The 115,343-nt window shown below is 41.3% G+C and carries 86 protein-coding genes (2 of these 86 cut by a window edge); 51 read left to right on the top strand and 35 right to left on the bottom strand.

The window, feature by feature from the left end:
* The 10 genes from IEE83_RS07340 to IEE83_RS07295 all read left to right on the top strand — a co-directional run.
* Window positions 1-1,377, top strand: partial view of a glycosyltransferase family 39 protein gene (locus IEE83_RS07340; RefSeq protein WP_194119961.1) — the 3' portion only. It extends 129 nt beyond the left edge of the window; the window shows 1,377 of its 1,506 coding nt (coding positions 130-1,506); the start codon falls outside the window, past its left edge; its stop codon occupies window positions 1,375-1,377.
* Window positions 1,378-1,611: 234 nt separating this feature from the next.
* Window positions 1,612-2,121, top strand: coding sequence for an alpha/beta hydrolase (locus IEE83_RS07335; protein ID WP_194119960.1), 510 nt, complete (start codon window positions 1,612-1,614; stop codon window positions 2,119-2,121).
* A gap of 226 nt (window positions 2,122-2,347) precedes the next feature.
* Complete coding sequence (locus IEE83_RS07330) at window positions 2,348-2,803, top strand: GNAT family N-acetyltransferase (RefSeq protein WP_194119959.1); 456 nt, start codon at window positions 2,348-2,350, stop codon at window positions 2,801-2,803.
* Window positions 2,800-3,285: a peptide deformylase gene (locus tag IEE83_RS07325; protein ID WP_194119958.1), complete on the top strand. Its 486-nt coding sequence runs from the start codon at window positions 2,800-2,802 to the stop codon at window positions 3,283-3,285. Before IEE83_RS07330 ends, IEE83_RS07325 begins: the two co-directional genes overlap by 4 nt.
* Before the next feature lie 67 nt (window positions 3,286-3,352).
* Window positions 3,353-3,565 carry a hypothetical protein gene (locus IEE83_RS07320; RefSeq protein ID WP_194119957.1) on the top strand — a complete coding sequence of 71 codons (213 nt, stop codon included), beginning with the start codon at window positions 3,353-3,355 and terminating at the stop codon, window positions 3,563-3,565.
* On the top strand, window positions 3,555-3,968 hold the full coding sequence (locus tag IEE83_RS07315; protein WP_194119956.1) for a putative toxin-antitoxin system toxin component, PIN family: 414 nt from the start codon (window positions 3,555-3,557) through the stop codon (window positions 3,966-3,968). Before IEE83_RS07320 ends, IEE83_RS07315 begins: the two co-directional genes overlap by 11 nt.
* Before the next feature lie 26 nt (window positions 3,969-3,994).
* Complete coding sequence (locus IEE83_RS07310; protein ID WP_194119955.1) at window positions 3,995-4,882, top strand: alpha/beta hydrolase; 888 nt, start codon at window positions 3,995-3,997, stop codon at window positions 4,880-4,882.
* A gap of 97 nt (window positions 4,883-4,979) precedes the next feature.
* The gene (locus IEE83_RS07305; protein WP_194119954.1) at window positions 4,980-5,411 is read left to right on the top strand and encodes a hypothetical protein; all 432 of its coding nucleotides are present in this window, start codon (window positions 4,980-4,982) and stop codon (window positions 5,409-5,411) included.
* A 49-nt stretch (window positions 5,412-5,460) separates the two neighbouring features.
* Window positions 5,461-6,354, top strand: a complete 894-nt coding sequence (locus IEE83_RS07300) for a DMT family transporter (protein WP_194119953.1) — start codon at window positions 5,461-5,463, stop codon at window positions 6,352-6,354.
* Window positions 6,355-6,480: 126 nt separating this feature from the next.
* On the top strand, window positions 6,481-8,649 hold the full coding sequence (locus IEE83_RS07295) for a S9 family peptidase (RefSeq protein WP_194119952.1): 2,169 nt from the start codon (window positions 6,481-6,483) through the stop codon (window positions 8,647-8,649).
* A gap of 122 nt (window positions 8,650-8,771) precedes the next feature.
* On the opposite strand, the gene IEE83_RS07290 is transcribed toward IEE83_RS07295, so the two are convergent.
* Together IEE83_RS07290 and IEE83_RS07285 are read right to left on the bottom strand one after the other, a co-directional pair.
* A complete protein-coding gene (locus IEE83_RS07290) occupies window positions 8,772-9,773 on the bottom strand; it encodes a bestrophin family protein (RefSeq protein ID WP_194119951.1) in 1,002 nt (333 codons plus the stop codon).
* Between the two features lie 245 nt (window positions 9,774-10,018).
* On the bottom strand, window positions 10,019-10,387 hold the full coding sequence (locus tag IEE83_RS07285; RefSeq protein ID WP_194119950.1) for a hypothetical protein: 369 nt from the start codon (window positions 10,385-10,387) through the stop codon (window positions 10,019-10,021).
* A 455-nt stretch (window positions 10,388-10,842) separates the two neighbouring features.
* Here IEE83_RS07285 and IEE83_RS07280 point away from each other — a divergent pair, with 455 nt between their 5' ends.
* The 4 genes from IEE83_RS07280 (at window position 10,843) to IEE83_RS07270 (ending at window position 17,054) form a co-directional block, all read left to right on the top strand.
* Window positions 10,843-11,472, top strand: coding sequence for a TetR/AcrR family transcriptional regulator (locus tag IEE83_RS07280; RefSeq protein ID WP_194119949.1), 630 nt, complete (start codon window positions 10,843-10,845; stop codon window positions 11,470-11,472).
* A 510-nt stretch (window positions 11,473-11,982) separates the two neighbouring features.
* Entirely contained in the window at window positions 11,983-12,165 is a 183-nt protein-coding gene (locus tag IEE83_RS32870) for a hypothetical protein (RefSeq protein WP_228101710.1), read from the top strand.
* A 176-nt stretch (window positions 12,166-12,341) separates the two neighbouring features.
* The gene (locus IEE83_RS07275; RefSeq protein WP_194119948.1) at window positions 12,342-16,112 is read left to right on the top strand and encodes a DUF4347 domain-containing protein; all 3,771 of its coding nucleotides are present in this window, start codon (window positions 12,342-12,344) and stop codon (window positions 16,110-16,112) included.
* A 339-nt stretch (window positions 16,113-16,451) separates the two neighbouring features.
* A complete protein-coding gene (locus IEE83_RS07270) occupies window positions 16,452-17,054 on the top strand; it encodes a chemotaxis protein CheB (protein ID WP_194119947.1) in 603 nt (200 codons plus the stop codon).
* 77 nt (window positions 17,055-17,131) lie between these two features.
* Here the strand turns inward: IEE83_RS07270 and IEE83_RS07265 are convergent, their stop codons facing one another.
* From IEE83_RS07265 to IEE83_RS07235, 7 genes are all read right to left on the bottom strand, one after another.
* Window positions 17,132-18,001 (bottom strand): SDR family NAD(P)-dependent oxidoreductase, encoded by an 870-nt coding sequence (locus tag IEE83_RS07265; RefSeq protein WP_194119946.1) that lies wholly within the window; start codon window positions 17,999-18,001, stop codon window positions 17,132-17,134.
* A gap of 255 nt (window positions 18,002-18,256) precedes the next feature.
* A complete protein-coding gene (locus IEE83_RS07260) occupies window positions 18,257-18,787 on the bottom strand; it encodes a hypothetical protein (protein ID WP_194119945.1) in 531 nt (176 codons plus the stop codon).
* A gap of 82 nt (window positions 18,788-18,869) precedes the next feature.
* Window positions 18,870-19,178: an OsmC family protein gene (locus IEE83_RS07255; RefSeq protein ID WP_228102006.1), complete on the bottom strand. Its 309-nt coding sequence runs from the start codon at window positions 19,176-19,178 to the stop codon at window positions 18,870-18,872.
* An 84-nt stretch (window positions 19,179-19,262) separates the two neighbouring features.
* Complete coding sequence (locus IEE83_RS07250) at window positions 19,263-20,039, bottom strand: alpha/beta hydrolase (RefSeq protein WP_194119944.1); 777 nt, start codon at window positions 20,037-20,039, stop codon at window positions 19,263-19,265.
* Window positions 20,040-20,121: 82 nt separating this feature from the next.
* Window positions 20,122-21,108: an alpha/beta hydrolase gene (locus IEE83_RS07245; protein ID WP_194119943.1), complete on the bottom strand. Its 987-nt coding sequence runs from the start codon at window positions 21,106-21,108 to the stop codon at window positions 20,122-20,124.
* A gap of 335 nt (window positions 21,109-21,443) precedes the next feature.
* A complete protein-coding gene (locus IEE83_RS07240; protein ID WP_194119942.1) occupies window positions 21,444-23,243 on the bottom strand; it encodes a helix-turn-helix domain-containing protein in 1,800 nt (599 codons plus the stop codon).
* 214 nt (window positions 23,244-23,457) lie between these two features.
* Window positions 23,458-25,911, bottom strand: coding sequence for a tetratricopeptide repeat-containing sensor histidine kinase (locus IEE83_RS07235; protein WP_194119941.1), 2,454 nt, complete (start codon window positions 25,909-25,911; stop codon window positions 23,458-23,460).
* Between the two features lie 305 nt (window positions 25,912-26,216).
* Here IEE83_RS07235 and IEE83_RS07230 point away from each other — a divergent pair, with 305 nt between their 5' ends.
* Window positions 26,217-27,590, top strand: coding sequence for a sigma-54-dependent transcriptional regulator (locus IEE83_RS07230; protein WP_194119940.1), 1,374 nt, complete (start codon window positions 26,217-26,219; stop codon window positions 27,588-27,590).
* A gap of 63 nt (window positions 27,591-27,653) precedes the next feature.
* Here IEE83_RS07230 and IEE83_RS07225 read toward each other — a convergent pair whose 3' ends face one another.
* The 8 genes from IEE83_RS07225 to IEE83_RS07190 all read right to left on the bottom strand — a co-directional run bounded on the left by IEE83_RS07225 (window position 27,654) and on the right by IEE83_RS07190 (window position 36,612).
* On the bottom strand, window positions 27,654-29,312 hold the full coding sequence (locus tag IEE83_RS07225; RefSeq protein WP_194119939.1) for an ATP-binding protein: 1,659 nt from the start codon (window positions 29,310-29,312) through the stop codon (window positions 27,654-27,656).
* 3 nt (window positions 29,313-29,315) lie between these two features.
* Window positions 29,316-30,326 carry an ATP-binding SpoIIE family protein phosphatase gene (locus IEE83_RS07220; protein WP_194119938.1) on the bottom strand — a complete coding sequence of 337 codons (1,011 nt, stop codon included), beginning with the start codon at window positions 30,324-30,326 and terminating at the stop codon, window positions 29,316-29,318.
* Window positions 30,319-30,720: an anti-sigma regulatory factor gene (locus IEE83_RS07215; RefSeq protein WP_228102005.1), complete on the bottom strand. Its 402-nt coding sequence runs from the start codon at window positions 30,718-30,720 to the stop codon at window positions 30,319-30,321. Before IEE83_RS07215 ends, IEE83_RS07220 begins: the two co-directional genes overlap by 8 nt.
* On the bottom strand, window positions 30,713-31,081 hold the full coding sequence (locus IEE83_RS07210) for an STAS domain-containing protein (RefSeq protein ID WP_438821029.1): 369 nt from the start codon (window positions 31,079-31,081) through the stop codon (window positions 30,713-30,715). The genes IEE83_RS07215 and IEE83_RS07210 overlap by 8 nt, the downstream gene beginning before the upstream one ends.
* A 43-nt stretch (window positions 31,082-31,124) precedes the next feature.
* Window positions 31,125-31,985, bottom strand: coding sequence for an STAS domain-containing protein (locus IEE83_RS07205; protein ID WP_194119935.1), 861 nt, complete (start codon window positions 31,983-31,985; stop codon window positions 31,125-31,127).
* 214 nt (window positions 31,986-32,199) lie between these two features.
* Entirely contained in the window at window positions 32,200-33,111 is a 912-nt protein-coding gene (locus IEE83_RS07200) for a helix-turn-helix domain-containing protein (RefSeq protein ID WP_194119934.1), read from the bottom strand.
* A 63-nt stretch (window positions 33,112-33,174) separates the two neighbouring features.
* The gene (locus IEE83_RS07195) at window positions 33,175-33,978 is read right to left on the bottom strand and encodes an SDR family oxidoreductase (protein ID WP_194119933.1); all 804 of its coding nucleotides are present in this window, start codon (window positions 33,976-33,978) and stop codon (window positions 33,175-33,177) included.
* 348 nt (window positions 33,979-34,326) lie between these two features.
* The gene (locus tag IEE83_RS07190) at window positions 34,327-36,612 is read right to left on the bottom strand and encodes a hypothetical protein (RefSeq protein ID WP_194119932.1); all 2,286 of its coding nucleotides are present in this window, start codon (window positions 36,610-36,612) and stop codon (window positions 34,327-34,329) included.
* A gap of 554 nt (window positions 36,613-37,166) precedes the next feature.
* On the opposite strand from IEE83_RS07190, the gene IEE83_RS07185 reads away from it, so the two are divergent.
* The 10 genes from IEE83_RS07185 to IEE83_RS07140 all read left to right on the top strand — a co-directional run bounded on the left by IEE83_RS07185 (window position 37,167) and on the right by IEE83_RS07140 (window position 55,192).
* A complete protein-coding gene (locus IEE83_RS07185) occupies window positions 37,167-38,408 on the top strand; it encodes an MFS transporter (RefSeq protein WP_194119931.1) in 1,242 nt (413 codons plus the stop codon).
* 82 nt (window positions 38,409-38,490) lie between these two features.
* On the top strand, window positions 38,491-39,993 hold the full coding sequence (locus IEE83_RS07180; protein WP_194119930.1) for an L-fucose/L-arabinose isomerase family protein: 1,503 nt from the start codon (window positions 38,491-38,493) through the stop codon (window positions 39,991-39,993).
* A 90-nt stretch (window positions 39,994-40,083) separates the two neighbouring features.
* On the top strand, window positions 40,084-43,218 hold the full coding sequence (locus tag IEE83_RS07175; protein WP_194119929.1) for a SusC/RagA family TonB-linked outer membrane protein: 3,135 nt from the start codon (window positions 40,084-40,086) through the stop codon (window positions 43,216-43,218).
* 9 nt (window positions 43,219-43,227) lie between these two features.
* Window positions 43,228-44,877, top strand: a complete 1,650-nt coding sequence (locus tag IEE83_RS07170; protein ID WP_194119928.1) for a RagB/SusD family nutrient uptake outer membrane protein — start codon at window positions 43,228-43,230, stop codon at window positions 44,875-44,877.
* 24 nt (window positions 44,878-44,901) lie between these two features.
* Window positions 44,902-47,919 (top strand): SusC/RagA family TonB-linked outer membrane protein, encoded by a 3,018-nt coding sequence (locus IEE83_RS07165; RefSeq protein WP_194119927.1) that lies wholly within the window; start codon window positions 44,902-44,904, stop codon window positions 47,917-47,919.
* An 18-nt stretch (window positions 47,920-47,937) separates the two neighbouring features.
* The gene (locus IEE83_RS07160) at window positions 47,938-49,554 is read left to right on the top strand and encodes a RagB/SusD family nutrient uptake outer membrane protein (protein ID WP_194119926.1); all 1,617 of its coding nucleotides are present in this window, start codon (window positions 47,938-47,940) and stop codon (window positions 49,552-49,554) included.
* A 93-nt stretch (window positions 49,555-49,647) separates the two neighbouring features.
* Window positions 49,648-51,147, top strand: a complete 1,500-nt coding sequence (locus IEE83_RS07155) for a glycoside hydrolase 5 family protein (protein ID WP_194119925.1) — start codon at window positions 49,648-49,650, stop codon at window positions 51,145-51,147.
* Window positions 51,148-51,163: 16 nt separating this feature from the next.
* Window positions 51,164-53,695, top strand: coding sequence for a hypothetical protein (locus IEE83_RS07150; protein ID WP_194119924.1), 2,532 nt, complete (start codon window positions 51,164-51,166; stop codon window positions 53,693-53,695).
* Window positions 53,696-53,706: 11 nt separating this feature from the next.
* Window positions 53,707-54,423: an SGNH/GDSL hydrolase family protein gene (locus IEE83_RS07145; RefSeq protein ID WP_194119923.1), complete on the top strand. Its 717-nt coding sequence runs from the start codon at window positions 53,707-53,709 to the stop codon at window positions 54,421-54,423.
* 58 nt (window positions 54,424-54,481) lie between these two features.
* Window positions 54,482-55,192, top strand: a complete 711-nt coding sequence (locus tag IEE83_RS07140; RefSeq protein ID WP_194119922.1) for an SGNH/GDSL hydrolase family protein — start codon at window positions 54,482-54,484, stop codon at window positions 55,190-55,192.
* On the opposite strand, the gene IEE83_RS07135 is transcribed toward IEE83_RS07140, so the two are convergent.
* From IEE83_RS07135 to arr, 3 genes are all read right to left on the bottom strand, one after another.
* The gene (locus tag IEE83_RS07135; protein WP_194119921.1) at window positions 55,186-55,938 is read right to left on the bottom strand and encodes a GntR family transcriptional regulator; all 753 of its coding nucleotides are present in this window, start codon (window positions 55,936-55,938) and stop codon (window positions 55,186-55,188) included. The two genes, IEE83_RS07140 and IEE83_RS07135, sit on opposite strands and share 7 nt — an antisense overlap.
* A gap of 368 nt (window positions 55,939-56,306) precedes the next feature.
* Window positions 56,307-59,990, bottom strand: a complete 3,684-nt coding sequence (locus IEE83_RS07130; protein WP_194119920.1) for a S8 family serine peptidase — start codon at window positions 59,988-59,990, stop codon at window positions 56,307-56,309.
* Between the two features lie 387 nt (window positions 59,991-60,377).
* Window positions 60,378-60,827, bottom strand: coding sequence for an NAD(+)--rifampin ADP-ribosyltransferase (gene arr / locus IEE83_RS07125; RefSeq protein WP_194119919.1), 450 nt, complete (start codon window positions 60,825-60,827; stop codon window positions 60,378-60,380).
* A 641-nt stretch (window positions 60,828-61,468) separates the two neighbouring features.
* On the opposite strand from arr, the gene IEE83_RS07120 reads away from it, so the two are divergent.
* Together IEE83_RS07120 and IEE83_RS07115 are read left to right on the top strand one after the other, a co-directional pair.
* Window positions 61,469-62,302: an SDR family oxidoreductase gene (locus IEE83_RS07120; RefSeq protein ID WP_194119918.1), complete on the top strand. Its 834-nt coding sequence runs from the start codon at window positions 61,469-61,471 to the stop codon at window positions 62,300-62,302.
* 59 nt (window positions 62,303-62,361) lie between these two features.
* Window positions 62,362-63,162 (top strand): helix-turn-helix domain-containing protein, encoded by an 801-nt coding sequence (locus IEE83_RS07115; protein ID WP_194119917.1) that lies wholly within the window; start codon window positions 62,362-62,364, stop codon window positions 63,160-63,162.
* Window positions 63,163-63,360: 198 nt separating this feature from the next.
* On the opposite strand, the gene IEE83_RS07110 is transcribed toward IEE83_RS07115, so the two are convergent.
* On the bottom strand, window positions 63,361-65,736 hold the full coding sequence (locus IEE83_RS07110) for an ABC transporter permease (protein ID WP_194119916.1): 2,376 nt from the start codon (window positions 65,734-65,736) through the stop codon (window positions 63,361-63,363).
* A gap of 301 nt (window positions 65,737-66,037) precedes the next feature.
* Between IEE83_RS07110 and IEE83_RS07105 the strand changes: the two genes are divergently transcribed.
* From IEE83_RS07105 to IEE83_RS07085, 5 genes are all read left to right on the top strand, one after another.
* Complete coding sequence (locus tag IEE83_RS07105) at window positions 66,038-66,181, top strand: hypothetical protein (RefSeq protein ID WP_194119915.1); 144 nt, start codon at window positions 66,038-66,040, stop codon at window positions 66,179-66,181.
* A gap of 332 nt (window positions 66,182-66,513) precedes the next feature.
* Window positions 66,514-66,876, top strand: coding sequence for a nuclear transport factor 2 family protein (locus IEE83_RS07100; protein ID WP_194119914.1), 363 nt, complete (start codon window positions 66,514-66,516; stop codon window positions 66,874-66,876).
* A gap of 336 nt (window positions 66,877-67,212) precedes the next feature.
* On the top strand, window positions 67,213-68,763 hold the full coding sequence (locus IEE83_RS07095) for a hypothetical protein (RefSeq protein ID WP_194119913.1): 1,551 nt from the start codon (window positions 67,213-67,215) through the stop codon (window positions 68,761-68,763).
* A 12-nt stretch (window positions 68,764-68,775) separates the two neighbouring features.
* The gene (locus tag IEE83_RS07090; RefSeq protein WP_194119912.1) at window positions 68,776-69,021 is read left to right on the top strand and encodes a hypothetical protein; all 246 of its coding nucleotides are present in this window, start codon (window positions 68,776-68,778) and stop codon (window positions 69,019-69,021) included.
* Window positions 69,022-69,116: 95 nt separating this feature from the next.
* Window positions 69,117-69,653: a GNAT family N-acetyltransferase gene (locus IEE83_RS07085; protein WP_194119911.1), complete on the top strand. Its 537-nt coding sequence runs from the start codon at window positions 69,117-69,119 to the stop codon at window positions 69,651-69,653.
* A gap of 60 nt (window positions 69,654-69,713) precedes the next feature.
* Here the strand turns inward: IEE83_RS07085 and IEE83_RS07080 are convergent, their stop codons facing one another.
* Together IEE83_RS07080 and IEE83_RS07075 are read right to left on the bottom strand one after the other, a co-directional pair.
* Complete coding sequence (locus IEE83_RS07080) at window positions 69,714-70,124, bottom strand: RidA family protein (RefSeq protein WP_194119910.1); 411 nt, start codon at window positions 70,122-70,124, stop codon at window positions 69,714-69,716.
* A 146-nt stretch (window positions 70,125-70,270) separates the two neighbouring features.
* Entirely contained in the window at window positions 70,271-74,104 is a 3,834-nt protein-coding gene (locus tag IEE83_RS07075; RefSeq protein WP_194119909.1) for a hypothetical protein, read from the bottom strand.
* A gap of 586 nt (window positions 74,105-74,690) precedes the next feature.
* On the opposite strand from IEE83_RS07075, the gene IEE83_RS07070 reads away from it, so the two are divergent.
* Window positions 74,691-75,314, top strand: a complete 624-nt coding sequence (locus tag IEE83_RS07070) for a hypothetical protein (protein WP_194119908.1) — start codon at window positions 74,691-74,693, stop codon at window positions 75,312-75,314.
* A 473-nt stretch (window positions 75,315-75,787) separates the two neighbouring features.
* On the top strand, window positions 75,788-76,282 hold the full coding sequence (locus tag IEE83_RS07065; RefSeq protein WP_194119907.1) for a DUF6265 family protein: 495 nt from the start codon (window positions 75,788-75,790) through the stop codon (window positions 76,280-76,282).
* 69 nt (window positions 76,283-76,351) lie between these two features.
* On the opposite strand, the gene IEE83_RS07060 is transcribed toward IEE83_RS07065, so the two are convergent.
* Window positions 76,352-76,540, bottom strand: a complete 189-nt coding sequence (locus tag IEE83_RS07060) for a hypothetical protein (RefSeq protein WP_194119906.1) — start codon at window positions 76,538-76,540, stop codon at window positions 76,352-76,354.
* A gap of 245 nt (window positions 76,541-76,785) precedes the next feature.
* Here IEE83_RS07060 and IEE83_RS07055 point away from each other — a divergent pair, with 245 nt between their 5' ends.
* The 3 genes from IEE83_RS07055 (at window position 76,786) to IEE83_RS33745 (ending at window position 79,073) form a co-directional block, all read left to right on the top strand.
* Entirely contained in the window at window positions 76,786-76,995 is a 210-nt protein-coding gene (locus IEE83_RS07055) for a DUF6965 family protein (RefSeq protein ID WP_194119905.1), read from the top strand.
* Between the two features lie 255 nt (window positions 76,996-77,250).
* Complete coding sequence (locus tag IEE83_RS07050; RefSeq protein ID WP_228101709.1) at window positions 77,251-78,708, top strand: sulfatase family protein; 1,458 nt, start codon at window positions 77,251-77,253, stop codon at window positions 78,706-78,708.
* A gap of 155 nt (window positions 78,709-78,863) precedes the next feature.
* Window positions 78,864-79,073, top strand: a complete 210-nt coding sequence (locus tag IEE83_RS33745; protein WP_379993022.1) for a DUF6970 domain-containing protein — start codon at window positions 78,864-78,866, stop codon at window positions 79,071-79,073.
* Between the two features lie 50 nt (window positions 79,074-79,123).
* On the opposite strand, the gene IEE83_RS07045 is transcribed toward IEE83_RS33745, so the two are convergent.
* Entirely contained in the window at window positions 79,124-79,705 is a 582-nt protein-coding gene (locus IEE83_RS07045) for a hypothetical protein (RefSeq protein ID WP_194119904.1), read from the bottom strand.
* Between the two features lie 103 nt (window positions 79,706-79,808).
* Here IEE83_RS07045 and IEE83_RS07040 point away from each other — a divergent pair, with 103 nt between their 5' ends.
* Together IEE83_RS07040 and IEE83_RS07035 are read left to right on the top strand one after the other, a co-directional pair.
* Window positions 79,809-80,984: a serine hydrolase domain-containing protein gene (locus tag IEE83_RS07040; protein ID WP_194119903.1), complete on the top strand. Its 1,176-nt coding sequence runs from the start codon at window positions 79,809-79,811 to the stop codon at window positions 80,982-80,984.
* A gap of 139 nt (window positions 80,985-81,123) precedes the next feature.
* Window positions 81,124-82,386 (top strand): tetratricopeptide repeat protein, encoded by a 1,263-nt coding sequence (locus IEE83_RS07035; protein WP_194119902.1) that lies wholly within the window; start codon window positions 81,124-81,126, stop codon window positions 82,384-82,386.
* A 106-nt stretch (window positions 82,387-82,492) separates the two neighbouring features.
* Here the strand turns inward: IEE83_RS07035 and IEE83_RS07030 are convergent, their stop codons facing one another.
* The 4 genes from IEE83_RS07030 to IEE83_RS07015 form a co-directional block, all read right to left on the bottom strand.
* Window positions 82,493-82,900, bottom strand: coding sequence for a DoxX family protein (locus IEE83_RS07030; protein ID WP_194119901.1), 408 nt, complete (start codon window positions 82,898-82,900; stop codon window positions 82,493-82,495).
* An 85-nt stretch (window positions 82,901-82,985) separates the two neighbouring features.
* The gene (locus IEE83_RS07025) at window positions 82,986-83,645 is read right to left on the bottom strand and encodes a nucleotidyl transferase AbiEii/AbiGii toxin family protein (protein WP_194119900.1); all 660 of its coding nucleotides are present in this window, start codon (window positions 83,643-83,645) and stop codon (window positions 82,986-82,988) included.
* A 6-nt stretch (window positions 83,646-83,651) separates the two neighbouring features.
* Complete coding sequence (locus IEE83_RS07020; protein WP_194119899.1) at window positions 83,652-84,137, bottom strand: helix-turn-helix transcriptional regulator; 486 nt, start codon at window positions 84,135-84,137, stop codon at window positions 83,652-83,654.
* A gap of 114 nt (window positions 84,138-84,251) precedes the next feature.
* A complete protein-coding gene (locus IEE83_RS07015) occupies window positions 84,252-86,654 on the bottom strand; it encodes a TonB-dependent receptor (protein ID WP_228101708.1) in 2,403 nt (800 codons plus the stop codon).
* Window positions 86,655-86,763: 109 nt separating this feature from the next.
* On the opposite strand from IEE83_RS07015, the gene IEE83_RS07010 reads away from it, so the two are divergent.
* From IEE83_RS07010 to IEE83_RS06990, 5 genes are all read left to right on the top strand, one after another.
* Window positions 86,764-88,431: a histidine kinase gene (locus tag IEE83_RS07010; protein WP_228101707.1), complete on the top strand. Its 1,668-nt coding sequence runs from the start codon at window positions 86,764-86,766 to the stop codon at window positions 88,429-88,431.
* Entirely contained in the window at window positions 88,428-89,126 is a 699-nt protein-coding gene (locus IEE83_RS07005) for a LytR/AlgR family response regulator transcription factor (protein ID WP_194119897.1), read from the top strand. Before IEE83_RS07010 ends, IEE83_RS07005 begins: the two co-directional genes overlap by 4 nt.
* A gap of 444 nt (window positions 89,127-89,570) precedes the next feature.
* A complete protein-coding gene (locus IEE83_RS07000; protein WP_194119896.1) occupies window positions 89,571-92,894 on the top strand; it encodes a SusC/RagA family TonB-linked outer membrane protein in 3,324 nt (1,107 codons plus the stop codon).
* A 5-nt stretch (window positions 92,895-92,899) separates the two neighbouring features.
* The gene (locus IEE83_RS06995; protein ID WP_194119895.1) at window positions 92,900-94,360 is read left to right on the top strand and encodes a SusD/RagB family nutrient-binding outer membrane lipoprotein; all 1,461 of its coding nucleotides are present in this window, start codon (window positions 92,900-92,902) and stop codon (window positions 94,358-94,360) included.
* 165 nt (window positions 94,361-94,525) lie between these two features.
* Window positions 94,526-96,517, top strand: a complete 1,992-nt coding sequence (locus IEE83_RS06990; protein ID WP_194119894.1) for a M1 family metallopeptidase — start codon at window positions 94,526-94,528, stop codon at window positions 96,515-96,517.
* 10 nt (window positions 96,518-96,527) lie between these two features.
* Here IEE83_RS06990 and IEE83_RS06985 read toward each other — a convergent pair whose 3' ends face one another.
* On the bottom strand, window positions 96,528-97,910 hold the full coding sequence (locus IEE83_RS06985) for a sulfatase family protein (protein ID WP_194119893.1): 1,383 nt from the start codon (window positions 97,908-97,910) through the stop codon (window positions 96,528-96,530).
* A 542-nt stretch (window positions 97,911-98,452) separates the two neighbouring features.
* On the opposite strand from IEE83_RS06985, the gene IEE83_RS06980 reads away from it, so the two are divergent.
* Window positions 98,453-100,060 (top strand): hypothetical protein, encoded by a 1,608-nt coding sequence (locus IEE83_RS06980; RefSeq protein WP_194119892.1) that lies wholly within the window; start codon window positions 98,453-98,455, stop codon window positions 100,058-100,060.
* 113 nt (window positions 100,061-100,173) lie between these two features.
* Here IEE83_RS06980 and IEE83_RS06975 read toward each other — a convergent pair whose 3' ends face one another.
* Window positions 100,174-101,217 carry a GlxA family transcriptional regulator gene (locus tag IEE83_RS06975; protein WP_194119891.1) on the bottom strand — a complete coding sequence of 348 codons (1,044 nt, stop codon included), beginning with the start codon at window positions 101,215-101,217 and terminating at the stop codon, window positions 100,174-100,176.
* Window positions 101,218-101,343: 126 nt separating this feature from the next.
* Here IEE83_RS06975 and IEE83_RS06970 point away from each other — a divergent pair, with 126 nt between their 5' ends.
* Both IEE83_RS06970 and IEE83_RS06965 read left to right on the top strand, forming a co-directional pair.
* Window positions 101,344-101,826 carry an SRPBCC family protein gene (locus IEE83_RS06970; protein WP_194119890.1) on the top strand — a complete coding sequence of 161 codons (483 nt, stop codon included), beginning with the start codon at window positions 101,344-101,346 and terminating at the stop codon, window positions 101,824-101,826.
* An 844-nt stretch (window positions 101,827-102,670) separates the two neighbouring features.
* Window positions 102,671-103,102, top strand: coding sequence for a hypothetical protein (locus tag IEE83_RS06965; RefSeq protein WP_228101706.1), 432 nt, complete (start codon window positions 102,671-102,673; stop codon window positions 103,100-103,102).
* Window positions 103,103-103,232: 130 nt separating this feature from the next.
* On the opposite strand, the gene IEE83_RS06960 is transcribed toward IEE83_RS06965, so the two are convergent.
* Window positions 103,233-105,107, bottom strand: coding sequence for a M1 family metallopeptidase (locus IEE83_RS06960; protein ID WP_194119889.1), 1,875 nt, complete (start codon window positions 105,105-105,107; stop codon window positions 103,233-103,235).
* Here IEE83_RS06960 and IEE83_RS33530 point away from each other — a divergent pair.
* The 4 genes from IEE83_RS33530 (at window position 105,088) to IEE83_RS06940 (ending at window position 108,736) form a co-directional block, all read left to right on the top strand.
* Window positions 105,088-105,411, top strand: coding sequence for a helix-turn-helix domain-containing protein (locus tag IEE83_RS33530; RefSeq protein WP_194119888.1), 324 nt, complete (start codon window positions 105,088-105,090; stop codon window positions 105,409-105,411). The genes IEE83_RS06960 and IEE83_RS33530 overlap by 20 nt on opposite strands.
* A gap of 151 nt (window positions 105,412-105,562) precedes the next feature.
* Window positions 105,563-106,909 (top strand): Gfo/Idh/MocA family protein, encoded by a 1,347-nt coding sequence (locus IEE83_RS06950; RefSeq protein ID WP_194119887.1) that lies wholly within the window; start codon window positions 105,563-105,565, stop codon window positions 106,907-106,909.
* 381 nt (window positions 106,910-107,290) lie between these two features.
* Complete coding sequence (locus tag IEE83_RS06945; protein WP_194119886.1) at window positions 107,291-107,674, top strand: T9SS type A sorting domain-containing protein; 384 nt, start codon at window positions 107,291-107,293, stop codon at window positions 107,672-107,674.
* A gap of 198 nt (window positions 107,675-107,872) precedes the next feature.
* On the top strand, window positions 107,873-108,736 hold the full coding sequence (locus tag IEE83_RS06940; RefSeq protein ID WP_194119885.1) for an AraC family transcriptional regulator: 864 nt from the start codon (window positions 107,873-107,875) through the stop codon (window positions 108,734-108,736).
* Window positions 108,737-108,743: 7 nt separating this feature from the next.
* Here IEE83_RS06940 and IEE83_RS06935 read toward each other — a convergent pair whose 3' ends face one another.
* The 3 genes from IEE83_RS06935 to IEE83_RS06925 form a co-directional block, all read right to left on the bottom strand.
* A complete protein-coding gene (locus IEE83_RS06935; protein ID WP_194119884.1) occupies window positions 108,744-112,289 on the bottom strand; it encodes a VCBS repeat-containing protein in 3,546 nt (1,181 codons plus the stop codon).
* 144 nt (window positions 112,290-112,433) lie between these two features.
* Complete coding sequence (locus tag IEE83_RS06930) at window positions 112,434-114,002, bottom strand: RagB/SusD family nutrient uptake outer membrane protein (RefSeq protein ID WP_194119883.1); 1,569 nt, start codon at window positions 114,000-114,002, stop codon at window positions 112,434-112,436.
* 9 nt (window positions 114,003-114,011) lie between these two features.
* On the bottom strand, window positions 114,012-115,343 hold the 3' end of the coding sequence (locus tag IEE83_RS06925) for a SusC/RagA family TonB-linked outer membrane protein (RefSeq protein ID WP_194119882.1). The gene runs 1,722 nt beyond the window's last position; the window shows 1,332 of its 3,054 coding nt (coding positions 1,723-3,054); the start codon falls outside the window, past its right edge — the gene reads right to left on this strand; its stop codon occupies window positions 114,012-114,014.

Here is a 115,343-nt window from a genome sequence, read left to right as displayed (position 1 = left end):
AGTGAAGCGAGTACTATTTTCCCAATTCAGTTTCTTACGGATAACCGACCGATATATACCGATCCGGAATTGGCTCCGTTTCGTTTTACCCAATACACACCTTTATATTTTTTTATCATCAGTCTGTTTTTAAAAATTAACGGCTGGCTTCCAAATGATGTGCATAAGGTTTTTGTAAGCAGCCGGTTTGTTTCCATTATGCTTACAGTTTTAGCGTCTCTCTCCGTGGCGTTTATCCTGACCAGATTGACAAAACGAAAGAGGATAACCGGAATACTAACGGCATGTCTTGTATTTCAGATTCTGGCCTTTTGGATATTAACCAGCTCCCGGCCCGACAGCCTTGTCGTATTACTTACTACATTATACGTAACTGTTGTTTTTAAAGCAATAACATCTGCATCTAGGAATGATTTATGGTATATCCTTGCTATTTTTATTTCTGTCATGGCATTTTTCGTAAAACAAAGTGGCACCATACATGCCATCGCGCTCGGTCTTTTTTGTATTTATGAAAGTCAGTGGAAACTTTTGGCAAAACTAATTCTTGCGGGAGTGGCATTCTTTGCACTCTATCTTGCTATTTTACCTATAAATTCGATCCCTGTTTTCTTTGCAAACATTGTTGGTGGAGTCGAAAATTCCATCAGCTGGGACTGGTTTTATGACTGGACATTAGAAAGATTTCTACTACAATTTGCTCCGCTCATTATTTTTAATTTCATCATTACATTTTATTCCCTGACTAATCGGGAATCGGCATTTTACCGCTTCCTGGCCATTGTCAGTTCCATATTCTTTTTATTTGCCACTGCCACAGCTTTCAAAGTGGGTGCAGGAGTTGGGTATTATCAGGATTATCTGATCATTGCAGTTATCCAAATCACGCTGTTTTTCACAGAACCAAAACGGACAAATTTATTTAAATCAAACATACTACGAGCACTTCTTGCCTCTTATCTGGTCATTGTCGCCGTTCATTGCACGCTTTTTGTATATATGGCTTATCATAAGCAGCCTCATAGTTTATATACTGATCAATATTTTAAAGAAAGAGAAGTAGCAGAATTTATTACCAATGAAAAAAAATTGACCGATAAAGAATGGGTATATGTTTGTGATGCAGATAATTACCAGAATGTTTATCTTAAACACTTCTTGTTTAGAAATATATTGCTGCCTTTTACCGACGTTGTTTACCTTGCCGACAGAAACAAGATTTTCGATTTTCAGAATTTCAGAAACATGGTAAAGGAAAAAAAGATCAGATTTGTTGTGGTAAAAAGCGGTGATGTTCCAACAAATGTTCTTGGCTACGAATTTCAGGGTTTGAAAAAGATCAAGACGATTGATAAGTACGATGTTTACGAACAGTAATGCCATTGGGCATCGTTAAAGACATATCAATTTTTCTCTGATATTTAAACGGATTTTGTATAAAATTCCAAAAAACTGTCTATTTCAAATGTCGCGAATCATTTTTGGCAAACTGCTGATTATAATCATTTTGCATCTACGGGTATTTCAGCTCAATCTGTCAAACAGCTGGTTCAGGTTAAAACCGACAGCCTGAATTTGTTTGATAGCACAAGAAAACGGCAGGTTCCGGTCATGCTTTATTTACCTAATACAACAAAAATCAGAAAGCAAAAACTGGTCATTTTTAGTCATGGTTATTATCAAAATATGCCTGGTGGGAATAAACAGGCATCATATCTGACCGAAAATCTGGCCTCTCACGGATATTTCGTTGCCAGTGTCCAGCATGAATTACAAACAGATGACCTAATTCCGGCAACAGGAATTCCGCAAGTTGTGCGACGACCATTTTGGGACCGGGGAGCAGATAATATTTTATTTGTGATCAATGAAATAAAAAAATCTTATCCGGATCTAGATTTCAAAAACATAACATTAATCGGACATTCGAATGGCGGAGATATGACGGCTTTGTTTCCACAAAAATATCCAGGTATAATCAGTAAAATAATCACGCTGGATAACAAAAGAATGGCTTTACCCCGAATAAAAAGTCTGAAAGTATATTACTCCGTTCAAGCGATCAGTCCGCAGATGAAGGTGTGCTGCCATCGACGGAAGAGCAAAACCAATTTGCGATAACCATTATTAAACTGCCTGATACCATTCCTAACGACATGGACAATCATGGAACAAAAGCACAGCAAAAAGAAATAAATGACTATGTTTTGCGATTTTTGAGCGAATAACTTTTTTGTGAAAACGTTAAGCTTACCTGCAAAAAAAAACAGAAAACCAGATAAAGGATTTCGTTAAATTTATATTTTTGTTTTCTCTCAAAAAGATTACTTTCAGTCAGAAATATACTATGCTCAACCTGGTCCGAACCAACTCCGACGATAATGACTTCATCGCACTCGTGAAAAAACTTGATGCCGATCTGGCACAGAGAGATGGCGCTGATCATACATTTTACTCCCAGTTCAACAAAATTGATAAAATAAAACACGCCGTCGTGGCTATTGAAAATGACGAACCTGTTGGCTGTGGTGCGATGAAAGAATTTATGCCGGACAGCATGGAAATGAAACGCATGTACACCGCACCACAAGATCGCGGTAAGGGAATTGCAACTGCTGTTTTGACAGAATTAGAAAATTGGGCAGCCGAATTGTCCTATACAAAATGTGTTCTGGAAACGGGGAAAAGACAGCCGGAAGCAATCAAACTTTATGAAAAAAACGGCTATAAGAGAATTCCTAATTACGGTCAGTATATAGGAATAGACAATAGTGTCTGTTTTGAAAAAGAATTGAAAAAATGAAAGGCTTAAATGATATGCTGCAATTGGGGCATCCGCTTCTTTATGAAGTTTGTGAACCCGTTTTACAAACAGAATTGCCAATGGTAAAAAAATGGGTAGCCGATCTGGATAATGTTATGAGAGAAATCAGGGCAAAATATAATTTTGGCCGGGCTATTGCGGCGCCTCAGCTCGGAATTATGAAAAGGCTGATTTACATGCAAATCGATAAACCGGTTATTTTTATCAATCCTGAATTTAGCGAATTAAGTGATGAAATGTTTGAGCTTTGGGACGACTGTATGAGTTTCCCCAATCTGTTAGTCAAAGTAAAGAGACATAAAAGTTTGACAATCAAATACCTTGATGAAAACTGGCAGCCTCAGGAATGGAAAATGGCTGATGATTTATCAGAATTACTGCAACATGAATATGACCATTTGAATGGCATCTTGTGCACCATGCGAGCGATTGATGATAAATCGTTTAAGTGGCGGGGGTAGGGAAATGGTTGTGGATGGATATCCAAAAGAATATTATTATATTCGATCTAATTAATCAAAGAAAAAGATGAATACTATAAGAATAGATATTTTGAATCCAAAAGCTGAAAAATTATTAGAGGATCTGGCTGACCTAGATTTAATCGCTATTCAGGATTCATCAAAAAATGGCTTTGCATCTATTTTGGAAAAACTTAGAACAAAGGCTAAAAATATCCCCTCACTTGAAGAAATAACAGCGGAGGTGGAATTAATAAGAAGCCAGCGCTATGCAAAATAATGCTGTAAGAATCATCTTGGATACCAATCTTTGGATAAGCTTTCTTATTACAAAGGATCTGTCTAAACTTGATGACATAATATTTTCAAAACGGGCTATCCTGATTTTCAGCTCGGAGTTACTTGAAGAATTTCTAGAGGTTGCTCAAAGACCAAAATTCCGACGTTTTTTCCCTCAAAAGGATGTTGAAGAAATTTTAAAAACAATTGAAGAGCATGCCGAATTTGTGTTTGTAACTTCAAAAATAGAAGTTTGCAGGGACCCCAAAGACAATTTCTTATTGGGGCTATCAATAGATGGCAGCGCGGATTTTCTTCTTACTGGCGACAAAGATTTGTTAGACTTAAATCCTTTTCAAAATACTTCAATTATTACAATTTCCGAATTTCTTCAAAACAATTAATACGGGCAAATTACCTAAACACTTATATGAAATCTTTTCCAAACAATATCTTAAAAGTAAGAATCAGGATAGTATTTTTTCTAACACTTACCTCATTCATAACCAACGCCCAACAAGCCAAAACCATAATCCCATTATGGAAAAACGGCCCTCCCGATTTCGAAGTAAAATCAAAAGAGGCCGAATCTGCCAAGGATTATTGGGTGAAAAATATTCACAATCCCTCTCTTCAGGTATTTCTCCCGCCCGCAGGAAAAGCCAACGGAACAGCGGTTGTGATTTGTCCTGGAGGCGGCTTCCGATTACTTGTTTATAACGCCGAAGGTACGGAGCCAGCTGAGTATCTGGCCAAACTTGGCATTACGGTTTTTGTATTGAAATATCGTCTTCCAAGAGAAGAAGGCTCTCCATATTCATTGGAAAAGCAACCTCGTGAGGACGGATTGCGGGCTATCCGGCAGGTTAGAAGCCTGGCAAAAGAATATGGAATTGATAATAACCGCGTTGGAATGCTTGGATTTTCCGCTGGTGGTGAGGTTGTTGCAGCCGTTGCCTATGAATCAGGAAAAGGTGATGCGGCCGCAAAAGATCCCATTGACCGCTTAAACGGAAAACCTGATTTTCAAATGCTGATTTATCCAGGACCTCTGGGAATTCCGGATGTTGTTCCTCAGGATGCACCGCCTGCATTTTTGCTCGCCGCAAATGATGACCCTTGCTGCTCAGTCACTACAACAAGCTTACTGGTAAAATATCGTGAAGCGAAACGTCCGGTGGAAGCGCATTTGTACACAAAAGGTGATCACGGATTCAACATGGGAAATCGCTCTCCCTGGCAAAGTATTAAATCCTGGCCGCAGCGCATGGCAGATTGGTTAGGTGATAATGGTTATCTCGAAAAGGCTAAACCCTAATTGTTCAGTTTTAAAAAAGATCAGTTTATTCTGTTAAAGCTTGCGGCATATTTTTTCTATCTTTAAGTAACTGATGCTAACTTACAACAGTATGGGAATGACAAAACTTTCATATTTAATATGTCTTTTGTTTCCATTACAAATTCTTACATCCTGTAATGATGATACAGATAATGGAGTTTGTAATGCTGTATCGAACATTTCAGCAGATCCCGCCTGTCAAACGGGTAGCGGATTGAAATTAACAGCTGAACGTAACGGTGACCAAGTTGGAATTGAATGGATGATTTATGCCGTAAAAGATTCTGCTGCAAAGGGATATACCGAAACCGATTTAAAAATCCATGAAGTAACTACTACGCAGATAACAGTGCCCGATAGCATTTTAAAGAGGTATAAGACACTGATTGTAACAGCAGATGTAAATTGTTCAGGTTTGATTAAACATTCAATTCACTACTCTTTTGTACCTGCAATTTCCTCAACCGGCACTTGTAAAGTTTGGAAATTGAGCGCTCCTATCAACTGATCAGCTCGTTCAAGTCTGATAAAATTAAATTCCCGGATAAGTCATATTAATGAGAAAAGCATTTCTACAATTACACAGCGCCATCCTGCTGGCAGGTTTTACAGGAGTTTTTGGAAAGCTGATAACGCTTAATGAAGGATTGCTCGTCTGGTATCGAATGCTGATTTCAGGAATTTTACTCTTACTGATTCTAACATCATCGGGAAAACTTAAAACAATTTCGATAAAGGATTTTGCGCGCATCGCACCTGTTGGCTGCCTGCTCGGACTGCATTGGATATTTTTTTATGGTAGTATTAAGTATTCCAATATTTCGGTCGGGGTAGTGTGCTTTTCACTGACTGGATTTTTCACTGCTGTTCTTGCACCGCTAATTAATAAAAGGAAATTTGTCTTTTCCGAGCTTTTTCTCAGTAGTCTGACACTACTGGGAATCGCATTAATTTTCAGTTTTGATTCCAAATATCGCCTTGGAATAGGTCTTGGCGTTATTTCTTCACTGTTGGTCGCGTTTTTCACAATAGCCAATGAACGGCTCGCCCACGTTTATAAAAGTGAAACAATTACCGTCTTTCAAATGATTGGCGGAAGTATTGGTTTGGCGGTTGTCATGCCATTTTATCTGCATTTTTTCCCGGTTGCTACCATGCTGCCTTCTTGGTCCGACACCGGTTATCTTGTCTTGCTTTCTTTATTTTGCACTGTACTTTTATATATGCTTTTAACGGAAGCTTTGCACAAAATCCCTGCTTTTACGGTGAATCTTAGCTTCAATCTTGAACCGGTTTACACCATAATCCTAGCCATTTTTCTTTATAAAGAAAACCGTGAACTCAACTGGGCATTTTACGCCGGACTCGGATTAATTATACTTTCAGTAGTATTACAAATGGTCAAAGTGATTTCCGACAATAAGAAGTCGCAAGCGCTTATTTTACCTTAATTCCCGAACTTTGAAGTGGATTAATAGTGCCAATATCCGTTTTTTTATTAATCGATTTCCCGCAATTTGTCTTAAATTGTTTCATTAACTCCTGATTACTATAATACGTTATTTAAATTCTACCTTATGAAGAAATTGTATGTTTTATTTCTGATCTTTTCCATTTCCGGACTTGCTCAGGCGCAGCAAAAAGAAAAAATCAAAGTCAGTGATTTGACAAAAGTGAAGCAGGTCGGCAACATTGCTATCTCACCGACAGAAAAACAAGCCATTTACACACTTTTAACTATTGAACCTCTCCCCGACTCTCCATTCGAATACGATTACCGCACGCATCTTTACCTGGTTGATCTTACAAATAAAAACGAACCTGTTGCTTTGACACACGGCACAGAAAGTGCGAGTGCTCCGGAATGGTCTCCGGACGGCAGTAAAATCGTTTTTTCCAGAAAAGTTAAAGACAAAACGCAGCTCTTTATTCTTCCCGTTAATGGTGGTGAAGCCTGGCAGCTATCAGATTTGAGCTATGGTGCCTCTAATCCAAAATGGTCTCCTGATGGAAGTAAAATCATGTTTTCGACCAGTCTTTCGATGGGAGAAATGTTGAAAGACTCCGTATTAAATCCTGGAAAAACGGTTCCAGTCTGGTCCATGGAAAAGCCTGGTTTTCAAAATAATAACTTTGTAAAAAAAGATAAATCCATCAAGGCAAATCCGGATGGAACCCTGGCGGAAATTCGTGCTTATCTGGATAAAGATGTGGAGGACAAAAAAGCCAAGGTGATCAACCGGCTTAACTTTCAGGGAGAATCTACAACTCAGCCCGAGCTTACTTTCACGCATCTTTACATGATCGAACCAAAAGAAGGCGCAAAAGCAAAACCGGTTACAAAAGGATTTTATAGCTATGGACAAGCGATCTGGACGCCTGATAACAAGATTATTCTTGTCACACAAGGTGACAGTCTGCAACATCCCGACCGCAGCAAGGCAAGCAGAATCATGAGCATGAACGCCGACGGAAGCAAAATATCCGTTCTTCTGAGCGATCCTGCTTACAGTTTCAGTCAGCCAACAATTTCAAAAGACAACAAATCTTTGGCTTATATCACTTCAATCGCGGCAGTGAAACCAGCCACGCTGGATCAAGGTCATATCGGAATATTAACATTGGGATCAGGTTCAAAACCTTACATTTCCAACTTTGACAGGATTGCTTCAAACCTTACCTGGACTGCCGATAGCAAATCTCTTTACTTTGCAGCAGCTTCCAATGGCGGTTTTCCAGTTTACAAATTAACTTTATCAAACAAGAAAATTGATCAGCTAACCGGTTATGACACGGGTATTAACAGTTTTGATATTTCTGCAACTGCCATAGTTTATTCCAAAACGGAGGTTGCTGATCCTTCTGAACTTTACACGGCCGATCTTGGCTTGAAAGCAGAAGTCAAACGCAGCAGTCATAACACTGAATGGCTCAAAGATAAATTGCTAAGCTATCCGGAAAAATATACGCTGAAAAACTCCAAAGGGCAGACGGTCGAATACTGGATCATGAAACCGGCGAAAATCGAAGCTGGTAAAAAATATCCGTTGGTATTACAAATGCATGGCGGACCTACTGCCATGTGGGGACCGGGAGAAATTTCCATGTGGCATGAGTTACAGTTCTTTTGCGCGCAGGGATACGGGGTGGTTTATGCAAATCCTCGTGGATCAGGAGGTTATGGGCTTGATTTCATGAAAGCTAATTTCCAGGATTGGGGAACCGGTCCGGCGGAAGATGTTTTGGCAGCAGCAAGTATGGCGGTTAAAGAATCATGGGCAGATACAGCTCGTCAGGTTATCACAGGCGGTTCTTATGCCGGTTACCTGACTGCCTGGATTGTTGGTCACGACAACCGTTTCAAAGCAGCACATTCACAACGCGGAGTGTATGAATTGACGACGTTTATGGGCGAAGGAAATGCATGGAGTCTTGTACCCAATTACTTTGGAGGTTATCCCTGGCAGACAGAAATTAAAAAAGTAATGGATGCCAATTCTCCTCAGACTTTCGTAGAAAATATTCATACGCCACTTTTGATCAAACATGGTGAAAACGATTTGAGAACAGGTGTTATTCAAAGTGAATTGTTATACAAAAGCTTGAAAATACTTGGTCGTGATGTGGAATATGTACGTATGCCAGGCGGAACGCACGAGCTTAGCAGAAGCGGAAATCCACGTCAACGTATCGACAGAATTCTAAGAATTTACGAATTTTTTGAACGGTACGTAGGAGAAAAATAGCGAAGAAATTTGAAATACAATTTGATAAAAAACAAAAACCCAGTTATCTCAAACAGACGAGATAACTGGGTTTTTGTTTTCTATTTTTATGATAACTATTGAAAAAAAGCACGCTTAGACCACTACATCAAAATTTCATTTCTGGCAGCAATTGGCGCCGGTAAATCTTTCTGACCGAGCATTTCCCGCAGATCTATTTCAATAGTCCGGCTCATTGATGTTATCGGAACATCATTCGGACCGCCTTCAAAAGGATTTTCTGTACTTTCTCCAACCTGTTCAAGAGAAGTAAAAACCCAGGAAACAATAACACTGAAAGGAATATTTAGCCAGATACCATATTCTCCCAATTTGGCAAATTCGTTCATCAAACCAAAGGGAATTAAAGCCACCAGCAAACGTATAAAAAAGAGATTGATACTGGCAAACTGACGCGGGTATGGAAAATTTTTAATACGCTCGCTTTTTCCCTGATGATCATACAGATCCTTCAAAATATTTTCCAGTTCAACATAACACAAGCTATCCAGATTTCCACTTTCGTTCAATTTCTTCAATGCATCAGATTGTAGTGCGATAATCTGGGTTGCACGATTTTTTGTGCTCAGGACATAACTGATTTCTTCTTCCGATAAAAATGGTTTTAACTCATCTCCAAGATTTTTCTCCCACTCCTCAACCGTATAATTAGCCTGGAATTCAATATTATAACTTTTCGTTTTAATATTTTCCCAGGATTTTGATTCTCGTAATTGAAAGCGAAAAGCTGTTAACCAGGCGATATGGCGGTAAATAATCTGTTGATGAATTTCCTTTTGACTGTCATCCTGCGTTCTGATATAACCTTTAACCATAATCCCGAGCGTCCGGCTGCTATTGACAATCCCGCCCCAGATCTGCCGCGCTTCCCAAAGACGGTTATAAGTCTGCGTATTTTTAAATCCCGCAATAAAGGAAGTCGCCGTACCGATCAGCGCGATAGGAACCCATGGAATTGTCAGCCAGGTAAAACCTGCCAATTTGAAAAGTAAAGTTGGAATGATTGCCCAAAGCAGCAGCCAATAAATCGTTCGGCGCGTCCAGAGCACAAACGTTTTTAATTTGTAGTGACTTCCAATATTCATGTGATTAATGATTTTGTCTGTGGTAGAAGACAATTTTTATTAAAATGCACACTAAACTACTGAATAAAATTTTTCGCCACCGTTCAAATGGTAATCCGATCCTGATAATATGATTTTTGCTACAACATTTTCAAGCCGGTTTTCTTGTTTCTATTGAAACTTAAAACCCAAAAGACTGCCCGATATAACGGAGCAGTCTTGATGATAAGCTTTAAAAATATTCTATTGCTGACGTTATTTTACTATTACTTACAAGGCACCTGCTTTAAAATAATTCCATCGAAATGCAGTTTTTCAGAATCAGCAAATACGATTTTCCCATTTTCTGTTTTCCGGTTGGCCAGGCCTTCCACAAACAAAGAATCCTTTTTAAGAAAAATCACTTCCTGAATCGACTCCGAACCCTTGACCATAAATGTACAGGTTGCTTTCAAAGTATCACCATACATTTTTCCCAGCAAAGAACCATTGCTGTGATCTTTTTCATAAAGTTTGTAACCCAAACTTCCCTTGACACTATCTCCAAACATCAAAGCATTTAAAAGAACCGTATCCTTCTTCACCACGGATGAATAACAAATATTGAAGGTGCTGTCCTTATCTGATGTTTTCATATTAACCGCAGAATGCTGTGTAGGGCCGGAATTACATGCGAACATCAGCATTATCGCGCAGGAGAAAAATAGAATATAACAATATGTTTTCACTGGTTTAAAGATTAGTTGAGAATAAATCAGGTTAGCATAAAACCTGTTACAAAAATCTCTAAATCCGGTCGCTTAAATGCTGATCTTCTTACTTAAAAAGAAATGATTTTTATCAGGAATAATTTTCAACTGCATTAACCTTAAATATCTCCTCATCATATTATCAACTTTAAAAAGATGTTTTATAAATGAGTCTGTGTAGAGTAAAATACGCCGGTAGCAAAGCTTTCGAAGACACAATAATCCGCGTTATTCTTAATTTGATCTTTTTTCAAGTCTGTGGCTGGCTGACAAATACCAAAGTTCTGGTCCCGGGCTGATACTGATAACACCACTTTATTCCTATAAAAAATATTTACTCAATGGATATTTTACACAAAAAAGACAAGGAGGAAACTAAAAAAAAGCTAATCGCTGCGACAGGTGAAATTTTTATGACCAAAGGTTATTCAGCTTTAAAGGCATCCAGAATTGCCTATGTGGCTGGCGTGAGCAAAACCTTGATTTACAGATATTTTGGAAATGTTCAGGAGCTTTTTAAGGTGTACCTCTCTCAAAAAGATTTTTGGATATCTCTTGAAGATCATGTTGATGCGCTGCTCGAAGCAAACAGGCACGATTCGGGCCGGGAGCTTGCCAAGAGCATTCTGGAAAGTCAAATTGCCTATTTTTTTCAAAATAAGGAAATGCAGCAGATCATGCGTTGGCAGATCAGCGAACCCAATGTTATTGCCCGCAGCCTTGCAGATTCAAGGGAAAGATTGGGTGAAGAAATGCTTGGTATATCGGACCCGCATTTTAAAGATTCCGGTGTCAATTTCCGCGCGCTGCTGGCGGTGATCGTTCCGGGCATTTATTATCTTGTGCTTAATGCCAAGGTTAATGGCAGCACGTTTTGCGGAATTGATATCAATAAGAGCGAAGATATCAAAGAGGTACAAAAGGCCGTAAACCTGATGGTAGACTGGGCCTATGAAAAAGCTGGCAGCTGATATAATCTGCCTTGGTTAGGAATTTTGCAAACATGACCTGCATGCCGTTGAAACACGTGTTTCAACGGCATTTTTATTTTAAAAAACCGCTGGTCTCCTTCTTCCGTAAAGTTAAACCGCCCCTTCCCACATAGCCATCAGGCCGAGAAAAGTAGGACTTTTAAAAAGATAAATATAATTCAGCATGTTACGGTTTTGTAAAAAAAGGAAACATAGATTTCGAAAAAATTCTGTACCCCTTTAATCAGCGTACTACATATGCCTATGAATCAGCATGATCTGCTTGTGCCTTGCCGATTTCCAAAATATTTCAGCTTCGCAGTTTAGATAAAAGAAATTGATCTTTTTGCTGCAAGGGCTTTATGATCAGCACATATATTTTGATTTGAAAAGTTACTGTCATAAAGCTTAAAAACACATCTAAAAAACAACAGTAAAACGATTAATTATAAAAATAACAACCACATATAACGCTTGAATAAATAAGTAAGACAATACAGTTTTAAAAATATGCAAAGAATCATTTTTCTCATTTTGGCCATTATTCCGGGCGTTTCGGCATACTGGATATTTAACTTTCAGACAATGAAATTTGCAAATACTGGCCTTGCCATTGTATATCTGACCGCAGCGATTGCCTCAGTGTTTTTCCTTTTAAAAAGCACAAAGCCACCACAGAGGACAGAAAATTAAATCTGCTGGTTTAAAGCGGTCTTCCGCTTTTATCTGATCAGTGTTAAGCACTGAAATGCGATTTTACTGACTTCTGACCTGAATTGCACTATTCACATTATACCAAAATTCTTTACCGACAACATTGAAATATTTCTCACCACTCTGTAAATCTTGTCTTTGCTTTAAGAAATGTTATGAAAAAAACCTTTACTTTTCTACTGACCGCTGCGTGCATCATCGCCGGTTATTTACTGTTTTTCTCTTCTTTTGATCTTTTCAATAATACCCATCACAAGGATGTGGTTATCATTGACAAATCGCTGGAAAACTATCAGGATCTGGTGCACTCTTCTGCGAAAGATGCGCTGGTTATTCTTGCTGAAAACACGGATTCGGGTTTTTTAGCCCTGCAAGATAAAATCAGTTCCCTGCGTGGCGTGCGGCGCCTTCATATTCTCACGCACGGAACGCGCGGAAATCTGGTTTTAGGTCGCCAGCAGCTCAATGAGCAAAACCTGGAAAAATTCAATGGATTCTGGAAAGCGATTAGCAATAGTCTGGAATCTGAGAAATCAGAGCTTTTAATATATAGCTGTCAGCTGGCAGCTGGCGAGGCGGGAAAAAGTTTTGTAAACAAACTGCATGATCTTTTGGGTATTTCCGTGGCCGGCTCGGTGGACAATACAGGCTCAGGTCAAAAGGGCGGAAACTGGGACCTGGAATATGTCGCAGGCCGCATTATCAAGGATCATGTATTAAAATATATCCATTTCAAAGGACTTCTGATTCCGAAATTCTCAGAATTAAGTGGCTCAGCCAGTCCGTTTGATGCAATGAAAATTTTTACGGATGACCAGCTGATTTATGGCGATTTTGACGCGGACGGCGATATTGACATACACTTGTACCCATTTTCGGGCGCGTCAGAAAATCAATTTTGGCGAAATAATGGAAGCGGTGGTTTTTCACAAGTTACAGGAAGTGCCAATCCTTTTGACGGCATTACGGAAAAAGCGGTTTTTCACAGCGCAAAATACGCCTTTGTGGCCGACTGGGATAATGATGGGGATGATGACATTTTTGTAACCAAAAGATCGTCGTCGGGTCAAAATATTTTTTATAAGAATAATAACGGCGTTTATCAGGAAATTTCTGGCAGCAGCAGCCCTTTTTATTCTATTCACATATCAGGTGATGACCAGCTGATTTACGGTGATTTTGACTCGGATGGTGATATCGATATTCATTCCTACCAGACAGGAGCAGCAGACAATGACTTCTGGCAAAATAATGGCAGCGGACAGTTTACAAAGGTAACAGGCGCAGGGAACCCTTTCAGAAATTTAAGCAATGCTGCTGCATTTTATACAAGTGCACAATTTGCGTGGGTGGCAGACTGGGATAATGACGGAGATTCTGACATTTTTGTAACCAAACGCAGCATAGGAGCAGCCGTAACAGGAGAAAACATTCTTTATCGGAATAACGGCGGAACCTTTGTTGAAGTAGCAGGCAATGCAAGTCCTTTTAAAAATATTGCCATTGTGCAGGACAACCAGTTTATTTATGGTGATTTTGACGCGGATGGCGATATTGATATTCAGGCATCCAGTTCCAATTCGGTCACCACGCTGAAATTCTGGCAGAATAACGGAAGCGGCAGTTTCTCGGACGTAACCGGAGCGAATAACCCGTTTAACGACATTCCCAACAATGGAACATTTTATTCGACATCTACAAAGGCATTTGTGGCCGATTGGGACAATGATAAGGATGTTGATGTTTTTGTAACTTACAGAACCGCTACGGATCAGAATATTCTTTTTGTGCAGTCAGATGCTCCGCCGCTTTTAAGCAGCTCAGTTCCTGTCAGTGCAGCCACCGGCGTTTCAACGGATGCCAATATCACCCTAACTTTTAACAGGGCCGTGACGGCGGTTTCGGGTAAAAATATTGTGATCAAACGCGTTTCGAATAATTCAACTTTTGCCACCATACCTGTCACAGACGCACAGGTTAGCGGAAGCTCCACCGCTACGATCACGGTTAATCTGGCTACTGATTTTCAGGAAACGACAGGTTATTACGTTCTGATTGACAAAGGCGCTTTCAAGGATATAGATAGCAGAATTTTTGCGGGTATAACCAGCAGCACAAAGCTTGTTTTTACAACCAGAACTGCGCCTGCAGCGCCTACACTTACAACGGCTGGCGTGACTGTATTTAATACCAATTCGGCCACTTTGGGCGGAAATGTAAGTAGTGACGGCGGAAGCACAGTATCTGACCGGGGAATCGTGTGGAATACTTCGACAACACCTACAATTCTAAATAATAAAATCGGTATTGGGTCCGGAACAGGTAATTTTAGCCAGTCCGTAGGTTCACTTCCGTCCGGCACGCGCATATTTGTGCGGGCCTACGCCACCAACCAGATTGGAACGGCTTATGGAAATGAGGTTGATTTTTATACCAAAACAACGGTGAGCTCCATCACAAAAGTAGGCTCATCGCCAACCAATGCAGGCTCTGTGGCATATACAGTAAATTTTGCCAACAGTATCACAGGCCTGGATGCAACAGATTTTACAGTCACTACATCAGGTGTCACCGGTGCAGCAATTACGGACATCACCGGATCAGGTACAACCTATACCATAACCATTGGCACTGGTACCGGAAACGGCACAATCAGACTCGATTTTACAGGAATATCAGGTACACAGCCAGCCGTAAATGCCTCTTACACTTCTGCCAACGCGTATGATATATATAAAAACTCCACTGCATCAAATTATTTCAGAACTAAAAATATCAGTGCCGACTGGAATCAAACGGCTAGCTGGGAGTCTTCGCCGGACAATTCTTTTTGGATCGCTGCAACAAGTTTTCCCAATTCCAATACCGCTGCGGTCAGTATCCTGGCTGGCCAGACGATCAATCTTCCAACAGGTTTTAATGCCACTACCGGAAATCTTAACAGTGCCGGAACCATCAACACCAATGCAAGTACCTTAACGGTTTCTGGTACGTTATCGAACACCGGAACAATCAAGGGAAGCGGAACGATCGCTACTTACAGTTTTACCAATAATGCCTCCATAGCTCCCGGAAATTCGGCTGGTTTACTTTCTTTCAGCGGAAATGTTATCAATAACGGCACCATCAATATTGAAATCGGCGGAACAGCGGCTGGCAGTGGTTATGATAAAATTCTGATATCTGGTGCGCTAAGCATCTCAGGTATATTGAATGTATCGCTTATCAACGGTTACACTCCGGTTTTGGGCGATGAATTTACCATTATTGATGCTGCCAGCAGCAGCGGTACTTTTTCTACGGTTAATTTGCCTTCGGTCTCGCCAAGAATATGGGAAACCGCATATAGTAATGCAAACGGAACTGTCATTTTAAGAGTAATCAATGATCCTTTGCCAGTGACACTGGTAAATTTTGAAGTATTGAAAAAGGAGGCTGTATCTGAACTTTCCTGGACCACTTCGCTGGAAACGAACAGCTCTCATTTTGAAATTGAAAGAAGTACAAAAGGCCTTGACTGGGAGCTGATCGGATCAGTAACGGCTATTTCGGAAAGTAAATCTTTAAAAAAATACGGATATAAAGACACCAGACCTCTGTCCGGAGAAAATCTTTATCGCCTTAAAATGGTGGATCTTGACGGAACATTTGCTTACAGCAGGATTCGAAGCGTTTTGTTTGACCAGCCGGTCATTAAAATAAGTCCCTATCCAAATCCTGTTACGGAAAAACTGTTTTTGGATGTAAAAAATCCTGGCACAATCAGCCATTTATCCATCTATAACTTTTCTGGCACAGTGGTCAGCAAGCCGGACAGGTATACAGCCGATGGCATACAGGTTGGGCAGCTGCCTGCCGGGATGTATATTTTGAATTTTATCAATCCTGAGGGGCAGCGGGTAAATTACAAATTTGTAAAAAACTAGGCTTCGCCAGAGCTGACACACTAAGTCGTTGGTTTTGTCAGCAGCAAAGTCAATAGGAAAAAAGTTATTTATTAGCCATTCTTTATTTAAGTAACTGTCACAGTTAGAAAAAGGTATCCGGGCTCTTCCGGATACCTTTTTTGTGATCTTTGTATTTGATCAGCAGCGTATTTTTACTTTTTCAAAAAAATCACACGAGCCTATATTCCTCCTAATCAATATTAAAGTCGTATCTTTCAATTCAATCTTAGCTGACGTTCACCGAAAAACGCAGGAATTTTCCTGGATCATGCGCATATGTCGCACATGATATGACTGGTACAAAGACGACCAATGCCCATGGAAAAAGAAAAGAAATTTTTTATCGTAGCCATTGGCTTTTCTGGTGGCGGGACGGATGATCTTTATCAGTTTTTTTCTTCCGTACCCCCATTTCCCAATACCGCATTTATCATCATACAGCATCTGGGCAGAGATTATGTAAGCAGAAGAGACAAGATGCTTGCCAGACATACCGACATGCCAGTAAGCTGGGCAACGGATCATGAGCTGGTAAAGCCTGGTCATATTTACATGTTACCGGTAAATAAATTCATGACCATCAAAGAAGGGTATCTGGAAATTTACGACCGGGATCCGCTTGATAAAAGTAACTGGGCCTTTGATATCTTTTTTCATTCGATGGCAGAAAACGTTAAGAAGATGGGGATCGGAATTATCCTTTCCGGGGCAGGTACCGACGGCACAAAAGGTGCTATTCATATGCATCAGGAAAATGGGATGATTATGATACGCGACCCATTGACTGCCACTTTTAAGGGAATGCCTGACAGTGCCATTTTAAAGGATCATCCTGCCGAAATACTTTCCCCAAAAGAATTGGCAGCAGCGCTTATGAGCCTGGTATATCAGGACGGACTTGATGAAACGGAAAATGATTAAGTTAAATTTATCGCCATTTTTCAGACATTAACCGTACGTGGTTTATCCTGAATATATTTCCAAAAGGCATGACACGCTTAGACCTTTACTCCCCTTGCATTTAAAACGGTATCAGTCAGCCCTTTTATAGCTGTATTAATCTGACCAACCGGCTCTTCCAGAGGGCCTGCGCCAACGAGTGTCCACAGCTTTCTTTTTCCCTGAGGTGTTTCTATCAGGTCTGCTATGCACTCAGCAATTTCCTTCGGATCCCGGCTGTCTTCCGTAGGTTCAAAATACTGGAAAACCTGCTTTTCATATCCCTTCATATCCTCACTATAATATTTTGCTGCGGATGGATTCGCCGGTCTCATTTGCTTCGATACAATATCAGTGGTCTGATAAGCGCCGGGCTGCATGATGGCAATATCAATTCCGCTTGATTTCAACTCATAATGATAGCTTACCGATAATGCATCGATGGCTGCTTTACTAGCCGCATAAACACCCATAACAGGAATATATTGACGGGCAGCGATGCTCGAAATGGTTACGATAAGTCCGCTTTTGTTTTTATGCATCCATGGAAGAACCGCTTTGATCATCCGGTCCGCCGCAATGACGTTGATTTGGAAAATCTGGTTTACCTGACTTGCGCTAAGTGTCTCATTTAGGCCAATGAATCCTGTTCCTGCATTGTTGATCAGCACATCAATTATGCCACCTGTCTTTTCTGCTATGGATTCGACCGCAAGTTTTACAGAATTATCATCGGTAGCATCCAGTTCAACAATGTCAATTTTTACTTTTTCCTGCTTTGCCCAGTCAGTCAATTCAGCAGCGGCGTTTAGGTTTCTGGTCTGGATATCACGCATGGTGGCAAAAACGGAATGACCTTGTTTTGCAAGGTGTTTCGCAGTGATCAATCCAAAACCACTGCTTGTGCCGGTCAATAAAATAATGCTCATAGTCGTAGTAATTAATAAAAGTTGATTTTAAAGCAACGGGTTTTACAGTAAAAAAAGATTTTTGGAGAGCATATCTTGGACGTTGTAAATACTGTGAATCGGTTCCGAATTTTCCTCGACAAATGCCAAAATAAAAAGCCTTTTTATTCTGGATCACATCCATAATCCCAGCGGCCGTTTTTTAATCATCGCTTATAATGCGGCCATAAGTTTCATGCGATTTCATCTTGGCCCCAGTCAAAAAGAGACACGCCGTTATGATTTAAACATCGGTATAGGATTGAGCGGATGCTGCAAAAAATTGCGTGCAATTTTTTTGATAAGAAAAACATGGAAACCAAGATTAGGAAGCATTATTCTGTTTTCTATGATTCTTTTTCTGTCCGCCCCAAAACTTAAAAGTCCAAGGGAAACATCTATCCAATCAGCTTTACGGAAACTTTCCACGGTTTTTTCATAATGTCCGTGGTAGCTGCCCACCTTGTGATGCCAGTAGATCATTAAGGTTATTTCATTGATCCACCGCTTATTTCCGCTATTCAGCAAAAAGACTTCCATTTGGTCGATAGAAGGATACAGATAATCAATCGTGTGATCCGTCCAGATACCTATGTCGTGAAACACAGCAGCAATGGCATATTTCTCAACATGATCCGGTTGTTCGTCCAGTAAAATACAGTTCAGAAAAACACGGTAAACATGGTTTTTATATTTGTCGAAATCGTTGCCCAGGACAGGTTTATACGCTGCCAGCAAATCTTCAATGGTTTTGTTTGGATAGTGCATAATGATCTGTTCTGGTGCCGGGCTCCATGATTTTAAGTTTCGATCTTAGCCTCAATGATAATTTTGATATTTTAGATCCTGCCTACCGGACAGTTGCCTTCTGCATCAGCCACACTTTCATTAAAAGCTCCCGGCTAATGCCGGGAATCTTTGCTGATACTGTAAGGTGCGAACCAGCTATATTTCCATTCACAAACCTGATACCGGCCACAGTTTTTAAAAATTCTGCCACAAAACCCGCTTCACCAGGCACAAAGCTGAGCTTCATCGTAAAGCAACATGCATGGGCAGCAGCCGGCAACTCCTCCGGATTAGTGCCGCTGGCTTGTTCAGCGAAGCAGGAATTGAAATTAAATGGCATCTCATTAAGCGCATTACTGCGGGTAGTCAGCCTGCCTTCACCATTTAAACCCGGACCTTGCCAGGTGGCAGTGGTTGATCTGAATATGTAAGCATCAAAGTAAAAATGACTACATCAGTATTTTTTGATCCAGTTTAAGACATAATCTGCATCGTTTTGCCAGCCGGGCTGAGCAAGTACGTGGTGGTTGCGTCCGGCAAACTCTTTGTACTCCAAAACAGATCCGTTTTGCTTGTATTTTTTATAATTGCGTTTGTTCAGATGTGCAGGAATGATATGATCCAGACTTCCCGACGTAAGCAGTAACGGCGCGTGCGGTTTTTCAAAATCCAGTGCCGCCGCACTGGTAAGTCCACCGCGTGCTACTCTTTTTGATTCCGGAGCGGTAAACTGCTCATAAGCTGATTTTTGCTCGCTGAGCGGCATTTCATTTACAAATGCATATTGCCAGGTAGAAAAAGGCATCAGATATGTTTTTTTCATCGAAGTGAAAAGCCCCAGTGCACCCCAGGTTGATTTCAGAAAAGAGAATTCGTAAGGAATAATGCCTTGTGGTGGTACTGAATGAATGGCCACCGCCGCAGCCGCCAGTCCCCGGTTGAGCAGAATCTGTGTGATCATCCCACCCAGTGAATGACCAATGATGATGGGTTTTTCCGGCAGTTGTCTGGCAATATCGGCGTAGTGATCAATCAGTTCTGATAAGGTAAGATCTGCAAGATCGGTATCATAAGGCTGACGATCACGGAGTTCAGCAGCTGTGCCATCCTTAAAAGGCCACGGCGGAGCAACTGTTTTATACCCTCTAAGTTCAAAGTGAGTTTTCCAGTCATCCCAGCAGTGATGGGTAACAAATGCACCGGTAACGAACAAAACAGTTTTTGTAGACATGTTTTTTATAGTTGAGAAAATTGAAAAGAAATCCTGGCTGACGACACCTGTTAATGCCACTAATATTTTGTGGCTGGGAATTTTACAGGAGATATTTTTTTAATTCCTGAGCCGCCTGCACAAACAACGCCTTGGTCTGAGGTATTTCGGAAAGACCGTTCAGCAGCCCAAAATCATGAATAACATCATTGTAGCGGACAGTCGTTACCGTCACACCTGCCTCTCCCAATTTTCGGCCGTAAGCCTCTCCTTCATCTCTTAAAATATCATTTTCAGCTACCTGTATCAATGCCGGAGGCAGCCCTTTCAACTGCTCAACAGTAGCCTGAAGAGGCGAGGCATATATTTCCTGCCTTTTTTCGGGTTCTACATACTGGTCCCACATCCACTGCATCAGCGGCGATGTCAAAAACCGCTGTTTTCCATACAGCAGGTATGATTCTGTTTGAAAATCAGCATTGGTTACCGGCCAGAAAAGAACTTGTACCCTAAACTCCGGACCGCCTTTTTCTTTGGCAAGAAGTGTTGTGGCCGTAGCCAGATTCCCGCCTGCGCTGTTTCCGACAATCGCAAGTTTACTTCCATCCACTCCGATTTGCTCCCCGTTTTCAGACAGCCATTTAGCAGCGGCATAAACCTCATAAACAGGCTGGGGATACTTAACTTCGGGGGCACGCGAATAATTGACAAAAACGCCTGCGAATCCCGAAAGCACGGACAGATCCCGTACCATGCGCTGATGCGTCGGATAATCTCCCAGTACCCAGCCTCCGCCGTGAATAAACATAAATACAGGTAAAAGTCCTTCGGCACCCTCAGGCCGTACGATGTTCAAAGTCAAAGAAAATCCATCCTGCGAGATGATTTTTTCCGACTCGGTGATGCCGGAAAGATCAACACTGGAAGCTGCCTGCGCACCTACAAGCACATTGCGGGCCGCTTCAACTCCCAGCGTTTCCAGCCCCGGTCCGCCGGAGTTCAATGGTTTCAAAAACGCTTTTACGGCCGCCGAAAGATTGGGGTCTGATGCGTAATCAGTCAAAACAGGTAGAATGTTCTCAGTATTCATAAACGTAAAGTTAAAATTATGGAAAGATTATTTTTCGAGTACACTAATCACTATATACCATATACATACCAAGAGTTAAATACTTGATTTAAAGTATATTATCCTAGGAGCCTGCTTCTGCCTAATAAATCATACATATCGCTTTATGGGTTTACAATGGATTGAGGATTTAAAATATATTCTAGCGGTTAACTAAATATTCTGATATCAGATTTATATACAAAGTTATCCGCAGACAGCTGCCTGGGAAATGTCAAAATACACGTTTTGCTTGTCTGTGTTTACTGGTAAGAAAAATTTTATAATGAACGGTTATTCACATACGCCAACACAATTTACCCATCGTCATGACAAAAAGGTGTAAGTTCTTTTTTATAAGTCGAGAAATTAACGCCTGTTTTTGTTTTGAAAAACTTGCTGAACTGCGCGGGATCCAAAAATCCCAATCCATAAGCAATCTCCTTCATCGAGGCTTGGGAATAAACGGCAGCACGCCTGGCTTCCAGTATCAGGCGCTTTTGTATATGATAACTCGCAGAATGGCCTGACACCTTTTTGATCACCTCACTTAAATAATTGGGCGAAACAGAAAGCGCTTCTGCATAATCAGTTACCGCTTTTTTGGTTAAATAATTGCAGTCAAGCAAATCCATGAAAGTTCGGAAAAAACGAATATCATTACTACCGGCATCGCTGACCTGGTTTTCCTGGAACCTTCTTGAAAAATAGGCTATGAAAATTTTTAGCAATCCTTTAAGAATCTCCGATTTGAACGCAAAATCGTTAGCATGTTCTCTGATCATGCTTCGGACAATGCCTTCAATTTCATATTCAATTTCCTTATCCACCTGCATGATCTGCTCATTATTATCCCGGCACTGATAATCCACTGCAAAAGGGAGATATGATTGTTCCTTGTAATGGCAAAAAAAATCTCCGGAAAAGCATATGCGGTAACCAGAAATACCAGGCGCGGGATTAAAATCATACATTTGACCTGGAAAAAGACAGTACAGCATATTTTCCTTTATCTCATGCCGGCGAAAGTCCAGCATAAAGTTTCCTGCTCCGCTTTTGATCCAGACAATTTCAAATTGTTTTGATCTTTTAGGCGTGGTCTGTGTTTTTATAAAAGCCCGGTTGCCGCTTTCTAGAAAATCTGCCTGAAAGCATAATTTTGTTTCATTCCCGCTTTCCGGCCGCAGGTTGGTTACTGTGACTGCCTTGACAGCAGGCATCAGATTGAAAGAATGATTCATTTTAAAATCAGTAAAGCTCATACCGCTTTTGTTTTTAAAAAACTTACTGAAATGACCAATGTCCGAAAAACCTAGTCGGTAAGCTATTTGCTTCATACTCAAATTAGGATTCATGGCCAGCTGTTTGGCCTCATTCACAATGTGCTGGTGTATATGATGACTTGCATTAAAACCGGAAGCTTTTTTGACAATTGCATTCATCGCGTTTTGCGTAACATGAAGATCGGCGGCGTACTGGGCTACCGTTCGTTTTAAAGTAAAATGTTCTTTTACCAAATCTGTAAATCGCTGAAAAAAATCGTATTCTGCGCCAGGTAAAACCGGCGACTTATTTTCCCTGACTAATCTGACGAAATAGATCAGAAATATTCTGAGCAGCCCTATCAGCACCTGTGATCTGGGCTGAAAATTATTTGTATTTTCTTTCACCATCGCTTGCAGTACCTCTTCAATTTGCGGCTTTGCAACCGCACTGACAGTTAAAGAATAGGATACATTGGCCGGAGCGCAGTTTTCGTCCAAAAATAACCGGGTGGTTTCCGTGCCTGTCATGTAAAGAAACTCCCGTGAAAAACAAATTCTGTAACCCCGATAATGTCCTTCCGACGTCAGTATGTAACGCTGTCCGCTGGCCAGACGGTAAATGGTATTATTTTTAATTTCATACACGTTCGGACCCGTTCTGATAATTCCTGAGCCTTCAATGAAAAAGATCGCTTCAAAAAAATTCGGTCCTTCCCTAATCTGTGCCGAATTTCGGCTGTCACTCTGAACGTATTCTGCTTTAAACAAATACGGAAGACTGCCACAGTCATTTATTGCGGGTTTTATTTTGCTGACTTCAAATCGGGTTGGATACGTGCATAGACTTTCCATGATCTTGATAATTATGCGGGATAAGGATATTGAATTATATCTATTATTATTCAATATGTATACCAAAGCTTAATTATCTCATTATCAAATCATTGAACTAAAACCAATTAAGTTATTTTGTTGAAATATAAACAATTGGTTATAATCTTATCGTTATTTAAATAGCAGTTAATGAAATGCCGCAGCCGAACCGTTAAGAAAAATTAATCAGGCATTAACACATGGAATCAACGGTTTCAGGACTAAGAGCTATAATGATTCTGGTTCCCTTGCCGGAAGAAACGAAAAATTCTGCATCGATTTCTTTACTTAATCCCCGCATCAGTTTAAATCCCAGTGAGTCGCTTTTAGTTTCATCAAAACCATCAGGCAGTCCGCATCCGTTATCTGATACCATAAGGCGGTAATGATCATTTGTTTTGGAGCCCTTAATTTCTATTTTTCCGGCAGCGTCCGCAAAAGCATATTTAATTGCGTTGGTTACCGCTTCATTTAAAATCAGGCCAAGCGGAATTGCTATTCCCACATCCAGGTCAATCGGATCGACTTTCACATCAAACATAATCCGGTGCTGCGTTTTAAAGCTTTCGGCAAGATAGGCGGTCAGCTCGCCAACATATTCTGCAAACCTTATCGTGGTTACATTTTCGCTCAGATAAAGTTTCTGGTGGATCAAAGACATGGAAAATACCCGGTGCTGACTGTCCCGTATGGCTGCCAGTGCATCGCTGGTAAGAAAATCCGACTGGTGTTCAAGCAAACTCACAATTGTATGCAGGTTGTTTTTAACCCGATGGTGGACTTCTTTCAAAAGCCATTCCTTTTCTTCCACAAGCTCCTGCAACGCCTGGTTTTTCTGACTGATCTGCACCCGCTGTTTTTCCAGCCTGAGGTTACTCTTTTGTTTGGCGCGGAACTGTTGAAACAATACGCCTGAAAAAATAAGCAGGATAGAAATCCCGGCCAAAGTCAGTTTTTTCTCAAAATCCGATTGACGAAGCCTTGCATCCTGCATCATACCGTTTTGCTTTAATTTACTAATATGCTGATCCTTTTTCACGGTTTGGTACTCAACCAGCAGCTGATCATATTTTTCCTTTTGATGTATGTTGTTCAAAGAATCGGCCAGTGTTTTATAGGTCTGATAATTTCTTATGGCAGATTGATAATTTCCCTCAACTGAATCCAACCTGAAAAACATCAGATGGCTTAAAGAAAGGTTTCCAATTGAATGACGTTTGGTTGTCATGTCAAAGCATTTCTGAGCAAAAAGCCTGGACTCCCTGTATTTTTTTTGGTTAAAATAAAAGCGGGAAAGATGGATATAGACATTGGGAAACTCCTGGTGAATGTGCTCAGCAGGAAAGTGGTCAGCGATAGAGAGGAAAATACCGTACTGTTTTTCTGCCTCAGGGATGCGGCCGAGTGCGGCATAACATTCTGCTTTGACAAACGCCAGTTGCAGCTGGTCAAATATGGTCGCTGGCGGAAAAGATCCGGTAATTTTATTAATTAAAGTCTCTGCCTGAGCAGCCCGATTCTCGTAAATTAAAAGTTTGGTTTGGGCGAGAAAGCTTTTGTACCAGAAAACCTGTGTGTTTTTAGTAAGCGCCCCCTGCGTTGATTTCTGAAACCAATTCATGGCATCTTTCATCCGGTCCAATCTGACGAAAACATCACCCACCCGCATGTAATATAAACTTTGAAGAACCTTGTCGCCGGTCTGCTGCATATACCTGATCGATAACCGGGCATGATCCATGGCCTTTAAATACTCGGTCTTTTGCAGGTATACATAAGCCAGCACATTATGGGTATATTGCAGGTGCCGGAATCCAAGTTCTTGTCCGAGTTTCAGAAAGTTTAAAAGCCCCTTTTCCGCTGCGTTCAGGTCTGCGACAAAATATATCGTTACGATCCTTGCTGTAAGTTGCAGCTCCTGAATTTTTAGCTTATGTTTTTGGCATATGGACAGCGCCTGCTGATATATTTGAAGTTTATCGGGCGAATTAAAAGGAAGGCCAATACCCTGATCTGCCAGCGCCTTTGCCAGGGCCTGGGCATCCTTTGATTCCCTGCAAGATTTTACAAGCTGCCCAAAATATTTCTGGCTTTCAGTGATATTCCCGGTCTGGTAATAAAATTTTCCTTTTAGTCTAAGACATTCGTTACGCCAGTTTTTAAATTCATTTCCGGCAGTAATTTTTTCAACCTCATCCATATATACGCCTGCGCTGTCAAGATCATTTTTCGCTGCGCCGGGTTTAAACAGATAATAATTTGCCAGATCAAAAAGCAGCCTAAGTTTTTCCTCTCCTGTTTTTATTTTAAGAAGATTTTTTGCCCGCCCGATCTTGCCGGCATTGATAAGGGCATCAGCCTGAGGGCCACCGGCGCTGATATATCCTTCATTATAAGGAAGAAGCCGGCTGAGCCCGAACATTTCGCAAGCCATAATCATGGCACTATCTGTGTCAATTTGGCCCTGTGATACTGCATTGATATAATATCCTGTCTCCAACGCCAGTACCCGTTTCATGTCCGTGCTGTAATAATCCACAGGCGCATTTTTAAGTACCTGTCCGTTTGCAGCCATGCTTTGTGTAATCAGCAGACACAACCAGGCAAAAGTAATGAGCCTGAATTTATTCTTTAAAATTCGAATCATTAGAGCAGAAATTAGGGTTCTGAAATCAGGAATTAACCATTCACGTCAACTAAGTCGTGTATGATCAAAAATATTTTTGCAAAAATGTTTTCACTGCACTCCGCAACGGATACTTTACTTGTAACTTCTGGATTTCTTCGACTGCGACACTACCGAAATCTTTATATATTGATAGATTGCAAATTTGGCTGATAAAGGATAAATTCGGCAAATAAATTTATGAAATTTCCTGAATACTAAGTCATTGCCGTATTTGATTTATCACTTTTCATATTTTTTCTTTGTTCAGGCGCTCCAACAATGATATGAATAAAACAATCCTGATCGTTGAAGATAATTATGTTGAGGCCAGCAATCTTCAAAGGATTCTGGCAAAAGCTGGTTATATCGTGCTTGAAATTGCCATGTCGGTCAAAGAAGCGATTTGCATTGCAGAGAAAAACCGGCCTGATCTGGTTCTCATCGATATATTTTTAAAAGGTCCGCAAACGGGCATTGAGCTGGCTTACTGGCTTTGTGAGCGCAATATTGCCTTTGTTTATTTGTCCGCCAATTCAAATCAGGAAATTCTATCACAGGCCAAAAAGACCGAGCCCTATGGTTTTTTGGTAAAACCTTTCCGTGAGAAAGATGTACTCGTTACTCTTGATATCGCCGCCTATCTACACGAGCAGAAACAAAAACTGGCTGTACGAAAACAGATCGTATCTCAGGAGCTGTTTTCGCCATCCGAGCTGCTGCCGGGGATTGTCGGAAAAAGTATAAAATTGCAGCACACTCTGGATATGATCCGCATTGTTGCACCCACCGACACTTCCGTACTGATTGTGGGAGAAAGCGGCACAGGGAAAGAACGGGTTGTGGACTGCATCCACAGTTTGTCTTCAAGAAAATCAAAACCGCTTGTTAAAATAAACTGCGCCGCGCTGCCGGCTTCTCTGATCGACTCAGAACTGTTCGGCCATGAGAAGGGAGCATTTACAGGAGCCTATGAAAGGCGGATCGGTAAATTTGAACAAGCATCAGGCGGAACCATCTTTCTTGACGAGATCGGAGAGATGACCCCAGATCTGCAAATCAAACTGTTGCGCGTGCTGCAAGAAAAAGAAATTGACCGGATAGGCGGTAAAACCAGCATTAAAATCAATGCCCGTGTGGTGGCTGCAACAAATAAGAACCTGGAAACCGAGGTGGAAAAGGGTCGGTTCAGGATGGATCTTTTTTATCGGTTAAATGTCTTTCCCATCACCGTGCCTGCGTTACGGGAACGTAAAGATGACATACCCTTGCTTGTGAGGTTTTACCTGAACCATTTCAACAAAGAGCTCGGAAGAAACGTCAAGTCATTCTCTGAAAAAGCCATGGCAGACCTTATGCAGTATAACTGGCCTGGCAATGTCCGAGAGCTTGAACATTTTATACAACGAAGTGTTTTACTGGCTCAGGAGGAAACGGTCAAATCGGTAGAATTACCTAAAAATCAATCTCTTGATACTGCTCATAAAACAGCTGACGACAGAATCAGGACGATGGAAGAAAACGATATTGACCATATCACCAAGGCCCTGAAAGTAGCAAAGGGAAAATTAGCCGGTCCGGGAGGAGCGGCAGAACTTCTTAATTTACCGTACTCCACGCTGGTGTCAAAAATCAGAAAACTAGGAATAAAAAAGGTATAAAAGCCCACGGATCTTAAATTCAATTTTCACCGAAAAGTAAGATTCAATAATAATCTGTCAACATCAAGGCTCGTAAGGAAGATAAAAAGTGAATGAAGATCCCTGACCGATATTGCTGACCACTGATATTTTTCCACCATGGAGCTCCACTATTTTTTTGCAGATGGATAAGCCGATGCCTGTTCCTTCAAATTCTTTGCGGGAATGAAGCCGCTGAAAAACTTCAAAGATCCGCTCAGCATAAATCTGGTCAAAACCAATACCATTGTCGGAAACCTGTATGGATAACCAGTGATCCTGCGCTAGCTCTAATGATTCTATCTGCTTGTCTGTCAAGGGCTCAGCAGTTATAGTAATATCAGGATCTTTGCCCTTTTCAGTAAATTTAATCGCGTTTCCAATAAGGTTTTGAAACAGCTGCTGCATCTGCACAACGTTACCACAAATTAGATAAGAGTCATTGAGCCTGATCCTGGCGTTGGTTTTTACTATTGAATATTCGAGATTTTCTGTAATGTTTCTGATTATATCTGAAAGGCTGATTTTGCTGGTAAGAAGCTTGCCAGAGTTTATTCTTGAATAAGCCAACAAATCTGTCACAAGAGAATGCATCCTTTCAGCAGCTCCCTTGACCCGAACAAGCAGATCTTTCGCTTCGGGCGGTACCCGTAGTGCATATCGCTCAATGACCATATCCGAAAGCAAGATGATTTTACGTGTGGGCTCCTGTAAATCGTGCGAAGCTACATAGGCATACCTGTCAAGTTCCTGGTTGCTGCGGTTTAATTCCAGAATGGTCTGGTCAAGCTGCTTTTCCCGAAGTTCCATCGCCCGTTTTATCTGAATCAGTTCGTGGTTATCCCGAAGGGTTTTTTCCACCACCTTTTGTGCATGGATATTGACAATAAATCCAAACCATTGGATAATTCCTTTTCCTGATGTATTTTCCTGAGGGGTAAGGGATAATAAATGCCAGATGGTATTCCCATCCAGTGAAGTCAGCAACACTTCCTGTTGAAAAGGCATTCTTTTTTCAAGTGTCACCCTAAGTTTAATTAAATCCACCTCAACATGGTGAACACTCAGCCAGGTAAGCCAGTTGGTGTTTGTCAGGCTTTCCAGATTTTTGCCGGTAAAATTAAGGAACCATTCATTGGCGTATAACATCTGGCCATCTTTTGCAAGAATGAACATCATCAGCGGTAAAGCATTAGTCAGCTGCTGATAGCGGTTCTCGCTTTGCACAAGATTATCTGCCAGTTGCTGAAGCTCTGCATTTTTCCGTTTTACCTCTTCATAAGGGGAAATCGGCAACGCCGTTTTGAAGCGGGTTTTGCATTTTTCTATAAAGACACCAGTCAAAGATAAATTTTTCGGCAGATCAAGATCCATCGATATTTCTGTCGCCGAAAGGACAAAGTTATTTACCAGTCTTTGGGCATACAATATTTTTTCATTGGATAAATCTATCTCAAACAACGTCGGACTATTAACGCTGGCACGGATTATCCCATGGTTCTTCTGGGATTTTCCCACATACAGGCTTATCGCTGAAAGGGCACCTCGCTCAATCATCAGCCTTGCAACCTCTGAAACTGCTGTTGCAAAACTTGTCTGGGCAACAAGTCCAAGACCGCAGGTTTCAGCCAGCTGCATGGATCTTTTATGAGCCAAAACCAGGTCGAGATCGTTTTCCAGTTTAAAATTTATAATTTCCTGCATGCGCTAGCTCACTTTTACAACTACAATGGACATATCATCTGAATGCCTGGCGTACTCTTTATAGATTACTGCGGCAAGAATCGACAAATCATATTTGAATACCGAAGTGTGTTTTCCTGTCTCCCACCGCGATGATATACCGTCGGAACAGAAAACCATGTAACTGCCTGATTCATTCAAGATTGTTTGCGATTCAATACGGGAAGAAATATTCAAACCCAGAATTCCATTATAAGGAACATGCGTTCGGGACGTTATCGCATTGCAAAGCCGTGTTGAAATATTACCTACACCACAGATTTTCCAGATCTTATTCACAACATCATAAACAGCCACTGTCGCGACCAGCCCTCTTGTATCTTTAACCTGCCGGTGAATATCGTTTATGATATCACTTGGATTGTTAAAAGTAGATTTTCTGAAAACTTCGCATGCTTTTTCAGAAGCCAAATGAGCCAGCGGACCATGGCCTAAACCATCGGCAAGAATCACCTTGACAAAATAAGGATTTGCCTTAAAAGCATAAGCATCTCCACAAACCGACTCACCTGGTTTATTAAGTATGATCGGGTAAATACCGATTTTTGACACAGGAAAAACCGGCGCAGGTTCAGCAAAAACCCTGGACAGAAGAATTGTCCCCCAGCCTTTCACCGAGTACAACTGAAATTGATCCGACAACCTTTTTATAGAGCCAAGTCCATGTCCAAGTGTTTTGGTTGTCGACACGCCGTCTTCCATCATTTTGGCCGGATCTGCCATACCCGGACCTTTGTCAATACTCAAAATTTCAACACCCCGGCTATTAGGCTCGATTAAAGCCCTGACGATGATCTCACCGCCACCTGCATGTTTTAAAAGATTGGTTGCTATTTCCGATACCACTAGATCCAGTTCGGCCAGCCTTTTGGCAGCAAGGCCCATGGCTTGCCCGATTCTAAGAATATCTTTTTTCAGAATATTAAGATAACTACGATCCGCAAGGTTATAAACCTGCTGTTTATAATTATCCATTTTTCCATTTTAAAATTTTCACAGTCGTTCCCTTACCCACTAAACTTTGAATTGCAAACTCATTTACCAATCTTTTTGCTCCCGGAAGGCCCATCCCAAGTGTGCGGCCGGTTGTAAAGCCATCCTGCATCGCCTTGGGAATATCGGGAATGCCCGGCCCCTTATCTTCAAAAATGAGCTGAACACCCTCCATTTTTCCTCTTGTAACGACTTCTATTTTAACAATGCCGCCACCACCATAGGTAAGCATATTGCGGGCGATTTCACTGGTCGCAGTTATCAGCTTTGTCTGGTTAACAATGCCCATACCTATTTTAGCCGCTATTTCCTTGACTCGGTTACGGCAATAAACCAAGTCACGCTCCTGCTGGATAGCCAGGGTTTCTTTAATCATCATCGCCGTCCGAAGTATCATCTGGACGTGCAGACATCCGTGATTCAAGCAATGCCATCCCTCTTTCTACATTTAAGGCAGTATGAACTCCGGCCAACGGAAGACCAAGTTCTATAAGTGTGATAGCAACAGCAGGCTGCATGCCCACGACAACAGTTTCGGCATCCATAATGCTTGACATTCCGGCTATATTTCCAATGATCCGACCCATAAATGAATCAACAATCGATAATGCAGAAATATCAATTAAAACGCCTTTTGATGCGTTTTTATAAACCATTTGAATGAGATCTTCTTCGAGTGTTAATGCAAGGCGGTCATATAAATCAACTTGAATGGTGACAAGCAGAAACTCCCCCATTTTTAGAATCGGGATTCTTTCCATAGTGTTATTTGCTTGTCAATCAATTAGATTTTTTTTCAACACGCTTAACCTCCAACTGAAGTGTATTAAACGCATATTTCAGTGCGCTTTCCAAAGTTGCCTTTGTAATCATTTGAGAAAGATCAATTCCTAAATGCACCACAGTCTGTGCAATCTCAGGTCTGATACCACTAATAATGCACTCAGCACCCATTAGACGGGTTGCATTGACTGTTTTGATCAAATGCTGTGCAACAAGTGAATCGACTGCGGGAACACCGGATATATCCAGAATGGCAATACTGCTGCCGGTATCAACAATGCCCTGAAGAAGATTCTCCATTACAACCTGTGTGCGTGCACTATCAAGCGTGCCAATGATTGGCATGGCCAAAATACCATTCCAAACACGGATCACCGGTGTTGAAAGTTCTGCCATCTCATCGGACTGCTGAGAAATAACATCTTCTCTGCCGGTAATAAAGGTTTCAAAACTTAGAATACCGATATTATCAACAAATTTGCTGATAAGGATCGTAAGCTGATAAAGCTGGGAAGGATCGTTTGAGATCAAGTCATTCAGCGCTTTCAGCAACGCATCCTTTAAGGTAAAGATATAGGTTGCCGTCTCACGTGGAGAAAATCCTTGTCTGGCCCTTGAAATGGTTAAACTTGATACATAATCTGTCAAAGGTTCAAGATCGCTTGATGAATAATCTTTAAGATTATTTTCATTGATAGAATTTAACAGAATGTCAACGAGCTCAGAAGACTGGCTTTCCAGCTCTTCATGTGTATTGAAATTGTTTGAATACTCCGATGCACTTGACTGGTCTTCAAGCCATTGTTTTAAAATCTGGTCCTTCTTAGATTTTAGGCCATCAATAATATTTTGCTCCATTGAAATTAATCAGGGTAAGGTAAAAACGTGAGATTAAATTGAAGCGACAAGGTAGAGGAAATTAATCGATTTCTACAAATTTACATTCTTATTTATAGCGATAATTAAGAATATATTTCCAAGTGCCTGCAAGGTCTAATAGTTATGATTTACCATGTGTTATGACAGTCGTGGCGATTTACCACCTAACATTCTGCCAGTCCCTTTTCAATGCTCAGTTGAATGTTTGCCGAAATTCCAGCGGGGAAATATTTGTTTTCTTTTTAAAGAGTTTATTGAATGATTGAGGATGCTCAAAGCCCAGATGATAAGCAATTTCAGCCACAGAAAGATTGGTAACAGAAAGATACTGTTTTGCTTTTTCTATCAATTTTTCCTGAATGTGCTGCTGAGCGCTCTGGCCGGTTAGTGAACGCAGCAGATCACTTAAATAATGTGGTGTCAAATGTAGTTCATAAGCCAGCGATTCAACCGTGGGAAGTCCCTTTTCCAGGCTTTTTTCCTTATCAAAATATTCATTTAAAAGTGTCTCCATTCTGGTGAGCACATCATGATTTACGGCTTTGCGTGTTATAAACTGTCTTTCATAAAACCGGTTGCTGTAATTTAGTAACAGATCTATCTGTGAAAGAATAATGTCTTGTGTGTGTCGATCAATGTGCTGATATTCCGCACTTATTTTTTCAAAGATTTCAATCATGTTTTTTTCTTCCTTTTCGGAAAGATGCAGCGCTTCATTAACCGCGTAGGAGAAAAAACCATAATTTTTTATTGTCGTGGCCAGTGCATGTTTATACAGAAAATCAGGGTGAAAAAGCAGCGCATAACCTGCTGACGATTCCGGTCCGAGCATTTCTTCGTGTGTGGTACTGAGCATCTGGACCTGTTTTGGAGCAATAAAAGTCATCACCCCTTTGTCAAAATCATAATACTGCTGACCGTATTTTACTTTTCCTGTAACATCTCTTTTCAGCGATACACAGTAGAAATTTAAAGAAAAGTGTTGCCAGGCTTCGCTGTTTGTAAAACGCATGTCGGCAACCCGGGCCACGCTTACAAGCGGATGTAAGGGCTGAGATAAACCCGCCAGGCGATGAAATTCGGAAATGGAATTGATGATATTCATTCAGATTTTGTCTTTCAATTTTTGACAGACAGCTGGTTTTATATAGCTGTCTGTCTTTTAGGATTATCCCAGTATCTGCTTTCTGATTTCTTTTCTGGACATTTCGCTTCCAAGCTCTAAACGTCTTGCATACATTGCTTTCGCATCTTCTCCTGCAATATAACGAATCTGGTCTTTACCATCGGTAGCTGCCTCGTAAACAACCTCTGCAATCTTTTCCGCAGTTGCTGCGGCCTCCATCATGCTATCGGTAAGCGCAAATAACTTATCCTCCAGATTCTTATAGGCCGGGTGAAGATTCCGATCAAGGGACCTGTATAAAAAATCAGTGGCAATACCACCCGGAGCAACGGTTTTTATCCCAATATTATGAATACCCAGTTCAAATGACATACTTTCCGACCAGCCCTCAATGCCAAATTTTGTAGCATGATAAATGGAATGTAACGGAAAACCCAAAAATCCACCCATCGAAGTGGTGCTGATAAACATCCCGCTTTTCTTTTCTCTGAAATAAGGAATGAAAGCATGGGTAACCCGGATGACACCCAAAAGATTGGTATTGATCTGTTTTAAAATCTGTTCGTCATCAAATGCTTCCATGGCTCCCATTAACCCGTAGCCTGCATTGTTAAAAACCACGTCAATGGTATGTAAGGAAATCGCTTTTTCAAATGTGCTCTGAATCTGCTGAAGGTTTGTCACATCAAGCGGCAGGATCGTTATATTTTCCAATTGGTTTAGCTCTGTTTCTTTCTCAGGACTTCGCATGGTAGCAATTACGTTCCAGCCTTTACTCTGAAATAATTTGGCAGCAGCTTTTCCCAAACCTGTCGACGCCCCTGTTATAAAAATCGTTTTTTGCATTTTTCTGTTTTTTTATAATGATGATGCAAAATTCCGGGAAATAACCACGCTTCATGTTGCCAGATCGTGTTAAGTTGTTGCCAAATTGGGGGTATTGCACAAGCAGTTGAATTGACAAAAACCATTGGAAATGGCTTCGCAATGAAAAGTTATTTTTTTTAAGTAAGTTAGAAAGCCCATGAAGCTGATGCCCAGCTGACAAAATCGTTGGGAAGAGAAATAGAATGTCACACTTCTCATGCAGGAAAATATTGCCGCAGCTGACATTTCGCTTTCAAACGAAGAGTTGATTTTTTAGCATAAGGTTCTGATTTCGAAATTGCTGAACATAGACTTTCAATAGTGCGCTTATTTCCTTTTGGAATTTATGGTATCGCCCATAAGTGTATAATATAGTTTTGGATTTTTTCCATCCAGATCTGTTTTATAAAGCTTCCAGCTACCGCTGTTTAGCTGTTCCAAATGAAACTGGTTGGCAGGATTGACAAGCTCTATTTTTAGCCAGCGAGGGAAAACGTTGGCCGCACGGGCATTCTCCCAGGTTCTGATCACCTTGAAAATGGCTTGTTTTTCAGGGCAGCTTTCAACGTCTTTTTGATTGAGCTGGAGACTGTAAGTTGCCCCTATGCCGACCGAGATGGCCTGGATATGCTCATACTGTGCTGCGGTTGACTCTTTTTTGATAGGAAAATTTCCGCCCATTCCAACCGGAAAAAAGTTGGCGTAGGTCACGTCTCTCAGGTCCTTTCCCTGACTGGTGGCACTTCCCCATTCCCTGGTTTCAACATCATAAAGATTGTTTCCTCCTCCAACATTCCAGATGCTCTGGTAATGCCAGGAACCTTCTGACAAGGTAGAGCCTGTGAAACGGATATAGGGGACGCCGAGCTCCTTTGCTTTGTCAAACATTTTATGAAAAAATCTTTTGACAGAATAATACCCGTGTCCATTGTTGAAAAGAAATTCCTGGCCATCAAAATCGTAATAGGCAAGACCGTTTATTTTACACACCGCTGCGTAATATTCAGCTATTTTATCCTGCAACTGGATATTTGGAACCAGTCCGTCGTAGCCATAATTGATCGTGACCTGAAGTTTATAGATCGTATCGCCGGCGGCATGGCTAACCTCAGCCGTTTTCCAGTAGCCGCGTTTTACATTTAACAGCCGGTAAGGAGCTTTGTCAGAAATGCCCATATAATAAATCAGCTCCTTACCGATTTTAATCATATTCAGGTTTTTGGAATGCCCTTCCCAGCTAGCTATTTCGTCAAGGTATTTGGGATCATCGACCAGAATAATCGTATCGCCGGGTTCGATATTTTTCACCAGCAGGCGTTTTTGTTGGTAACAAAGACTATCACCTGGAACCGGGCTGGCATCTTTTGTGCCTGGCGCCAATGCTGTGGTAATGGGGGTGCGTCCGATTATGATTCCATGTTGCGCTGCCAAGTCAGAAAATTCTTTGTGAGATTTATCTCCTAAGCCCATTTTTATTAGTTTCTTCTCGAAATTTTTGCCATCCAGATACCCTTCATCGCCGCGGTTAGGTCTGATAAAACCCTGATCATACAAGCTGATCGCTTTAAAACCCAGTTGTTTTGCATAGGGAACAATGCTGTCATAAACACCGCCGACACTCATGGCATCAGGTACAAAAGCAGAGGGGTCTTTCACCCATTTACCGTTGATCGCGGGATAAGGCAGACCTTCTGATAATACAATATTCTGCATAACATCCAGCAATGCAGTACTGTCCGGACTTCCCCAAAGTGCGACAGACGAACCAATGTAATCAACGCCCGGTAAAGGCTGAACCTGCAAATGGTTTGGCGTATTGACAGCCATGTTGGGTATCAGCGAGAAATAAACCTCGCGTTTTGGAGACCTGTCTCTGGAATTATAGGTAATTGATATCCTGCCTTTTGCGTCAATCTCGGCAGCATTGCCATATAAAATTCGGTAATAAGGTTCTTTGTGCGCATAAAAGGCTACATCATTAATTCCATCACCACCAATGGGAAAGATTTGTCCTTCATGAAGATGAGACGGAAGTGGAAAACGCTGTTTATCGGGACTATGAATAATGTATTGAAAAGGTGCAGCATCGGCAATGGTTTCTGAGTTGCCGCCAAGCGTATTATCGTTAAGCGCCAGCATTCCGATTGCATAGTTCACGGCAGCACTGGTATCACGCGCAACACCGATAATTTCACCAAACAGGTTGGTGATATTGGTATGATAAGCACCCCATTGAATGCCGTCAACGCCATTGCGCGGTTGAAGCGAAAGTAAAGTAAGTTTAAAATATTTCTCATGAGTGGACAGCGAAACTTTTGCTACCGAGCCGTTGGGATATTTCAGAGTAAAAATCTTTTTTGTTTTATCGAAAGCAGCTGCGGCAGGCAGATAAGATTTATGCTTTTTACCATCGTAAAGTGAAAGCAAAGGAGACGGTTTGTCTGCCGGGCTAAATTCACGCCAACCCGTGCTCCTGGTAATATTTTGCATGCTTGTGATCCATCCCTTGTTATCAATATGTATTTTAAAATAACGCGTACTGAAATCATTTTGAGCAAAAGTTTGCCTGGTAAAAATGCTTAAAACAAGGAATAGAAAAGGCCGGAATCGCATACTGGAAAAAGTTTGAGAAATAAGTTATTCTTTGGTAAAGTATGATCTTTCAAGTCGCTACTGAAATTTAAAAGTGGTGATACCAATTTCACAAAATTAATATCACCACTTTTAAACTTAATTGATTCTACTCTAACGGATTAAAGGTTCTACCCCACTCTACATTCTGTTTTAAAGCCGAACTTGCATCCAGATTTGCCTGGCTGAGCGGATAAAACCAGTGATTCAGATCCAGATTATATTTATACTGAGCTTCGCCATCCAGATTATCGATATAAACCGCTGTAAATTTCTGGCGGACAGCGGATCAGAAATATCTTCGGTACAGGCTAGTTTCTACCCGTCTCACTTCTGACGTTTTGAAAACATTCTTGGGTTTTCCAATTCCAGCTTTCAAAGCAGGTAAAATCAATAATGAACCAGGCTTTTTTGCAGGTTTTCAGTACTTACCAAACCCGGTTTAATATTAATTTTCAATAAATTAATCCAAAAATTTGCATTTGGTATTTTCTGGTTTTATTTTTGAAATAAAATTAGTTAGTGCGTTAAGTTATATGAAAAAATACTCTATCCGCTGGTTTGTTGTTTTCATGGTATTTCTGGCTACGGGCCTGAGCTTTCTGGACCGTCAGGTACTATCGATTGCAATTATAAAAATACAGAAAGAGTTTCATTTCAGCGATGTGCAGTATGGCTGGGTCAATACCAGTTTCCTGCTTAGTTATGCATTAATGTTTACACTGGGCGGCTGGCTGATTGACAAAGCCGGAGCAAAAAAAGGACTGGCACTTGCCGTCGGGATGTGGTCTGTTGCCAATGCTTTTCACGGTTTGATGACAAATCTTCCGCAGCTTCTTACCTTCCGTTTTTTTCTGGGCATGGGTGAAGGGGCCTGTTTTCCGGGAGCAGCAAAAACAGTATTTGACTGGTTTGATAAAAAAGAAAGAGGTTTGGCAAATGGCATTGCGATAGGAGGATCAGCGATTGGAGCCGTCATCGCGCCTCCGCTTACCATCTGGATATCAAATATTTATGGATGGAGAGCAGGGTTTGTGATTCCCGGCCTGGCAGGCATGGCCTGGGTACTCATCTGGCTTTTAATTCCCTGGAAAAAAGTAATTTCTGCGGAGCCAGGAAATGCAACACCGAACGGCCCCTCATTTCTTGCACTCCTATCCTTCCGGCAGACCTGGGTTTTTATTATGATCCGTTTTCTTCTTGATCCCGTTATGTATTTTATGATGTTCTGGATCCCCAAATATTTGAGCGAAGTTCGCCATGTGCCTTACGAGAAAATCGGAAATCTGCTATGGATACCATTTCTGGCTCTTGGCATATCCAATATTTTAGGAGGTTTGTTTTCTGACAAACTGATCAAATCAAATTTTACGGTTAACAAAGCAAGAAAAACCATTATGGGTATTGCGGCAGGCTTAACATTGGCAGTTCCCTTTGCTGAATATGCCTCCACAGTGGAGATGTCTCTGGCATTTATGGCCCTTTATATGTTTGCCCATGGGTGCTGGATCACCAACTATATAACCAGCATCTCCGACGTTTTCGGTCAGAGCGCTACGTCCACCGTCGTAGGACTTTCCGGGACAGCCGGCGCTTTATCCAGCCTGATACTTAATCCGTTGATCGGAAGCATCATTCAACATTATTCTTACCAACCTATGTGGATAGTATCAGGGTTATTATATCCACTGGCTTTTATACTTTTCATTTTGTTCATCCCAAAAATAAAGCCTTTGTTCAGCGAAAAGAAAGATATTTTACAACCCGAAACGGCTTGAACAGAGTAAAAAAAAATAAAAAATTTTGCAAAATTTAACTTAGTGCGTTAAGAAAATATTTACAAACATAATTTGATCGTTTATGGGAAATTCCCCGTCCGTCGAAAAGGAAACCGCAGCCGCTCCTATCATTGAAAAACGCAGTCCGACCCGGCCAAGAATTGGTGTATTCGGCGTTGGATACTATAAGTACTGGAGTCAGTTTGAAGGATTACTGGATGATATGCTTTCCAAACAGACTGTTTTTATTGAAAAGATACAAAACAGCTCTTACGCAGAAGTGATTGATTTCGGATTGGTTGACAATGTGCAGAAGGCCTATGAACTGGTACCTAAATTAAATGCGGCCAATCTTGACCTGATTTTCTGTGATATGCTCACCTATGCAACCTCCAATACTTTTGGCGTCGTGATCAGAAATATGCAGGTTCCTATTATACTGGTGGCTTTGCAGCCCGATAAAGCGATGGATTATTCCCAGGCATCCACCTACATGCAGCTTTACAATGATGATATTTGTTCCCTTCCCGAATTTGCCGGTGTGGCAGCCAGGATGGGAAAAAAAGTACCAGATATGATCATTGGAACTTTGTACGACGATCCGGCCGCAGATGCAGAGATTGAAGAATATTGCAGGATTGCGGCAGTTTTGCATGATTTGAAAACATCCCGGATCGGGCACATCGGGCACCCGATTGAGGCGATGCTGGATATGCATTCAGATTCTACGATGCTTACCGCACATTTCGGCGCGCACATTGTACAGTGTGAGGCACATGAAATTGTTTCGTTTTATCAAAGTGCAGACAGCAGCCAGATTGACCCGGTGAAAGAAAGGATTCTTGATTTTTTTGATACACCAGACCCCGTGTCAGATCCCATTTCCAAAAAATTGAGAGATTCTGACCTGGAAACTGCTGCCAGGGTAACTGTTGCGCTTGAAAAATTCATTGAATCAAAACAGCTCAACGGACTGGCCTATTATTATGAGGGACCGGAAAACAGTGAAACCAGAACGGTCATGTCCAATCTGATCGTGGGCAATTCGCTTTTGACAGGCGCTGGATTTCCCATGTGTGGTGAATCAGATCTGAAAACCTGTTTTGCGATGCTGATCATGGAACGTTTAGGCATAGGCGGTAGCTTTGCCGAATTCCATCCGGTGGATTTCAAAGAAGGCTTTGTGCTGGTCGGTCACGACGGGCCGCACAATGTAGCGATTGCCGAAGGAAAACCAGTTTTAAGAAGTCTTATAAAATACCATGGGAAACCCGGATTTGGCGCAGGCGTTGAATTTAAAATCAAGGAAGGACCTATTACGATGCTGAGTATCAACTCTACTTTTGATGGAAAATTCAAATTTGTTATTGCCGAAGGACAGTCTGTCGAGGGCCCCATACCTCCTACCGGCAACACAAATACGCGTGGATTTTTCAAACCTGACGTGAGAACGTTTCTGCAAAGATGGATGAAAGAAGGGCCTACGCACCATTTCGCTTTGGGGGTCGGGCATCATGCAGAAACAATTAAAAAAATTGCGAATTACCTGAATCTGGAAGCAGTAATAATAGACAACAGAGCGTAAAATTCCCGCAGAAAAGGGTCTTAATAATATCCAGATCCCTTTTTCTGCTTTGGACAAAATCTCAGGATTAACCCTAAACTTCAATTTTCAATGAACCAAATTTTACTCCAAGTGCGGCCGCCCTGGATTACAGGAATTATGTTCCTGATCCTGCTGTGCGTCCAGAATCTGCAAGCCCAAACGGGTCAAAAAATCACGATTACCGGAAAAATTACGGGAGAAACCGACCAGACTGCACTTATTGGTGCAACCATTGCGGAAAAAGGTACAGTTAATGGTACTTCTTCTGATGCTGAGGGGAATTACAAACTTTCAGTTTCCAAGGGCAACAGTATTATTGTAAGTTTTATCGGATACATACCGCAGGAAATCAAAATTGATAACCGTTCGGTGATTGATATTGTTTTGAAAGCGGACCAGCAGCAACTGCAAGATGTAGTGGTTGTCGGTTATGGAACCCAGAAAAAATCTACACTGACGGGCGCGGTTGCCACGGTAAAATCCGAAGATATCATCAAAGCACCTACAGGTAACGTCACCAACAGTTTAACAGGCCGCATGCCCGGTGTTTTTGTGGTACAAAGAAGCGGAAAACCAGGCGATAATCAGGCGGATCTTTTTATCCGGGGCCGCGCCACAACGGGCGATAGTTCGCCCCTTATTATCGTGGATGGTGCTGAAAGACAATCTTTTGGAGATATTGATCCGAATGAGATTGAGAATATTTCGGTATTAAAAGATGCTTCCGCTACCGCTTTATTCGGTATTAAAGGAGGAAACGGTGTTATTCTGATTACAACGAAGGTCGGCAAGGAAGGAAAACCCAGAATTAGCTACACAGGAAACGTGGCCATGCAGGAATATACCGCGTTACCCAAAACTTTAAATGCATTTACCAGCGCCAGCCTTCTGAATGAAGCCAATAAAAATGTTGGTAAACCTGCCGCTTTCACTGATGCCGAACTGCAAAAATTTCAGGATCATTCAGATCCTTACAAGTATCCTGATTTTAATTGGTTCGATTATATCATGCGGAAACATTATCCGCAAACCCAGCATAATCTGAATGTTTCGGGCGGAACAAAAATCGCAAAATATTTTATTTCGGTGGGTTACCTTTTGGAGAATGGAATTTTGAAAAAGTTCGATAATCCTTATGGTTACTCCACAACCAACAAATATGATCGTTACAATTTCCGTTCAAATGTTGACTTGAATTTAAGCAAAGACCTTACCGTTTCTGTCAAACTCGGCGGCAGAATGGAGGAACGTTATTCCCCTGCTGCTGCGGCCTTCTATGCAAATGCGGAAATTGAATATCTTCTTTCCCGAATTAACGGGATACCTGCCTATGCTTATGTGCCCACACTTCCGGACGGCAGATTTATGGAAAACCCGAATGCAGGTGTAAATCTGACGAATCCACTGGGCTGGATCAGTCGGTCAGGCTATTTTATACAGCAAACGAATTCAATTGAAAGTACCCTGGCGCTTAACTATGACCTGCATAAAATTTTGAAAGGTTTATCATTCAAAACGCAGTACGCGTACGATGCCTATTTCATTGCGAACCGAAGACAGGCGGGAACTTTCACTTCGTATTATATCAACAAACAGACCGATGAAATCGTAAAAGGAAACAGCTCTTTTAGTGACGCAGATACGCCGTTAGGCCCCGTGACAGCCACTTATGATGGGGCCATCAGCTATAACCTGCAAAGCAGTTTGAATTTTAACCGGAGTTTTGGACATCATGCTGTTACAGCGCTGGGACTTTTTCAGCGCCAGGCCCGCCGGGTAATCGGCGCCCAGCCGGCCTATGCTTCACAGGGTATTGTTGGAAGGGTCACTTACAGCTATAAAGACCGCTATTTTGCAGAATTTAATGGTGCCTATAATGGTTCAGAAAACTTCGCTTCCGGCAAAAGATTCGGATTTTTCCCGGCAGTTTCTGCGGGATGGACTGTGAGCAAGGAATCTTTTATGGAAAACATCAGCTGGCTAAGTTATCTGAAAATCCGGGGATCATATGGTAGAATTGGTTTTGATAAAATTGGCGGAAACCGCTTTTTGTATCTTGATGAATATACACGAAACTCAGCCGCTTACGTTGGTGCATCCAATCTGGCGCTTACGGCAAAACCAAATACGGCCGCACAGTTCGGACTTCCGACTGCCATCAATACTTATCCTGTCATCACACACTCACGAATTGGGAACCCGGATATAACCTGGGAAACTTCCACCAAAAGGAACATTGGTTTTGAAAGCAGTTTTTTCAATGATATGTTTTCTTTGAACGTGGATCTGTTTGATGAAAAGCGGACCAATATTTTATTGAACCGTCAGTCCGGGCTCACCACTTACGGAGAAGCTTATCCAAGCGTAAATTTTGGAGAAGTACATAACCACGGTTACGAAGTGGAACTCCGTCACCAGCGTCGGGTTGGAAACTGGAAGTATGGTTTTAATGCCCAGGTGAGTTTTGCCCGAAATAAAATCATTAATCTGGACGAGCCCGTTGGCAGGCCTGCCTACCAAAAGTCGGCCGGTTACCAGATCGGTCAGTACCGGGGTTATGTGACAGATGGCTTTTACCAGTCGCAGGATGATATTAATGCCTATCTTCCAAATCTTCTGGGGAAACCGATTCCGGGTGATCTTAAATATAAGGATATCAATAAGGACGGTGTCATTTCCACGGATGATATCACCCCGATCGGTTATTCAAATGTGCCGGAATATGCATACAGTTTTGAGCCCAATATCAGCTACCACGGAATCTCACTTTCAGTTATGTTTCAGGGTGTTGCGCACGTAAGTTCTGATATTCAGTTTGATCAGAGAAACCTCAGCAGCAACCAGATGTATGAAAATATGCTGGGCCGCTGGACGCCTGAAAACGCAAAAAATGCAACCTGGCCTTCTTTACAGCCGGCAGTCGGAGGGAATTTTATGAGTTATGCAACCAACGATTTTCTTTTAACAAACGCGAAGTATCTGAAAATCAGAAATGCCCAGCTGGCTTACCAGATTCCTGGCCGCATTGTTAAAAAAGTCGGATTGAATGGAATCCGTGTTTTTCTTTCCGGACAAAACCTGGTAACCTGGACAAAAGTACTATACCGCGATCCTGAAAATTTTCAGCGCCGGGCACCGCAGGCCGCCTACAATGTTTACCCGACTTCCCGAATTTACAATCTTGGCATTAACCTAGATTTCTGATCTACTGCTATGAAAAAATATACCATATTCTTGCTCGCCAGCCTGCTGTTTGTCTTTTCCGGCTGTGATGACAAATTCCTGAATGTAGCACCTGACGTGGCTCTGAACGAGGAGAAAGTTTTTGCAGATCCGGTCATGGCCGCTCAGTTTGCTGATAATGCTTACAGTTTTCTGCCCGACGATTATCTGCGATTTAATGAAGGAAACGGAGTCGCGCAGGCCTCTGATGAAGCCGTTGGCATTGACGTTACCAATCCAATGCTCTACACGCTTGCCAAAGGTTTGTACCATGACCATTCTGCTTATACGGCACTGGCCGTCAACGATATTTCCGGAATTTATGACCGCTGTTATGCCGGCATCCGGATAGTGAATAAAATGCTTTCAAAGATTGATGAAGTAAAATGGAAACCTGAGCAAAATCCGCAAGGCATTAAAGGCGAAATGTATTATCTGCGGGCATTCATGTATTTTGAACTGATCAAAAGATTCGGTGGCGTGGTACTGATCGACAAGGCCTATACTGCATTTGAAGATATTGACCTGCCCAGAAATACCTATGAAGAATGCGTCAGTTTTATTCTGGCCGATATTGCCCAGGCTGTTACGCTTCTTCCGATCGAACAGGATGCTGCCAATTATGGAAGGCCTACAATCGGCGCTGCGCGTGCTTTAAAAAGCAGAACGCTGCTATACGCCGCCAGCCAACTTCACAACCCTGAAAACGATGCGGCTAAATGGAAAGCTGCCGCTGATGCTGCCAAAGAGGTGATGAATATGAATCAGTATACACTGCATCCCAAATATGAGGAGATTGTCTCACCTTCCGGAAATGGAACAATTGATGAATATATTCTGATCAAAATAAAAGCACCCCGTAGTTTTAACTGGGCGATTCAGGCAGTAATGTCTCCGGGCTCCGGCGGAAGAATTGGCACCTATAATCCTACACAAAATCATGTGGATCTGTATGAAATGAGTAATGGTCTTCCGATAACAGATCCAAAATCAGGTTATAATCCCAATGATCCTTACAAAAACCGGGATCCAAGATTTTATGCGAATATTCTTTACAACGACGCACCCTGGCAGGGAAGAAAAATGCAGATGTGGGACGGTGGCGCGGATTATAGTTCTACCAGCTCGGCTTACACAGCAACGCGTTATTATGGAAAAAAACTCTGGCCGGAGGTTTACCAGACACCGGGTACGCAGTCAGCATTTGTCAATTTTATCTTTTTCCGCTATGGCGAAATTCTGCTCAATTATGCCGAAGCACAAAATGAAGCCGCGGGGCCGGATGCTACTGTTTACGATGCCATCAACCAGATCCGTAAAAGAGCCGGGATGCCGGAACTTCCAACAGGACTGACAAAAGACCAGATGCGCGCAAGAATTTACAACGAACGCGCCGTGGAGCTTGCCTTTGAAGATAACCGCTGGTATGACATCATGCGCTGGAAAAAAGGCAAAGAGCTTGTCGCGCAGAAAATGTATGCAATGAACGTGGTCAAAAACAGCGACGGCAGTTTTACCTATACAAAAGTTCCGCTGGCAGAATCCTTCCAACGGGTTTATGAGGATCACATGCATTTGTACCCCATCCCAAGAAATGAGATACAGAAAAGTAAAAAACTGGTTCAAAATCCCGGATGGTAATCAAGCCCTAAACTTTAAATCACTATGAAATTTTCTGATATACTTTTCAGGCTTTTTCTGCTGCTTCCGCTATTGGCGGGGCAGGTAAAAGCCCAAAATTCTTCCCCGGCTGAGCTTGCCGGAACTGTGGAAGATATTAACAAAAATCCTGTTTCGGGTATGAGCATTTCGGTGCAGGAAGGCGGTATTGAAACGATGACCGATGAACAGGGAAAATTCAAAATTCTTGCCGTCAAGGGAGACGTTCTGATTTTCAGCAAACCCGGTTATCTGACTTATTATCACACGGTGGTTAGTCAGGAAGCACTCAAATTACAGCTAAGCAAAACTTTGCCCGAAGCCGGTATGCAGGATGATGTTTTCATTCCTTTCGGCATTCGTAAGAAAAGAGAGATCAACGGCGCGGTTTCCACTTTGAAAGCTTCCACTTTGCCGCAAATTCCTTCAAGTTCGCTCACAAATCTTTTTGCAGGGCAGCTTCCCGGACTTAACGTCTGGCAAACCGGTACGCTTCCCGGCAGAGATGAAACTACCATCGTAATACGCAACCGCGCCACTTTTGCTGGTACCAACGTGCCGCTTGTTTTGGTAGATGGTGTGGCCAGAGATTTCTCTGATATGGATTTAAGCGAAATTGAATCGGTGAATGTGCTGAAAGATGCTGCCTCGCTGGCTTGGTATGGAAACCGGGCCGCGAACGGCGTTCTTTTGATTACCACTAAAAGAGGAAATGCCGACAAAACCCGTTTTACTTACGACATGCAGATTGGCACGCAGCAGCCGACGGTTCTTGCCAAACCACTTGATTCTTACAATTTTGCAACGCTTTACAATCAGGCGCTGAAAAATGATGGTTTTAGTCCGCTTTATAACCAACAAACGCTCGATGGCTATAAAAGCAACACCGATCCTTATCAGTTTCCCAACAATAATTTTGTCAAAGATTTTTTCAAAGATAATGCCCTTGTACAGCGTCACGTATTAACTGCCTCGGGTGGTTCCAAAGCGGTACGTTATTTTACAAATCTTAGTTATTTCAATCAGGGTGGACTTTTTAACCATACCGACAATCCGCTTTTTAATTCCAATGTCGGCTACCGTCGTTATAATCTGAGAACAAATCTGGATATTCAGGTTACGCCACTTTTGACTGTTCAACTCGACATGGCAGGCCGTATTGAAGACAGACGCGAGCCTGGCAGTACCAGTGCGACCTTTCTGAGTACAGTTTTTGGCACGCCTTCCAATGCCTTTCCTTTAAGAAATGAAGACGGATCATACGGAGGAAATAATCTTTTCAGAAGCAATCCGCTGGCCCAACTCAATAGCCAGGGAAACCGAAGCGAAGTGACCCGTGTGCTTTTGGGAACCTTAAATGCAAATCACAAACTTGATTTCTGGTTGAAAGGATTAAGTGCCAATGTCTTTTACACCTTCGATATTCAGGGGCGCTACCTGAGCGGCCGAAGCCAGGATTACGAGGTTTACGAGCGCTCGACAAGTGGCGTGCTCACACGTTTCGGAACCCAGACGCCGCTTGGTTACGTGGCAGCAACTTTTGCTGACAACATCCGCACCAACGAGCTTTGGACTGGTTTTGACTACGACCGCAGTTTTGGAAAACATGATATCAAAATAACAACACGTTACCAGCAAGCCGTCACTTTTAATCCAACCCGTTTGCAGGATAAAAGGCAGGGATTTTCAGGGAGAGCTTCGTATGCGTTCAACAACAGGTATTACGCAGACCTTGTGGCAAGTTATACCGGCGCCGATAATTATATGCCAGGCAAACAGTTCGGATTTTTTCCTGCGATTGCTGCCGGCTGGGTAATTTCCGAAGAAAACTTTCTTAAAAACCTCTCTGCTTTAAGTTATCTGAAATTAAGAGCGGCATACGGAAAAGCCGGAAACAGCCTGACGGGTGAAACCAATAAATTTCCTTATGCTTATTTGTATAATCCTGCCAGCGGAAGTTATGCATTTGGCACAAGTTTCGCCGCCCAGGCCGGGGCCTCTGAGGCCACACTTCCTAATCCTGATATTACCTGGGAAACAGCCTATAAAACAGACCTCGGCATTGATGCAAAATTTTTCAAAAACAGCCTTTCACTTTATGCCAACTACTTTAACGAATCACGCAAAAATATCCTGACCAATCCCACCTACCCTTCTATCCTGGGATTGGCAACCTACCGGATCAATGGCGGGGAAACGCGCTTGCGTGGTTTTGAAGGATCCATAGATTTCACGGAGAAATTCGGGGAAGTCACACTATCCATCGGCGGTAATTTTACTTATGCAAAAAACAAGATCTTGCGCATCACAGAATCCGCTGGTCTTGCCGATTATCAGAAACAAGCGGGACATAACATTGGCGCGGTGACTGACTACGGAAAACTTATGCTTGCTTCGGATGGCATTTTCAAAACCCAGCAGGAAATTGACGCCAGTCCGGTTCAGCGTTTTGCGGCCAGATTACAACCCGGCGATATCAAATACAAAGACATTAATGGCGACGGTGTCATTGATAATTATGACCGGGTAACAACCGATTATAACGATACGCCAAATACATATTACGGTTTTCACCTGGGCGCAAAATACAAAGCTTTTGATTTCTCACTGATTGGTCAGGGCGTTAGCGGGCGCACGATCAACATCCGTACTTTGGTAATGGCCGGCACCAATAATACAGGTTACATTAATCAGTTCAGCACCCAGGCCTGGACTACTGCCAATCCAAACGCACCCTATCCGCGCCTTGGAATTTCAGACCGTGGCAACAACATTGCGGACTCAGATTTCTGGCTTCGTTCAGGAGATTATTTAAGACTGAAATCCATAGAGCTGGGTTACACCCTATCCGCAGGCTTTATGCAGAAATTGAATATTAGAAGCCTTCGTGTATATGCCAACGCTTTCAACCTGCTCAATTTTAATAAGACAGGATTGAATGTAGATCCGGAAATGCCGTTTTCCGGCTACAATTCATACCCTTATGTGCGTACGCTGACAGCCGGACTTAACCTGAAATTCTGACCCTTAATTTCCTGAATCATGAAAAAAATACTTTATTCATTTCTTTCCCTGTTGTTGCTTACCGCATGCAAGGAAACCAAATTTCTGAAATTCGATTATTACGACGGTCCGGTTACCGAGGATCAGTACTGGAATCTGAACAGCGCGGCCAGAGGTCAGCTCAATGCAGGTTATACTTTTTTGCAGGATGGCTACAACCGGTATAATGGTGCTATGCTGGCGGCAGGCTCGGATGAAGCGGTTAATTCAAATTTGAATTCTGCTGTTAATATTTTCAATAACGGAACCTGGAGTTCGCTGCGGACACTGGATGATAACTATGCAATCAACTACAACGGAATTCGTCAGGTAAATGTATTTTTGGCTAATAGCCACCGGGCCAATATTGTACCAATTACCGATATTCCCAGACTTCGGGGTGAAGCTTTTTTTCTACGTGCTTTTTTTCATTTTGAGCTCTGGAAACGTTATGGTGGTATCATCATCGCCGACCATGTTTTCACCACATCTGATGACCTTGACCTGCCACGAAATACTTCTCAGGAGACGCTAAACCAGATTTTAAAAGATTGTGATTCAGCAGCAGTCAAGTTGCCTTTGTCAGTAACTCAGTATGGTGCGGGAGATAAAGGCCGTGCGACAAAAGCGGCCGCGCTAGCCCTGAAATCAAGAGCATTGCTTTACGCGGCAAGTCCGTTGAATAATCCTTCGGGTGATATTACGCTTTGGCAGAAAGCAGCAGCGGTTTCAAAAGAATTAATCGATACCAAAGCACATAGTCTGCTTGCTAATTATGCCAATATTTCCAATTTCACCACGGCCGCCTACAACAGCGAAGTTATTTTTGCTACTGCGGCAAACCTGCGAAATGATATTGAAATTAACAATGCGCCGATAAGCTATAATGGCGCGCTGGGACTCACCAACCCTACCCAGGAACTTGTTGATGCTTATGGCATGAAAAATGGACTTCCCATTTCAGATCCCACTTCCGGTTATGATCCAAATAATCTTTACAAAGACCGGGATCCAAGATTTGCCCAGTCGATCATTTATGATGGTTCCCTATTTAAAGGGACAGCGGTCAGTACAGCGGTTGGTGGTAAGGATGGTATTGGCAAAAGCGTAAATGCGACTAAAACCGGTTATTACATGCGCAAATTTTTAAGCGAATCTGCAAGCTGGAACCAGACGACCAATGCAACGGTACGCCGTCCCTGGGTGATTTTCCGTTATGGTGAAATACTTCTGAATTATGCAGAAGCACAGAATGAGGCTGTTGGTCCCGATGCAACCGTTTATGACGCGATTAATCAGATTCGCAAACGCGCCGGTGTCGCCAATCTTCCCGACGGACTTTCCAAAGACCAGATGCGTCAGCGGATTCGTAACGAAAGACGGGTCGAGCTCGCTTTTGAAGAGCACCGATTTTTTGATGTAAGAAGATGGAAAACCGGGGAATCAGATTTTGGAAAAGCCGTGACGGGTATGCGCATAACTAATACCGGAAACGCCAATACCTACGAACGCTTCACCGTTGAAAACCGTGTTTTCAACGAGCGCATGTACCACTATCCAATTCCGCAGGTTGAGATCAATAACGCAACAAAATTGCAACAAAATCCAGGTTATTAGATTGGCTGTCGGCGATCAGCCGAAATTTAGTTTCCTAATCTGACAGCTGATTGCACTAGAAAAGAATTCGTGATAATTTATATCAAGCATTTTATGAGATCAAAAACCGGACTGCTTCTGTTTCCCATGCTAACCTTGCTTACCGTTTTTTACAGCAGCTTCACCAATAGAAATTGGCAAAAGCCTGTGCAGTTATTTGTCTACAATGATTCGATCTTGTCAGATCATTTTCTTGGCGTCAATGGCGTGTATCACGGCTTTGCCTATATGGAAGATCCTGACGTAAAGCCGATGAGTGATGAAGACCGGGAGCTGGAATTTTCCAGGGTGAAGGCGATGGATCTTAAAATTGCCAGGACATGGTATCGCCCCGACTGGGCCTGCGGAACGAACCTTTACAACGATTTTGACTGGGAATCAAAGCGGATGAAAGCATTTTATCAGTGGCTTGATAAAATGAAAATGTTAAAGGTTGATGTGGCTCTGCAGGCCGGTTGGTGGTTTACGCGCGATACCTACATGAATACAAAAATTCCGGCCGACAAAGCAAAACCGGACCCAACGAAAGACCCGGCCCGTTATGCACAGTGGGTCAACGAATCGCTCTATCAACTGATCAAAGTCAGAGGTTATACAAACATAAAATATCTGGTGCTTTTCACAGAACCGCTCAATTACCGCTCGGGAATTATTCCAGAAAATTTCTCAGAACCTGCGTATTATGACAAGGTTTGTACCGAGATTGACAATCAGCTAAAAATCTCAAACCTAAGATCTTCCGTAAAACTTGTCGGACCAAACAGCGGCTCGACTGACACAGCCGCTTACGTAGGATGGGCCGTAGGCCACATGAATGATGTCATAGATATTTACAGCTGGCACAGCTACAACGGCAAACAATCCGGCACAAATCCGCCACTGGAATACGATGGCTGGAAACAAATAGTTGAAGTTGGAAAAGAAAAAATTAAGCAGACCGGCAAACCCTTCTGGATCGATGAATATGGAGCAAGCAAGCCCGATGAATCTGTCCGTTTTAAAGCAGATTATGGAAATTATCTGGCGCAGTGCGTAGCTGCTTTTGTAAACAGTGGCGCGCAAACTTCGCTGTTGTGGATCCTTTTTGACCAGAAATATCCTTCCTCAAAAGTCACCAACAAAGATAGTTTTTACAAAGGTGTGCAACGCTGGGGATTAACAAAATCACCGCAGGACAGTATTTCAAACCCAAAAGATCCTTATCCGTCATGGTATGCATTCAGTCTGATGAGCAAATATCTTGGCGGAAGAGCAGGCTCGAAAACCTTTAAAACTCTGGGAAATGATAGTTTGTATATCGTGGCCACGCAGCCTAATGAAAATGAGATTTCTGTTATGGTCGTAAACAGTGCGCATACAGCGCAGCAGTTTCAGATTGGATTTTCAAAGCAAATTAACCCGGTGTTAAACCGTGCCTTATTTGATCCTGCAAACATTACCCCATCACAAGAAAAGCTTATGCTATCCTTTGACAAAAAACGCAAAGCCGGCAAAAATATCAGCGATCAGATACCGGCCCGTGGTGTGGCCATTTACACGACTTTGAAAAATTGAAATCAGCCTATTTACCATGAAAATTAAAATATTATTACTGTTTTTTCTGCTTGCAGGATTTTTGACAAAAAGTCCGGCACAATCCAGGGACCCGTACGCACTTTCTACACTGAAAGGCAAACCGTTCAACAACATAACGCTCGAAGTATCGCTGAAACCTTTTAAGAAAAATGATAAGGCTTATATCCGTGAAGTGGCCAAAGAAATGTTCGTGCAATGGCATGCGTTACTGCGGCATGCCGATACGGTGTCGGTAATGCTTTGGACCAGCGATGGCTCTGAAATTTTAGATTACAAAGGCGCCGCAAATCAGCCACTGGAATGGGCACGTTATATGGGAAATCCAAATACGGAGCATGCGGTAAATTCCGGCCCCAAGGAATTATCGATTCACGAGCGCGCTTATTTGTACCTTGAAAATCCGCCCAAATTCACATACGGCGATCTGAAATTTATAGTCCAGACGCTGAAAGAAGAAGGTTATAAAGTTACCGGAAAACCGATCCGTGTCGGAGAAACTTTTGACCCTGGGCCTGAGTTTGCCAAATCAGATTTTAAATACAAAAAACACCGTGAAATTCTGGGCGGAAGTGCCATGGGCCACAATACGATGGTAAGCTGTTACTCAGTTTTAAATGCAGATAGTGAAGCCTATGCAGGTTTTCCAAAAGGAATTCCTGCCAACACGCCTTTTGGCACATTTCTGGGACGGCAAAGTAAACATTTCCTGAAAGACATGGGCTTTGATTTTATCTGGCTTAGCAACGGATTCGGTTATGGCATAGAAGGCTGGTCGTCGACCGGAGCTATTTTTAATGGCAAAGGATTTGACCAGGCAAAACTTGAAGATACCAAGGATAAGATAGCGGGATTCTGGAAATATTTCCGGGCAGAATGTCCTGATATCCAAATTCAGACCAGAGGCACAAATCTTTCAGCAGGCTCGGATCTGGCGCGTGACGGGGTAAATCTGAAAGCAATTTATAAGGACAAAAACCTGCTTCCTCCGCCAAATTCCCCCTGGGCGGCGCTGGACGGAGATTTTGGTCTGGAAATGGTTGGATATATGTCTCGTATGGCTGAACTTCCCGACGAGCGTTATCTTTTCCGTTTTTACACGCATGACCCCTGGTGGCTGAACAGTCCGTGGCTGGACCGCTATGGAAGAGAGCCGCATGACATTTATCTTCCTATGTCGGTTTCCAGAATTAATAAAAAAGGAGAGATAAAATTGCCGTCGCATTTAAGTCTGCTCAGCATTGATGATTCCTATGGGAATATGCCAACCCAGGTTCCTGACGAGGTAACGCCGAATATTTTAAAAGCCCGCTACGATGCCCCGACCGCCCCGGGACCTTTGGTCTGGGTTTATCCGTTTGATGAATACCACGACTGGGCTTACCGCTACAAAGACCGGCTGCCGGAGATCTATTATGGCGACTGGCTGATCCGTCAGGCCATCAACAATGGCTTTCCGCTGAATACAATTATTTCTACCGGTTCATTTCAAAATGTAATCAAGGACAAACCCGCTTTTTTCAAAGAATCCATTTTGGTGGCTACGGTTCCTGATGCCAATTCGCCCATGGAAAAAGCGCTTATCAGTTTTGTGAGAAATGGTGGAAAATTAATGATTTACGGGCCTGCTGATCATGCAGGAAAAGATTTCCTTGCACTTTTAAATATAAAAAACACTACACGTCTTGAAGGTGAATTCCAAATACTGCCGTCGTTCAAAGGCGATTTGCTTTCTGTTCATTACCCGGACAGAATCCAGCATAGCGCCTTGTTTTCCGGCGGAGGCGTATCTACGGAAGTAAGTGATATGGGCGATCAGTATACAAAAATTTTGACAAGAATGCAGCAAAATGACCAGTCCCGTGATGTGGTTTTGGCACGGCAGCTTCCAGAATGGAACGGTGGAAAAGTTGTGTACGTACGCGGGACCAATTCAAGCAAGTTCAATGGAGGGAAACTGCTAAATCCGGATGATCCCTCTAAACTTTTTACCGGGCCGCTTTTACTGCGCTATTCACTGAATGAATTTGGAATTACTTCCCTGATTGAAAAAGAAAATCCGGGTGTCAAAAATCCTGTGATGACGATTTCAAGAAGCAACAACGCTTTTATATTTTCGGGTTACAATCCCAACAGCACCATTACAAATCATTTTAAATTTCCACAAGGTGCTCCGCTGCTGCTTGGACTGGAAACGAAACTGGATCAGGGAAATTCAGTTTACACGCTGCCTACTTCCTGGAATCGGGAATGCCGGATTTTTATAGAGCAGAATGATGGTATTGTGTCCTGCAAAGAGCTGCACTCGGGCCAGAAAGATATTACCAAACGGTATCAGGCAAGCGGTTTAAAGAATGCAACAATCCGCATTTACGCAGCAGATGATATTACTCCGGAAAATTTTAATGCTTACATCAATTCGGATTATCCCTGGAAAACCGGAAAAATAGCCTTCAAAATGGGCGATCCAAAACTGGGAAAACATTTTGTTGTCGAAAATATAACCGGAAATTTAACGGTTTCCTGGTAAAGCAGATATTTATGAAAAACCTGATTTTAAGTTTTGCAGCGGTTGTTTTCCTGGTTTTTGATTCCCGTGGACAATCTGCATCCGTAATTGATACAGCCTACCTATCATCGATCAAAACAGAGCTCATGAAGGAAAGGCCCAAAAACCGGAATATTAATCTGGTATTTCATGGCCATTCCGGACCGGCAGGTTTTGGCAATAATCATGAGGTACATACCCTGGAAGCCTATCCGAATCTGGTTTTGAAAAAATTAAAAGCGGTTTATCCATTGGCTGTGATCAACATTATTGTTACTGCCATCGGTGGAGAAAATTCTATCTCCGGTGCTGAAAGATTTGAACGTGATGTGCTTACGCACCAACCGGATGTCGTCTTTATTGATTATACCGGAAATGATACAGGTGCGGGACTTGAAAAATCAAAGACTGCGTGGGAAAAGATGATACAGTTAGCTTTGGAAAAAGAAATAAAAGTTATTTTAATTACACCGGGCGTGGATCAGCGGCTGGATATTAACGCTCCCGGTAATCCATATGAACAACACGCTTCACAAGTCAGGGCACTGGCAACAAAATACAAAGTAGGTATAGCGGATCCCTTTGTCATTTTTCAAAAGTTGGTAAAGCGTACTGATTTTGTCAAAGATTATATGACCAGTATTAATCATTTTAATGAAAAAGGGCACGAGATTTATGCCAGTGAAATCTTTAAATGGTTTGAAAAATAGCAGTTAAAACAAATTCATAACGTCCTTTATAATTTCACATGCAGCGGTAAACGTATTTATGAAAAATAATACTCTCAAAACAATCCTTTTCATCCTGATCACTTTTTGTGCAAAAACACAGGCTCAAATTGCAGATCCGGCAGCTTATCTGTCTGATATCAAAAAAGAATTAAATACTGTATGGCCAAAAAACCGTACGATTAACCTTGTTTTTCACGGCCATTCTGTACCTTCCGGATATGGGGATAATCATCTGGTACACACGCTGGAAGCTTATCCGAATTTGCTTTTAAAAACACTAAAAGAAAAATATCCATATGCCGTGATCAACGTGATTGTAACTGCGATTGGCGGAGAAGACGCCATCCGCGGTCAGGCCCGTTTTGAAAAAGATGTGCTGCCTCACAAACCGGATGTACTTTTTATTGACTATGCGCTGAACGACCGTTTTTCTCCACTGGATAAAGTAAGAGACGCCTGGGAAAAGATGATTAAATCAGCACTGGCTAATCACATTAAAGTGATTCTTCTGACGCCTTCGCCAGACCAGCGAATTGATATCAGTGACCCTACAAATCCGCTCGATCCGTATGCAGAACAAATAAAATCACTCGCCGTAACATACAAAACCGGTTTGGCTGATCCGTATACACCTTTCAAAAAAATCGTAAAAGAAGGAAATGTAAAAAACTATATGACCTCAATCAATCATCCCAATAAAGAAGGTCATATGATTATCGTCGGGGCGATTAAACTTTACTTTTACTGAACGTCGTTATAGTCAGGATTAGCGATAATGGCGAATTTGTATTTGTCGCCGCGGTAAAAAGAGCGCTCCATTTCTACAATCTTTTCATCCTTGCAAATCACAGCGCTGTCCAGAATAAACATGGGTGTAGCTTTTGTCAGCTCGAAATTATTCATTTCCGAATCGGGCTCGACAATTTCTGCACTCAGTGTTTGTTTTACCTCTTCAATCCTCAAATGATAGGTATCCTCATATACTTTGAAGTAAGAAATTTCGGTTGGCAGCCGGTTTATTTTCGGACAAAGTTTTAATGAAATATATTTGATTTCGTCTTTGATAATCTCATCATCTGCGTAGCGAAGCTGGTGGATTTTCAGTACCGGCCCTTCGATAATAAAATGTTTCCCTCCTATTTCCGAAGAAATCCCGTCTTCCATTACCGTCTTTTCCAATACCAGATTATGCGGCTTGAAACCTTCTGCCAAAAGACTTTCATGAAAACCGCGTCGTGTAGCGTAAATTGAACCCAGGGTCCTTATCAGCCGGTGATCTACCGTGCGGTTTAAAACAAAAGTACCCTTCCCCTTAATCCTTTTTGCCCATCCCCTGTTTTCAATTTCAAGAAGACTTTTACGGGCCGTTGTATTGCTTACTTTATAGTGTTTAATGAGCTCATTTTCAGACGGAATCTTGTCACCCGGCTGCAATTCTCCGGATTTTATTTTTTCAATAACAGAATCACTTATACTCAGAAATTTCGGTCTCATTATCAATCACGTGCACGGTAAGCGGTAAAAAGTTCAAAGTAAAAAATAATTGAGACGTGTCCTAAAAAATGTTGGAATTGTTGTTTTTATACCACTGTTTTCTTTTATAAAATCCGCCGTTTCAATCCGGAGTGAACTGCGAAGACACGCACCAAAAATATCACTTTTTATGTCTGATGTCGAAGATTATAAACGGTGTCCTCTAAACTCAATGCTATGATTATTGTATATTATTACCATATACTTTTCGCTTGACTAAGAACTAACAAAAAAGGGAAATAAACTGCCTCCATTGACAGTCTATTTCCCTTTTATTTCAAATTGTTATGCACTGATTACTAAGTTATTAATTTAAAAAAAGAGTATTCCTATTGCACAACTACCCGATAATTGCGAATCACGCCGCGCTCTTCAACCTTTAAAATGTAAGCGCCTGGTGCCGAATTTTTATGTAATTTCAGTTCCAACATACCAGGACTACGGCTGATGGTGTGCAGAGGAATAAGATGACCGTCCACGCTGAAAAACTCAATAACCGCGTCATTCGGCTCATCCAGATTCAGCTTAAACTGCTTGTTTATGACAGGATTAGGAAACACAGCATAAGTCTGGTCAATCACAATAGATACCCATCGGTATACAGTGGTGTGACCATCCAAATCCACCTGCTTCAACCGGTAATAGCTGGTACCCTGATACGGAAGCTCGTCTGTATACTGGTAAAGATGCGTTGCAGCGGTACTTTCGTCCGGATTTACTTCGGCGATGGTCTCTATGTTTTTAAGATCCTTACTTCTTTCCAGTACAAACTGTGCGTTATTAATTTCATTAGTAGTAACCCAGTCCAGCGAAACAGATCCATTGGCTTGCTTTTTTGCAGAAAAACTGACCAGCGAAACCGGCAGCGGCGTTGTATTTACTGTCGCGCTTACCGCCATTGAACAGGCTCCGGAAGTTCCCGTCACCGTATACTGTGTTGCGCCGGTTGGCGAAACTGTGATCTGCGGAGTAGTAGCGGATGTAGACCAAAGGTATGTATCGGCACCAGAAGCAGTAAGCGTTGTACTCTGTCCAGCCGTTACGGTCAGACCCGGATTTGCAGAGATCGTAACCAGGAACGGTGCTGCCTGAAATTCGTAAGCACCCATATCTACACGGTTATTGAATATGCGGTTGTTTCCCGCAAGGTCAAGATTTCCTACATTTGCCGTAGTTGTTGAGGCGTTGCCAGCATTTATTGCCGGAGAACAGGCAAGCAACGCAATATTACCAATCGAGCCACTATTCAGTACCGGTTGACTTACAAACCGGGGGTCAACATTTAAATTATTGGACCCTGTACCTGACCATCCGCCTTGAACGATACTGTAAGAAATCGTCGTGTTGCTCGGAGTTTCATTGACAATTTCTGCGTTATCCCCCCAAAGAATACTGTTCTGAATGTTGGATGAAGAATTATCAACATGGTAAATAGCACCACCCGGACCATTTTGTGTAAAGGTATTTCCGGAAAAAGAACAATTAAGCAAAACCGGATTTGATTGTGAGACGTTCGTGATACCTGCTCCATAGTAACCCCGGTTTTGAAGGAAAGAGCTGTTGGTTATATTGGGAGAGGAGCCCCGATTATCGATAGCGCCACCCTGGTCAGCACCGTAATTACCTACAAACCAGTCGTTTTTCAGAACCGGGTTGGAAGACTGATTTTCCATTCCGCCACCAACGTAAGCAAGATTGTTGTAAAAAACAGCATTTCGGACGGTTACATCTGACCCATAGTTCAGGATCCCGCCACCGTAAGAAGCAGGAAATGATAAAAAGTCGTCTATTAATTGCGACGCATAGCCATCCTGAATAGAAAATCCGTCCAGTATCGCAGTGTTGTCCATTGTAGTACCGGAAGGTGGTAAATTTAAAATGACATTGTATGCATTGTTTGAAGCAGTGCCATCAAATTGCAGATTGCCACTTAAAACAGTTTCGTTGCTATCAAAATTTCTTAGTGCCAGATTGTAATTTGACGGTTCATTGCCCACAAAACCACCATAGATAGCGAGATTATTGGTCATTCTAAACGTTTTCGTTCTTTGATCGGCTGGATTTGTATTGCCAAGTGCATCCATCGTTGGAACATATGTGCCCTTCGCAACCCATATCTCCGTAATCTGTCCGCAATATTTTGCTGCCGACAAGGCCGACTGCAAGGAAGTAAAAGCATTTGGCCAGCTAGTCCCGGAATTATTTCCGCCAGCTGCGGCGTTAACATACAAAATTCCGGTATTACCTGCCGGGCAGCAAACGGTTCCCTCATCGATCTGTCCATTTCCATTATTGTCTTTGCCATCGCATAATTCTGGTGCGTTTGGATAAACCGACGCATCATAATCATCCGGATCTCCTGCATAAACGGTATACGCATCACCATCATGGTTTGTATCTTCTGAAAGAATTTTCCTTCTGGCAATCACATCCGGCTTTCCATCCGGATCGCCGGTTACCCGGTCTATTCCACCTATGTCTCCCAGCATCAATATTCCAGTGACATGTGGTGCCGCCATAGAAGTTCCGTCCAGATAAGTATATTGTCCATCCTTATAACATGATGCAATACTTACCCCAGGGGCGCTGTAATCAACCGGAGCATTACCGAAATTTGAAAAACCTGCCAGCGCACCGTTAATGTCCATGGCTGAAATTGTGTAAACATTTGGCGCGTTCACCCGTGCAGGGCTTCGAAATTCTGCATTGACAGCATCATTCCCAGCGGAAATTACCACTTTACATTTTGTTGCGAGATTACGAACCGCAGCATCCAACGCATTACTTGGCTCACCTCCTAAACTCATATTAACCACATCATTAGTGCCAGCAAGACCTGCCACATAATTCACACCTGCAATGATAATTGAAAAGGCACTATTTCCTGTGGCCGCGAAAACCCGAACAGGGACAACCTCCGCACCTGCCGCAACCCCTACCACGCCAAAACCGTTATCTTTTGCCCCAATAATACCGGCAACATGGGAACCATGACCATTTTCATCATTCGCGCTCGAACCGACGAAAAAAGCAGCTTGTGTTGTATTTACATTCAAATCAGGATGTGTAAAATCAATACCCGTGTCAATGATCCATGCTTTTCTGCCCGTAACGGCTGGAAGACTTCCTCCAATCCTGGTAATTCCCCAAGGCGTACATTGCGGGCCAACAGCTGTTGGCAGTGCCCTGTCAAGCGTAACCATGGTCACACCGCCATTAATGGCCGCTTTTAACAAATTACCATCAGCCTGACTTAATGACATGGCAGGTATTGTTATGGTAGCATCTTCACCAGCCATGAGGGGAGGAGATCCGCCAGCATTGTTTATTATTATAGCAGCAATTGCTCCGCCGTTTTGTGCGTTGAGAACTTTCGTTACAAAAGCACAGGATCCGCGGTCAATTACGGCAACCTTGCCCGACACATTGGTAATAGCACCACAACCGTTGCTGTTCGCAACAACAGCCTCACCCGTAATATTTGCGGTTGATCCGAATTCGGCTAAACCTGCAAAATGTTCAAGCCCGTTAAAAAGGATGACCGGACCATTACAACCTGATGCCACTGCCATGGGCCTGGGCGCGCTGGTTTCATTCAGGTATACCATTCTGTCAGGTTCAATGCGTTCAATCTGATCATCTTTACGCAACTGGTCCGCCTCCTGGTTTGTCAGACCACTTACGGAAAAACCTTTAATGGCGGTTTCGTAAACATGCAGAATTTTTTTCTGTGAAATATTATGTTTTGAAAGAGTGGCGCTTACTTGCCGTTGCATAAGCTGCTGACGGGCCTGAATACCTGGGTTTGAGGCCATTCTGGCATTAACTGCATCATTATCTTTGTAGATCACAATGTACTGACCTGAAATTTGTGTTTTATTTTTGGAAGGTGGCAGAGCATGTTGAATAATTGAGCGCTGCGCCAGCGCATTCTCGAAAGTGAATCCAAGAAAAAATACGAACACTACAATACGAAAAGAAATTGTGCAAAAGGAGTAAAAATTTGTCGTCATAAGTTGGGTAAGCGTTTATGAAATAGAATAACAAAAGCATCGTAATATAGGCATAATATTGACTGATATGCAGCAAGTTTCGTTATTCCTTGGACGGATTATTAAGCGGTCAGAAATTGACTAATATCTGAAAGAGAAAGGTAAATTTAGCAAGCAAAGCAGCGGTGTGAAATATTACTTCTTTAAGAATTGGGGTTATGAGTCCCGTATACCATAAAGGCGCAACATTTTTGGTGATAAATGCTGAAAAAACTTGGTCCAGGAATTGACATATCCTTACACCTGGAAGTAAAAGGTCTCATTTAAACGATAAGACGTTGGAATCGCAAGGCGCGGTCGTCCCCTATTTCAATGAGGCGTCGTGCAAATAGATTATTATCAATTTGCCTATCTATCATTCAAAGAATCAATACCCTGCTCTTTGAGCTTTGCTAATCCATCTATCATTGCTTTAACCTTTTCTGCCGAGTGTCCTTGCCAAACTGTAATTTCACCAACAACCTTAAACGGATGTTGGGACCGGTAAGATTTTGTTGGATTACCCGGGAATTTTCTATCCGTCAAATCAGGATCGTCTTCGATTGGGCCCGTTGCTTCTACCAAATAAATTCTTTCTCGCCCTTCCCCAAAAGCCAGTTCAGCACCCCAAATTGCCGCATCCAAAGTTGAGGTCAGAAAGATATAATTTGCAATTTTTCTCTTCCCAAAGTTCGAATTAAAACCAACGTTGATGATATCTCCAATCTTTAAGTCAGCTTTTGTTCCATGAAAAAAGGTTTGGGCAAAAGGTGTTGCCCCTGATGCATTTGAAATATTCTCAGTTTTGTCTTCTTTCATCGTTATCATTTATATTTGATTGGTACTCCCTTTTGCAGGGCCACCAATTATAATTTGTGCCAACTTTCGCAGTTGATTTCAAGGCAAATGCATTCCCTTAATACAATTTACAGAATTGATAAAAAAAGACAAAAGTTTGACTATATCTTCTTATTATTACCCTACATACTTCATAATCAATTACTCATCGGTACATGTTAAAACTTGTCTGTAACGATTGTTTAGTGACTTCAATTCAAGTGATCAATAGCTGAATAGTCGTAATCATTTTGCACAAATTATCTGCGACCCGGATTACCTTAAATCCTTCTAGTTATTCAGATCGATGTGTACCAATTATTGAGTGCAAAAATCACCAATAAATAAATGCCCGCCATGCAGGTCAGCACAAGGTAAACTTTTCAAATGGTCGAGCGGAATTGCACCAGCCCATCGGCTCACCGGCAGCTTGTAACCCAAAATCGGTTCTTTGTGTTCATTAGTCGACAGATACTGAATTCTGTTTAGTACAGATTAAATGGAAAAAATTGAGAATAGGATTTGTTGTCGGATACTGGCCCGGCAACAAAGCAATTCCGGCTCCACAACAAAGTTGGTTCTTGATAAGATGACGAAATTTGTCATATTAAAAGTCAACTATTATGAGCAAAACAGTTTTAATTACCGGGGCATCGTCGGGAATCGGCAAAGCCTCCGCACAATATTTCGCAGCCAAAGGCTGGAATGTCATCGCTTCCATGCGTACGCCTGAAAAAGAGACCGAGTTGGTAGATAATAACCATATTTTCGTGACCCGGCTCGACGTGCAGCATCCTGAAACCATCGAACTTGCGATTCAGCAAGGTATAACACGATTCGGGAAAATCGACGTTGTCGTCAACAATGCCGGGTATGGACAATACGGCGTTTTTGAAGCGGTCACACCCGAGCAGGTTCAGGAGCAGTTTGACGTGAATGTGTTTGGCGTAATGAACACAATCCGGGCTATCCTTCCACACTTCCGCGAGAGGAAACAAGGGATGATTATCAATATCAGCTCCGGCGCCGGACGTTTTACACTGCCATTGATTTCTCTTTACAATGCATCAAAATTTGCACTCGAAGGGTTTTCAGAAGCATTGTCATTCGAATTGGCCGCCCTGAATATCGGTGTGAAAATCGTGGAACCGGGTGGGACTACTACCAATTTCATCAAAGTGAGCGAAGAAAAAATTTCACTCAAACCTTTACCCGAATACGACAGGTTCATTAATGCAGCATACCAGATGTTTGGTAAGCTGAAAGATATGAGGCTGGCTACGGCGGAAGAAGTTGCTGAAGTGATCTACAACGCCACTACCGACGGGACCGATACATTACGTTATCTGTTTGGAAATGATGATTTTAAAAAACGTGTAAACAACAGGCTAACCATGTCGGATCAGGATTATGTGAACTCTGTCAAAGAATCCTATTTACCTTTCATGTCCGCATAAACGATCAGCTGCCTCTGCACGGGTGCATGGGGCAGCTGATTTTTATTTAAATTAGCAATATGGAAAACGCCCCGTACCCCTGCCACGTTGAACCTACCATTTCCAATGAGCAATTCATTGCCGAGCATATTTTTATTTATCTTGAAACAGGATTTCTAACAATTTATGACGGTAACGAGACATATACTTTTGGAGCTGGCGAATATGGTTTTATCTCCCGCAACCATTTTGCGAGATATAAAAAAGGTGGGGCGAACGGCAAGGAATTCAAGTCGGTTTCAATTTTTGTCGGCCAGGAATTCCTGCGAAGTTTCAGTAAAGAATATGGATATGAAGCTGATCCGAATGAATGTTTCGGTTGTGATGCGGTCATCAAACTGGATCCGCATACCTTGCTTGAAAGTTACTTAAAGTCCATAAAACCCTATATGGACCTGACCGGGAAAGAACGCGACCATTTTATGTTTCTTAAAACCAAGGAAATCGTTCTGCTCCTTTTGAAAACCAATCCGGAACTGAAAAATGTATTGTTGGATTTCAGTGATCCGGGCAAAATAGATCTGGAAAACTTTATGAACCGCAATTTCAGGTTTAATGTGAGTCTTAAACGATTCAGCTATCTTGCAGGGCGCAGTCTTACCGTATTTAAGGAAGATTTTAAAAAGACTTTTGGCACCTCTCCCGGACGCTGGTTGCAGGAAAAGCGGCTCACCGAAGCACATTTCAGATTGGAACATTTGGGACAACATCCTTCGGAAGTGTACCTGGAAGTAGGATTTGAAGACCTCTCCCACTTTTCATACGCCTTCAAAAAGAAGTATGGCATCGCGCCCAGTCATTTGAAAAAAAGTATTTCTTAAAACTTTGCTGATTATTTTGATACAGATTAGTGATGATCGTTCTGCGCCTACTTCTAGCCGGATTCATCTGTGCCACGTTAAAGCTATGAAAGCTAATCACATATGAGGAAATGCCGGATGCCAATATTCCCGCAAGCGCAATAACCCAACATTTCAAAATCGTTTGGTAGACAAAAAAAGTTTACCAATATCTTTATTCTACTCCGAACGGAGCGAATCAATCGGATTCGCCATGGCAGTTTTTAGCCCAACATAACTGATCGAAAGCAATGCTACGATTAAACTAATTATTCCACCAGCTGCAAATAGACACCAACTTATTTCTATCCGATGTGCAAAATTCTGCAACCACTGATGCATAAAATAATAAGAAACCGGCGTGCTGATCAGGACCGAAACGAGGACCAGTAAAATAAAATCTCTTGAAAGAAGCGTGAAAATATTGACGATGCTGGCACCCATTACTTTCCGAATACTAATTTCTTTGGATCTTGTCTGACTGATAAATGTGATCAGTCCAAGTAATCCAAGGCAAGACAACGAAATCGCCACGACTGTAAAAATTCGTATCAGGTACGAAATACGTGTCTGCGATATAAACATATGTTGAAAATCGTCATCGAGAAATGAATACCGGAACGGCGTTCCAGGATCATAGGCATGATAAATTTTTTCCAGCAACGCTATTTTTTCACTCACATCATCACTTGGATGAAAACGAACATACATGATTGAAAAACCATTAGCCGCTACGGATTGATTTTGGACACAAAATAACATCGGCTGTACATCTATTACCGTAGTGGTCAGGTAAAAATTCCTGATCACCCCAACCACTGTACCGAACTCATGAACTTTTTCCCTCATAATGGTCTGACCAATAACACTAGTATTTGTAAAACCAAGTTTTTTTACCGCCTCTTCGTTAAGCGTAACATAAAAGCCTTCTCTGTTTTTTATTGCTGATTTCTCAGGCTCTATAATCCATTTGGCACCAGAATTTTTAACAAAATCTGCATCCACTTCAAACATTGCCATATCAGCGGTTTTACCCGAAGATGCAGTCTGGAAGTTACCCAATGCATATCCTCCAAATAAGGCTGATTTTGATAAACTTACGTTTTCACTTCCAATCCGCGACACGACCGCCTTTTTGAAACTATCACTTCTTTCAGTAATCCTTTGGCCCAGGTATATTCTGAGCATCTGCTCTTTATTAAAACCAAGATCCTGGTTTTTCAGGAGCCGGATCTGCTGCTGTATAACCAGACTGCATAAAATAAGTATCGCCGATACCGAAAATTGAAAAACCAGCATGGCGCTCCGGGCTTTTGTTCCCTGGTTGGCGCTTAGGTAATTTCCTTTCAGAACCTTCACCGGAGAAAAACCGGACAGAATCAGCGCAGGATACATCCCGGCCAAAATTGTGCAGACTACAAACAAACCGGCCAGCACCACCATAAAAATCTTGCTTACAAGAAACGATAAATCGATCGTGAAGCCGAATAGATTATTGAATGATTCTCTGAAAATCAGGACAAAAACAATACTCAATAAAAACGCAAGAAAAGTAACAAGGGTTGATTCCAGAAAAAACTGTTTGGCAAGACTTGATCTTTTGGCTCCGATCGCTTTCCTGACTCCAACTTCTTTTGCCCGTAAAGTTGCGCGCGCCGTTGCAAGGTTGATGTAGTTAAACAGAGCCAGAGAAAGTATCAATACTGAAATACCGGAAAGAATATACAATAGCTTCGGACCTGGTTTTTCATTAAATGTTTGCGTATCGCCCAGCCTCAGCCCATAAAACGGTTCCAACTCATAGCTGTCATTTTCATTGTAATTAAGCGCTGCTATCAATTTGTTGGCAACTTTGATGTTCCTTGCGATTTTAGGAACAGATTCTTTGCGGTCAATCAAAAGAAAAGTTTCAAAGTTTGGCAAACTCTCAAAAATTGTCGGGTTCACCTTTGAAAAGGTTTCCTGGGATGAAACAAAATCAAAGTTAAGTGTCGAGTTGGTAGGAACATTTTTGACAACACCCGTGATTTCAAATAACTCCCGAACGTTATAGCTGATATGTTTCCCAACCGGATTTTCCTTCCCAAAATATTTATCCGCCATCCTCTCCGATATCACCACAGTATATGGTCTTTCCAGAACGTTATGGGCATTCCCGTATTTTAACGGAAAGGTAAAAACCGAAAAAAGCGAGGGGTCAGCAAATATAAATCCCTTTTCTTCATTGGGTAAACCAGGGTTTTCAGAATTTTTAATGATCGCCGAGGTATTTCTGATAACACGTGTATAAGCTTTAATTTCCGGATTCTCTGCGGCAAGCTGACCGGCAAGTTTTGAAGAAGTAAATGGAAAAGAAAATTGTTTGTTACGACCTATTACCCTGTAAATGTTTGGCCCATTGTCGTGAAATTTATCATAGCTCCATTCATGTACCACAAACTGGATAATGATAATAGAAACTGCAAGTCCGGCTGCCAGTCCAACGATGCTGATCATGGAAAACAACCGATCTTTCCACAAATTTCTAAGGGCGATTTTAAGATAATTTCTAATCATAAATAAAGGAGGTTTACATTTTCAAGTCGTGTAACAAGGCATCAAAATCCGTCGATTTCGTTCACAAAACAATCAGGGTGTTCAATTTTTTCAAATTTTAGTAACCGTTTGTAAAATACAGATTATCAATGATTACTACTCATAAAAATCGGGCTTTTTATTTAGCGGTTACAAAATAATTTCAATGTCAAACATGGAGACCATTTGTTGGCAACGAAAATCCAACCAAGAAAAAAATCACTATTTTTTGGACATTTTAATTTTGGTAGTAAATTGAGGTTACAACTTAAAAGTTAATTACATGAATAATATTTTTAGCTCTATTCCCTTCTTTTTTGCTATTGCTGCAAACATATTTTTACTTGGCCTTGGTTTGTACGTTACTTATCTTCTTATTGTTTTTCTGCGTCTGGGGATAAAATTCCTTCGTAACCATTCCAGATAGACAATCTTTGTTTTACAGCATTCATTTATAGCGCGGCTTTTGCTTTGCATGAGTTCGCTGTATGCAAAATCCAACGCCTAATGGTGCAATCAAGCATGGTTTTGGATAAGGCAATTTTTTGAAACAACTTCCATAGAGCTAAGATTAAAGCAAGTAATTGCTCCTGAAATCTGATACAATCTAGTGGCCATTGCTCCCATTTTTCCTGTAATGGGCGGCAAACACCATATTCTCAAGCAAATCCTACATTATCTCAAGCATCGCTGACACGCGCTCACGATTGGCCTGATTAGTTTTGGTTTTCTTAATAATTACTTTTTAAACTTATGACCATGGACTATCAAAAAATCCTTAACGGGCTTTATCAGGATTTTAATCAGCGGAATATTGAGGCGGTTTTAGCACATGTACACACGAATGTGACCTGGCCAAACGGATGGGAAGGCGGCTATGTGTACGGTCATGATCAGGTGCGGGAATATTGGCTGCGTCAGTGGCAGGAGATTGATCCTAATGTGGTTCCGGTCTCTTTTCAGGTGAGGCCTGGCGGACTAATTGCGGTGGGCGTACATCAGATTATCAGGGATTTAAATGGCCAGGTATTGAGCGACGGACTTGTAACGCATACTTACAGCTTTGAAGACGAAAAAGTAAGATCAATGGTTATTGAAGAAAACGAGGAAAATATTCATTGAGCATTTGACTAAATCTGGCTCAAAAGTATGACCAGCCAAGGCACACCTTTGGCTTGTCATACTTTTAAAATCTTTCTGAAAAGACATTTTAAAATGTTATCAATTCATATTAGGTAGTTGCATATTCAAACATTCACAACAGCTTAACCACGAACATCCCCCGGCCCGAAACCGGATTTGAAAATCAGATATTTAAACGTATTTTTTCTGAGTTAAAATTTTAAATTTGTCAGGTTAATTATTTGACCAGCGCATACTTACTTTGGCTTTCGGAACGTCCGTTAAACTTGAAAGCATTATCCTTTTTAATTTTTCAGTATCAACATTTTCAAGCCCATGAAATTTCGGATCCCTGAGGTGCTATTCATTTTTATTGCTGTGTTATTTTTAACAAAGGCAAACGGGCAAAATTCATTTAATGACTTTAACGTCGCCGTGAGCCAGCGCACTGCCGATACGATTGAAACCAGGGCTTTTTCCAAAATGGTTGTAGGCCAGGACGATGTGCCAAGTATTGCAAATTATGTCTCATTTATTCCAACTGATGGCAGATTCTCACTCTCAGGCAATTATTTTTTCAAAATCAATAACGATACATCAGGTCAGCGTCGCAGACATGAGTCGTTTGCAGTAGGATTTTCTGCCGCCGGCTCTGTTATTGGTGGTAATGTGGCCACCCTTTTTCAGGAAGCAAAGCTTAACTCAGGTACTGATCTAGGGCTCAGACTTAGCTGGCGTATGAACACGCCGAAAATAGAATCGCTTCAATCTGAAAGTCTGGAAATGGTATCAAAAAGAGAAAAACTCCTTTTTGAACGGAATGAGAAAATCGATAGTATCCGCAACGAACTGCTTTTACTTCCTGAGAAAGTGGCCCGGCTTAATTACGCGATCAGCGAGGGCAGAAGGAATTTAAAACTGGCCGCCGCAGACACAGCGGCTTTACGAAAAGCCATTCGCGCCTGTACTACGGATGCATGCAGGTTGAAAAATACGGAATCTTTACTGTCTTTAAAAAACAAAATTTTCAAAGACAGACAGTCACTTCAAACCCAGATCCGGGATTCTGTTACATTGAATGAACTGGCCGAAATAGCCTTTTTAGATCCGTCACTTCCCTGGGCAAGGCGCACACCGAAGCAGCAATTCCTGACGACAAAATTTGGGCTGAAAATAAATATGCCGCTCGAAGATCTGTTGATTGACCAAATGCAAAAGCAGTACGAAGACAAAATCTACGACATAGAAATGAGCAGGCCCATTGCAGGGATGCATCTGAACTGGTTAAGTGCCGTATTAAACTGGAACCGGAAAACTTACCGGACCTATAATAACGCGCTGGCTTTTGATTCATCAATTGTCAAAAACAGTTTCAATGGCATGACACTGGGATTACAGGCCAACTTTTACACATTCAACCGTCCTTTCAGAAAGTCAAGCCTTTTAACCATTGGACTGCTTTACAAAAAAAATATTAATCTCGATGATTTGTCTACTTCCAGGCTTGTGGATGAAACTGTGATCATCAACGGATCTACAAGCAGAAAAACCAGCACAGAATATAATGTGTATACTGATCCCATTGAGAACTTTTCCAGTTGGAATGTGCCAGTTGATTACTACCGTTTTTTTGGAAAAGATTTGAATTTTGGCTGGCATGCGTATGCTCTGGCGGCGTTGCGCAGTGACAAAAAACAGCTCTATGATGTAGGTGCAGGTTTTATACTCGGGCTGAATAGTTCCGGTGCGAAGCGCCTTTTGAATATTGAACTTTTTGTTACCTACAAAGATATTAAGAAGGACGTATTCAAAGATGATTTAAGCGGCTGGAAACAGCTCCAATTGGGCGTATCAGCAGCTATACCCTTTATGATCTTTAAAAACTAAACTGTTTTTCAAATGGAAAAGAAACCCAAACCAACCCGCTCTGTCTTGAAAAAACAGTTTTTTGCAGGCAAGATAACTGCGGCAGAATTCACTTCTCTTATCAATGAAGTTATCCGTTACAGAGGTTTTCATTTCAAAAACGGGGGAAAGCCAAAATGGTCGGGTCCATTCCGTGATACCAGACAGCAGGCTAATGATGACAATGCACCCTGGTTTGATGAGGGTTATTCAGTGGATGTTTATGAGGAACAAAAATAAAAGGCATTGTTAGGCTTGTTTGAGCACAGCTTAAAATCACTACGCATCAGATCCTCTGACCCGCGAATTTTACTATCTTATCCCATGCATCGCAAATGGAAATTAAACTTAGACAAGAAAGAGTCACTGACCACGATGCAATTTCAGAAGCCATAATTGCATCATACGAAAACGTTGAATATAGCAATCACCGTGAGCAGATTATGGTTGAACGGTTAAGGAATTCAAAAGCTTTTGTACCAGAACTATCCATTGTCGCCGAACTTGATGAAAGGACAATCGTAGGTCACATTTTATTAACTAGAATTCAAATCATTAAAAAAGAAAAGTTTTTGGACGCGCTGGTTTTGGCGCCGCTTTCTATTAGGCCAGAGTATCAAAACATTGGTATTGGAAAGAGATTGGTAATGGAAAGTCACCGCGTAGCCAGAGGTTTGGGATTTGAATTTGTCACTGTTTTGGGTCACGCGGATTATTATCCAAAATTCGGCTATGGGATCACCAGTAAATACAATATTGAAATCCCCTATAAAATATCCGAGGCAAACTCAATGATCATTGATTTAAGCGGAAACGACTTTTCCAGCGTTATAAACGGGAAGGTTAAATACTCAGATGAATTTTTCGAGTAACCTATTCATTTGAGTTTCACACATTTTTCGGCTTGGGTTATGATAACTCCAACGGGTGTTTTATTCGTCCTTTTTGAAAGCAACAGCTTCAATTTCTACCAAATAATCCGGATTTGCTAAACCGGCAACCACAATTCCGGAAATAACCGGCGGATTCTTTAACTTCTTTATAAACCCCTGTGCTCCTTCGAAACCTTTACGCACATCCTGGCCTTGCAGGATATAAATGGTCAGTTTAAAAAGATCGTCCAGCGTTGCACCACAGGAACTTAAAGCTGTTTCGATATTTTGCAGAACATATTCGGTTTGCCTCGTAATATCACCCTTTCCAATAATTTCCAGGTCTTTTGTAATTGCATTCTGGCCACCGATATAAATGGTACTGCCATTTCCTTTTGTAACAGCGATCTGGGAAAAAGCAGGATTTTTTAATAATTCATCCGGATTTAGATAGGTTATGCCTGAGTCCATAGCTGATCTGATTTTATAAAAATTGGAAGACAAAATCACATATAACAAAAAGCTCCTGCAAAAGGTATGCCTGATTAATACGTTGTGTAAAAGCAAATTAACAATAGAATTTCCGCCCATTATGAATCGGAAAGAAGACAGTTCAATTACAAAATCAGTAACGCATTTTTTGGTACATCCTTAATTTTCTTTTTGTACTGTTTTTTGAAAATAATATTCGTGACAGGCGCAATACTGCCCGCACTACCGCCGACGACCATTCTCAAAAAATATACAATAACCGGTTTTTGTCTGTTTCGGACAAAAGTAAAGGAGGCTTCTTTTTTTGTATTGTTGTTTCGGATGGCGATTTTATTGGCAAGAAACCCAACTATTTTTGTGCGGAATTTTTGCCTGCTTACATTCCCGGAATCCAGCAGCTGCGCCTTAAAGTGATGATATTGCATATGCATGCTTCCTTGTGAAACATAGTCATTGCCGATGGCAGTCATTCGCATGGAATCAAGATAGCCTGATGTGGCACGCGCAGAAAGCATGGGAGCCAGAAAAGGATTGAGTTCTGTAAACTTACCGGCGCCTAGCGCTATATCAAGCCGCAGACCACCCAGCGTGTCGCGGTAAGACTGATTCATCGCGACTTGCAGCTTCATTTTATCCAGAAAAAGCGCAGAAACATCAACATGCAGACTATCATGATTTTTACCCATACCTGAGAAAATGTTACGGATACTGGCATTTACCGATGAAAAATTCACACTTCCGGTATCTTTTGAAATTGGACTTAACTCTGTGTAGTAAACCTTGGCATGATGAAGCTGCATTTGATCAATTTGGAAAGGGAATCCTATTTTTGCCAAAGATGCTACCGGTAAAGGCTGTATGACAGGTGGGCCGAATTTTTTCATTTTATCTGCATAAATTGAAAGTGCGGCAGCATCCACGCCCAGGGAAGATATTTTAATACCTTCTTTTCTGAGCTCCAACCCACTTATCTTCACTTCTCCGGTTTTAGCCGACAGGTAAATTTTACGATAAATCCGGCCTTCATAAAAATCCTCCCTGCTTACCGCCGGATGAAGTGAGAATGATCGGGCAGTAAGCTGCTGTTGTTTTGCATCAAAATGAAGTTGGCCCAAGCCAATAGTACTTTTTTCAGATTTAAGATGCAGGGAATCCACTTGCAGACGTGCCGCTGAGCGGTTGATAACCCAGGGCAGGCCTTCATCAAGATCATTTTGATTGGCCGAAAGGTTTTCAATTTTCAATTTTTGTAAAGAAAGCGCCGTGTGCTTTTCAGATTTGTTTCGATTAAAACCAACCTTTTCTGCTCCAAGGCTATCGAGCTGCATCGCCCAGGTTTTATGGCCCGGATCGTATTCAAAATAATGAAGGCTGGCAGACAAATCCCCGTCTGTCTTGACGTGATCCTCACTTTTATTAAAAAATAAACCGCTGGCTTTAATATTGATCTGTTCGGCGCGAAGGGCACTGTCCTTCTTTGCTCCCAAACTTTTGGAAGTTAAAGAAACGCGACTGGCCAAAATACTGTCGCCGGAAACTTTGGCTTGAAAAAATGCGTCCGTCACTGCCAGTGCATTAATATCAAATCCTGGTAACGCCAGGGATTTTACAGAATCCGTATTTTTCTCACTACCTAAACCGGCGAAAAATGCAATCCGGGGGCTATTCACCCGGACTGAGTCCAATTTTATCTTCTTGGTAAGCAGCGTCTCTTGCATGTAAGGCGTAAATTCCAGAACCGGAACATTGACCCGTAAAGTATCGGCCTGATCACGGCTTTGAAAAACGATATCCCGAACTCTTGAAATTTCCTTATCCCTTATATCAAAATCACCCAGTTGCAAAATTCCGTTTGGCATTTTGACAATGGCATTACTGCCCATTCCGCGAAGATCTTCGGTTTGCAGATTACTTCCTTTTTCTCTTGAAATTTTACTGGCCGACAGATTTTCCAGTAAAACATCTGCCGCCACTTTTTGGCTTGTAAAATGCAGCCTGGTGTTGTTACCGCTCATTTTTTCAATAGAAAACCAGAGTGTACGATTTGATTTTACCGGTAACACCACGCCTGAGCCCGTCTGATCTATTGTAACGAAGCCTTCTTCCCATTCCAACCGACTTATATCAAGCTGATTATTTTCAAAAGAAAAATCCTGTGCCTCCACTTTTTTAAAGGTCCCGCCAATATCGCCATTTTTGGTATCGACTCTGACACTGTCAAAAACAAGCTTCTGTCCGATTTCGTTAAAAATAGAAGGGCCCGTGGCAACGATTACCGAAGGTGTACTGACTGTCGCTCTTCCAAAGTATAACTGCTTAACGGACCGGACCAGTTCATCAGGCGATCTGGCCTTTCCAAGCTTACCAACATGGATACTCAGATTTAGATTTTCCAGTCGTAGTTCCAGATTATTGCCCCGCTTCAAACTTACATCTCCCTGGATGATGCGCAGTTTTTCAAGATCAATGATCTTATCCATCAAAGACAGATTCTGATATACGGACCTTTTGGTTTTCCCTGGCAATACCGGATTTAGCTCCGGATATTTTTCAGAGCGCAGAACCGGCCGGTACATAACAGCGTCACGCGCTTTAAAATTATTGTAAAAAATAAAGGAAAGCCAGTCCATTCCTGTAATCTCAAAGCGCGGAATCCGATAATCTCTGATTACCTTATTTCGCTTGCCTGGCGGCGTGGAGGCGACCAGGTTATGCAGTATTATTTTATCATTTATAAACTGTAAACTGTCAAACTTCAAACCAAGCAGGCTGTCTGGCAAAAACCCCGTATAGTTGCGGATGGTGTAATGAAAACCACCAATCGTCAGCTCCTTTTTTTCGGAATCATTCAGGTGAAAACCGGAAATGCTGACATTATCATTAGCTGCTGAAAACCGAGTTATTTTTCCAGCCTGATGCAGATTCATCGACACGCCTCCATTTTGCATCACTACATGACGAATATTAAAACCGACCGGCAGTTGATTTAAGGTACTGTCAAATAAGGCTTTTTTGTTATTCCCACCGTTTTTAGCAGCTTTTCCACCAACAAAAAGCTCAGAAGTTACAAACGGGTTTTCAAGAAAAACAGAGTCCGCCTTCACCAATTGTTTTTGATATAACAGATTAAAATCCAGGCCAAGAATACTTAGTTTGCCAGCCCGTATGTCGGTGCTGTTTCGTTGATTAACCGATGGATAAATACGCACCGCCGCACCGGAAAGCCGGACCAATTTTTCTTTTGAATCGATCAGAAGCTCTTTGAATGTGAGGTTGCTTTTGTTATCAGGAAACATTATTTTCTGATCTGAAATACGCAGCATTACCCTTTCCGAGAATATAAACTGCGAAGAATCCCTTACATGTGCCGAACCGATCTTCAATTTATTAATCGAAAAATGAATATGGTTAACCATCAGGGGTGGCTTTGAAGGATTGTCTTCATTTCTTACCAAAAGTTTTCCTTCTTTGATCTTAAACAATTGAAGGTTAAGTACATCAAGGGATTTATAAATAGAGCTGTAAAGTTTTTCAAGATCATCCAGCAATGCAATTTTACTTGTACTGTCTGCCTGGGATAATGTCCTTTTTCCAATGACAATTTCCGGACTGTTAAAAACAATGGAATCAATCAGCAGCTGTCTGTGCACGAACAGATCCCACCGGGAACGCGTCCTGAAATGAAAATCCTTTACGCTGAACTTATAACTTGTTGATTGTCTGGATTTATTTACCGTAAAAATGCTTATGCCCTGAACGTGAATGGCATTGTGGAAGTAATTGGTTTCGATTTTTTCGATGGAACATTTCAGTTGACCGTGAGAAGCCCAGCTAATCAGCTGCTCGATTGTTCGTTCAGAATTGTACTTGAACCAAAAGTGAATGCATAAAAGCATAATAGCAAAAAGTGCAATGCTAAGTTCTGCAAATCTGAATATGTTTTTGAAAAGGTGTTTCATTAAAATACCGGCATAACCTGAAATGAACCCACTTGCCTTCCTGAACGCAACCGCTGTTATGGACTATAACCATTTTTACAGAAAATAATTACAATAAAGGGTTCTTTACAACTGAGAATTATCGTTTACAGCTTCCAAAGACAATTTTGTCTTAAAAAGTGCTGTTTTTTCCAAACCGCAACTTCAAAAAACACGGGCAACTTTTGGGGTAAATTGTTGCTTTTTTCATCATAAAAAGGTGACATTAAATCGGCTTTTACCCAATTTCTTCAATTTTCTTGCTGCAATTAATTTTCAAACCCTGGGATGATATAGAGTTGAACCGCCTTTCAAAAATTACGCTAACCGGTTCCCTGGCTATCGCCTATCTTCCCAAACAACGCCAGTTTCAAAGCATTTAGCCCTTTTTACTTTATTAAAAGAAAGGAAGAATCAATTGCATTTTCCAATCCTCGGACGCCGGATCATCATTTATTTTTATGTAACCAAAAGTATATCTGGCATGAATTTTTTTATTAGGTACAGCACTCCCCTCCTGCTCCTAATAATAACTCCCTGAATAAAACCTAATTAACTCAGCTTATACATGAAAAAGTTTCTTTTTACACTCTGTACATTTTTTATCTTTCAGGCCGCGAAGGCGCAAAATATTGGTGAAACGCTTAGGCCTTTAACTTATGACCAGAGCTCACCTGATTTCCTTCAATATAGAGACCGCTGGAATCTGAAAATCAGTGCTGGCATTGGAGCCACTTACAGAAGCAAAGAAAGTTTTTTGAGCGCGCCTGCATTATCCTTCTCTGCCGAACCTTCATACCGGCTGACCAATTATATCGCAGTCGGTCTCCGCGGAGAATATACCTTTATGCGCCCATACGTCAGTGAAGTGGGCAGGGTAAAAGCAGATCCAATCGGCTCATTATCTGCAACTGCCGATATTATAAAACTCTGGAATCATAAATATTCACCTTTCATCGGCGTTGGTGCCGGTTTTTACCGTTTAGGTTATGGTCAGTTTCCTGCCGGACAACTTCCGAATTCAGAAGCCCAACCTGTTCGAAGAGAAAATCTGGGTACACGCTTCGGTGTTTCTCCAAGAATAGGTATCAACCTTCAGTCCTTTTCAATTTCATTGGAAATGAATCTTATTGATGAGAAGGTTTTTTACAATAGAGACTATATGACGTTTAAAATTGGGTATACTTTGTAGACTAATAGTTTCACAAACCTCGATTGCAGTATCATCACCATATGTCTATGATGATGAAGGGTAATATTTCCCGTATCAGCTTTTTTAGAATTACTGGCTCTGGGTTTACTACCTCTCTATTTTGTTTTCGACGAAAACAACCAATTTTAGTAAACCTCTGAAAGTGGTATATACGGACTGCCATCCGGAAGATCCTGAAACCGGTTTGCGGCGAAATTTGCCAATGCAGGTCATCAGGCTACAATTATGAATATGATAAATGAAATGCGGGGATCATGGCAACGAGTACTCGACGCAAAAGCTCATGTTCAAATAGGATAAAAGCCTCTATTTTCTTTGAAGTTTTCACGGGCGCCCAAACCCAGAATTTTCATCCGACGGATTATTTAGTTTGATTTTGTAAGGTTACTCCGCCCGGGATTTCGTCAAACTAAAAACCTGCTGACAGGTTGGTAACATTTAAAAGCTAACCGATGAGACTAATCATTTCCTTACTTTTTGTTTTTGTTTTCTTTCAATTTTCTAACGCGCAGTCCACTTCCAAAACCGGATCACTTGCAGACCTTGCTTTTACCGAAGGCAAGTGGATAGCCAACGTGCAGGACCGCACCATTGAAGCTACCTGGCTTCCGGCCAAAGGTGACAACATTGTGGGTTTTTTCAGAATGACGAATGGAGGAAAACCTACAATTTTTGAACTTCTGGTTTATGAACAAACCGAACAGGGGCCGGTTTCACTTGTCAAACATTTTGCTTCGGGATTGATCGGACAGGAAGAAATTGACAAGCCTGTAAAACACAAATGGATTGAATCAGGCACCGGAAGAGTGGTTTTTGAAAAAGAAGGAGATCCTGTCCGTGTATTATATGAAAAACGTTCTGCGGACAATTTTGTAATTTCTCTTGGAAAACCTCAGGACGGGAAATGGATATATACCAGTCTTTTTGATTTCAAAAGAGTAAAATAATAGTGAGCAGTCCTGATCTTTCGTAAAGGACTGCTCACTAAATTCCAGGTCTGATATAAACATATCTTTTCAAGATAATCTTGCCGAATAAATCGGTCTCATAATACGCGGACGTTTTCCTGGTTTTGCTGCGGATTGTGACGGCACCGCGATTGATCTCGATGGCCCCTGAAACGGATTGGTATTTTCAAAAACCTGATTCTGAAAGCTGGCCGAATCGTGGCGAGCTGTGTGGCTGATGTTATGTTTTGATTCCATTTTAATTGTTGATGAATTTAGTTATGTTGATGATTTTAACCCACATTAAACAAAATCATGCCTATTAAAAACTATTCTTAACAACTTGATTAGCCTGTGGATTTGCAAAAAAAAGGACACAAAATGTTACTATAACTGCGGTGTAAGGACCACAATTATGGACAAATAATGAAACTTTAAGGTATCAATGCTACGTTGCCCCGTTATATCGATTTTACAAAGCATATCAAACGTACAACTGCATAATGAGCATTCAAGAACTTGAAGATTACTTCGCAACTGTGAAACTGCCCGAAAATCCTGTTAAAATTAACGGTTACGCTACTATTGAAGAGTCAGATGTTTTTGTTGCAGCTCAACTCGCAATCATCACAAGACAACCTGAAAGTTATCAAAAGACCAGTGCCTATCTGCGGCTGATGGAATTTAAACAGTGGCTCGAAAACCGCCCGTAACTGTTTCTTTTTGACAAGACATTCTTTATAAATTTCGCCTTTGGATCTGCCCGTCCAAAGGCTTTTTTGTGGAAAATCTGAAAGCACCGGAAATTTCAGAGACAACCTGTCCCATTCACAATGCATTAAAAACAGGTGGATGCATATGACTGAAAAATCCGCTGGTAAGTAAAAAAATGGACACACAATGTTTTAAACAGAATGACACCAGATCTTTCTTCTGAGCTTATCTGCTTACTTTTTTAAATTAAGATTATGCTTAAAAAATCATTTGCTGCTTTTAAAATTCTGGGCTGCCTTTTTCTTTTTTTGTTGTTGACTGCCAGCAAGCCAAATAAGCGGATGTCCGTTAATGGGAAACCGAATATCATTCTGATATTTACTGATGATCAGCGATTTAATACGGTACGTGCTTTGGGAAACGATCAGGTTATAACACCAAATCTGGACGGTTTGGTGAAAAATGGTACCAGCTTTACGCATGCTTATAATATGGGCGCCTGGCATGGTGCGGTTTGCGTTGCAAGCAGGGCCATGCTGGTAACAGGCCTGTCGGTCTGGAATGCAAAAAAGCAGGAAACTAATTATGCATCACTGTTTGACGCGAAAGGATTCTGGCCTCAGCAAATGAAGTTAGCCGGATATGAAACTTACATGACCGGGAAATGGCACGTTGATACTGATGCCCAAAAACTTTTCGATCACGCAAATAATATCAGGCCCGGTATGCCCAACCAGACTCCGCAGGGTTATAACCGGCCACTTTCCCGGCAAGATACTGTCTGGCAGCCCTGGAAAGAAGAATTCGGAGGTTTCTGGAAAGGTGGAAAACACTGGAGTGAAGTGGTGGCCGACGACGCGGTTGGCTACATTCGCGAAGCTGCAAAGAAGGAAACTCCTTTTTTTATGTATCTGGCTTTCAACGCACCCCACGATCCGCGACAGGCTCCAAAAAGATGGGTTGATAAATATCCTGTGGATCAGATTAAATTACCGGTCAGCTATCTGGACGAATATCCTTTCAAGACAGAAATGGGCTGCGGAACGGATCTCAGAGACGAACAGCTGGCTCCTTTCCCCCGCACACCTTACGCTGTAAAAAAGAATATCCAGGAATATTACGCCAGTATTTCTTACATGGACGAGCAGGTGGGCAGGATTCTGGATGCCTTGAAAAAAAGTGGAAAACTTGAAAATACTTACATCATTTTCACGGCTGATCACGGGTTATCCATTGGTCATCATGGTTTAATGGGTAAACAAAGTATGTTTGATCATAGCATGCGGCCGCCCTTAGTAATTAATGGCCCAGGTATTCCCAAGGGTGAAAAAAGAGATCAGAATGTGTATATGCAGGATCTGATGGCAACTTCCTATGAACTGGCAGGTATTCAAAAACCGGCACATGTCTTTTTCAATAGTTTGATACCATTAATCCATGATAAGAATAAGCCTGGCCCCTATCAGGAAATTTATGGCTGTTACATGAACATACAGCGCATGGTAAGAACGGATAAATATAAGATGATCATTTATCCGGCTGCTTCGAAAATTCTGCTTTTTGATATGACAAAAGATCCTGACGAAATGCATGATATTGCCAGTCAGCAATCAAGCAAAAACATACTCAAAGAACTGAAAAACAAAATGATCGAGCAGCAAAAATTAATGCATGATGAACTTGATCTGTCGGTGTATTTGAATAAAATTTGACAAACTTTATTGCTCTGCCATGAAATAAATCAGTCTGATTTTTCTGGTAATGTGTGTCTTTACCAGTTATGAAAAAGAACCGGTTGAACAATAGAAGCACCGGCCTGCATTATTGAAAGTATTAATTCGATAAGCAAGGACCCCGTACGCCCCCCCTGCAAAGATTTTTAGCCTTACCTATAAAGGCAACTCTGTATTTCATTCCTCCCAGCTGTTGTGATGTATTTAGTGAATTATTGGATGAAAATTACAACCTGCTTTGCAGCCCGGATGGTGGAATTACCGGAGGCGGCGATGGCAAATGCCTTGATTTTGTAAAAAAAGCATCCAATCAAAAACTGATCTGGAATGATGAAAAAAGGTAAATCAGCTCGACAGTCTTCTTTTTTTGCCAGCTTGAAGTCCAAAGATATTACTATTCAGGAAGATAAAGGTTTGTTCTTTGCTTTTGTATAGTAGTCGGAATTTTTGGTGCAGATTTGAAATTAAATTGATTATCTGTTGCTTGAAGTTTGAGTGTTTTTTTAAAGCTGATTATATATTCCACCAATTCATTTATTTCCCTGGCCTCATTTCCGTTATAAGGAATTATAGTCGCGTTTTGTAAGTCATTTTTTAAATAGAGACCTGTAAAGATGCCGTCTGTGGTAGCATATTCCGGATTACCTTCATGTAACACCTGAATGTTAATTTTTTTTACCAGTTTTTCCAGTTTGTTTCTCTGTGAATCGTCAATAATCGCAATGTAGTTTTTGCTACTATCCGAAACATCATTCGCCTTCCAGTATTGTCTGAGCGAGATAGTATCTGTTACATTAAAAGATAGCGAATAGGCTTCATCAAAGTTGTCAACGTGTGTAAAATCAAGTTCTATATTAGCCTTTTGCCTTTTGTTACAACTCAATAACAATACAAAAAACAAAAACAGGAATTTGAGGAAATAAGGTTTACAAGTCATAAAAACAGTATCGGCGCCAAACTTATTTATGATCGACAATTTAGTATTATGTTAAGCGATAAATAAATAAAAATCAATTAGTTGGTCGATTTATATTTGGCTTAATTAATCGCTAAATTACATCTCTCAAACAAGCCTCTATATGAAATTAAGAATACTGATTTCAATCGTTTTACTTGCGATTTTATCATCCTGCCAAGGTAAAAAGAAACTGCCAAATCTTTTTGAAAGTGTCCGGTCGGCAGAAAAAAATCTATGCAAAAAGGGATATGAGCCAGGCGATTCGGTTTGGACAATAGAGGAACGCATGAAGTTTTATGGAGTTCCGGCGGTGAGTATTGCAGTGATCCGGGATAATAAAATTTTCTGGTCCCGGGCTTATGGCATCATTGATAAAGAGAGTAAGGAGCCTGCAACTGTTCATACACTTTTTCAGGCTGGTTCTATCAGCAAACCGGTGGCCGCCTATGGTGCACTTCGTGAAGTATTGAAGGGTAAAATTGATTTAGATAAGAATGTAAATAATTATTTGACTTCCTGGAAATTGCCTGATAATGAGTTTACAAAAGAAAAAAAAGTAACCCTGAAACATTTACTCAGCCATACCGGCGGAATTACGGTGCATGGATTCCTGGGATATAGTCCCGACTTACCCGTACCAACGCTGCTGCAAGTTCTGAACGGTACGCCTCCGGCCAACAGTCCTGCTATCCGCGTGGATAAGGAGCCGGGAAAAGAATGGCGGTATTCCGGCGGAGGTTACACGATTATGCAGCAAATGCTGATTGATATTGAAAAAAAACCTTTTCCGTCAATCATGAAAGAACTGGTTATCGACCCTTTAAATATGTTAAACAGTACATATGACCAGCCACTTTCTCCCGAGAAATTGAAACTTGCGGCAACAGGATATTTACCCAACGGTTTAATGACGAAAGGAAAAAGGCATACCTATCCGGAAATGGCCGCAGCAGGATTGTGGACAACAGCGGAAGATCTTGCCAAATTTGCAGTTGATATTCAACTTACGCTGCAAGGAACAAGCACAAAGGTTTTATCTAAAAGTGCCGCCGAACAAATGCTGACGCCTGTTTTAGGAACTTATGGACTAGGTTTGGATATGCTTAAAACAGGAGGCGATGTTTATTTTCAACACGGAGGATGGGACGAAGGTTTTTCAAGTCACCTGATTGCACATAAAGAAAAAGGCTATGGCATCGTTGTATTAACCAATTCAAATCATCCGGATTTTATTAGCGAGGTAATCCGCTCGGTAGCAGTTACCGAGCAGTGGGATCATTATTTACCTGATAATTGAATAACATTTTTTGATCAATTGTGAGACTTATCATGACCTGTGAGCGAATTTAAATCAGGTTTATTTCTGTTCCGAGGCGTTATATTCTTTTAAAATGAAAAATTTTGATTCACTTTGTGAGTCCATCCAATGTCACGAAATGAATAAAATATTACTTTTTTTTCTTTTACTTATTAACTCCCATCTTTTACAGGCGCAGTCGACCACGACGATTTTAAAAGAAAAAAGCCTGATCAAAGGACAAACCATTTATTTAAACAGCAAAGCAAGACTTGGCGGAAAAAACCGATTGGTGATACCTATCCAGCTTCCGCCTAATACCGTTGCCTGGTACTATTCCTTTGCAACTGTTGCCACCAGCAATGCAAATCAGCGCGTGCAAAGTTCGGGTTTGGAAATGCAGATTGCACGGCTCATTACGGATGGCGCGTTAAATCTCATCGGGGCCGGTTTGGTAACCAATGTTGTGGCACAGCTGATAAAACCCTCAGGAAGCGGATCGGTCGATATTTACCTGACGGATGCGAACGGACTAAAACAATTTGAGAAAACGGATCTGGTCGGCATGTATAGTTATAACGTTCCAGCTTTTTACAAAGAAGGAACTGCTCAAAATAGTCGTAATGGCATTTTTCAAATACCTATTATTAGGAAAGATCTTTCACTTTGCCTGAGAAATCCGAGTGTAACCGAAGGTGTTGCCGTTTCACTTGACGTCGTCGCCATTGTTTCTAGCAAAGAATACAGAGAAATCTGGACTTCAAAGAGCACAGAAACTCTTTATAATGATTGTTTATCAAAGTTCAGTATCAAAGATGCAGCCAGCGAAAAAATTTGTGATTGTGCAAAAAATCAGATTCAAACGAGTTATCTGCCCTCTGCATTTGTTAATCTTTCCAATACGGAAAAAGACAAAATTATTCGGGACAACATAAAAAACTGCACCCTGAAAATGGGTTCAGAAGGTTTGCTCGATAAAGAAGAACGTGTAAACGAAATATTTCAGTTAATCAAGGGACAAAAGCTTACCAAGGATTTGCCCGGACTTAATGTATCCTACAACGAATTGATCTCACTTGGTGTAACAACCCCTCAGGTTTACAATGGATTGGCTTTTAACCTGCTTTGCCAGCAGCAAAATGAAGAAGCAAAGAAAAATATAACACTGGGGCTAGGCAAAGATTCACAGGATTTGTATTTGCTCGAAAATCTTGGAAATTATTATCTTTTGACCGGTCAATACGATCTGGCTATGGAAATTTACCAGGCGCATAAAAACAAAAAAATGCCTGATAAACGTAGATTCAAGGAAAGTCTGGCTCAGGATTTAAAAGAATTTGAAAGATCAGGAATCAAAAATATTAACTTTGAAAAGGTAAGGAAAGAGCTGAAAATCAAATAAATCTGGCAAAAAAATCTGAAAATTAAACTTATACAACACTCTCAGACATCTTTGTTAGTACATTGAAAGATGTCTGAGAGTGTTCTTCCCCACTCCTGCCTATATCCTATTTTGTAATTTCCTTACTCTTTTTACCCGTACTTTTAAGTGCCCAATAGACCAGAACGGGCTGAAAAAATAAACGTGCGAAGCGCTTTCCATCGGTATCCAGTCCAAATGCACTTCTGTGATTTATAAGTTGTGAAATATTACCCGGAAAAACAGCGGTAAAAAATGCAGCGGCAATTTTGCCAATCGTTTCCTTGTTTTTTTTGTTTGCAAGAATCAATGCACTTCCCATTGCAACTTCTGCGAAGCCGGAATATACAACGGTATCATCCTTTTTAAGTGGAATCACATCTGGCACCTGCGCCTGGAATTCTTTTCTTGCAAAGGTAAGATGGCTTATCCCCGCAAATACCAAACCCGCTCCAAGAATAATTCTCGCTGTCGTTTTTATGTCTTTCTCTTTCATTGGTTTTTAGTTTTTTTGAAAGAGGGTACAAATACTATTCCATTAATCAAGATTAGTTTAGCCAATGTTGAGAAGCCCCTATCAGTTAAATGCCAATCTCAAACTTTGCAACGGCCTCCTCTATATCTTCCTTTATAAATTCCCAATACTTCCCTCTTAAACAAATTGGATCAAAATCATTATCTGCTTTGGTAAAATCTATAAAATTATGAATGATCAGATCCGGGTCATGATTAAACTCATAACGCAGCTTGTGAAGCTCCAACATAGTTTTTATATCATAGTTGGAAAGCAGTTCATGCAAATCCCAAAAATCCTTTTTCCGCCCACCGCGCTGTACAACATCGATTTTCATAGCAACAATTTCGTCAACAGTTGCCATTCGAATTGTATCCTTTTCAAAAACCGGATGTATAAATTTATCGGTGTAATAGATGTCCAACTTAATCAAATTATCTCTATTCGTACCAATTGTGTACGACTTTCCCATTCCCGGCAAGAATTCCGAAAAATGGTCCAAATAAGAAAAAGTATTTTTTAGAAAATGTTCTATCTTGTCAAAATCAATACTACCATAGGAAGAATCAGAGAACAGATCAATATCAATGGACGTGCGATGACCTAATTGCAAACTCAATGCGGTACCTCCAACTAATCTAAATGAAACAAATTCCTGGGCTGACATTAGCGTGTTGAGACTTTCTTGCAAAAGTTCACTAACCGTATTGTAATATAATTTAGACATTTTCAATTATTTCAGATTGATCAGAGGAAGCTTTTTATCCTTAGCCATCAGTACGGATTGAACTTTCTCTACACCATAAAAATTGGTTATCTCCTCTTTTTCTTTATTATTTCCACGCTCAAATACTCTCTCAATCACGGCAACATATTGTCGTAACCAGTCAATCCGGTTAATCTCAGTATCCCAGAAAAGGGATTGCCTTAGCAGAGATAAGTCTGGTGCTGAGTTCTCCTGCTTATTCTTTTCTTCTTTTATATCGTAATATGCCTGCAAAAAAACCAATGTTCCTTCTTCTAACTGCAATTCCTTTTCAATTTTCAGAGCGAGCGCCGTGTTCAAATTTCGCCTGCCCTTAGTAATAGCATTGAATGTCTGAGGATGTTCTGCTATTGAAAGTGCAAAGGGCCGCTGTTTAAGCGATCGCTTTTTCAATTCCCTATCAAGAACAATCCCCGGATGAATCCCTTTATATTTTTCAAACTGCTTTTCCATGCAATAAATGTAAACAAATTTGTTTACATTTATTGCCTTATTTGTTTATCAAAGATTAAGTTTTCGGCGATGATCGCCGAAAACTTAATCTTTGATAAACAATGCAAAAACTTTCTATTCCCTATTTCCTCTCCTGGCCTGCCTCACCGCCTGATTTCCTTTACCATTCAGTTTAAATAATAAGGTTAATCTATACCGGGCAGCATTTGGACGGTTTATCTGGGTTTGCAAGTAGTTGTTGCCTGTTGTAGTCGTTTTATAATCCCGCAGATTGAAAAGGTTTGTTACATCAAAAACAACAGTCGACGCATTTTTTAAAAGGTTTTTGCTTATCCCGAAATCAATATAATGTATCGCCGCTGTATGTCTTTGTGCGTTGCTTTGAGCACCTGTGAAATTGTATCGAAATTGAAAACTTAGCTGATGTTCCAGTTTAAGCTGGGCACTGAGACGACTTGTTAACGCATCACCCAAATAATCAAAATTGTGCTCCTCATAAAAGCCCTTTTGCTTAAATCTGTAAGCATTCAATTCTGCATTAAGCTGTAAAAATTTTAACGGATTATATAGGACTGATAACTCAATTCCACTACGAATTTCACGATCGATATTAACAGGAGATGTAATAAAAATCCCCTGTTGATTTCGGAAAGTGTAATCCAGAATAATGCCGGAATTATTCTGATAATAAACGGATGGGTTTATAGTAAGCACATTGCCGTTTTTTAAAAAGCCAAATTCGAATACATCTGCATAAGATGGATTGAGCTGCGGATTACCAACATAACGGGAATTAAAATCCGTCAGCTCATTGAAAGGATATAAAAGACTAAGTGATGGCCGGTTTATTCTTTTGCTGTAATTTCCCTGAAAAGTAGCACCAGAGGAGAGCTGATACGTCAAATGCGCAGTTGGGAAAAACCGTGTATAATTTCTCGACCGGTCATAAATATGGTCTCTGTCTTCAATTTCAATCATTGTATATTCCGTCCGCATACCCAGCTGATAAGCCAGATTTCCAATTTTACTTTTCAACTGAACATATCCACTTCCAATCAATTCGTCATAGTTCAGCTGATTATCAATGTTATCGATGATACTCCACCGGTCATCTGTTTGCTGTTCCGCTTTGAATAATGAAGTAACATTTCTTTTCTCCACTTTCAATCCAAATTCCAAAACTGCATTACTATCCAATGGCTGAATCAGATCTGTTTGCAATAAAAAGTCTTTACTTGAACCGATCGAGCTGGTACGAATGGTGGCAAGCGGCTGCTCAGCCGGCAACAACTTTTTCGTTGTCAGATTCCAATCCTTATCGCTGTTCCAGAAATCATACTGCATATCCACAGTATATTTTTTTCCCGGGCGGCTGAACAGTTTTGTGTAATTAAATTCCAGCTGGTTATAGTCGCGCTTTTCCCAGGATTCACCATTTCGCAGCAGCGTGCTATCGGTTTTTGTATTATTGGCGTACTCATATAAGAGCGAGGTTTTATCATGATCTTTGGTAGCATTTTTCAAAAATGCAGCCGTGATAGTATTCTTTTTATTTAAGAGATAATCGGCACCGACGTATAAAAGCCTGCCGTCATCATGGCGTTTTTCGTTCTGACGCTGATTTAAAAAAGTACTCACTTCATTATCTTCCGTAACCTGTCTGGTTTTATAAAGGCCGACATAATCTGAAAAACGGATACCCAGCGTCGCAAACAGATTTACTTTATCAGATTTAAAATTAAGACTGGGACTGATTCTGTTATCATTAGGTATCCCGCCGACCAATCGCAATTGACCATTAAAACCTGCCTTTTTATTTTTCTTTAAAACAATATTGATAATTCCAGCTGAACCCGAAGCATCATAACGGGAAGACGGATTTGTGATCACTTCAACCCGCTCGATCTGATCTGCCGGAATCTGTTCCAGGGCGTTGGCCTGAGTAAGTCCGCTGCGGCGACCATTGATCAAAATCAAAACATTGCTGTTGCCCCGCAGACTCACCGCTCCCGAAGGACCGACACTGACCGAAGGCACACCATTAAGCAGTTCCGTAACTGAACCGGTCTGTGACAAAATATCTTTCCCAACTTCAAAAACCTTTTTGTCAAGTTCCAGGCTAACTGCTGCCTTTTGTCCTGTAACAGAAACTTCTTTTAACTGAATGAGGTCCTGTTGAAGCCTGATTTTACCCAGATCAATGGATTTGCCGGAAACAGTTGATCTTAAAGATTTGGAATAAGTTTTGTACCCAACAAAACTGAGCTGAATTACGACGTCTCCTTGAACAGAATTGGCCAGTTCAAAATATCCTTTATCATCTGTTAAGGAATTAGAGAGGATTTTTGATGACTGATCTTTTATGCTAACCGTCACAAAAGGCAATGGCATTTTGGTCAGAGAATCGACCGCAAAACCAAAGATCAAACCCGAATTTTTCGTCTCAACGGGCGGCTGTGCCATCCCTTCCAGAAAGCACAAAAAGAAAAATAAGCAAAGCGTATATCGTTTTTTCATGAGGCAAGTTTAGCGTGTGCTGGCTGGTACCAAATGAAAAATCATTTCAACAGCATTATATCCTTTTCAAATGCACTTTTGTGATTTATCTTCCTGTTACCTTTGCCTTATGCAACGCCTCTATTTTCTTTTAGCCCTCATTCCTTTTTTTGTTTCCTGTAAATCCGATGTGGTTTATGAGGAATATCCGGTTGTGTATCAAAACGGCGACAGTATTTTGTGGGCGAATAAAAATTATGACGATTCAGACTGGGCAACGGAGCAATCATCTGGAAAGGAACAGATTTTCTGGGTCCGTACACATATCAAAATTGCTAAAAACCCACCGGCGATGGCAGGTCTTGAAGTCCACGGCTTCGGCGCTTTTCAGCTATATTGGGATGGCGTGTTTATTGGGAAAAATGGGAATATCCGGAATAAAAACAAGCCGGAAATTCCGGGAACAGAAACAACATGTTACAGTTTGCCCGATTCTTTAACCGCAGCCGGAATGCACATTGTTGCCCTCCGGGCGTCGCAGTCTTACCTTACTACGGAACAGCGCGGATTTTTTGTCAAAATGGATCTTTATAAAACTTTACTAACCCGGCCGTTAATCATCACTTCGCTGATGAATCTGATGTCCGGTGCATTTCTGATCGCTTCTCTGTATTATTTCTTTTTATATTTTAACAGCAGCAAACCGCAGCAAACCACATTGATCTTTGCAGTTATCTGCCTTCTTTTTTTCGCATTATTGATCCTTGAATACATAAAATTTTATTTTGACATACCTTATACAGCATTTTTTGTCCGACTGGAAGGTATAGGCATACTGACAATGATCATTGCCGTGTTGGTGCCTCTTTATTTTACCATTCAGTTTAATTTCAAATGGAAAAAAGTGCTGACTGGAATTCTGATTGCATCACTGCTTTCAATATACTTTTTAAATTACCGGCACTACGACAGCAATGCTCAGTCTTACAGTATTTGCATGTGGGTTGCTTCTACCATAGTGGTATTCAACGCGATCTGGCAAAAAGAAAAAGGGGCCATTCTGGTATTGGCCGGACTTCTGTGCAGCATTGTGGTCAACAACTATCTTGTTTATGATTTTGGCTTGTTTATCAGTTTTACAATCATTGTGTTATGCATGCTGTACCTCCATTCCATACGCAGCCGGGTCATCGAGGACGAATATCATTCTTCATTGCTGCTTTCTTCAAGATTACAGCTTGAACTGGTCAAAAAGAACATTCAGCCACATTTTCTTAAAAACACTCTTACTTCACTGATCGACTGGGTAGAAGAATCGCCCAAACAGGGTGCTGAATTTATCCATGCTTTGGCAGCAGAATTTGATATCATGAACACGATTTCGGAAGAGGTTCTTATTCCGGTCAGACAGGAAATTGAACTTTGCAAGGTTCATCTTACCGTCATGCAGTTCCGAAAAGAAATCAATTACCACTGGGAAGAATACGGGATTGATGAAGCCGAATTTATTCCTCCTGCGCTTATTCATACACTGCTGGAAAATGGTATAACCCATAGTATTCCAATAAATGATGAAGGCATCCGGTTCTGTTTACGCTTTTTGAATACTGAAACTTACCGTCAATATACCTTCGAAACCATAGCAGAAAACCGGGCGCCTTTCAGGCATAACAAAGGTGGAACAGGTTTCCGCTATATTCAGGCACGTTTAACTGAAAGTTATGAAGACAAATGGCAATTTTCCTCGGAAGCCTCACCTTCCGGCTGGTTATCTACCATTAAGCTTTATAAGAAATGAACGTACTGATTATTGAAGACGAAGCCAGAATAGCCAACAGACTGGAACGGATTACACGTAGTTTTTTTGAAGAAAATTTGTCGGCTCTAACCATTTGCGATTCATTACAAAAGGGACTGAATTATATTGAAAACCATCCGGTTGATCTTTTGTTACTGGATTTGAATCTAAATGGGGAAAACGGATTTGATGTACTGGAATCTGTCGTAGCCGGATCTTTTCATACTATTATCGTTTCGGCTTATACGGATAAAGCCATAACGGCTTTCACCTACGGCGTGCTTGATTTTGTTCCAAAACCTTTTGACCAGCCCAGACTGGAAATGGCTTTCAGGCGGATTTCAGTGGTCACAAAAGGTGTAGAAAGAAATATAAAATTCCTTGCTGTAAAAAAGTCCGGAACGGTACGGCTCATTGATATAAATGATTTGCACTACATAAAAGGCGCCGGTATTTATAGTGAATTATACCTTCAAAACGGGAAACAGGAATTGCACGACAAATCCCTTGAAAAACTGCAACAATTACTTCCTGACACCTTTGAGCGTATCCACAAATCCTACCTGATTTCGCTAGCCCAGGCAGAACGGATTCTAATACAGCCAGGCGGCCGCTACGGACTTTTGCTCAAAACCGGAGAAATTCTGCCTGTGGGAAGATCCCGGTACAAAGATTTAAAAGATAAAATGATCTAGCCAATAACTCGTAAAACGGTTATCTTCTCAATTTGTAGAAATCATCAAAAGCTACAATTCAAACAATTAAACTGTATTAAAAACTAATATTAAAGTTTAATTTGTTCGTTTTTGAAATATTCCATACAAATCACTACATAATCCAGATTTGCCAAAATTAGTTAAACAGAAAGATAATATTGGTAAACTATCCGGCAATTACCACGAAGAAATTACAATCGGCGACCAGTAATTTTACAATAAGAACTCCAAAGTAATATTAAGCCTGTAAGTGTGTGACTATTGCTATTTGAACCCATTGCTTAACCCACAAGCTATCCGGCCCGTTATCGGTTGAAAAGCGTCCGGGTTATACTATTAATTTCTGACTGACTGCCCGAACATTACTCGGTTAGTAAAAATATTTTCATGGATTTTAATTACTACAACCTATCTACAATAAGTATGAAACGACCTATCTTAATTTTTTCCATGCGTACCATGTTGGTCGCGGGCTCCGTATTTTTTTGCCTCCCGGCAAATAATACCGCCAGGGCGGAACGTGCAAAGCAGATTTCCAGGGTAGCAGAAATTGAAATCTCTGGTGTGATCACTTCCAAAGAAGACGGCAGTCCGCTTCCGGGCGCATCCGTGATGGTGAAAGGCGATTTAAACAACGGTACCACTACGGACGGAAACGGAAAATTCCGCTTAAAGGCTTCCGAAAACAGTACGCTTATTGTCAGCTTTATTGGTTACCTGACACAGGAAATCCCGGTGGACGGCAAAAGCATGATCAACTTGACATTGGTTGCAGATCATAAACTGCTTAATGAAGTCGTTGTAACTGCGCTTGGTGTTACGAGAGAGAAAAAATCGCTTGGTTATTCTATTCAGGAAGTAAAGGGAGCTGAACTTACCCGTAGTAATGAACAAAACGTACTAAACTCCCTTTCCGGAAAAGTGGCTGGTGTGCAGATTACAGCAGGTAGCGGCGCGGTTGGATCGGGTACAAGAATTGTTTTGCGTGGTAATAATTCCTTCGGAAATAACCAGCCGCTTTTTGTAGTTGATGGTGTTCCGATCAGCAATTTCTCAACGAATACCTCATCAGGTGGTGGCGTTGATTATGGAAATGCAGTTGCTGAAATTGACCCAAACAATATCGCTTCCATGTCTGTACTGAAAGGTGCAAACGCGGCGGCTTTGTATGGTTATCAGGCAGCAAATGGTGTAATTCTGATTACAACCAAAAACGGAAGAGGCGCTGGAAAAGGTACTTCGGTAACCTACTCAGGCGGATTTTCTTACGAGAAACCATACATTCTTCCCAAGTATCAGAACCAGTACGGACAAGGCGTATATGGTGAAGAGTACATGTGGAAAAAAAACGGAAACGGCCAGACCTATCAGGATTATGCGACCTCCACAGGTTTTTCTTATAAGGACGGGTTAGGTAATGGTATCAACGATGGTGTGGATGAAAGCTGGGGACCAAGACTGGATGCAGGTCTTATGATTCCGCAGTATAACAGCCCGTTGGATGCGAATGGAAACCGCACGGCAACACCCTGGGTTTCACATCCAAATAACGTAAAAGATTTCTTCCAGACTGGTTATACGATTGACAATTCTGTGGCTATCGCTTCCAGTTCTGAGGCCGGAGATACGCGTTTGTCATTTGGTCAGCAAAAGCAGATTGGTACTATCCCAAACACGGATCAGAAACGCTATACAATCCAGCTGAACACTACACAAAATATCACGAAAAGACTAAAAACGAATGCATTAATCAATTACGTTCGTACGGCTAATGATAACCTGGTTGGTCAGGGATACCATTCAAATAACCCGATGCAATCGATCGGTGGCTGGTTTGGGCGCCAGGTTGATATGGCAGATCTGAAAGCGCATTACAACGAGACTTTCGCCGACGGAATGCCTTACAACTGGAACAACAATTTTCATGATAACCCTTATTTCAATGTAAATAACAATACGCATTCACGTTATAAAGATCGTGTGTTTGGCAATGTAAGTGCAACTTACAAATTTGGTGAATGGCTAAGTGCTATGGCCAGAATCGGAACAGACTGGTCGGCTGAACGCCGAATGGAAATCATCCACAACAAGTCGAACGAAACTTTGACAAGTATGGCTGACAAAACCTGGGGCGGTGGAAAATTCACTGAATCAAAATATAATATCAATGAAATAAACGCTGACCTTATCCTTACAGGTCATGGTAATCTGACAAAAGATCTTACCCTAAGTTACACTGCCGGAGCCAATTATCGCAACTACAATTATAATTACAGCTCACTTGGTGCTGCGCAGTTAACCGTTCCTGACTTATTTACAATCAGTAACGCCAAAGGCAGCCCGACAACGGCTATGACAACCAACAAGCTGAGAACCAATAGTGTTTATGGACAAGCTTCACTTGGTTTCAAAGATTATCTTTACCTGGATTTGACAGCAAGAAATGACTGGAGTTCTACATTGCCAAGGGGAAACTGGTCTTACTTTTATCCTTCGGCAAGTCTTAGCTGGGTATTCACAAACGTGATTCCGGTGAATTCAGAAATACTAAGTTTTGGTAAACTTCGTGCAAGCTGGGCGTCTGTTGGTAATGGCGGAAGTCCTTACCAGTTACAATCTTCCTACATTGCAAATTCCACGGCTTTCAACGGAGTGACACTTTACAGTATTTCAAGCACTTTGCCTCCGCTTAACCTGAAACCTGAAAAAGCAAAAAGTACAGAGGTTGGTTTTGAATTGCAATTCCTGAATCGCCGGATTGGTTTGGATGCAACTTACTACAACAAAATTACCACCAACCAGATCATGCAGGTGAATATTTCCGGAGCTTCCGGTTATAGCACGATGCAGCTGAACGCAGGTGAAATTCAAAACAAAGGTGTTGAACTTCAATTAACTGCCGGAATTATTCGCAACCCGGGTGGATTTAACTGGGATATCAGCGCAAACTGGGCAAAAAACAAAAGTATGGTAAACGAGCTTTATCAGGATCCGACAACCGGTCAGAAACTTGAAGCGTATACGATCACTTCGGTTTGGGGACTTACGGTCGATGCAGTTCCCGGCCAGGCGTACGGTGTAATGAGAGGACCAACTTTCGCAAGAGATGCTTCTACGGGCGCTATCATTATCGGAAGCAATGGTTTGCCAACCTATAACTCTACACCAACAGCAGTAGGAAACGTAATGCCTGACTGGGTTGGAGGTGTTACCAACAGCTTTACTTACAAAAATTTCAACTTCAACTTTTTGTTGGATATGAGAAAAGGCGGTGATGTATTCAGCGTAACACAATGGTTTGGTTTGCAATCGGGTGTTACTGCGCCAACGGTGGAAGGCGGTATTCGTGAGAATGGTTTGGTTGTAGGACAGGACGTTCTTAAAAATGAAAAAGTAACCATGGCAGATGGAACGCCAAATACTATACGTGTTGGTGCGAGAGATTATTTCCAAAGCCTATGGGGTGGAAGAGAAACGGCGATTGTTGATGGAAGTTTTATAAAACTACGCCAGATTGAACTGGGTTATCAATTACCATCTGCTTTCACTTCAAAATATCCATGGCTTAAAGGTGCTGGTATTTCACTGTTCGCCCGTAACGTAGCCTTGCTTTATACTTCAAAAAGCAATGTTGCGCACATTGATCCTGAAACCGGATTTGGTGTTGGAAACGACGGGTTGGGAATCGAACAATACCAGATTCCTTCCAACAGAAGCATAGGCGTTAAATTAAATGTGAAATTCTGATCATTATGAAAAATATATCAACCTGTTTACTAATCCTCATTTTCCTGGCATTTACCGGACAATCATGTACCGACGATTTTGAGGAAATAAATACAAATCCTAACAGTCCTGTTGAAGCTCCTATTACTAATGTGCTGGGTTATGTGCTTACCGATTTCGCCACAAATTATTTCGGCGTTCTGGGTGATATGAACGAACCTTCAACATATTCCGGACATTTGGGAAAATTGCAATACATCGATGATTCCCGGTATATGTTTACTTCAATGAACATCAACACATTATGGACCGTGATTTACCGCGACCTGAAAAATGCCCAGGCAATTATCGACCAGGCGGACAAAACAGGTTCAAAAAACATGAAAGCAACGGGTCTGACATTGCAGGCTTTCATTTTGCAGATTGCGACGGACCGTTGGAGAGACATTCCATTTACAGAAGCTTTTAAAGGTGACGCTGGTTTTATTACCCCGAAATATGATACGCAGGAAACCATTTATCCTGCGATTATCACTCAATTAAAGACCGCTGCCGATTTATTTGCAGCAGGCGGAACGGATGTTTTGGGCGAAGGAGATTTGCTTTATGGTGGCGATGTAAAAAAATGGCAAAAACTTTGCAACTCATTGAGACTGCGTGTTGCGATCAGGATTTCGAATGTTAGTCCTGCTACTGCCAAACCAATTATTGAAGAAATCGCCGCAGCTCCTGCTACCTATCCGGTACTGGCCGCGAATACCGACAATGCTTTCCTGAAATGGACTGGATCTAGTCCTTACATTGAACCCTGGAACTCCAACTTCATGACCCGCGACGATCATGGCCCAAGTAATATTCTGATCAATTCTCTTAAACAGCTAAAAGATCCGCGATTGGCAGTTTATGCCAAACCGGCACCAAGCGACGGCGAATACAGAGGTGTGGAAATTGGCCCGCCAACTTCACCGGTAATTTCTAATTATTCCAGGATCGGCGTGAAATTCCGCGAAGACCCAACAGGATTTTCTCCGATGATGCGTTACAGCGAAGTGCTTTTCATCCTGGCCGAAGCTGCACAAAAAGGCTGGAATACGGGTTCAAGTACTGCCGAAACTTTATACAATAACGGCGTTACCGCTTCCTTGAATGAAAACGGGATTACCGATGCTTCCGTCATCAGCACGTACCTTGCGGGTTCTGATGTAAAATGGGATAACACAACAACAAAACTGTACACTCAAAAATGGCTGTCTCTTTACAAAAACGGCAACGAGGCTTGGGCTGAGTCCCGACGCACTGACATTCCTTTGATGCCGGCTGCGACAGGATCACCTTTCACAGGTCATACCCGCCCGCCATTCCGTTACCCTTATCCACCAACAGAAACCACTTTAAATGCAGGTAACAGCGCATCATTTATTGCAGAAATAAAAGACAATTTCTGGGGTAAAAAAATGTGGTGGGATACACGTACGGTGTCAAACTAATTGATTTATCATAAAATAAAAAGAGACAATATCGAAAGCGAAAGCCTGGATGTTGTCTCTTTTTTGTGTTAAAATAGAATCGAATCAAAAAAGAAAATATGAGTGCTTTTTACATTAAATCATTATCTTGATTTGTCAACTTATTCATCTGCCCAAAAAATATTTATGAACCGTTTTCTGCTGTCATTTTGCTTTTTTCTTTCCTATTGCTCCGTTAATGCCCAGTCATCGGAAAAGTCAAAATCAAAATTTGTTGCGTCTGAACTGTTTTCTTCATCGTCATTTTTGCCTTCCGGAAATTCCTACCGGCTGGCAACCGGTGAGCCTGGTCCGGATTACTGGCAAAACCGGGCGGATTATAAAATTGACGTATCGCTCGACGATAAAGCCGAAATTATTTCAGGTATTGAAACGATTACCTATTACAATAACAGTCCAAAAGAACTGACTTTTTTATGGCTGCAAATGGATCAGAATGTTTATCAAAAACATTCAAAAGGACTTGATGCGAAATTATTTTTAAGCAGCAATGCTGCGGAATCCAAATTCGAAGGCGGTTTTAATATTGAATCTATACTTTTGAATAACCGGGATAAAGCTACTTTTGCAATCCATGATACCAGAATGCGGATCGAATTGTCGGAACCGCTTCCTTCCGGACAAAAGATTTCTTTTCAAATTAAATACACTTACAAATTCCCAAGAAATTTCAGAAACGCCGATTTCAATGTAAACAGAACCGATATTCTTCCTACCAAAAACGGTGACATTTATTCGGTCGCTCAGTGGTATCCGCGCCTTTGCGTGCTTGATGACGTAAGCGGATGGAACACGCTCCCCTATCTGGGCAACGGTGAATTTTATCTGGAATATGGAAATTTCGATGTAAACATTACGCTTCCGTCAGCATACATCGTTGAAGCATCCGGTGATCTTCTCAATCCGGAAGAAGTATTAACGAGTACGCAATTGGAGCGATGGAAAAAGGCAAAAACTTCGTCTGAAAAAGTATTTATCAGGACTATTGAAGAAATTACAGATCCCACATCCCGGCCAGCAAAACCGCTTTGTACCTGGAAATTCAAATTAAATCAAGCGAGAGATTTTGCCTGGACTGCTTCAAAATCTTTCGTTTGGGAAGGACTTGAAATTGTTTTACCCAGTGGAAAAAAGGTTTTGGGAAGTTCCTTGTATCCAGTCGAATCCAAACGAAGTGATAGCTGGGATCGTTCAAGCGAGTATATCAAATTTACGTTGCAATATTTTTCAAAACAATGGTACGAATATCCCTACAACAAAGCCGTTAACGTCGCTTCCAATCTGGATGGAATGGAGTATCCCGGACTTGTTTTTTGTGCGGCAAAAGACAAAGGAAATATGTACTGGGCAGTTGTAAATCATGAGCTTGGGCATACCTGGTTTCCGATGATCGTGGGAAGCAATGAAAGAAAACATGCATGGATGGACGAAGGTTTCAACGCTTTTATGGATAACATGGCAACCAAAGATTTTAACGGCGGTGAATTTCCTGGTTATCCTGAAATTGATGTTCCTGTAAAAGCGCTTTTTGCAGATTCGCTTGTCGCGATTATGACCAGGCCGGATGTCATTCCCGGCAATCAGGTGTATACCATTCAATATCAAAAAGTTGCGTATTTACTTACATTATTAAGGGAAGAGATTTTGGGAAAAGAGCGGTTCGATCCTGCATTCCGGAAATACATCAGCGATTGGGCCTACAAACATCCAACGCCCTGGGATTTTTTCAGTAGTATCAACAGTTCAACCGGCGAAGATCTTAACTGGTTCTGGAAATCCATGTTTCTCGAAAATTATAAATTGGACCAGAAAATAACCCAGGTTGTAAATCCGCAAAAAGGGAAATCACAAAAAGCGAAAATTACGGTTGAAAACATGGGAAAAGCAGCGATGCCTTTAAAAGTTGAGGTTACTTTTGAAAACGGACAAAAGGAATCACACAATTTTCCGGTAGAAATCTGGGAACAGGGTCTCTCCTATTCATTTTCCCCTGATTCTGACGGCTCCGTTACCAAGGTCGTTATTGATCCCCAAAATATATTTCCTGATGTAAAAGCTGATAATAACAGCTGGACAATAAACGGCCAAAATACTAAAACCAAATCAGGAAAATTGTGACCTGAAACAATTACTTAACAGATTCTTTCAACGTTCCATAACGCTGGCGCAGCTGATCCAACTTGGCTTTATAAGCTTCATTTTTTGCAAGATTGGTGGTTTCGTGCGGGTCATTTTTTGTATCATAAAGCTCTTCATAATCGTGCTCGATATACTTCATATACTTAAAATCCCGGCTTACCACACCTTCAACTTTCGGCAAACGTGGGCTCCCCAAATAAGTATGTTCGTAAAAGAAATCATCCCTGTTTTCTGACTTTTTAAGCGTCATTTCAACCAGATTTTTTCCCTGAACCGCCTGAGGAACTGCTACACCGGCCAATGAAAGAATAGTTGGAGCAATATCAATATTCAGAGCAATTTGATCCGATTTTTTCCCTTTCAGTTTTTTATTCAAAGATGCACCTGAAATAATCATTGGCACCCTTATCGATTCCTCATATCCAAACCACTTGCCTTCCAGTCCATGTTCACCCAATGAAAACCCGTTATCTCCCATGAAAATAATGATCGTATTTTCGTCAATTCTTAACTCTTTGAGTTGTGCAACCAGATTTCCAACCACCTCATCAACGCCGGTAATCAACCGGTAATAATTTCTGACCGTTTCCTGATGTAGCTCAGGCGTTGCAAACAAAGGTTTCCAGCGGTCTCTTCCGATATTTTGATCCGTTCTGAAAAAATCCGGGAAACTATTCCAGTATTTCGGATCGGCTGTCAATGGCTCAGGAATGCTAACGTTTTTATACAAATCACGATACCGTTGCTGCACCGGATAGGTCGGCGGATTTCCGTCCAGTTCATGCGGCGCCTTAAAACTTACCGACAAACAAAACGGTTCCTTTCCGGCAAACTGGCCAAGAAACTGAGTGATATCTTTTCCAACACTGTCGGTATGGTGAATGATGTTTCCGCTTTTATTTTTGAGCTCGTAAACGGGTTGTCCTGTTTTTTCAGCAGCAAAATAGTCAAAAAGTGTGTCAGGAATATTTTGGGCACCAACACCAAATTTGCCAATAAAACCAATTTTATAACCTGCCTTTTTTAACAAAGCCGGATAGGTTTCAGAAAGCGCCTGCTTGCTGAAATCGGTACTGAAATCATTGATCTTATGACGGGATTCGTATTTGCCGCTCAAAATACTAGCCCGGCTAACACAGCAAATTGCCGTAGTAACATAGGCTCTTTTAAAAAGAATTCCGCGTCCGGCAAGTGCATCGAGATTCGGCGTTTGAATGATACGGTTCCCCATCGCACCCAATGCGTCCCAACGGTGGTCATCAGTTAGTAAAAAAATGATATTGGGACGAGGTTTGGACTTTTGCTGAGCAAAACAAGAAATATTGTAAAACAAAAAATAAACGGCTGATAATAAAATAGCTGTACGCTTCATTGCTATGTGAATCTATATTCGAAACTTATGCCCAACTTTACAAAGATCAATGATTCTCATAGCCAATCCACTTATGGGGCTCCATTTTTATTTTATTGTACCACAACGATAATTGCATTTTTAAAGACGAATTATTTACGAAGTTTCTTGAACGATTATCAAGGAAGTGTAACTACAAGTAAATATTTAAATAATCCAATTTCATCAGCAATTCTATTTAACGAAGCCGTATCAATTCTTTACCATTTACTAAGTATATTTTGTTAATATAAATAGTTTTATTTTACCTTTACCAAGATTTCATAGTAGATTTCGTCTTTTATTCAACGCTGCATCGTTAATTTTGGCTGGTCGTTCTTTTTGTATCAACGATAAGTTTTGTAACTTCTGTTGAAAATATTTTTTTCATCTCAGTTTTGTGGAATTACTTTTCAAAAGCACCGATACTTACCCTTCCAATCTTGAAAAGTTTTAGTTTAAAGTCCTTAGGTCAATTTATTTTGATCCTATTCCCGGTTATTTCTTTTGCTATATTCATTTGGATGCACGCAGTAAACGTGCCATTCAATGATGATGAAGGACTTTTGAGTACAGTAAATGACCTTGGGAACAAGAATTCGGATGTATTCGAAATCTTGTTTCGTCAGCACAACGACCACCGGATTCTATTTTCAAGGCTCGCCAGCATTGCCATTACTTTCCTGAACCACAAGCTAAGTTTCAGGATTATGATCATCTGCGGATACTTTAATCTGATTTTGCTTGGACATGCACTGTTTCTGGTTTACAAATCCTTCAATAAAGATGCTCTTTATTTTTCTCCGGTAGCATGGCTAATTTTTTCGCCAATCGTTTATGCAACCCATCTTTGGAGTCTTACAGGATTTGAACAATCCTTGTCCATTGCATTTTCACTTTATAGCCTCTATTTCCTGCAACCTTCCAGACAAAAAACCTGGTATTTTTCAATCCCGTTTGTGATGGCGGCCACCCTGGCAAATCTGGATGGTTTGAGTGTGATACCGCTGGCGTTGGTATGGCTTATCACACAAAAAAGAAAGAGAGAATTCTGGCTTTTCCTTTCTTTTTTAGTTGTTTATCTATTCCTCTTTTTTGCTAATTACCGTTCTTCCACGGTCATGGAATTCAGCGGTCCGTGGCAGGCTTTTCTGGAAGTATCCTCTGCTTTTGTTTTGTTTACCGGATCCGCAGTAAAAATACTATCAGATTCCAGAGTTTACCTGGTGACTTATGCACTTGGTGCATTTATTTTAATCGTATATCTGGGTTTTGTCGTTTCCAGGCTGTTCAGCAAAACCGATAAAAAGGATTTTATTTACCCCTTTACCTTTGTTGAAATAAGTTTTCTTAAACTATTGTCCTGCGCACTGATGATTGCCCTGGGAAGGGTAACAGACAGTTTGGCCAATATGCTTGCTGCCCGTTTTCAGATTTATTCTGCATGCATCCTGGCTTTGTTTTACCTTTTTGTTTTAAGTGGACTCAAAACCAGTAAATTGAAATCCTGGGCCTTCCTTTGTTTTGGTCTTTTGGGATTGTCGCTTAATTTCCTGTCTTACACAAAATATCAAAATGATGTTACCTATCACGTTGAGAAATTAAAAGCCGATTCTTATAACTTCCCAAATCACCTGATGTTTATATACCAATATTCCAACGGACTGGATCCCGCAGCTGATTTCTATAAAAATTATGCGTTTTCAAATTACTTCAAGAATGAAAAGATTTTCAGGCATGGAAATCTGGCAAGCCGGGAGGTTCCTTCGCAGATTATCTTTAAAAGCAAAAAAACCAACAATTCATTTAACTATCAAGGAAGTAACTTTCCGATAATCAGCTTTGAGATCAGCAATCTTCCTGCAAAAATGCCAAAGAAAAATGTCTTTCTGGTATTGTTTAATCATGAAAAAACAGAAGAAAAACCTTTCATCGTGGCCGTCAAGCATAACTACGACGGATGGTTCCGGTCTGTTTTAAATAAAAATGAGCAAGGTTCTTTGTGGGCGGAATTTCCGCGTAAGATGGATGGCAATTTGTATGACGTTGCGCTTTGCCAGACAAATCAGGGTGACAGCACAGCCATTTTAATCGCTAAAAAATTAGATCTGGACAGTATCAGCGAGGAGTGATTTTTAGAATGACAAGGCAAAAGGAATATTGACCGGATACAATATTCTGGATATGCACATATTGATAACAACTCCGTTTACGTGCAGATCAGCGATGAATATTAAACCTTATCTTAGTCACTTTGAAATTTATTCGGAATAAAATTAACCTCTAACGGTTTTTCATGAAAATCGAAAACGGCCAAAACAGATTCCCTGTTAAATCTCGCCTTGTAATCCAAGGGCGAAAGACCCGTTATTTTCCTGAAAACTTCTCTGAAAGCTTTATCATCAGAATAGCCGACGTCATTCATCACTTCAAAAACACTTTTCTTCCCTTTTTCCAAAGTCTTTTTAGCAACTTCTACTTTAACGCGCTGCAAATATTCTACGGGTGTATTTCCAACAGCTTTGAAAAAACGTCTGTCGAAATTTCTTCTGCTTATGGCCAGTTTTGAGGCGAGGTCACCGAACGAAATTTTTTCGCTCAAATTCTCCTCAATATAATTTTGTGCTTTACAGACAATATCATCACCATGGTTTTTTTGCGCCTGAAAAATAAAAAACGGCGATTGCGAAGCCCTTTCAATATCAATCTGAAAAACCTTTGAGCAGAAAATGGCCGTATCCCTGTCGAAATATTTTTCAACCAGAAACAGCATCAGATTTAAAAAGGAATAGGCGCCGCCATTCGTATAGATGCCTGGTTCAACGGTTAATAATTTGTCTACCTGAAGGTTGACATTTGGGAAAAGACGCCTGAAATCCTCAGCCGCGTTCCAGTGTGTAGAGCAGCATTTTCCTTCCAACAGACCAGTGGCAGCCAGTAAAAATGCTCCGGTGCAGATACTTGCTATTTCAGCTCCGCTTTTATATTGCCCTCTAATCCAGTCAATAAGCAACGCATTACTCATAATGACCCTATCGTACTCATGAGAAACCGATGGAATAATTAACAGATCTGTTTTTGGGATATCGCTGATATTGACGGGATGAATCGAAAAAAAACCGGCATCCAGTTTCAACTCCTGCACGAAACCGGCGATACGCACATTCATCATGGGCTTATTTCCCTTCTTTTGCCAATATCCATTGGCACGGTTGAAAATCTGAAATGCACCGGCTATGCTGCTCAGGTTAGCGTAGCCTTCGGGGACGATTATAGTAACATGTTTCATCTTTTTTTCTACAAAGGTAGAAATTCGTCTTGTCCAAATCAACCCGCCAGGAAGTCCATTTCACCCCCTAAGCGATTGATATTTAGACAATACATTTGTGATATTGATAATCTAATCAAATTAAAAATGGCTGCATCAGACTTTTCTACAACCTTATGGGTTGATCAATCTCCCCTGGAAGCTTTCAACGCAATCAATAATGTTCGTGGCTGGTGGTCAGAAGAAATTGAAGGAGATTCCGACAAACTCAATGATGAGTTTGACTATCATTTTGTGGATGTCCATCGCTGCAAAATGAAGTTGATTGAAGTGATTCCCGGAAAAAAAGTCGTTTGGCTGGTGCTGGAAAACTATTTTAAATTTACAAAAGATAAAAATGAGTGGGAAGGCAACAAAATCAGTTTTGATATAGCTGATGTAGATGGAAAAACCCGGATTGTATTTGCCCACCTTGGTCTGGTGCCGGAATATGAGTGCTTTGAAATCTGCCGGAATGCCTGGACTCAATATATACAGCACAGTCTTGCCAGCCTGATTTCCACTGGTAAAGGCCAGCCTAACGCCAGTGGCAAGCCAACGACAGCAGATGAAGAGAGACTTAGTTCATAATTGAGGAAGCCATCAGATAAAATAAATCGGAATGAGTCGGTACGAAAATAATCTGTGAACTGAGTACCGAAGGGCAGACCACCACATTAGATTTTTTACATCAGGGCCTGAACAAGGATCTTCAATGTTACAACGTTTGCGAGGACGGCTGGATTACATTTCTGAGAAGCCTGGAATCTTATCTGAAAACGGGACAGGGAAAACCATTTTTGAAAAGAACAACCAAGACAGTTTGATAACGAAAAGTAAATTTTCAGAACCTGATTGAACCGCCAATCAATCATTTACTTCTACAAAAAACAGGTGTATTTTAACACCATTTTTTCCCGGCCCAAGATATCCTCAATTCGAAATTGATTGCCTGCAATCTGATACAAATATCAGATTGCATCCTCATTTGAAAAATGTAAATATATAACTATTTCATTATATACATCTTATAGAGCGAGATTTAGCTTCAACATTTCCAGATTATAAATTCTCCAAAAATACTTGTGTATTTTTACTAATCATTGTACTATTCAAATAAAAAGTCTTTAAGATTTAAAGATATTTCACCAAGCTTGAAATATTTGTAAACTATTGATTAACAATGTACGTTTATAAATAGTCGGGATAATAATAGTCTGACAAATTGAAATATTTTTTATTTAACAACATAATTATTTTAATAACAACAAATATTGAAATATCACAGTAAAACTCAGGTTTTATTTATCAACCTGACTTGACATTTAAAGAGAAAATTGTACTATAACAATTTTACAATATTTTCTACAACGAAAACTTTAAATGTTTAGCATCTAAATGTACTGCGGAATTCAATTTTTAAACGAGTAAGATTATGACACAAGAACAAAAACATATAGCAAAATCTCCACTATCAGATTTAAAAAATTCATTTCAGAATTTTCTTTCGACTTATACCAAAAGGGATAAATCCAAAGAACAGCAGAAGGTAGTTTCAGAAAACCGTTATTCGGTTTTGTATACTTTGAAATCTCAATACCACCATATTGGCTGCTCTTCTCAGGCAGAAGCACAATCTGTGCTTGGTCTTCTTATGACAGATGGAAACCGTATTCCGGTGGGAATTTATGATGAAAAAACTGACACTTTTGAATGGGAAATTATCGGTCAGTATTTTCATAGTCAGGATTCCGCAAGCGAACAGAATAGTCGTCTTGAGGAAGTATTGACAATCTCCCGCGCTTTACGCCGCAGAGATTCCAGCTGGCAACCTGGTTACCTTCAAAAACCAAGTTTCTTTGCCTAAGGTTTGGTGATTTATTGAAATCGGTAACGTTCAGGCTAAAAGTCAGCTAGTTAAGAAGATTAAAATACCGGCGTGATTTTACACGCCGGTGTTTCTTATTATCCGAACCATAAATTCCTGGAAACTTCAATTACTTTGTAGATATCCAAATATTATTTTCAGGCTGAACGTCTAGATCAAAATCTGACCCTAAAATAATTTTCTGCACTGGTTTATTGGAGGGTATATTAATTGTCACGGTTTTATTTCCTCCGGACCAACAGGCAATACTTGAATTTATCTTTTTTTGGCTGCCGTTTTTAAAATAAACGGTCAAATGTACAGGCACGGCCAGATTTCCCATGTTTGAAATCGTGATTTCGTGTTTTGTCGGCATGCTGTGTACCTTGCTTATTGCAAGATCCGGTATACCTTTTTCAAAAAACCAGCTTTTCCAAAACCAGTTCAGGTTTACACCCGAACCTGTGTTGATACAATTGAAAAAATCATGGGGCGTTGGATGCTTGCCTTTCCATTGACCAATGTAATATTGCATCGCTTTGTTAAACAGGGCATCACCCAGCATTTCTTTTACATAAAAATAGCCAAGCGCAGGTTTCAGGTTTTTTGCAACATATCTGGCCGCTCCCGCCAACTGCGGCGTCAGAGTCATCACGGGAAGCTCCTGTTCAGAGCCAACCACTGCATTGGCATCACTGATATCGTAATCCAGTTTGACCGTCGAATCAATCAAAGGATGCAATAAAAACTCAGAAAGTGTTGCAAAACCTTCATCCATAAACGAATATTTTGTTTCATTTATCCCGACATAAAATGGGAAAAGGCTGTGAAATATTTCATGTGCAGTGAGTTCAATTGCTTCCTGCGGTTTTGTTAGCGGACTGTTAACGACCATCATGGGATACTCCATTTCGGTGGGACCATCAAAAATGGTTTCATGAGAAAAGGGAAATGGCACTGCCGGAAATTTGTTACTGATTAAATCCACCGTCTTGCGTACATAGTTTATAACTGGCTGATATTCTTTATGATCCGGGTTGTAGATTGCATCCACCCGTGCGCGTCTCCCGCTGACCGGATCCACCACCAGGCTAGATGCTTTCCATACATAATGATTGCTGATTCCAAAAGCGAAGTCGGTTACATCATCTGCCTGAAATTTCCAGGTTTTGATCGATTTATCATCTGACAATGAGCCAGTTTTAAAATCTGCCTCTGTAATAATATCAATAACCTTATCACTTTTATTTGCCTGCCCGATCAGGCTGACATATTTTGGTTTAAAAACCTCAGCTGCATTTTTCAAATCGCCAGTAGCCCAGACCTGGTAATCTCCTGGAACCGTAATTTCTGCATTAAACTGGCCAAAATCATTATAAAATTCATATTGCCCGGTATAAGGATATTCATTCCATCCGTCTATATCATCGTATACCGCTATACGCGGGAAGAAGTAAGCTATAAAAAAAGCTCCCGAATCAATTTGACCGCCCCGGATAAAAGAACCGCGGTTCAGATCAAATGAATAATTTATATCAAACTTCACCTTTTCTTTTGGTAGAATTTTACCACTTCGTACGGTCATGTTTGTGCCTCTGATACTTAATTGTTTTGAATCAAGTTCCTTGCTGTTTAAACTGATTTTTTCAATCACAACGCCGTCCGTTAAATCCTGCGCTTTTACAGGAACGACACGAATCGCTTCTTTCTGATAGATATTGGGATATAATTTAAAGACCACTTTGCTCAGTGTGTCCGGGCTATTATTAAAATACTGAATATTTACGACACCTTCCAATTTCGCCGTTACTGGGTCAAAATTTACTTTTATATTGTAATCTGACCTGTTTTGCCAATAGTTCTTTCCCGGCGCTCCGCCCGGATCGCGTTGCTGTTTCAGATAAGATTTTTTGATGTTCGACGCTACGGGCAAAGATATCTGCGCATAGAGATTTTCATAAGTGAGTAAGCCAAGAAGCAGAAGAATGCCGAGGGTTTTATTCATTGAGTTGGGGCTAATTAGATCGAATATATTATCAGCAAAAACGCCATTTACTTGCCTGAATTGTTGTGATCGGCAAATAAAGTACGCTCTCAGCGATGGATCAATTGGATTTACCGCCAGTTATCATATACAAAAGCGGGGGGTTCTGGAAGCAAAAAGACTGGCTCTGAATCCGGAAATAAAAATAAAATCAATTGCTTTTCAGCTTGGATATGTAGACGTTGCCCATTTCATTAAGTTTTTCAAAAGCTGCAACCGAATAAGTTTCACAGATTTTAGAAAAATAAATTTGATGCAGAATTAAATTCAATATTAGTTTCATTTCCCATGGAAATCCTAACATTAACTCCAAGTAAATTTCAGTCGAAATCGCCTTCATTTGAAATAGGATTCAAAAAATTTTCTTCCGGAAAATATACTGTCCGATTTCATCAAAACGTACAATGAGCCATTTTATGGAACAAAGAAGGGATTTCTTAAAGAAAATAGCAGTGACTTCCACAGGCATTGCCCTGGGCGGCACCGCATTTGGATTCAGCGCAAAAAGCTACAACCGGATTATCGGCGCAAATGAACTCATACGCGTGGCTACGATCGGTGTAAACAGCAGAGGAAAAAGTATGTCTGCCACTTTTGCCGGACAGAAAAATGCCGAAGTTGGTACGGTTTGCGACGTGGATTCGCGGGCAATTCCACTCGCGATTGAGGAGATCAAAAAAGTCAAACCGGCTGCGACGCCCAAATCCGAGAAAGATTGCAGAAAAGTTTTGGAGGACAAATCTATTGAAGCAATTTATATCGCAACGCCGGATCACTGGCATGCGCCGCTGACCATTATGGGCTGCCAGGCAGGAAAACATGTGTATGTTGAAAAGCCGCTCAGCCATAATCCCAGAGAGGGTGAATTGGCGGTGGAAGCGGCAAGAAAATATAAACGTATTGTTCAAATGGGAGCCCAGCGCCGGTCGGCACCGGTTTTGACGCAGGGAATTAAGGAACTTCATCAGGGAATTATTGGTCGCGTTTATCTTGCAAAAACCTGGTATACGAACAATCGAAAGTCAACCGTACTAAAACCTGGGACAATTCCATCATGGCTGGATTATGATCTGTGGCAGGGACCCGCGCCGAGAATGACTTACAAAGAGGGATTGATACATTACAACTGGCACTGGTTTTGGCATTGGGGAACCGGTGAAGCGCTTAATAATGGTACGCATGAAGTAGACGTAGCACGCTGGGGACTTGGTGTTGACTTCCCAACCCGGGTGAGCTCTGTCGGCGGAAGATATGAGTTTAAGGATGATTGGGAAACGCCTGATACACAAGTAGTAACAATGGATTATCCTGGCCGCATATCATTATTGTGGGAATCCAGAAGCTCTAACGGAAGAAAAATTGAAGGGCTTGACCGGGGAATTATTTTTTACGGAGAAAATGGAAGTCTGGATACTGGTGGCGACAGCTATACAGTATATGATCTTGACGGCAAAAAAATAAGAGAAGTAAAGGCAACCGATCAAGCGGCTGATATACAAGGCCGAAATACAGCAAGTCCAAGCCTTGGCATGGACAATCTGCATGTGATGGATTTTCTGGATGCGATAAAAAATAACCGTTTGCCTAACTGTGATGTTGAAATCGGATTTAAAAGTGTTGTGGCTATGCAATTGGGCAATATCGCCTGGCGCGTTGGTCGCGACTTAAAAATCGATCCGAAAAATGGTCATATCATAGGTGATTCGGAAGCAGAAAAATTATGGTCGCGTGACTATGAGAAGGGCTGGAAACCTGTTGTCTAACATTCGATTTATTAAAAAGCCGGAAAGATCATATGGTTGATTTCCGGCTTTTGCTTTTAAGTTTAAATCAAAAATTTCACCCCGCAATTACCATCCTGATTTTTCATTATTCCAACAAATAAATAATCTTTTCCCGAACGCTTCCTGGATTTTACCGGTGAAATCGGCTGCTTTCTCCACCAATCTCCAAACCTTATCGACAAACACATAATTAGCTCATTTTAAACATAATAAACCAAGTTTAGGGATATAAACCTGTTCTTTGTCACGGAACTTTTGCTCTCTGTCGAATCAAATTTTTTGCTGTTGTTTTCAGCCGTATTCTTGCATTATCGGAAGGCAGCAGAACGCTGCCGGCAAAACATTTAAACAACAAATACTATGAAAACGCCAACATTTTTTTTAACCGCCGCTTGTGCTCTTATGCTTTCACTAAGCAGCATTGCAGGAACTACAAAACATTCTGACAAAACCACATCGCCAGAATCGGAAAATCAGGTTGCAGTCACATCTTTTGTTTCGGGAAAGATTGATGTAACGATCAAAAAATCAGAAGGAAAAACATTACTGATCCGCCTTACCGATGAAACAGGAAAAACACTTGCCAGCGTAACTGTAAAAAATGACGAAGATACCCGCACACGTTTTGACCTGAGCAATCTAACCGATGGCGAGTATCAGGTTGTGGTAACGGATGGCACAAATAAGATCATCAAACCAATCACTCTTGACACGCATGATTACAGAACTGTTAAAATGGGTTGATCCCGAAAATAAGGACAATTTTAATGCCATCTCATATTGATCTGAGATGGCATTATTGCTATCTAACAGTTCGCGCAAATGTGCCAATACAACGCCTCCTAAATATATTATACAAATTTATTACCGTTTAATCCAGTAATTTCATTCAAATTAATCTTTAATACTATATGGCTGAATAAAAGATTAATTCTTTAAGAAATGAAAGCGACTTACACACTTCTACCTGATTTTGCCCAGGCGCAAAAGCCGTTTGTAGTAAAAAAAATCGTAAGGCCCTACTTTTCAACGGATTTCCATTTTCACACCGAATGCCAGCTGGTGCATATTCTGTCGGGTTCAGGGACACGTATCATTGGTGACTCGATTGAACATTTTGAAGAAGGTGACCTGGCTTTTGTCGGACCAAATGTACCGCACGTTTGGTATAGCCAATCGCAGTCGGCCAATGAATCCATGTCGGTTGCACTTTATATTAATCCCGAAGCAGTAAGTGAAAAACTTGAAGGTCTTATCGATACAAAAGAACTGCGCAGGTTTTTTAAAGAATCGGAACGGGGAATCAGTGTTTGCGGTGTGAAAAAAGTATTGATAACAGATATTTTGATGCAAATGCCTGAACAAAAAAACATTGCATTACTGGCGTCATTCATTCAAATTTTACATTACCTGCTTGATCCCGAAGAACTTGTGTGGCTGAATGTTCCAAATTTGTTATCAGTTTACGCTGCCCAGGCTCCTGGCCGTGTGCACAAACTGATGCATTTTATACAGCAGAATTTTAAGCAGGAAATTACCTTGCAGCAAGCAGCTTCGGTTTCCGGTTTGCAAATACATTCCTTTTGCCGTTTTTTTAAATCGCTTACCAACAGGACTTTCTCAGATTTCCTGAACGAAGTCCGCATTGGTTTTGCCAGTAAACTTTTGCTGCAATCGGATCTGCCTGTCACCCAGATTGCACTCGAATGTGGATATACCAATATTTCTTATTTCAACCGCTGCTTCAAAAAAATAAACAAAGTTTCTCCAAAAGAATACCGGAATTCCAACCAGGTAAAAAATTAAATACCTATCAATCAACCAGATACACTTCTCTGCTTTTACCTTTATCGTCAAAAATCTGTACTGTTTTTATTGCATCAAAAATTCGTACTGCGTTTTCCTGCTGCGACAAATAACCGGCACCGTAATAGAATTCCTGCTTTTGTCTGGTACCATTTTTAAAAGTGATCATTGCATGAACATCACCCGGTAAAGCCCTGACAATTTTGCCAATCGGCTGACTGTTATTTCTCAGGATATTTAAACTGTCGGCATTCGCTGTCGCCAGAAACATTTGCCTTCCCTTGTTGTCATAAAGTGATCCAAGACCTCTGGTTGCACAGTGTAAAAACAGCCCGCTTTTTTCCGCAGGTATTGCTGTAAAACTTCCTTTGCCGTCACCTTTGAGCAGCAATCCAAGCGATGCGTCCATAAAACCATAGACAACTTCATTGGAATGAGAATTTCCGGTGATGAGTATATCAAGTTTCCCGTCATCATCAAAATCGGTAGTCAATATACCGAAAATACAGGAAAACTGCGCCTGGGCTGGCAATGGTTTTACCTCAAATTTTCCTCTGCCCTTATTGATCAAAATACAGCTTTGAAAAGTATCTGCATGGTAATGTTTTGCCTTGCTGATGACATCTTTATTGAAAATATCATCCAGATGCGCTTTACTAAAAGGCTCGTAGGTACCAAATTTCTTTTTCAGAATAGGCATCGACCGAAAAAGATCATCACGATATGTGAGCGGATAGCTTTTTTTCTCACCGGAATTATCAACAATATAATGCGTTGCCAAAGGTTTAAATCGACCGTTTCCAGCAAAATCGCCATAATACAAATCCAACGGCTGATTTTTAGAAGGACTGTAATCAACGTTATTTCCCATATTGCCCAGCACATAATCCATGTCACCATCATTGTCAAGATCGGCGGGATAAATGCTGTTCCACCAGCCGTTTATGTTGTTCAAACCTGTCTGCGTCGTAATATTGGCAAGCTTTCCTTTTTGATTTTTATAAAAAACAGGCGGCATCCATTCTCCTGTTACGATCAGGTCTGTCCAACCGTCATTATCAAAATCTGTCCACACGGCCGCATTGATCATTCCTGCATTGGCCAAACCCGGAGCCAATTCGCTGGAAGCATCTCTAAATTTTCCACCTTCGTTGACGAATAAATAACTGCGTGGTGATTCAGGATAACTGCCAGGTGAAATTGCTCCGGCCCTAAAAAGATCAAGATCGCCGTCTTTATCAAAATCTGCCGCCACCACACAACTTCCGCTCGAAGTGGTAAAAGGAAGCGCGCCTGGCTGTTTTTTGAAATTTCCTTTACCGTCATTGATACACAATCGGTCGTTAAAAGCGCCATTTTCGTTTTTAAATTCGCTTCCGCCACTTACCACATACAAATCTAGATCTTTGTCATTATCGGCATCAAAAAACAAGGAACCCATGTCTTCAAATTTTACGTCCTCGCTATTGATTGGCTTTTGCGTAAACAATCCCGTTTTCCCCTGACTAAAAAGCATTCCCGGAATTCCGGCAGCACCGCCAATGAAAAAATCTGTTCCGTTTTTATTGTCAGTATCACCAACGGCAATACCCGGTCCTTTTCTGGAATACATGGAAAGCAACAATGACTCGCCGATGAAGTCATTAAACTCATTTTCAACGTGTTTGAAATGAATATTATATATATCATTGGCATTACTGAAAATCGGTTTTTCAGATATTGGTGGTATAGCTGATCTGTTTTCGGCTTCACTGTATTGCAATGTCAGGCTCTGATTTGCCTTTACGGATCTGACCGTTTGTGATTTTCCATCCGGCCAAACGACTGTGACAGAATCCGCTTTCGAATTTTTACCCAAACCCACGTGCAAAGGACCGCTCATGCTTGACAAATATCCTTTCACAGGTGAAAAATAATTATAGAATTTTTCTGCACCGCAATAAACCGTAATGGCCGCTCCTATTCCATCCAGATTCTTTTCACTTCCTTTCAAAATCAATTGAAGATAGTTGTTTTTAGCTTCCGGGAATGATGCTTTATTTTCAAATACAAAAGCTTTTTCGTTGATATTGTTGACGACAAGATCCAGATCTCCATCCTTGTCCAAATCCGCATACGCTGCTCCGTTAGAATACGAATCGTATTTCAAACCCCAGGATTTCGTCTCATTTTCAAAAGACAAACCATCAGTATTCCGGTACATGTAATTTGACAATTTTACACCTTTTAAAAGACTCAAAAGCTCCTTTGTGCGGTTGGCTTTAATTTCATTAGTACCGAACATATTGCTGTTGGTATTGTAACTCAGAAAATCCAGATCAGTAATATCTTTTACAAAACCGTTGGTAATATAGGCATCGCGGTAACAGTCGTTATCAAAATCAGCTAACAATACGCCCCAACTCCAGTCTGTTGCCTGAACGCCTGCAAACTGTGCTATATCAGAAAAAAAAGTAACACCATTATTATCCGTACCCTGATTAATCTGTAAAGTATTCCGCATGTATTGGTCTATATAACCAGCTTTTTTACGCAGAAAAAATTTCTCATAGTCTGCCTTCGCGATCATGGTTTTTCTTCGCTCATTATTTTCAGGAAGCATATCCATGACCATGATATCCGGCTTTCCGTCATTGTTAATATCTTCAATATCAACACCCATCCCATTATAGGTCTGGTGCCGCATACTTTCCTTTGCTGATTCTTTGAAGGTTTTATTTTTCTGATTTATAAGCAGCTGATCGTTAGGCATGAAATCGTTGGAAGCATATACATCAGGCCAGCCGTCCCTGTTTAAATCACTCACAGCCAGGCCAAGTCCATAACCTTCCTGTGTAATTCCTGCCTTTTCAGAGACGTTTTTGTAAAGCGGATGACCAATTGTATCCCCCACATTTTCGTATAAAAAATCTCTTGTTCTGCCTCGCGTAATCGGGTAAGTATCTGGGAAAATCAGCGTTTTTTCAACATCGTCTACATCGTTGGTCAGCAGATACATATCCAGATCACCGTCACGGTCATAATCCAGAAAAGCTGATTGTACAGAAAAAGAATTATTGTCCAGACCGTAAGCTGCGGCCTCTTCTTTAAACGTCAGATTTTTCTGATTGATATAAAGCAGATTATGATGTTTTCTGGCAAAACGCGGACCCGCTACATTGAGATAAATATCCATAAATCCGTCATGGTTGATATCAATAACAGACACGCCCATGATCCAGTCTGTTGTTGACAAACCGGCAGAAGCGGTGATGTCTTCAAACTTCAAATTGCCCTTGTTGATATAAAGTTTGGAGGAAACCATGTTTCCGGTAAAGAAAATATCCGGCAGAGAATCGTTATTAAAATCAGCGATGCCAACCCCGCCGCCATTGTAACAATAGTAATAAGTGAAGGTATTGATGGAATCACTTTCGTTGATCTGATTGACAAAATCAATACCGGTATCATCTGGCGAAAGTTTGCTAAAAAGCTCAGAACCATTGCGCTTACAGGCAGCCATCAGAAGCAGCAGAAAAAAGAAAACACAAATTCGGAAGAAGTTTTTTCCCATCACACGCAAAATAATATTTGAAACGAAACAAATCCCTCCGTCTGATCAGGGATTTGTTTCGTCTAGAAAAGCAGGCTTTATAATTACAAAAGTGATGTCTGCTGATTTCGAAAGCAACTCAACAGACACCTCATTACCAGATATTTAATTTATATATCCGGGATTCTGTTTTATTTTCGGGTTTGCACTTACATCGTTAAATGGAATCGGCAAATATTCATTTTTCCCTTTTACGAATTTCCCGCCGCTGTTGGAACGATATTCCGGGTGATTGAGGAAAACATCAGCCATGGTACCCCAGCGAAGGAGATCAAAAATGCGGTCACCTTCCAGAGAAAGTTCAAGAACTCTTTCATCACGAACTGCGGTACGGAATGCGTCTTTGCTCAATCCCGGCGTAATATCCGGCATATTTGCACGGGCTCTCACCTGATTAATAGCAGCATATGCCGTAGCATCCGGGCCGGAAGCTTCGTTTTGTGCCTCCGCATACATGAGCAGCACATCAGCAAGCCGGATCATTCTGCGGTTGTTGGAAGCATACCACCAGGATCCCGGAACCAGTGAACTTTCACGGTCAAAATTCAGGTATTTACGATCCCAGATTCTGTTTGTATCGGCGCCGGTCATTTTTGTTTTAAAATCATCCTGATAAATTTTCGCCCCCGGATAATTCCAAATCATAGTCGCATAAGCGCGCGGATCAATTTTACCATCTTTTGTTTTTTGCTTCATAAATGCATCAAAAACCCATTTATTGACCGATATACTACCCTGGCTGGAATATGCAGGTGGTGCAATGTCAGGTTCATAGGCCTGACCTCTTCCTACATTTGGCGTACCACTGGTTCCCCAGCTGGCGTTCACATTACTTTCATATTGCAGCTCCCAAATCGACTCCGCATTGTTGTTTGTAGCTGTCAGGAAATTGTCCTGATAATTGGCTACAAGCCTGTAAAGATTTGGCTTGTCAATAATTTTCTTAAACTCGGCAGCTGCATTCGTCCAGTCTTTTGTAAACAGATAGGCTTTTCCCAGCATGCCCGTAGCGGCTCCCCAGGTTGCCCTGCCCACATCTTTCGGATCGACTGTTTCTGGTAGTGAGCTTTGGGCAAGTTTCAGGTCACTGATGATGGAAGCCCAAACAGCTTCCTGCGGCGCCTGCTCAACAAACAAATCATTTACCTGCTCCACCGGCTGCGTTATCAATGGAATATTTCCCCACATATTCAGCAGGTAGAAATGAGCCAGTGCTCTTAAAAATGAAGCTTCACCCAGAATTCTTGTTTTCTGAGCAGCATCCATATCAATATTCGGTACATAAAATAATACTGAATTGGCTCTTGCAACGATTGCATTTAACTCTCCCCAACCTTCACCAACACGTCCATCAGTTGGTACTACGGTAAAAGTACCCGGATCATTTACAGCTGGCCACGAAAAGGCATTGGCATCATCTCCACGCTGTATTGTCAGAATTCCGCCTATCATCCGGCCCCAGCCCTGCGTTGTTGTCAGCGGACCGTACACGGCAACCAATCCCTTTTCGGCGTCATCGGCTGTTTTCCAAAAACTGGAAGTACTTAAAGCATTTGGATTTGTCAGGTCAAGATCGTCTTTGCTGCAAGTCTGCGTCATCACAACGATCATAACAAATACCAACGGAAGAACTAAGAACTTGCTCTTATTAGCTCTGTTGAATATATTTTTCATGTCAGTAAATTAAAAGTTTAAGTCAATCCCTACACTCACGATTCTTGCATTTGGATATGCAGTCTGATCCACACCATTATTGAGCAAACTTCCGATGTTATTTGGGTTGCTGCCGCCGTTACTGTTACGTCCCACTTCCGGATCGTAGCCTTTATATTTTGTGAAAGTCAAAAGGTTTTGTCCGCTTACATAAAAACGGGCATTACTCACCTGGATTTTGCGAAGAACCGATGCAGGCAGCGTATAACCGATCGTCAGGTTTTTAAGTCTGGTGTAGGATCCGTCTTCAACGTAAAAAGAGGATGACCTTTTGTTATTGGCCGGATCCAGCTGGGTAGCTCTTGGGATATCCGTATTTGTATTCTGCGGAGTCCAGGCTTTCAGCACTTCGGGACTTTTGTTGCTTCCGTAATCAAGAATATACTGAAAACGTCCTTTTGCATTCCAGATTTTGTTTCCATATACTCCTTGAAAAAACACACCAAAATCAAAGTTTTTATACGAAGCATTGAAGTTCAGACCGTAGTTGAATTTTGGAAAGGGACTTCCCAGATAAGTAGGATCTTTGCTGAATTTGAAATCACCGGCGCCTGCATCCGTCCGGCCATCTTCGGTAGCTTCCTGTTTGGTTTGGTAAATACCTAAAACCTGATATCCGTAAAAACTTCCAATCGGATGGCCAACATCTGTACGGGTAGATTGCAACGATTGCTGGGTAAAGCCACCGGCGATAATCGGGCTTACACCGTCTCCAAGGCTTACTACGTTATTTTTAACCGTGCTGAATGTTCCGGTTATGCTGTATTTAAAATCCTTATCTGATTTATTTGGTTTAATGTACGTCACCGCCATTTCAAAACCTTTGTTATTGATCGTCGCTGCATTTTTTGTCAATGTGCTTCCACCACCGCCATAAGCCGGAATAGGAATACTGGCAAGAACGTCAGATGAAGTTTTATCAAAATAATCAGCAGAAATCAGGATCGATTTTCCAAGCACACTAAGATCCACACCGATATCACTGGTTTTGGTTGATTCCCATTTAAGTGCCGGATTCACATATTGTGTCACTGCAATTCCCGGCTGGGCTCCTCCTGCGAAATAATAATCTGAGGTAAGATTAAAGGTCGGAGAAGTCAGGTAGTTATTAATATTCTGAGAACCAAGTGTTCCATAACTTCCTCTGACTTTTAAATCACTGACCAGGGCATTTTTTGGAAAAAATGATTCTTCACTCACCCGCCATCCCAAAGAAAAAGACGGGAACGTAGCAAAAGTGTTTGACGGATAAAGGAATTTGGACGAACCGTCTCTCCGCACTGTCGCCGTCAACAAATATTT

The organism is Dyadobacter subterraneus (assembly GCF_015221875.1).
In the GTDB taxonomy this organism is placed as follows: Bacteria; Bacteroidota; Bacteroidia; order Cytophagales; family Spirosomataceae; genus Dyadobacter; species Dyadobacter subterraneus.
This window is presented reverse-complemented; position numbering and strand designations above follow the sequence as displayed.

Excerpts from the sequence above, each read along its gene's own strand:
- IEE83_RS07200 (WP_194119934.1), bottom strand. The coding sequence starts at position 33,111 with ATGAATATCATCAATTCCATTTCCGAATTTCATCGCCTGGCGGGTTTA.
- IEE83_RS07150 (WP_194119924.1), top strand. The coding sequence starts at position 51,164 with ATGAAAATTAAAATATTATTACTGTTTTTTCTGCTTGCAGGATTTTTG.
- IEE83_RS07000 (WP_194119896.1), top strand. The coding sequence starts at position 89,571 with ATGAAACGACCTATCTTAATTTTTTCCATGCGTACCATGTTGGTCGCG.
- IEE83_RS07335 (WP_194119960.1), top strand. The coding sequence starts at position 1,612 with ATGCTTTATTTACCTAATACAACAAAAATCAGAAAGCAAAAACTGGTC.
- IEE83_RS07110 (WP_194119916.1), bottom strand. The coding sequence starts at position 65,736 with ATGATTAGAAATTATCTTAAAATCGCCCTTAGAAATTTGTGGAAAGAT.
- IEE83_RS07195 (WP_194119933.1), bottom strand. The coding sequence starts at position 33,978 with ATGCAAAAAACGATTTTTATAACAGGGGCGTCGACAGGTTTGGGAAAA.
- IEE83_RS07070 (WP_194119908.1), top strand. The coding sequence starts at position 74,691 with ATGAAAAAGTTTCTTTTTACACTCTGTACATTTTTTATCTTTCAGGCC.
- IEE83_RS07060 (WP_194119906.1), bottom strand. The coding sequence starts at position 76,540 with ATGGAATCAAAACATAACATCAGCCACACAGCTCGCCACGATTCGGCC.
- IEE83_RS07300 (WP_194119953.1), top strand. The coding sequence starts at position 5,461 with ATGAGAAAAGCATTTCTACAATTACACAGCGCCATCCTGCTGGCAGGT.
- IEE83_RS07265 (WP_194119946.1), bottom strand. The coding sequence starts at position 18,001 with ATGAGCATTATTTTATTGACCGGCACAAGCAGTGGTTTTGGATTGATC.
- IEE83_RS07260 (WP_194119945.1), bottom strand. The coding sequence starts at position 18,787 with ATGCACTATCCAAACAAAACCATTGAAGATTTGCTGGCAGCGTATAAA.
- IEE83_RS06990 (WP_194119894.1), top strand. The coding sequence starts at position 94,526 with ATGAACCGTTTTCTGCTGTCATTTTGCTTTTTTCTTTCCTATTGCTCC.
- IEE83_RS07165 (WP_194119927.1), top strand. The coding sequence starts at position 44,902 with ATGAAATTTTCTGATATACTTTTCAGGCTTTTTCTGCTGCTTCCGCTA.
- IEE83_RS07230 (WP_194119940.1), top strand. The coding sequence starts at position 26,217 with ATGAATAAAACAATCCTGATCGTTGAAGATAATTATGTTGAGGCCAGC.
- IEE83_RS07290 (WP_194119951.1), bottom strand. The coding sequence starts at position 9,773 with ATGAATATTGGAAGTCACTACAAATTAAAAACGTTTGTGCTCTGGACG.
- IEE83_RS07220 (WP_194119938.1), bottom strand. The coding sequence starts at position 30,326 with ATGGATAATTATAAACAGCAGGTTTATAACCTTGCGGATCGTAGTTAT.
- IEE83_RS07320 (WP_194119957.1), top strand. The coding sequence starts at position 3,353 with ATGAATACTATAAGAATAGATATTTTGAATCCAAAAGCTGAAAAATTA.
- IEE83_RS07030 (WP_194119901.1), bottom strand. The coding sequence starts at position 82,900 with ATGAAAGAGAAAGACATAAAAACGACAGCGAGAATTATTCTTGGAGCG.
- IEE83_RS07210 (WP_438821029.1), bottom strand. The coding sequence starts at position 31,081 with ATGGGGGAGTTTCTGCTTGTCACCATTCAAGTTGATTTATATGACCGC.
- IEE83_RS06960 (WP_194119889.1), bottom strand. The coding sequence starts at position 105,107 with ATGAATAAAACCCTCGGCATTCTTCTGCTTCTTGGCTTACTCACTTAT.
- IEE83_RS07305 (WP_194119954.1), top strand. The coding sequence starts at position 4,980 with ATGACAAAACTTTCATATTTAATATGTCTTTTGTTTCCATTACAAATT.
- IEE83_RS32870 (WP_228101710.1), top strand. The coding sequence starts at position 11,983 with ATGCAAAGAATCATTTTTCTCATTTTGGCCATTATTCCGGGCGTTTCG.
- IEE83_RS06965 (WP_228101706.1), top strand. The coding sequence starts at position 102,671 with ATGACACAAGAACAAAAACATATAGCAAAATCTCCACTATCAGATTTA.
- IEE83_RS07135 (WP_194119921.1), bottom strand. The coding sequence starts at position 55,938 with ATGAGACCGAAATTTCTGAGTATAAGTGATTCTGTTATTGAAAAAATA.
- IEE83_RS07105 (WP_194119915.1), top strand. The coding sequence starts at position 66,038 with ATGAATAATATTTTTAGCTCTATTCCCTTCTTTTTTGCTATTGCTGCA.
- IEE83_RS06970 (WP_194119890.1), top strand. The coding sequence starts at position 101,344 with ATGGCTGCATCAGACTTTTCTACAACCTTATGGGTTGATCAATCTCCC.
- IEE83_RS06985 (WP_194119893.1), bottom strand. The coding sequence starts at position 97,910 with ATGAAGCGTACAGCTATTTTATTATCAGCCGTTTATTTTTTGTTTTAC.
- IEE83_RS07330 (WP_194119959.1), top strand. The coding sequence starts at position 2,348 with ATGCTCAACCTGGTCCGAACCAACTCCGACGATAATGACTTCATCGCA.
- IEE83_RS07245 (WP_194119943.1), bottom strand. The coding sequence starts at position 21,108 with ATGAATACTGAGAACATTCTACCTGTTTTGACTGATTACGCATCAGAC.
- IEE83_RS07080 (WP_194119910.1), bottom strand. The coding sequence starts at position 70,124 with ATGGACTCAGGCATAACCTATCTAAATCCGGATGAATTATTAAAAAAT.
- IEE83_RS07155 (WP_194119925.1), top strand. The coding sequence starts at position 49,648 with ATGAGATCAAAAACCGGACTGCTTCTGTTTCCCATGCTAACCTTGCTT.
- IEE83_RS07280 (WP_194119949.1), top strand. The coding sequence starts at position 10,843 with ATGGATATTTTACACAAAAAAGACAAGGAGGAAACTAAAAAAAAGCTA.
- IEE83_RS06995 (WP_194119895.1), top strand. The coding sequence starts at position 92,900 with ATGAAAAATATATCAACCTGTTTACTAATCCTCATTTTCCTGGCATTT.
- IEE83_RS07145 (WP_194119923.1), top strand. The coding sequence starts at position 53,707 with ATGAAAAACCTGATTTTAAGTTTTGCAGCGGTTGTTTTCCTGGTTTTT.
- IEE83_RS06950 (WP_194119887.1), top strand. The coding sequence starts at position 105,563 with ATGGAACAAAGAAGGGATTTCTTAAAGAAAATAGCAGTGACTTCCACA.
- IEE83_RS07270 (WP_194119947.1), top strand. The coding sequence starts at position 16,452 with ATGGAAAAAGAAAAGAAATTTTTTATCGTAGCCATTGGCTTTTCTGGT.
- IEE83_RS07040 (WP_194119903.1), top strand. The coding sequence starts at position 79,809 with ATGAAATTAAGAATACTGATTTCAATCGTTTTACTTGCGATTTTATCA.
- IEE83_RS07185 (WP_194119931.1), top strand. The coding sequence starts at position 37,167 with ATGAAAAAATACTCTATCCGCTGGTTTGTTGTTTTCATGGTATTTCTG.
- IEE83_RS06940 (WP_194119885.1), top strand. The coding sequence starts at position 107,873 with ATGAAAGCGACTTACACACTTCTACCTGATTTTGCCCAGGCGCAAAAG.
- IEE83_RS07025 (WP_194119900.1), bottom strand. The coding sequence starts at position 83,645 with ATGTCTAAATTATATTACAATACGGTTAGTGAACTTTTGCAAGAAAGT.
- IEE83_RS07235 (WP_194119941.1), bottom strand. The coding sequence starts at position 25,911 with ATGATTCGAATTTTAAAGAATAAATTCAGGCTCATTACTTTTGCCTGG.
- IEE83_RS07225 (WP_194119939.1), bottom strand. The coding sequence starts at position 29,312 with ATGCAGGAAATTATAAATTTTAAACTGGAAAACGATCTCGACCTGGTT.
- IEE83_RS06930 (WP_194119883.1), bottom strand. The coding sequence starts at position 114,002 with ATGAAAAATATATTCAACAGAGCTAATAAGAGCAAGTTCTTAGTTCTT.
- IEE83_RS07175 (WP_194119929.1), top strand. The coding sequence starts at position 40,084 with ATGAACCAAATTTTACTCCAAGTGCGGCCGCCCTGGATTACAGGAATT.
- IEE83_RS07075 (WP_194119909.1), bottom strand. The coding sequence starts at position 74,104 with ATGAAACACCTTTTCAAAAACATATTCAGATTTGCAGAACTTAGCATT.
- IEE83_RS07065 (WP_194119907.1), top strand. The coding sequence starts at position 75,788 with ATGAGACTAATCATTTCCTTACTTTTTGTTTTTGTTTTCTTTCAATTT.
- IEE83_RS07170 (WP_194119928.1), top strand. The coding sequence starts at position 43,228 with ATGAAAAAATATACCATATTCTTGCTCGCCAGCCTGCTGTTTGTCTTT.
- IEE83_RS07085 (WP_194119911.1), top strand. The coding sequence starts at position 69,117 with ATGGAAATTAAACTTAGACAAGAAAGAGTCACTGACCACGATGCAATT.
- IEE83_RS33530 (WP_194119888.1), top strand. The coding sequence starts at position 105,088 with ATGCCGAGGGTTTTATTCATTGAGTTGGGGCTAATTAGATCGAATATA.
- IEE83_RS07020 (WP_194119899.1), bottom strand. The coding sequence starts at position 84,137 with ATGGAAAAGCAGTTTGAAAAATATAAAGGGATTCATCCGGGGATTGTT.
- IEE83_RS06945 (WP_194119886.1), top strand. The coding sequence starts at position 107,291 with ATGAAAACGCCAACATTTTTTTTAACCGCCGCTTGTGCTCTTATGCTT.
- IEE83_RS07275 (WP_194119948.1), top strand. The coding sequence starts at position 12,342 with ATGAAAAAAACCTTTACTTTTCTACTGACCGCTGCGTGCATCATCGCC.
- IEE83_RS07240 (WP_194119942.1), bottom strand. The coding sequence starts at position 23,243 with ATGGAAAGTCTATGCACGTATCCAACCCGATTTGAAGTCAGCAAAATA.
- IEE83_RS07090 (WP_194119912.1), top strand. The coding sequence starts at position 68,776 with ATGGAAAAGAAACCCAAACCAACCCGCTCTGTCTTGAAAAAACAGTTT.
- IEE83_RS07250 (WP_194119944.1), bottom strand. The coding sequence starts at position 20,039 with ATGTCTACAAAAACTGTTTTGTTCGTTACCGGTGCATTTGTTACCCAT.
- IEE83_RS07310 (WP_194119955.1), top strand. The coding sequence starts at position 3,995 with ATGAAATCTTTTCCAAACAATATCTTAAAAGTAAGAATCAGGATAGTA.
- IEE83_RS06980 (WP_194119892.1), top strand. The coding sequence starts at position 98,453 with ATGCACGCAGTAAACGTGCCATTCAATGATGATGAAGGACTTTTGAGT.
- IEE83_RS07190 (WP_194119932.1), bottom strand. The coding sequence starts at position 36,612 with ATGCGATTCCGGCCTTTTCTATTCCTTGTTTTAAGCATTTTTACCAGG.
- IEE83_RS07120 (WP_194119918.1), top strand. The coding sequence starts at position 61,469 with ATGAGCAAAACAGTTTTAATTACCGGGGCATCGTCGGGAATCGGCAAA.
- IEE83_RS07050 (WP_228101709.1), top strand. The coding sequence starts at position 77,251 with ATGCTTAAAAAATCATTTGCTGCTTTTAAAATTCTGGGCTGCCTTTTT.
- IEE83_RS07325 (WP_194119958.1), top strand. The coding sequence starts at position 2,800 with ATGAAAGGCTTAAATGATATGCTGCAATTGGGGCATCCGCTTCTTTAT.
- IEE83_RS07015 (WP_228101708.1), bottom strand. The coding sequence starts at position 86,654 with ATGAAAAAACGATATACGCTTTGCTTATTTTTCTTTTTGTGCTTTCTG.
- IEE83_RS07055 (WP_194119905.1), top strand. The coding sequence starts at position 76,786 with ATGAGCATTCAAGAACTTGAAGATTACTTCGCAACTGTGAAACTGCCC.
- IEE83_RS07010 (WP_228101707.1), top strand. The coding sequence starts at position 86,764 with ATGCAACGCCTCTATTTTCTTTTAGCCCTCATTCCTTTTTTTGTTTCC.
- IEE83_RS07115 (WP_194119917.1), top strand. The coding sequence starts at position 62,362 with ATGGAAAACGCCCCGTACCCCTGCCACGTTGAACCTACCATTTCCAAT.
- IEE83_RS07140 (WP_194119922.1), top strand. The coding sequence starts at position 54,482 with ATGAAAAATAATACTCTCAAAACAATCCTTTTCATCCTGATCACTTTT.
- IEE83_RS07035 (WP_194119902.1), top strand. The coding sequence starts at position 81,124 with ATGAATAAAATATTACTTTTTTTTCTTTTACTTATTAACTCCCATCTT.
- IEE83_RS07100 (WP_194119914.1), top strand. The coding sequence starts at position 66,514 with ATGGACTATCAAAAAATCCTTAACGGGCTTTATCAGGATTTTAATCAG.
- arr (WP_194119919.1), bottom strand. The coding sequence starts at position 60,827 with ATGAAAGAAGACAAAACTGAGAATATTTCAAATGCATCAGGGGCAACA.
- IEE83_RS07160 (WP_194119926.1), top strand. The coding sequence starts at position 47,938 with ATGAAAAAAATACTTTATTCATTTCTTTCCCTGTTGTTGCTTACCGCA.
- IEE83_RS07005 (WP_194119897.1), top strand. The coding sequence starts at position 88,428 with ATGAACGTACTGATTATTGAAGACGAAGCCAGAATAGCCAACAGACTG.
- IEE83_RS07205 (WP_194119935.1), bottom strand. The coding sequence starts at position 31,985 with ATGGAGCAAAATATTATTGATGGCCTAAAATCTAAGAAGGACCAGATT.
- IEE83_RS07180 (WP_194119930.1), top strand. The coding sequence starts at position 38,491 with ATGGGAAATTCCCCGTCCGTCGAAAAGGAAACCGCAGCCGCTCCTATC.
- IEE83_RS07315 (WP_194119956.1), top strand. The coding sequence starts at position 3,555 with ATGCAAAATAATGCTGTAAGAATCATCTTGGATACCAATCTTTGGATA.
- IEE83_RS07095 (WP_194119913.1), top strand. The coding sequence starts at position 67,213 with ATGAAATTTCGGATCCCTGAGGTGCTATTCATTTTTATTGCTGTGTTA.
- IEE83_RS06975 (WP_194119891.1), bottom strand. The coding sequence starts at position 101,217 with ATGAAACATGTTACTATAATCGTCCCCGAAGGCTACGCTAACCTGAGC.
- IEE83_RS07295 (WP_194119952.1), top strand. The coding sequence starts at position 6,481 with ATGAAGAAATTGTATGTTTTATTTCTGATCTTTTCCATTTCCGGACTT.
- IEE83_RS07130 (WP_194119920.1), bottom strand. The coding sequence starts at position 59,990 with ATGACGACAAATTTTTACTCCTTTTGCACAATTTCTTTTCGTATTGTA.
- IEE83_RS07285 (WP_194119950.1), bottom strand. The coding sequence starts at position 10,387 with ATGAAAACATCAGATAAGGACAGCACCTTCAATATTTGTTATTCATCC.
- IEE83_RS06935 (WP_194119884.1), bottom strand. The coding sequence starts at position 112,289 with ATGGGAAAAAACTTCTTCCGAATTTGTGTTTTCTTTTTTCTGCTGCTT.
- IEE83_RS07215 (WP_228102005.1), bottom strand. The coding sequence starts at position 30,720 with ATGATTAAAGAAACCCTGGCTATCCAGCAGGAGCGTGACTTGGTTTAT.